Here is a 114673-nt window from a genome sequence, read left to right as displayed (position 1 = left end):
GAACGCTGAGTTCGCCTACCAGTGCTGAGGAACCGTGGCCGGTGCGGACGGTGGCCCGCAAGATCGCCGACTGGATCAACCGGCTCGGGCAGATCTGGGTCGAAGGGCAGATCACCCAGATCTCGATGCGGTCCGGCGCGCAGACGGCGTTCCTGACGCTCCGCGACCCCTCCGCGGACGTGTCGCTGACCCTGACCTGCTCGTCGTCGCTGCTGCGCAAGATGGACCCGCCGCTGACCGATGGCAGCCGGGTCGTGGTGCACGGCAAGCCGACCTTCTTCGTTGGTCGCGGCACGCTGAGCCTGCGGGTCGACGAGATCCGCGCCGTCGGCATCGGCGAGCTGCTGGCCCGCATCGAACGGCTCCGACAGCTGCTCAAGGCCGAGGGCCTGTTCGACCCGGCGCGCAAGCGGCCGCTGCCGTTCCTGCCCAACCGGGTCGGCCTGATCACCGGCCGCGCCTCGGCCGCCGAGCACGACGTGCTGACCAACGCGCAGCTGCGCTGGCCGGCCGTGCAGTTCGAGGTCCGCAACGTCGCCGTGCAGGGCACCAGCGCGGTGCCCCAGATCCTGCCCGCGCTCGAGGAGCTCGACCGGATGCCCGAGGTCGACGTGATCGTGCTGGCGCGCGGCGGCGGCAGCGTCGAGGACCTGCTGCCGTTCTCCGACGAGACGCTGTGCCGAGCGGTGTCGGCCTGCAAGACCCCGGTGGTCAGCGCGATCGGGCACGAACCGGACTCACCGCTGCTCGACCACGTCGCCGATGTGCGCTGTTCCACACCGACGGGTGCGGGCAAGCGCGTGGTGCCCGACGTGGCCGAGGAGGGCCAGCGCATCCGGCAGCTTCGCGACCGGGCTCGGCGGGCGTTGCACGGATGGGTGGATCGTGAGCGCAGGCTGCTCGACCAGCTGCGCAGCCGGCCCGCGCTGGCCGACCCGCACCGCCCGCTGCAGCAGCGCTCCGAGCAGGTCGCGATGCTGCGCGAACGCTCCCGGCGGGCGATGAGCACGGTGCTCACCACCGAGGGTCACGCGTTGAGCGCTACACGATCACGCTTGACGACCCTGGGCCCTGCGGCCACTCTGGCTCGTGGATACGCGATCGTGCAGCGCATCGAGGAGACCGACGAGGTCGACGGGGTGCTGCGCTCCGTCGATGACGCGCCGCCGGGCACCCGGCTGCGGGTGCGGGTCGCCGACGGCGCGGTCCACGCCGTCGTACCGGACTGACCAAGGAATTCCACGTGCACCCGAAGCAGGAGCCCTCGTTCCTCCCCCTCACCGTGGGCGCGACGCGCAGCGCCGAGCGGGCGGGCGAGGTCCGGCGCTGCGCCGAGGCCGCCGAGGTCACGGCGGAGGGAACCTGGGTTGCGCTCCTAGGCGGGTGCGATTCGGCCGAGCGCAAGGACCTGCCCGGCAGGCTGCGAGCCTTGATCGACGCGACCTCGGAGCACGTGGGCCCCACCTGGTGGGCGGCGTCGGCCCACCGACGTAGGGTCGCGGAGGCCCAGCTGCGCATCAACGACGCGGTGCGCGAAGGTGACGGCGCGGAGTTCGCCGAGGCCTTCGTCGGCTACGACCAGGCGATCGCCACCGCGGTGGTGTCCGTGCGAGCGAATGTGGAGAGCCCCACCCCGTGACCGAGAACCAGCAGGACGAGCACTTCGACCCGGTCGCCGAGCACCCGGAGGTCGCCGAGCTCGGCTACGAGGACGCGCGCGATCAGCTGGCGGAGGTCGTCAAGCAGCTGGAGGCCGGCGGGCTGTCCCTGGAGGACTCGCTGGCCCTCTGGGAGAAGGGCGAAGCGCTGGCGGCGGTCTGCGAACGCCACCTCGCCGGTGCGCGCGAACGCGTCGAACGCGCCCTCGCCGCGGTCGAAGACGACGCCTGACCCGGTTTTGGGCACCCGATGGCCGCGGTTGGTGGCCGTCAGGGCACCGGCGGGGCCGTGAGGGCTGCTTCGGCCAAGGTGCGGAACTCCGCTTCGCGGGCGTTGCCGGTGATCAGCAGGCGGACGCCGTCGCGCTCGGTCACCCACGCCTGCTCGTCGCGAACGCCCTGGTAGCGGACCCACTGGCGACCACCTGCCTCGACGGCTCCGAGCGCCTGCGGGGCTCGCCGCGTCTCACCGGCGACCAGCTCCTCCTCGGCGGCGTTGGACTGGGCCAGGCGCAGGTACTGCGCGTCGCCGGTCAGCCAGCCGACCCGGACGACCTCGGTGTGCGAGGGCAGCGTCGTGCTGTTGCTGGAGTTGGCCCGCCAGCTGCCGGGCAGCTTCGGATCGACCACCGGGAAGTCCACTCCCGCTGCGGCGTCGTGCAGCTCGGCCTGAACGTTCACCGTGGGCACCGATCCGTTGTCGACCGTGGGGCCGGTGGGGGTGAACGAGCACTGCGTGAACAGGCCTGCGACGCCGAACGAGACCAGCACCAACGGCAGGATGGCGAAGAGCATCGCCGACATGGTCCGCGGCGGGCGGGGCGGAGCCGGTTGCTGGTTGCGGGGTTCAGCCACGGCACCCATGCTCTCACCGGCAGCACCGCAGCTCAGCGGGCAGGGGCAGAGGGAGTGGGCTGCCCCACGCGAGTGCTCCCCGCACCCCGATGATCTGGGAAGATCGCAGCCAACAAGCCTGAGCGCGGGGCGTTTTCCCGCCGGCCTCGGGCGGTACCGACGATGCCTCACAACGGGGAGGGCGCGATGACGCAACGACACCCGGAAGCACCCGATCGCAACTTGGCGATGGAACTCGTCCGCGTGACCGAAGCAGCCGCGTTGGCCGGTGGCCGCTGGGTCGGCCGCGGCGACAAGAACGCGGGTGACGGAGCCGCGGTGGACGCCATGCGCAAGCTCATCGGCACCGTGTCGATGCGCGGAACAGTGGTCATCGGCGAGGGCGAGAAGGACGAAGCGCCGATGCTCTACAACGGCGAGGAGGTCGGCAACGGGGAAGGCCCGGAGGTCGACGTCGCCGTGGACCCGATCGACGGTACGACGCTGCTCAGCAAGGGCATGCCGAACGCGCTGGCGGTGCTGGCGGTGTCCGAGCGCGGCACCATGTTCGACCCGTCCGCGGTGTTCTACATGGAGAAGATGGCCGTCGGCCCGGAAGCCGCGGGCGTCATCGACATCAGCGCCCCGATCTCGGAGAACGTCCGCCGGGTCGCCAAGGCCAAGCACGTCGACGTCTCCGACGTGACGGTGTGCGTGCTGGACCGGCCGCGGCACGAGCAGCTGGTCAAGGAGGTCCGCGAGTCCGGGGCTCGCGTGCAGTTCATCTCCGACGGCGACGTGGCGGGCGCGATCGCGGCGGCCCGCCCGAACAGCGGCGTGGACATGCTCCTGGGCATCGGCGGCACTCCGGAGGGCATCATCACCGCGTGCGCGCTGAAGTGCCTCGACGGTGAGATCCAGGGCCGGTTGTGGCCGCGCGACGACGAGGAGCGGGCGAAGCTGCGCGAAGCCGGTCACGACCCGAACCAGGTGCTGACCACTTCGGACTTGGTGCGCGGCGACAACATGTTCTTCGTGGCGACCGGCATCACCGACGGCGCGCTGCTGCGCGGCGTGCACTACCGCGCCGACCGGTGCACCACGCAGTCGATCGTGATGCGGTCGAAGTCCGGGACGACGCGCGTCGTCGACGCCTCGCACAAGCTCGCCAAGCTGCGCGAGTACGCCAACGTGGACCTGGGTGAGAGCGGCGAGTAGTCGCCCTCATCGGGAAACCGGGAAAAACCGGCTGAACCGATCTTGATCAAGGCGGTGGCCTGCGGATTGTCCGCGGGCCACCGCCTTTTCGGTTCGCCCCTACGACCTTCGTCGGTACGCCGGGGTCGGGGGCGCCGTTAGCGTCAGCGGCCAGCCGGCCTTCGGAGCCGGGGTACCCGGAGGATTCGACACACATGCGCATTCGTTCGGCTCTCATCTCCGCGGTCGCCGCGGTCAGCGCAGTGGGCGCGCTGAGCATGCCCGCCGTCGCCGCCGGTGACGACGTCGACCCGATGATCATCGGTGGTCACGACGCGACCGAGACCTACTCGTTCATGGTCTCGCTGCAGCAGCAGGGCAGCCACATCTGCGGGGGCGCGCTGATCAAGCCGGACTGGGTGGTGACGGCCGCGCACTGCGTTCAGGGCGGCGGTGACTTCACGGTCCGCGTGGGCAGCAACGACAACACCACCGGTGGCGAGGAAGCCGCCGTGACCAAGACCCAGGTGCACGACAGCGCCGACCTCGCGGTGCTCCAGCTGGACAAGCAGCTGTCCGCCGCCCCGATCTCGATCGCCGCCGAGTCGGGTGCCGCGGGCACCCCGAGCCGCATCATCGGCTGGGGGCAGACCTGCCCGGAGACCGGCTGCGGTGAAGTTCCATCGAACCTGCAGGAGCTCGACACCAGCGTCGTCGACGACGCCGGCTGCACCGGCATCGACGGCGCGGGCGAGATCTGCACCGACAACCCGGGCGGCAACTCCGGCGCCTGCTACGGCGACTCGGGCGGCCCGCAGATCAAGGGCACCCAGGGCAGCTGGGAGCTGATCGGCGCCACGAGCCGCTCCGGCAACGGAGACTCCACCTGCGCCACCGGCCCGTCGATCTACACCGACGTGACCGCCTTCGCCGACTGGATCAACCAGAACACCGGCAGCTGACCCGTTCAGCACCCCTGACGCGGCACCCGGGACATCGTTCCCGGGTGCCGTTTCCACCCTTGGGCGCTTTCAGGAGGTTCGCGAGCGGCGAAGCCGCGAGCCGTGAGGACCGAACGGCACCGCCGCGGGTTCTGAGACGTCGTCTGGCGAGGACGCCGCGACGCCGTGCCGGGCACGCATCAGGACGCCGTGCCGGGCACGCATCAGGAGTGGCGCCCGGAGTCCAGAGGGCATCTCAGGTTCCGCCGCCCGCACCGCCACGCAGGACGAGCCGAACCCTCAACTGAGGTTCGAGGAGTGGCCGGGGAAGAGGTGGGCGTCGGGGTTGAGCTCGACGGCGATGTTGTTGACCGCCGTGGCGGCTTCGCCGAAGCCGGTGGCGATGAGCTTGACCTTTCCCGGGTAGGCGGCGACATCACCTGCGGCGTAGACGCGGGCGCGGCTGGTGCGCATCGTCGTGTCGACCAGGATCGAGCGCTTCTCCAGGTCCAGTCCCCAGGCTTCGATCGGGCCGAGATCGGCGGTGAAACCCAGCGCCGCGACGACCGTTTGCGCGGGCAGTACGCGTCGTTGCCCGTCGACGTCGATGGCAACCTCGATGAGACCGGCCGCGTCGCCGCGGATTTCGGCGACCTCGGCCGGGACGATCAGCGGAATGCCCAGCTGCTCGACCTTGGCGACCAGGCCCTCGTGGGCGCGGAAGCGGGTCCGCCGGTGCACCAGCGTGACGCTGCGGGCCACCGGTTGCAGCGCCAACGCCCAGTCGAACGCCGAGTCGCCGCCGCCGACGACGACCACGTCGTGCCCGGAGTGCGCGGACAGCTCGGGGATGAAGTGCACGACGCCCTTGCCGATCCACTCACCTCCCGCCGGAAGAGGTCTCGGTGTGAACTCGCCGATGCCGACCGTGACCAGCACCGCCCCGGCCCGGACCTCCTCGCCCTCGCCGACGTCGACCAGCAAGCCGCCGTCCACATCGGACAACGAGACGGCGGGACGCCCGAGCAGGTAGCGCGGGCCGTACTGTTCGGCCTGCTCGACCAGCGCGGCGATCAGGTCGCGTCCCCGGATCTCCGGGAAGCCCGCCACATCGAAGATCATCTTCTCCGGGTACATCGCAGTCACCTGGCCACCCGGCTCCGGCAGCGCGTCGACCAGCGCCACCGACATCCCGCGAAACCCGGCGTAATAGGCGGCGAACAGTCCCGTCGGACCGGCACCCACCACCAGCAGATCGACCTCGTGCGCCATCTCGGCATCCCGTCGCAGGCCCTGTGATACGAATCTCAGGCTAGTCGGCTCCGGCCGATGTGTCCGCCCACCTCCGATTCTGGGCCGATCAGCGCAGATCGCTGCGGCGTGCGGCGGTACCTGGTCCCGCACCCCACCCCTAACTTCCGGGGGAAGGGGATCACGTCGGGGAGGGAATCTCTGTGAAGAAATCATCCGCGCTGCTCAGCGGCGTCGCAGCGCTCGCGCTCGGCGCCGGTTTCGCGCCGGCGGCGCAGGCCATCGACAACCCGGGCGCGCTGATCGTCGGCGGTCACGACGCCACCGAGCCCTACGAATGGATGTCCTCGCTGCAACGTTCGGGTTCGCACAGCTGCGGCGCCTCGCTGATCGACGAGCAGTGGGTGCTCACCGCGGCGCACTGCGTCGCCGACGCGGCACCGGCCGACCTCGACCTGCGGATCGGCAGCCCGACCTGGAGCAGCGGAGGCACCGAAGCAGGTGTTTCCGAGGTCGTCGTGCACCCGGACTACGAGACCAACACCCCCAACGGCGACATCGCGCTGCTCAAGCTCGACCAGGCGGTGTCCGAGACGCCGGTCGACATCGCCGACGCCTCCGGCGCCCGAGGAACCCCGTCGCGCATCATCGGTTGGGGCGTGACCTGCCCTGTGCGCGGCTGCGGCGAACCGCCGGAACAGCTGCAGGAGCTGGAGACCCAGGTCGCCCCCGACTCGCAGTGCACGCTGAGCTCCATCGACGGCCCCACCGAGATCTGCACCGCCAGCCAGGAGCTCCTGGCCAACGCCTGCTTCGGCGACTCCGGCGGCCCGCAGCTGGAGGGCACCCCCGGCGACTGGAAGCTCACCGGCGTGACCAGCCGCCTCGGCAGCCCGGTCCCGGTCTGCGGCACGGCTCCTTCGGTCTACACCGACGCCACCGCCTACAAGGACTGGATCTCCTCCACCATCGGCTGATCCCTTCTGCGAAGCCCGCTCCCGCCCTCCGGGAGCGGGCTGTCAGATCACCCACCTAGATCGTTCCAGATCGGGCCGTTCCCTGGGGCACGCCCCGGCCGGTGGGGCGTGCCACGCTGACCCCGCCGGCCGATCGGCGGGACACTTCGAACATGGCTGAATCCCAGTACCGGATCGAACACGACACGATGGGCGAGGTTCGGGTGCCCGCGGACGCCCTCTACCGGGCGCAGACGCAGCGGGCCGTGGAGAACTTCCCGATTTCCGGCCGTGGCTTGGAGCGCGCGCAGATCCGCGCGCTCGGCCTGCTCAAAGCCGCGACCGCCCGGGTCAACGGCCGGTTGGGGGTGCTCGACGCCGACGTCGCCGAGGCCATCGCCCGCGCCGCCGACGAGGTCGCCGAGGGCACGCACGACGAGCACTTCCCGATCGACGTCTTCCAGACCGGCTCCGGCACGTCGTCGAACATGAACGCCAACGAGGTCATCGCGACGCTGGCCACCCGCGCTCTCGGCCGCGACGTGCACCCGAACGACCACGTCAACGCCTCGCAGTCGTCCAACGACACGTTCCCGACGACCATCCACGTCGCCGCCGTGGAGGCCGTGCTCGAAGACGTCATCCCGGCCCTGGAGCACTTGGCCACGACGATCGAGGGCCGCGCCGCGGGGTGGACCGAGGTCGTCAAGTCCGGCCGTACGCACCTGATGGACGCCGTACCGATCACCCTCGCCCAGGAGGCGGGAGCGTGGGCGGCGCAGGTCCGCTACGGCGTCGAGCGGCTGCGGACCGGCCTGCCCCGGCTGGGTGAGCTGCCCATCGGCGGCACCGCCGTGGGCTCCGGGCTCAACGCGCCGGAGGGCTTCGGCCGTGCCGTCGCCGAGGAGCTCGCCCGGGTGACCGGTCTGCCGCTGACCGAGGCCCGCGACCACTTCGAGGCGCAGGCCGCGCAGGACTCCGTGGTGGAGACCTCCGGTCACCTGCGCACGGTGGCGGTCAGCCTCACCAAGATCGCCAACGACCTGCGCTGGCTGGGTTCGGGCCCTCGAACCGGCCTCGGCGAACTGGCCTTGCCAGACCTGCAACCCGGGTCGTCGATCATGCCGGGCAAGGTCAACCCGGTGATCCCGGAGGCGACGCTCCAGGTCGTCGCCCAGGTCATCGGCAACGACGCGGCCGTGGCCTTCGCCGGGTCGCAGGGCAACTTCCAGCTCAACGTGATGCTGCCGGTCATCGCCCGCAACGTGCTGGAGTCGTCCCGACTGCTGGCGGAGGTGTCGCGGCAGCTGGCCGACAAGGTCTTCGCCGACGTGCAGGTCAACACCGAGCAGGCCCGCGCCTACGCCGAGGGCTCGCCGGCGATCGTCACGCCCCTCAACCGCTACATCGGCTACGAGGAGGCCGCAGCGGTCGCCAAGCAGGCGCTCAAGGAGCGCAAGCCCATCCGCGAGGTCGTCCTCGAACGCGGTCACGTCGAGGCCGGCGAGCTCACGGTCGAGCAGCTCGACGAAGCCCTGGACGTCCTCCGCATGGCCAACGGCGGCTGACTGGCCGCTGGCCCTCCCGCGAATTGTCGGAGTGGTGCGCACCATGGACCCATGGTGCTGCTCTCGGACGTCGTCGCGGCCTCCGCGGAGGTCGCGGCGACGTCCTCGCGCAAGGCGAAGACATCGGCGATCGCCGCGCTGCTGCGGCGGTTGGAACCCGCGGAGGTCGCCGCGGCGACGGCGCTTCTGGCGGGCGAACTCCCCGGCGGACGGGCCGGGGTCGGCTGGTCGACGTTGTCCGCGTTGCAGGTCTCACCAGCGCCCGACCCCCGGTTGACCATCGGCGAGGTCGAAGCGGCGGTCGGCGAAGTGCGGACGATCAGCGGCGCCGGATCAGGGCAACGACGAGCCGACGCGCTGAGCGCGCTGCTCGGGAGGGCCACCGAGGCGGAGCAGTCGTTCCTGCTGCGCCTGCTGGGCGGTGAGCTCCGGCAGGGCGCGTTGGAAGGCGTGATGGTCGAGGCCATCGCCGCGGCGGCCGAGGTGAGCACCGAAGCCGTGCGGCGCGCGTTCATGCTCTCCGGCAGGCTCTCCGAGACCGCCGTGGCCGCGCTCGGCGGCGGCGAGTCCGCGCTCCACGAGTTCCACCTGGAGCTGGGCCGCCCGATCCGCCCGATGCTGGCCTCACCAGCGGGAACACTGGACGCCGCGCTGGCCGAGCTCGGCGGGTGCAGCGTCGAGCACAAGCTGGACGGCGCCCGCATCCAGGTGCACCGCGACGGCGATGAGGTGCACGTCTACACCCGCACGCTGCGCGAGATCACCCGCAACGTCGCCGAGCTGGTGGAGCTGGTGCGGGGCCTGGACTGCCGCTCGGTGGTGCTCGACGGCGAGACGCTGGCCCTCGACGACGCCGGACGTCCCCGCCCGTTCCAGGAGACGATGGCCCGCTTCGGCGCCCAGGAGCAGCGGGCCGAGCTGCTGCACCCGTACTTCTTCGACTGCCTGCACCTGGACGGGACCGACCTGCTCGACCGGCCGCTGGCCGACCGGCTGAAGGCGTTGGAGCAGGTCGCAGGCGCCCACCGGATCCCGGGCGTCCTGTCCCCCACCCCGGAGGACGCCGCCGCGCTGTTCGACGACGCGTTGGCGCACGGCCACGAGGGCGTGGTGGTCAAGGACCTCGACTCGCCGTACGCGGCGGGCCGGCGCGGCAAGGCGTGGCGCAAGGTCAAGCCCGAGCACACCCTCGACCTGGTCGTCCTGGCCGCCGAGTGGGGCCACGGTCGCCGCAGCGATTACCTGTCCAACCTGCACCTGGGCGCCCGCGATCCCGACGGCGGCCCGCCGATCATGGTCGGCAAGACCTTCAAGGGCCTCACCGACGATCTGCTGGCCTGGCAGACCGCCGAGTTCCAGCGCCGGGCCACCGGAGGTGACGACTGGACCGTGCGCGTCGTCCCGGAGCTTGTGGTGGAGATCGAGCTCGACGGGGTGCAGACCAGCAGCCGGTATTCCGGTGGGGTCGCGCTGCGGTTCGCCCGGGTGCTGCGCTACCGGCCGGACAAGGACGCGGCCGAGGCGGACACCATCGAGGCGGTTCGCGGGATGCTCCGCGACGGGTGAGATCCTGGTGGCATGAGCAGCGAGGACTTCGACGCCGTTGGTTCGATCGACATCGGCCCGGGAACCATCGACCCGCGTGATTTCCAGCAGCGCGCGTCATCGGTCGAACGCGACCACTACGTCGCCGTGCTCCTGCTGGAGGCCACCAGCGAGGCGACCGGTCACAAGCCCCTCTACGAGGAGTCGTTCGTCCTGCTCACCGCCGAGTCCGAGGACGAGGCCGCCGAGAAGGCCAAGGAGTGCGGCAAGCAGCAGGAGACCAGCTACCAGAACGAGAACCACGAACTGGTCACCTGGAAGATGAAGCAGGTCGTCGAGGTCAGGCCCCTCGAAGACGCCACCTTCGACGACGGCTCCGAGCTCTACAGCCGCTTCTTCCGCAACTACGACGCCTACAGGTCCCTCGAACCCCTCACCGACGAGGACGCCTGAGGCCATCGGGCAGCCCGGTCTTGAACTGACCCGGCGAAGAGGACGTCGATGCGGGCGGTTCGGCCACTGCCCGGGGCGACCACCGCTTTGAACCTCGAACGTCGCTTGATCAGGTGGTCGGCAGCGGGGCACGGCGGCTGCTCGGGGCACGTATCGTCGTGAGACGTGCAGTTCTTGAACGGGCAACAGCCCTCCACCGACCTGACCTACGACGACGTCTTCCTGGCGCCCCGGCGCTCCGGAGTCGAGTCGCGCTTCGACGTCGACCTGGCGACCTGTGACGGCACCGGCGCGACGTTGCCGATCGTGGTCGCGAACATGACCGCCGTGGCCGGCAGGCGCATGGCCGAGACCGTCGCGCGACGCGGTGGCCTGGTGATCCTCCCGCAGGACGTCGACCCGAGCGCGGTCGCCGAGATCGTGTCCTGGGTCAAGACCAGGCACCCGCTGTGGGACACACCGCTGGCGTTGCACACCGACGACGCGGTCGCCGACGCACTGAACCTGCTGCCCAAGCGCGCGCACGGCGCCCTGGTGGTGGTCGACGACGAGGACAAGCCGCTCGGCGTCGTCGACGAAGCCGCCTGCACCGGCGTGGACCGCTTCGCGCGGGTCGGCGAGGTCGCCGACCCGCACCCCGTGGTGCTGCCGCTGGAGACGGACTCGCGCGAGGTCTTCGAGCAGCTGCACAAGCAGGGCCGCAACGTCGCGATCGCCATCGACGCCGAAGGTCGGCTCGCCGGGATCATGACGAAGAAGGGCGCCCTGCGCGCCGCCATCTACACCCCCGCTCTCGACGTCGATGGCCGCCTGCGCGTGGCCGCCGCGATCGGCGTGAACGGTGACGTCGCCGCCAAGGCGTCAGCGCTGCTGGCGGCTGGGGTGGACACGCTGGTCGTGGACACGGCGCACGGTCACCAGGAGAAGATGATCGCCGCGCTCAGGGCCGTCCGCTCCGCGAGCCCCACCGTTCCGGTCGTCGCCGGCAACGTGGTCACCGCCGAGGGCGTGCGCGACCTGGTCGAGGCCGGTGCCGACGTCATCAAGGTCGGCGTCGGGCCGGGCGCGATGTGCACGACCCGGATGATGACGGGTGTCGGCCGCCCGCAGTTCTCCGCCGTCGCCGAGTGCGCCGCGGAAGCCCGCAGGCTGGGCAAGCACGTGTGGGCCGACGGCGGCGTCCGCCACCCGCGCGACGTGGCGCTGGCGCTGGCCGCCGGAGCCACGTCGGTGATGGTCGGATCGTGGTTCGCCGGGACCTACGAGTCGCCCGGTGACCTGCAGCGCGACGAGCACGGCAGCGCCTACAAGGAGTCCTTCGGCATGGCCTCCAAGCGCGCCGTGTCGGCCCGGACCCGCACCGACAGCCCTTACGACCAGGCTCGCAAGGGCCTGTTCGAGGAGGGCATCTCCAGCTCGCGGATGCGCATCGACCCGCAGAACCCGGGCGTGGAGGACCTCCTGGACCAGATCACCTCGGGTGTCCGCTCGGCCTGCACCTACGCGGGCGCGCACACCCTCGAGGAGTTCCACGAGCGCGCCCTGGTCGGCATCCAGTCGGCCGCCGGCTTCGCCGAGGGCCGGCCGCTGCCGTCGGGCTGGTGACGATCTCGCGCGGAGGATCTGCGGGCTCGGACTCCGCGCGGGGTCCGACCGCGAGACGTGGGGAGGGCGCCCCCGCCGGAGGCGTCCTCCCCACGACCGCGTCAGGGCGTGTGGTCGCCTTCCAGCAGCTCGGTGACCAGAGCGGCGATCGGGCTTCGTTCCGATCGGGTCAGGGTCACGTGGGCGAACAGCGGGTGGCCCTTGAGCTTCTCGATGACCGCCGCGACACCGTCGTGGCGGCCCACCCGCAGGTTGTCCCGCTGCGCGACGTCGTGGGTGAGCACCACCCGCGAGTTCGCGCCGAGCCGCGACAGGACCGTCAGCAGCACGTTGCGCTCCAGCGACTGGGCCTCGTCGACGATGACGAAGGCGTCGTGCAGCGAGCGGCCGCGGATGTGGGTCAGCGGCAGCACCTCGAGCATGCCGCGGTCCATGATCTCTTCCAGCACGTTCTCGCTGGCGTGAGCCCCGAGCGTGTCGAAGACGGCCTGCGCCCAGGGCGCCATCTTCTCGCCCTCGGAGCCCGGCAGGTAACCGAGCTCCTGCCCACCGACGGCGTAGACCGGCCGGAACACCACGACCTTGCGGTGCTGCTGGCGTTCCAGAACCGATTCCAGGCCCGCGCACAGCGCCAACGCGGACTTGCCGGTACCGGCTCGGCCGCCGAGCGAGACGATCCCGATCTCGGGATCCATGAGCAGCTCCAGCGCGATCCGCTGCTCCGCCGAACGACCGTGCAGCCCGAAGACCTCGCGGTCGCCGCGCACCAGCCGGACCTGCTTGTCCGCGGTGATCCGGCCCAGTGCGCTCTGCTGTCCGGCGAGCATCCGCACACCGGTGTTCGGCGGCAGGTCCCGCGCCTCCTCCAGGTCGGCGACGCCGTCCTTGAACAGCGAGTCCACCGAGTCCGAACCGACGTCGATGTCCGCCATGCCGCTCCAGCCCGACGACACCACGTCCTGCGCGCGGTACTCCTCGGCGGCCAGGTTCACCGACGCGGCCTTGACCCGCAATGGCATGTCCTTGGTGACCAGCACGACCTCACGGCCTTCGGCGGCGAGGTTGAGCGAGCAGGCCAGGATGCGGGAGTCGTTGGAGTCCGTGCGGAAACCCGGCGGGAGCACCGACGGGTCGGAGTGGTTCAACTCCACGTGGACGTTGCCGCCCTCAGGGTTGACCAGCACCGGGTGGTCCAATCTGCCGTGCTTGATCCGGAGATCGTCGAGCACGCGCAGCGCCTCGCGGGCGAACCAGCCGAGTTCGGGGTGGTGGCGCTTCCCCTCCAGCTCGGAGATGACCACCACCGGGAGCACCACGTCGTGCTCGGCGAACCGGGCCATCGCCCACGGGTCGGACAGCAGGACCGAAGTGTCCAGGACGTAGGTGCGGACCTCGGAGTCACCGCCAGGTGCGGTGGGCGCGGGCGCGTCGCTGCGGACGGCTTCGTGCGCCTGAGGCTGGGAACGTCGTGCGGTCACGGCTACTCCCTCGCGGACGTGCCGAGCACGCCCGCTCGTCGGTGGGCCGGGCCTGCCCCCGTCGTGCTCCCGCTGGACCGTCCGGTCCACCGACGCCACGCGAGGGCCGGGCACCGACCCCCTCCGCGACCAAGGTGGACGTGTGAACGTCCGCTCCAGCCAACAGCCACGATCAGGGCCTCCCGGACGGGCCGCGTTCGGACGTGCAGAAGAAGAACGGCCCGTCACCAGCGAACGCTACCTTTGAGATCGCTCTTCGGCAGACAGCCACTTAGGTGATTCGAACCATTCCCGCGCTCACCGCGCGCTACCTCCTGTTTTCGCAGGTCACAAGGTGAATAGAAGGTTTCCAGACGATTCGTCAGCAGGTCAGGACGCGTCCCTGGGCCGCGACGAGAACGAACTCAATCCAACACTCCCGGTTAGCCTCGCTGCTCTTTCCGGGTGAAATTCAGGACCGCGCGCGTGCCGCGATCTCAGCGCGGAGGACCTCTGGCACAAGCGCCTCGTCAAGCAATCGGCGGTAACGATCGGTGCTCGATGTGCCGTCCGGGTGGTCCGACAGCCACCGCCGCAGCAGGCGGAACCCTTCTACGTAGGTCGTGGTGTAGGCCCGCCACAGCGGATCGCGCATGAAGCTCACCAGGTGCCGCGCGCGGTCTTCCGGCATCAGCAGCCAGCGGCGCAGGTGATCGACGGCGTCCTGCTCCGACCTCCTCCGGGAGTGCAGCATCAGCATCGCGTCCTGGCGCACCGGCAGCAGGTGGACCAGCACCGCCTCCAGCCGCTCGGCGAGCTCGCCGTCCAGCGCGATGCCCAGGTCGGCGAAGATCTCCGCCGCCCACGAGCCCCAGCCCTCCCCCACCGCCGCGTGCAGGCCGAGGTCTGCGAGACCTTCGGCGAGCACGCACTGCGGCGTGTTGACCAGGAAGATCGCCTGCTCGGGTTGGGTGCGCGCTATCCCGGCGGCCTTGCGGCAGTGCTCGGTGTGGTGACCCGGGTAGGACTCGTGGGCGATCAGCTGCGGCAAGGTCGACGCGCGGTGACCGATGTCGGCGTTGACCGACACCCGCGACCGGAACCCGCCGAGGTACTCGTTGAACCCGCTCCACGGCCGGTCGGTGACGATCCGGTACCGCACCCGCTCCTGCACCGGCAGCCCGAAGCGAGCCCGCACCCGCGAGCGCAGCGCACCGGACACCGCTTCCACGCAGACCTCCAGGCGCTCCGGCGACAGCCGGTCGCGGCGCCGGACCGCGGCGAGCCGGTCGACCAGTGCCCCCGCTCCCGGCAGCAGCGCGTCGAGTTCGCGGTGGGCCTCCCGGTACTCGTCGGGATCGCCGAGCTCAGGGGTGACCTGGAAGCACGCCCGCACTTCCGCCAGGAACGACATCTCCTGACCGGCGATCCGAAGACCGATCGCCTCCAGCGCGGTGAGCTGAGCGTCGAGGAACCACGAGCGGGGTTCGGCCAGCCCGCAACCGCCCAGCTCGTCGCGCAGCTCGCGAGCCCTCGCGACGAGCCGCAGCGGGTCCGGGCGCGGCTCGTGGAGCACCCGGAGCCGCAGCCCCGGGTCGCCCGCGTAGGAGTCGACCAGACCCGGTTCGAGCCGGTCGAACCGCAGCCCGAGCCGCACGTAGTCGGACACCAACCGCGCTGAGTCCACGTCTGAACGGTACGCGGCCGGGCGCACGCCGAATTCACCGAACTCCAATGGCACTGGAAATGCGCGGGGCCTTTTCGGCGAATACTTGCGAGTACGTTAGCCCTGGCGGCGATATTACACACAATGGTGGTATCCGAGTGTCGCGTTCCACAACCCGTCGTTACGTTTCAAGCCAGGTGCTTCACTCGTTCCGGAATTCACTCTTCCCGGGCAGAAGCACGCACTTGCTCGACTCATCTCATCAAGGAGCAAAGCTGTGCTGAAGAAAGCAGTGATTGTCGCCGGTGCCGCCGCCGGTCTGCTGGCCCTGGCCCCCGTCGCCAACGCCGACAGCTCGGACAACGACGGCATCAACGTCCTGAACGACAACAACGTCAGCGTTCTGCCGGTGCAGGCCTGCGGCAACAACGTCGCCGCCCTGGGCGCCGTCGTCCCGGTGGGCTCGCCGAACTCCACCGGGTGCGTCAACGCCCCGATCCTGGACCACCCCAGCGCGGACTGACGCCTTCGCCGACGAAGAAGGAGCGCTGGCTCGTTCCGGCGCTCCTTCTTCGTGCGCGCATTCCGCGTCCACCAGCGATTCATGGACCCGGATTCACACAATGGTGTTACGAATTTGGGCTACGGGCATGTTCGCTGTAGTTTGCGACCGGAACACACCACACTCGGTCTCCCAGCCGGGATTCGGACAGAGTTCGTTGGTGTGATTTCCGAATCCCGCGGAATTCCTAAAGGAGAGTGACTCAAGTGCTGAAGAAGGCAGCGATTGTCGCCGGTGCCGCCGCCGGTCTGCTGGCCCTGGCGCCCGTCGCCAACGCCGACAGCTCGGACAACGACGGCGTGAACGTCCTGAACGACAACAACGTCAGCGTTCTGCCGGTGCAGGCCTGCGGCAACAAGGTCGCCGCGCTGGGTGCGGTCGTGCCGCTGCTGTCCCCGCAGAGCAGCGAGTGCGTCAACGCCCCGGTTGTGGACCACCCGTCCGCCGACTGAGCGATCTCATCGCATTCGGAAAGGCCAGGTCGTCTCCGACCTGGCCTTTCCGCGTGCTCGAGGTCAGCGGCCCAAGCGGCGGTGGCGCACCGCGTAGTCGCGCAGCGCTCGCAGGAAGTCAACCCGGCGGAACTCCGGCCAGTAGGCCTCGGTGAACCAGAACTCCGAGTGCGCCGACTGCCAGAGCATGAAGCCCGACAACCGCTGCTCACCCGAGGTGCGGATGAGCAGGTCCGGGTCCGGCTGGCCGGAAGTGTAGAGGTGTTCGGCGATGTGGTCGACCGTGAGCACCTCGGCGAGCTCCTCGATCGTGGTCCCCGCCTCTGCGTGCTGCTGCAGCAGCTTGCGGACGGCGTCGGCGATCTCCCGTCTGCCTCCGTAGCCGACCGCGACGTTGACCTGCATCCCCGTCCGGCCTTCGGTCCGCAGCGCACCCGCGGTCAGCCTGGCGGCGGTCTCAGTGGGCAACACGTCCAGCGCACCCACGATCCGCACCCGCCACGACTTGCCCGGACCGGTGAGCTCGTCGACCACCCCGGCGATGATCTCCATCAGGGCGTTGAGCTCGGCTTCGCTGCGGTTGAGGTTGTCGGTGGACAGCAGCCACAGGGTGGCCACCTCGACCTGCGCCTCCTCGCACCAACCGAGCATCTCCGCGATCTTGCGCGCGCCCGCTCGGTGTCCGTGCGCTGCGTCCAGACCGGCTTCCTTGGCCCATCTGCGATTGCCGTCCAGGATGACGCCGACGTGCTTGGGGTGCTGCAGGCCATCGAGCTTCCGGCTGAGCCGTCGCTCGTAGACCGAGTACATGAGTTCTTTCAAACGAACCTTGAGCGCCACGCCAGATGAGACTACGCGGATGCGGACGACCATCGGCGCTGAGGCCAAGCGGCGCAGATCTTCCTCCTCCCACCACCCGAGAACCCGCACCGCCGCCGGTTCTGAGACCTCGATCGGGTGCACCGGACGCCGTGCGACGACCCCAGGAGTCCGGTTTGCAACAGACGTCACAGCGGACCAAACCTACGGTCCCGTAACCTTTGTGGCGTGACCAAGGCCGTGTCTTCCCGAGTCCCGCACGCGATCGTCAAGCCGCGCATGCGCGGCTGGATCCACTTCTGGTCGCTGCTGGCGTTCTTCGCCGCCGGCGCGACGCTCGTCTCGCTGGCCGCCTCGACCGTGTCGGCTGAGGCAGCGCTGGGCACCTCGATCTACTCGGCGACCGTGCTCGGCCTGTTCGGTGTGAGCGCGCTCTACCACCGCAAGACCTGGAACTCGGTCGGCGCGCGCACCTGGATGCGACGACTCGACCACTCGATGATCTTCCTGTTCATCGCCGGCACCTACACGCCGCTGGCGATGATCGCGCTGCAACCGACGACCGGCGCCATCGTGCTCGCCGTGGTGTGGGCGGGCGCGCTCGGCGGCGTGATCCTCAAGCTGGCCTGGCCGAACGCGCCGCGCTGGGTCGGCGTCCCGGTCTACATCGCACTGGGCTGGGTGGCCGTGTTCGTGCTGCCGGACCTGCTGGAGAACGCGGGCGCGGCGGTGCTGGTGCTGCTCATCGTCGGCGGTGCGCTCTACACGGTCGGCGCGATCTTCTACGCCACCCGCTGGCCGGACCCGTGGCCGAAGACCTTCGGCTACCACGAGTTCTTCCACTCGACGGTCACCGCGGCGGCCATCTGCCACCACGTCGCCATCTGGCTCGCGCTCTACGCCTGAGCGAGCTTGTCCGCCAGTTCAGCGGAGGTCGTGACGGGGCGGTCGCAGACGTAGCCGTGGCAGACGTAGGCGGCCGCAGCACCGTCGACCAGGGGCCGGTCGGCCAGGAGGGGAACTCCGGCCGCTCCCGGCGTCGAGGCCACCACGACCGCGCCACCCGGCCCTCGGCGGTGGGCCGTCGCGAGGAGCTCGGCGCGCGAGGACTCGTCCGGTCCCACGACGGCGACCTGCATCGGGCCCTGAGCCCGGGCCTCGGCGACCGCCAGCCAGTGGCCCGCGAAGCGCGGCGCGCGCTGGGCCAGCAGTCCCGCACGCGACAGGGCCTGCTCGGCGGCGGTGCGGTAGCGGCTGGTGGACCCCGGCCCGACCAGGGCCGATGCCGTCAGCAACGCCGAGGTCAGCGCCGCGGCACCGGACGGGCTGGCGTTGTCGGTCGGATCCGAGGGCCTGCGCACCAGCGTCTCCGCATCGGCGGCGGTGTCGTGGAACGTGCCGGGGTGATCGGTGTCGGCGAACTGCTCCATCGCGACGTCGAGGAGCTCGCACGCGCGGGTCAGCCAGCGCGGATCAGCGGTGGCCTGGTGCAGCGACAGCAGCCCGTCGGCGAAGCAGCCGTAGTCCTCCAGCACCCCGGCGGCCGTGCCCGCGACGCCGTGCCGGGAGGTGCGCAGCAACGTGCCGTCGACCAGGTGCGTCGACAGCAGCAGCTCGGCGGCACCGGCGGCGGCCTCGATCCAGGACGGTTCCTCCAGGGCGGTCGCGGCCTCCACCAGCGCGGTGATCACCAGGCCGTTCCAAGCGGTGACGACCTTGTCGTCCTCGCCCGGCTGGGGGCGCTGCTCCCTCGCCGCCAGCAGGCTCTGCCGCACCCGCGTCCAGCGGGCCTGGTCATCGGGGTCGTGCGGCAGCTGGAGCGTCGAAGTGCCCTCTTCGAAGGTGCCCTCCGAGGTCACCGCGAACAGCGACGCCGCCCAGTCGCCGTCGGACTCGCCGAGCACCTCGCGCAGCTGCTCCGGCGTCCACACGTAGGTCAGGCCCTCGACGCCCTCGGTGTCGGCGTCCAGCGACGCAGCGAAACCGCCCTCCGGCGTGCGCAGGTCGCGCAGCAGGAAACCGGCGGTCTCCCTGGCCACGCGCGCTGCCAGGTCGTCGCCGAGCCTGCCCAGGTGCGCGTTCGCGCGCAGCAGCAGGGCGTTGTCGTAGAGCATCTTCTCGAAGTGCGGCACCACCCAGGCCGCGTCGACGCTGTAGCGGGCGAATCCGCCAGCCAGCTGGTCGTAGATGCCTCCGCGCGCCATCGCCGCGCAGCAGTCGCGGGCCAGTTCCAGCGCCTGCTCGGACCCGGTGCGCTCGTGGTGGCGCAGCAGGAACTCCAGCACCATCGACGGCGGGAACTTCGGCGCGTCGCCGAAGCCGCCGTGCTCGGGATCGGATTCGGTGCGCAACCGGCCGACGGCGCCGGTCAGCACCTCGTCGTCCAAGATCGACTCCGGCAGCGGTGAGCGCTGCGCGTTGAGCTGCTCGACGATGCGGCTCGCGGCCTGCCGAACCTCCTCGCCGCGCCCTTCCCACGCCTCCGCGACGGCCGAGAGCAGCTGCGGGTACGACGGCATCCCGGGCATCGGCGACGCCGGGTAGTAGGTGCCGCAGTGGAACGGTTCGCCGTCGGGGGTGAGGAAGCAGGTCATCGGCCACCCGCCCTGGCCGGTCATGGCCTGGGTGGCCTCCATGTAGACGGCATCGATGTCGGGACGTTCCTCGCGATCCACCTTGACGTTGACGAAGCGCTCGTTCATCAACCGCGCGATCTCGTCGTCCTCGAACGACTCGTGCGCCATCACGTGGCACCAGTGGCAGGCCGCGTACCCGACCGACAGCAGCACCGGGACGTCCCGGCGGCGGGCCTCGGCGAACGCCTCCGGGCACCACGGCCACCAGTCGACCGGGTTGTCAGCGTGCTGGAGGAGGTACGGACTCGTCGCGTCCGCAAGCCGGTTAGCCATACCCCCACCTTCCCACCTCGATCTTCCGAACGCACTGGTGAGGGCTGGGCTGACCGGAATACCGGCGTAATCACGTCACCGAGTACGGCCGTGATCCGGTCATCCGACTCAGAACGGGGCCACCCGGTTCCCCAGGCGGCCCCGTTCGGAGTCGGGTCCTACTCGTTCCTCTGCGTCTGCGACGTGTTGGAGGGGGTGCCCGTCGGCTCCGGGGGCTCGGTGGCCTCGGACTCATCCGCGCGCTTCGACGCTTCGGCTCGCTTGACGCGGGCCGGGGCCGCGGCGTTGGCCTTCTCCTCGTCGAAGACGACCGGCAGCTTCTTCAAGTGCTTGGTCATCGAGCGGATCAGGAACACCACCGCGATGGCGAACACGATCAGCAGCACCAGGCCGAGCGGCGAGGACTTGCCGAAGTCCTCACCCTGCCCGCCCGGGTCCTGCGGCGGCACCGGCGCCTGGGCCAGCACCAGTGCGACGGTCTCCTGGGCACTCATGCGCACACCTTCTCCTGCACGCCGGCGAACAGGTCGTCCTCCGGCAACGTGGTGTCGACCAGCGAACGCACCAACTCGTAGTCCTCGGTCGGCCACAGCTCGCGCTGCACGTCGCACGAGACCGCGAACCAGCGGCTCGTCGGGTCGATCTGGGTCGCGTGGGCGCGCAACGCGGCGTCCCGCTGCTCGAAGTACTCCCCGCACGGCACGCGCGTGGTGACCCGGTCGTCCGGGTCGGGGCGGCCCTGGGAGTCCCAGCGCTCGAGCCAGTCGGTGTAGGGCGATTCCTTGCCGTCGGCCAGCAGCGACTCGTGGAACAGCTGCATGCGCTTGCGGGAGAAACCGTGCGAGTAGTAGAGCTTCAGCGGCTGCCACGGCTCGCCCTGGCCACCGTGCAGGTCGGGGTCACCGGCGGCGTCGAAGGCCGCGACGGAGACCTCGTGGCACCGGATGTGGTCCGGGTGCGGGTATCCGCCGTTCTCGTCGTAGGTGATCACCACGTGCGGGCGGAACTCACGCATCACCTTCACGAGCGCGCGGGTGGGCTCCTCGATCGGCACCGTGGCGAACACGCCCTCCGGCAGCGCCGGCAGCGGGTCGCCCTCGGGCAGTCCGGAGTCGACGTAGCCGAGCCAGCGGTGCTCGACGCCGAGGATCTCGGCGGCCTTGGCCATTTCCTCCCGGCGCACGTCGGTCAGGTTCTCCACGACCTCGGGCCGCTCCATGGCCGGGTTGAGGATGCTGCCCGCTTCACCTCCCGTGCAGGTGACCACCATCACGTCGTGGCCCTCGGCCACGTAGCGCGCGGTGGTCGCGGCCCCCTTGCTGGACTCGTCGTCCGGGTGCGCGTGCACCGTCATCAGTCGCAGCTTGTCCGCCATCGCCCGCTCGTTCCTCCCGCTAGTAGCAGCATCCGCCCTGTGCACGGCTCCTCCGCGTCGACGGCCCCGCCGTCTCCTCCGCTGGGCGCTCCAGGGATACTCAACGTGGGTGTCGTCCTCCATTGTTCCCGGTGGAGCCGACATCGTGGCCGTCACCCCTCGTGGTCCCCGGCCGCAGATCCACCGCCCGCGTCGGAAAGGCCGCCGTGACGCAGCAGCAGGTCCCGCAGGACCGGTACGGCTCGCGCGCTCGCAGCGCGCGCACCCGGCCGTTCCTCCGATGGTCCCTGCTCGCGGCCGTGCTGCTGGCTCTCGCGGGCGTCGCGCTCATCGGCTACCGCAACCTCGGCTCCGCTCCGATCGAAGGCAAGCAGGTCGCCTTCGAGGTGATCGACGATCACTCCGTTCGGATCACCCTGGAGGTCCAGCGGGACGATCCGCAGCGGCCCGCGGACTGCGTGGTGCGGGGTCGCGCCGAATCCGGCGAGGAGGTCGGAAGACGCGAAGTCCTGATCCACCCGGCGAACGGCGTGAGTCGGCAGGACACTGTGCTTCGTACATCCGCCCGAGCGACCATCGGGGAGGTGTACGGCTGCACTTACAACGTTCCTGAATATTTGTCCACTCACACGCGGCCAACCGGGTGAAGCGCCCCGCCGCACGTCGGGCGCGAGGAGAATCCGGTCCCTTTGCGTGCTGATACGTGCTATCGTCGAGCGCAGCACGGCCCCCGCTGAGGGCCGTGTTTTTCCGTTACTTGGCATTGGCCGAGAAAAGGACGGAATTGCAATTTGGCCCGTTGTGAGTGCGGACCGGAAGTCGACGAGGAGTGGTGACCGTGAGCGAGACCCAGGTGACCTGGCTGACCCAGGATGCTTACGACCGGCTCAAGGGTGAGCTGGACGAGCTCGTGGCCAACCGCCCGGTGATCGCCGCGAAGATCAACGAAGCCCGCGAGGAGGGCGACCTGCGCGAGAACGGCGGGTACCACGCCGCTCGCGAGGAGCAGGGTCAGATCGAGTCTCGCATCCGCCAGCTGCAGGAACTGCTGCGCACCGCCCAGGTCGGCGACGTGCCCACCGAGTCCGGCATCGCCAAGCCCGGTTCGGTCCTGACCGTCCGCTACGACGGCGAGGACGAGACCGAGCAGTTCCTGCTCGCCAACCGCGAAGAGGGCGCCCACGGCGACCTCGAGGTCTACTCCCCCAGTTCCCCGCTGGGCAAGGCTCTGCTGGATGCCAGGGAGGGCGAGAGCCGGGAGTACGAGCTGCCCAACGGCGGCAACATGAAGGTCACGCTCGTCAAGGCTGAGCCCTTCAACGGCTGATCTTTCATTCCGGGCTCCTTTCCTGCGCAGCCGCTGAAGTTGCCGCGCGCCTTTGTTGATCTGGCTTCACCTGACCTATGCGGGTGAAACCGTTGCGACGGTTTCACCGCAATTAAGAATCGATACCGGGCTCGTGCGCTCGGTCCGCGGGCGTTCCGGATTCCGGGACGCCCGCTCGCTTTTCCCCGGATAGTCGGCGAAGCAGCGGACGCACTCTCGGCGGCACGGGCGTGGACAACGCGATGGACGTCGATGTGCGGCGAACACCGGGCACTCCGACGACCTCGTCGATCACGCGCTGCAGGTCGTCGTTGGACCGGGCGACCATGCGCACGAACAGGTCTCCCTGGCCGGTGGTCGCGTGCACCTCGCAGACCTCGTCGATGGCGGCCAGCTGCTCGGCGACGAGCCCGCGATGCCCCTGCGTGATCTCCAGGACCGCGAAGGCCGTCAGCCCGTAGCCCATCGCCGCCAGGTCCAGCTCGGGCGGGAATCCCTGCAGGACGCCGCGCTCGAAGAGCCGGTCGAGCCGGGCTTGGACGGTGCCGCGCGCGACGCCGAGCCGGCGGGAGCACTCCAGCACGCCCAGCCGCGGCTCGTCGGAGAGCAAAAGCAGCAGCCTGGCGTCCAGTTCGTCGGGACCGCTGGTGGCAGCCACGTGAGAACTCCTCTCAGCGGCGGGCGAGGATCGTGTGGCCGACGGCTTCGAGTTGGGCGACGACGTACTCGCGGTGCTCCTGACCTCGGGTTTCCAGCGAGACCTCGACGTCGACCTCGCCGAGCGCGAGCGCACCGGAGATGCGCGAGTGCTCGATGTCGATGACGTTGGCGTTGAGCTCGCCGAGCTTGGCGAGCAGGGCCGCCAGCGATCCGGGCCGGTCGGGCAGCCGGACGCTCAGCGACAGGTAGCGACCCGCCGAGGTCATGCCGTGTTGGATGAGCTGGAGCAGCAGCAGCGGGTCGATGTTGCCGCCGGTGACCACCGCGGCGGTCGGTGAGACTACCTGCTCGGGGTGTTCCAGCAGGGCCGCGACGGCGGCGACCCCAGCGGGTTCGACCACGAGCTTCGCCCGCTCCAGGCACAGCAGCAGCGCGCGCGACAGCGACTCCTCGCTGACCGTGAGGACCCCGTCGACCAGCTCCGACACGTGCGCGAACGGCACCGCGCCCGGTTCGCCCACGGCGATACCGTCGGCCATCGTCTGGGTGTCGGTCAACGGCACGGGCTTGCCCGCGGCCAGCGAGGGCCTCCAGGCGGCGGCTTGCTCGGCCTGCACCGCCAGCACCTTCACGTCGGGGCGCGTCGCCTTCACCGCGGCGGCCACGCCCGCGACCAGCCCTCCCCCGCCGGTGGGCACGAGGATCGTGCGCACTTCGGGCAGCTGCTCCAGGATTTCCAGACCAACAGTGCCCTGACCTGCGATGATGTCCATGTGGTCGAAGGGGTGGATGAACTCGGCGCCGGTCCGCTCGGCGTGCTCCTCGGCCGCCGCGAGTGTTTCGGCGAGCACCGCACCGTGCAGCGTGACCTGGGCGCCGTAGGACTTGGTCGCGGCCAGCTTCGGCAGCGGCGCGCGTTCGGGCATGTAGACGGTGGCGGGAATGCCCAGCAGGTGCGCCGCGAGGGCGACGCCCTGGGCGTGGTTGCCGGCGCTGGCGGCCACCACACCGGCCGCGCGGCGCTCGGCGTTGAGCCCGAGCAGCCGGACGTAGGCGCCCCTGAGCTTGAACGAGCCGGTGCGCTGGAGGTTCTCGCACTTGAGGTGGACTTCGCCGCCGGTGTGCTCGCCGAGCACTCGGGAGTGCTCCATCGGGGTCCGCCGTGCCACCTTGGCGAGCAGGGCGTCCGCTTCGCGGATTCGGTCGAGGTCGACGAGCTGCATGCGCCAATCCTGCCACCGCTGATCCACGGGTACTAGGCGTGCGCCGAAGCGCCCTCACGCAGAGCTGCTCGGGTGGTCACCGGGGGGAAGAAGGCCCTGCGGATCGATAACCGACCCCGGGGCGGCACGTTGGGTACCCTCAGTGGGCAGCACGGTCACCGAGCGCGAGGCGCGCACCGACACACCGCCTGGAGGGCAGCATGGCGCAGCCGAGCAACGGCGTGTTCCCGCTGCTCACCGGCATGATCACGGCGGCGGCGCTGTCCGGTGCGGCAGTCCTGGTGGTGCTCAACTCCGGCTGCGAGGACCCGGGCACCTACCACGAGCACGACGGGGTCGTGGAGCTCATCGGCGGCTGCCTGCGACCCAGCGACCTACCGGTCGCCCCGCGCGAGCCCGCCGATCCCCCGTCCTCGGGCAGCTCGGACCCGTTCGTGGCCAGGTGACGGTCGCGCCCAGGAGCGCATTCCGGGCACGACCGCCCGCGTGATCAGCCGAGTGCGGCGAGCAGATCCTCGACGAGGTCGTCGGCCTCTTCGATGCCCACCGACAGGCGGACCAGGTCCGACGGGACCTGCAGCATCGAACCCGCCGTGCTCGCGTGCGTCATCCGGCCCGGGTGCTCGATCAGCGACTCGACGCCGCCGAGGGACTCGGCGAGGGTGAACAGCCGCGTGCGGGAGCAGACGTCCAGGGCAGCCTGCTCACCGTCGGCGTGCAGGAACGAGACCATGCCGCCGAAGTGCTTCATCTGCTTGGCGGCGACCTCGTGCCCGGGGTGCTCGGGCAGGCCCGGGTAGAGGACCTTGGCAACCTTCGGGTGACCGCTCAGCGCCGCGACGATCCGCTCGGCGTTCTCGCTGTGCCGCTCCATGCGCACCGCGAGCGTCTTGAGGCCGCGCATGGTCAGGAACGCGTCGAACGGGCCGGGCACCGCGCCCGCGCCGTTCTGCAGGAACGCCAGCTGCTCGGCCAGCTCGTCGTCGGAGGTGACCACCGCGCCGCCGACCACGTCGGAGTGCCCGCCGAGGTACTTGGTGGTCGAGTGGACCACCGCGGTCGCGCCGAGCTCCAGCGGCTGCTGCAGGAACGGCGAAGCGAAGGTGTTGTCCACGACGAGCTTCACGCCCGCGTCGGCGGAGACCTGCGCCAGCGCGGCGATGTCGCCGATGTTGAGCAGCGGGTTGGTCGGCGTCTCCAGCCAGACCAGCTTGGTGCTCTCCTGGATCGCCGCGCGCACGGCGTCCACGTCCGACACCGGGGCGGGCGTGTAGGAGATGCCCCAGCCGGAGAGCACCTTGTCGATCAGCCGGAAGGTGCCGCCGTAAGCGTCGTCCGGGATCACCAGGTGGTCGCCCGGGCGCAGCACGGACCGCAGCACCGCGTCTGTGGCCGCCATGCCGGAGGCGTAGGCGCGCGCGTGCCTGCCGTTCTCCAGCTCAGCCAGGCAGCGTTCCAGCGCGGTCCGGGTCGGGTTGCCGGTGCGGGAGTACTCGTAGCCCGAGCGCATCCCTCCGACGCCGTCCTGCGCGTAGGTCGAGGTGGCGTGGATGGGCACGATCACCGAACCGGTCGTCGGGTCTGCCTCCTGGCCCGCGTGAATCGCGCGGGTGGCGAAGCCGTCACTCATGTGGAGCAGCGTACGACCAAGGGCGGAGCGAGCGCACCGGGAGTCCACCCCCGGCTCAACTCGCAGTCCCGGATTCGACGATCGATCACCATTCAACATTGGCTCACGAAGGGGAAATCGACTTGGCCCGAGTGCAGCGACGAGACCCCGCGACCGGAGCCAAGCTTCGTTCCCACAGCATGATCTTGGCTGTCGCGACTGCGGTGCGCGCGGCGCACTGAGCTCGGCGCCACGCGCGGGACCAAGGATTGGGTGGACGAGAGGTTTGGCGTGGGAGTGCTCCGAGCTTGCGAACGACGCCGATCAGTGGCCGCCTGCAACACCATGGCAGTGGTCTGCTCGAAAGCAGTTCTCGGAAGGCGGGGACTCCTCGTCCCTAGCCCCACCGCGCCTTGCCGGGGCGTCGCGAGTCGGAACTCACTCGAGAAGCTAAGTGCCCCCGGAACTGGGCGTTCCAGGGGCACTTCGACGTTGAGCTCAGCTCACCACTGCGGAGGCTGCGGCGGCTGGCCGGGCTGCTGGGGGTAGCCGCCCTGCTGCGGGTAGCCACCGGACTGCGGGTAGCCCTGCGGGGGCTGCTGCTGGCCGAAGCCCTGCTGCGGGGGCTGCTGGCCGTAGCCCTGCTGCGGCTGACCGAACTGCTGCGGCGGTCCAGGCTGGCCGAACTGCTGCGGCGGCTGCTGCTGCCCGAAGCCCTGCTGGCCGTAGCCGCCCTGCGGCTGGCCGTAGCCACCGGCCTGCGGCGCCGGGGCGCCGGCGAGGGCGTTCATCCCCGCCGTGGTGGACGGCAGCCACCACAGCACCAGGATCGCGATCCCGACCAGCAGGCCGAAGATCCCGGCGACCGGGCTGACGAACAGGTTGATCAGACCACCGATGAGGCCCAGCCCGGCGAAGACGGTGACGAGGATCCGCCCCCACTGCTTGCCTTGACCGCCCGAGTAGGCGGCGAAGATCCACACACCGCAGAAGATCAACGCCACGAGGATCGTGGCGATCCCGACGCCCGGGAGGTAGGACATGGTCATGATGCCGCTGATGATCGAGCCGATGAGGCCCAACGCGGCAAGACCGATCGTGACCCACTGCGCGATGGGCAGGGTCGAGGTACCGCCCTGACCCGGCCCGCTCTGCCCCGGGAAGCCGCCGGCCTGCGGGGGCGGGAAACCGCCCTGGGCCTGCGGAGCCGGGAAACCGCTGCCGGGAGTGCCCGGCGGCTGCGCGGGGAATCCGCCGGGCTGGCTCTGCGTGCCGGGCTGCTGGTACATCGGCTGCGGGGGCTGCATCGACGGCGGCACCATGGCCGTCGCATCCGCACCACCCTGCTGCTGACCACCGAGGCCCGGCTGCTGGTACATCGGCTGCGCCGGCTGCATCGACGGCGGCACCACCTGGGTGGAGTCACCGCCCTGCGGCTGGCCTGCGGGCCGGACGACCTGCGTCGCCTCCGACGGAGGCTGCTGCCCCTGCGACTGGACGGGCCGGACGACCTGAGTCGAGTCACCGCCCGCCTGGTTCTCGTCCTGGGGGTCCATCCGGTTCGAGATCGGATCCGAACCCTGCTGACCGCCGTCCGGCGGCTGCGGAGAGCTCATCGGGTACTACTCCCTTGCGGCGTCCAAAGTCCTGGGCATACTTCGGCCCTACGCTATCTGATCAGGCCGAAGCGCAGTGGTGCTTCAGCACCAACTCGTCATCGACCCGCGATGAACCCGAGCACATCCTGGCGGGTCACGACCCCGGCGGGCTTGCCGTCGATGAGCACCATCGCACCGTCCGCCCCGGTCAGCGCAGACATGGCCGAGCTGATCTCCTCACCTGCACCGATGGTCGGGAGCGGCGGCGACATGTGCCGCTCGACGGTGTCGGCGAGTTGGGCGCGGCCCGCGAACAGCGCGTCCAGCAGGTCGCGCTCGTTGACCGCCCCTGCGATCTCGGCAGCCATGATCGGCGGCTCGGCGCGCACGACCGGCATCTGCGAGACGCCGAACTCGCGCAGGATCGCCACGGCCTCCGCGACGGTCTCGTTTGGGTGGGTGTGCACCAGCTCGGGGATGGTGCCGTCCTTGCGGCGCAGCACGTCACCGACTCGGCCACCGCCGACGTCGGGCGAGAGGAAGCCGTAGGAGGCCATCCAGGAGTCGTTGAAGATCTTGCCGAGGTAGCCGCGACCGCCGTCTGGCAGCAGCACCACGATCACGTCGTCCGGGCCCGCGGTCTCGGCGATCTTGAGCGCTGCGGCTACCGCCATGCCGCAGGAACCGCCGACCAGCAGCGCTTCCTCGTTGGCCAGGCGGCGGGTCATCTGGAAGGACTCGGCGTCGGAGATCGGCACGATCTCGTCGCAGATCCCGTTGTCATAGGTGGTAGGCCAGAAGTCCTCACCGACGCCCTCGACCAGGTAGGGACGGCCGTGACCGCCGGAGTACACCGAGCCCTCCGGGTCCGCGCCGATGACCTTGACCTTGCCGCCGGAGATCTTCTTGAGGTACTCGCCGGTGCCCGAGATGGTGCCGCCGGTGCCGATGCCGGCGACGAAGTGCGTCACCTTGCCCTCGGTCTGCTCCCAGACCTCCGGCCCCGTGGAGTGCACGTGGGACTCGGGGTTCTGCGGGTTGGCGTACTGGTTGGGCTTCCAGGCGCCCTCGATCTCCTCGACCAGGCGGTCGGAGACGCTGTAGTAGGAATCCGGGTGCTCTGGCTCCACAGCGGTCGGGCACACCACGACCTCGGCGCCGTAGGCCTTGAGGACGTTGCGCTTGTCCTCGCCGACCTTGTCCGGGCAGACGAACACGCAGCGGTAACCCCTGCGCTGGGCGACCATGGCCAGGCCGACACCGGTGTTTCCCGAGGTCGGCTCCACGATCGTGCCGCCTGGCCTGAGCTCGCCGGAAGCCTCGGCGGCTTCGATCATGCGCAGCGCGATGCGGTCCTTCACGCTGCCGCCGGGATTGAGGTACTCCACCTTCGCCAGCACCGGGGTCTTGCCGGTGGCCACCGCGTTCAGCCGGACCAGCGGAGTGTTGCCCACCAGTTCGGTGACGTGCTCGACGTAGTCCACGCCTCGTCCTCAGTCGTCGGTCGGTCCCGCCCGGGTCTCCGGCGCGGGTGTGATGCCGAGCGTAATCGCCTGTTCAGGCGCTAACCCAAGGGACCTTCCGGACGACACACGGTCAGGAAGTTTTTTCGGCTCGGCGGCGTCTAACCGGTAGTGGGGTGTGGGAGTTCCGCCGAGCGCATCCTTGGTGAGCCGGGCTTGCATTCCCGATCCCCGGGGGTGGTGTGGAGGGAGGGGCGAGATGATCGCGACGAAGGCTTTGCGGCTCGCACTGCTGGCCGCAGGTACCGCGGGTGGCCTGTCCGGAGCGGCCTACGGCTTGCTCAACGGTCAGGCCGGGCACGCGCGGAGGGTCATCGGACCGCCCATCGCCGAACCGCTGCGCGCCGACGGCGTGCACCTGCCGACCGGTGTCGGACCGGTGCCGCGCAGCGAGGTCCCCGAGGGCGTCCGGCCGCTGGAGGTGGCGGTGCTCGGGGATTCCTCCGCAGCGGGGCTGGGAGCGAACTTCCCGAGCGAGCTGCCCGGTGTCCGGGTGGCGCAGGGCTTGGCCGAGGAGCTGGACGGGCCGGTCGCGCTGACCACGCACGCCATCGTCGGCGCGACGACGCGGGAGCTGTCCGCGCAGGTCGACGCGGCCCTTCGGCAACCGCCGGAGGTGGTGCTGATCATCATCGGCGCCAACGACGTGACCTCGAAGTTGCCGATCTCGCGGTGCGCGGAGCTGCTCGCCGAGCAGGTCCGGCGGCTGGTCGAGGCGGACGTGAAGGTCGTCGTGGGCACTTGCCCGGACCTCGGGTCGATCCGGCCGATCCCGCAGCCGCTGCGCTCGGTGGCCAGCCGTTGGAGCATCGCGCTGGCTCGCGCGCAACGCCGTTGCGTGGAGACCGCGGGCGGCTACGCGGTCCCGCTCGCGGACCTGCTCTCACCGGAGTTCCTGACCCGGCCGGCGGAGTTCTTCAGCCCGGACCGGTTCCACCCGTCCGGCGCGGGCTACGAGGCCGCCGCGGACATCCTGCTCCCGGTCATGTGCATGGCCATCGGCGCCTGGCAGGGCGGCCCGCTGCCGCCGGCGCCCACCCGATCGGAAACGGCCGAAGCCCGCCGCCCCACCAGCCGCATCGTCGCCCACCTCAACCGCCGCCTCCACCCCCGAACACCGGGCCGCGGCCTGGATTGACCGGATTTCAGGAGCCTGATTCCCGCAGGTGCTCGACCACATGGGGTACCGACCGGTCGGTACGGGGGTTGTCGGTGAGTGGCGTCACCGCCAAGATGGCCTCAGCGCCCTTAAAGTGACTCGTCAGTAACGAACTTTCGCGCCCCGGCGAACGAAGGAGTTCCCCCATGCCCGAAGCAGTCATCGTCTCCGCCACGCGGTCCCCGATCGGGCGCGCCGGCAAGGGATCGCTGAAGGACATCCGTCCGGACGACCTGACCGCTCAGATCATCAAGGCCGCCCTGGACGAGGTCCCCGAGCTCAACCCCGCCGACATCGACGACCTGATGCTGGGCTGCGGTCTCCCCGGCGGCGAGCAGGGCTTCAACATGGCCCGCGTGGTCGCCGTTGAGCTCGGCTACGACCAGCTGCCCGGCACCACCATCACCCGCTACTGCTCGTCGAGCCTGCAGACCACCCGGATGGCGCTGCACGCCATCAAGGCCGGTGAAGGCGACGTGTTCATCAGCGCCGGTGTCGAAGCGGTGTCGCGCTTCGCCAAGGGCTCCTCCGACTCGCTGCCGGACACCCACAACCCGCTCTTCGCCGACGCCGAGGCCCGCACCCAGCAGACCGCCGAGCAGGGCGCGGAGAGCTGGACCGACCCGCGCGAGCTCGACCTCGTGCCGGACGTCTACATCCCGATGGGTCAGACCGCGGAGAACCTCGCGCGCCTCAAGGGCGTCACCCGCGACGAGATGGACGACTTCGGCGTGCGCTCGCAGAACCTCGCCGAGAAGGCCATCGCCAACGGCTTCTGGTCCCGCGAGATCACCCCGGTCACCACCCCGGACGGCACCGTCGTCTCCGCCGACGACGGCCCGCGCGCAGGCGTGACCAAGGAGGGCGTGGCCGGCCTCAAGCCGGTGTTCCGCCCCGACGGCCGGATCACCGCCGCCAACTGCTGCCCGCTCAACGACGGAGCGGCGGCGCTGGTCATCATGAGCGACACCAAGGCCGAGGAGCTCGGGCTGACCCCGCTGGCTCGCGTCGTGTCGACCGGCGTGTCCGGCCTGTCGCCGGAGATCATGGGCCTGGGCCCGGTGGAGGCGTCCAAGCAGGCCCTCAAGCGCGCGGGCATGAGCATCGACGACATCGACCTGGTGGAGATCAACGAGGCGTTCGCCGCGCAGGTCATCCCGTCCTACAAGGACCTCGGCATCCCGCTGGAGAAGCTGAACGTCAACGGTGGCGCGATCGCCGTCGGCCACCCCTTCGGCATGACCGGCGCGCGCATCACCACGACGCTCATCAACTCCCTCCAGTTCCACGACAAGCAGTTCGGACTGGAGACGATGTGCGTCGGCGGCGGCCAGGGCATGGCCATGGTCCTCGAACGCCTCAGCTGAACTGCGGCCACCCGATACACCCCAGTGATCCGACCACCGATTACGGCAGTTCTCGGGGGATCGGACCACGGCAGTTCTCGGATCACGGTTCACCGCCGCAATCTGGGCCTCCGAAGCGAAGTGGCCGCCACCCGAGGGGTGGCGGCCACTTCGTTCGCATTTCGGGGTTCGCGTCAGTCGCTGCTGGAGAAGTAGGACAGCAGGCGGAGGATCTCGAGGTACAGCCAGACCAGGGTGGTCATCAGGCCGAAGGCGATGTACCAGGCGAACTTGGCGTCCACACCACTGCGGATCGCCTTGTCGGCGGCGTCGAAGTCGAGCAGGAAGCTGAACGCCGCGATGCCGATGCACAGCAGGCTGAAGCCGATGCCAAGCGGGCCAGCTTCGCGCAGGCCGAAGCCGCCCGGCATCAAGAAGCTGGCGACCAGGTTGACCAGCATCAGGATCGCCGCACCCGCGACTGCGCCGATGATCCACTTGGTCAGCTTCGGCGTCACCCGGATCGCGCCGGTCTTGTAGACGACCAGCATCGTGGCGAAGACACCGAGGGTGCCCACGATCGCCTGCATGATGATGCCGGGGCTGAACCACGACGCGAACAAGTAGCTGATGCCGCCGAGGAACACGCCCTCCAGCGCCGAGTAGGTCACGACCAGAGCCGGCCGGACCTTCTTGGTGAAGACGATGACCAGCGAGATCACCAGGGCGACCAGCGCCGCGGGCAGCGCCAGGGCGACCGCGGGCGGACCGGCCAGGAAGGTCAGCGTAGCGGTGATCACCGCCAGCACGAGGGTGATCGCGGTCTTGGTGACCACGTCGTCGATCGTCATCGGTCGCGCGGCCTGCGGGGGAGCAGCCGGCGCCTGGCCGTAGGACGACTGCTGTCCCTGGCCGTAGTTGAAGTTCGCGTAGCCACCGGCCATTTCCGGCAGCTTCCGGAACGCGGGGTTGCTCGTTGTGCGCAACTCATCCTCCTGGGCGTTCTTGCGCCGTCTCCAGATCCAACGACCGGCGGTCCCGATCGGTTCCCGGTTCGGTAAAACCGGACTTTACCGGAAGCGAAAGGCCGGGGGACACGATATCCACCGGCCTTTTCTCACACGTTGCCTAACGCCGCTTCTTGGCTTTGGACGCCTGCTTGCCAGGGCGGTTCTTCGGCTGGGTCTTCTTCCCGCCGGTTTTGCCACCGGGTCGCTGGCCGGGGGCGGGCTTGGCCGGCTTGGCCTCGGTGGCGGTGGCCGTGGCGGCCTCGCCCTCCGAGGAGGTCTCGGCTTTGGCGTCGCGGGCCGGCTTCTGCCCCGGCTTGGGACGAGGCGCGGCCTTCTTCGCCTCGATCTCCTTCTGCCGCTCGCGCTCCTGCTCGGCGTCGATCTTCTTGGTCAGGAAGTGCTGCTGACCCAGCGTCCAGACGTTGTTGGCAAGCCAGTACAGCAGGACGGCGATCGGCAGGAACCAACCGGAGACGATCGCACCGATCGGCGCGATGTACATCATGAACTTGGCCATCATCGCCGACTGCGGGTTGGCCATCGAGGCGTCCGTCTGCTTCTTCACCGACAGCCGCATGGTGAAGTAGGTGGCGACCGAGGCGATCAGCATCAGCGGGATGCCGACGATCATCATCGAGGTCCGGTCGGTGCCGAACAACGCCAGTTCCGTCGCGGGCTGGGTGATCCAGTTCGACAGCTTCGCACCGAAGATGTCGGCCTGGATGAACGAGTCGACGCCCGCCTGGTCGAAGATGAAGTTGCTCTGCGCGCCCGGGTGGAAGTTCCGCAGCACGTGGAACAGGCTCAGGAAGACCGGGATCTGCAGCAGCGCGGGCAGGCAGCCGCCGAGCGGGTTGACCCCGTGCTCGGACTGGAGCTTCTGCATCTCCTGCGCCATGCGCTGGCGGTCGTTCTTGTACTTCTCCCGCAGCTTCTGGATGTGCGGCGCGAACTTGGCCATCTTGCGGCCTGCGCGCATCTGGCTCAGCGCAGGCTTGATGAGGACCACGCGCAGCGTGAAGACCAGGAAGAACACGGCAAGCGCCCAGGCGAAGCCGTTGTCCGGGCCGAGCACGGTGCCGAAGACCTTGTGCCAGAACCACAAGATCGCCGACACCGGGTAGAGGATGAAGGAGAAGAAACTTTCCACTCAGCTACTCCTGGTCATGGGCCGCTGGGGGCGAGCGCCCGACGTCGTTTCCCTCCGGCGCAACCCGGGCCGTACGTGCGCGGCTGAACCCGTCTGGAAACGCAATCCGGCCAGTTCAAGGGTGCCATGCCCGGACACCGGGCGGCTGCCGCCCCTGGCAGTCCACCGCGACCGAGGCCGATCACGAAACGTTTTTCCTGGTCACGCGGTTAGGTGACATGAGCTATACCGGACCCGGCACAGGCCGGATCCGGTTCAACCCAGCGTCACTTCCGCAGAGCTCGGGCGATGATCCGACCGGCGAACAGGTAGATCAGCGCGGCCAGCCCGTAGTTGAGAACCAGACCGATGGTCGCGTCACCCGGGGTGAACACGTCGCCGAGGCCGAGCACGAAGAACTTCGCGGTGCCGTAGGTGAAGGCGACGAAGTCGTTGTCCTGGTTCGCACCGGTGACCGAGAAGATGATGTGCAGCACGAACACAAGCGCGATCAGCGCGCTGACCACCTGGACCGTTCGGCCGATGGCGTCCGCGCTGGGCCCGCGGAACCCGTCCCGGTCGCGCCGGTCGTAGTCGCGATCGCGGCGGTCGTAGTCGTCGCGGTACCGATCGCGCTCGGGCTCGCGGTAGTCGTAGCGGTCGTCGCGGTAGCCGTAGGGGTCGGCGTACGGATCGTCCCGGTAGCCGTCGACGCGCTGGTCGACGCGTGTCTCCGGGTACGGGTTGGTCGCCGGCGGCTGGTAACCGGGCACGCCGCCCGGCGGCGGCTGCTGGGGCGGCATGGGCTGCCCGCCCATCGGCGGCTGAGCCGGCGGACCGGGCTGGTATCCCGGGGGCACCTGCTGCGGGGCCGGTCCGGGCGGCACCTGCCCCGGTGGGACCTGCTGCGGCCCCGGCTGACCGCCGGGCGGTGGTCCCGGCGGGCCGGGCTGCTGAGGACCGCCCTGCGGCGGTCCCGGCTGCTGCGGTCCCTGCTGCCCCGGTCCCGGCCGTCCGGCCCGGGGGTCTCGCTCGTAGGCCATGAGGGCGCATTCTCGCTGTTGACCCGGCCAGGGCGAAACCCCCGCGGGGTAATCGCCACCCCACCGCGTCCTGACCGAGCGTCGAGCGCAGCTGGGTGTTCACCGAACCGAAACCGGAACGCCATCGCATCCAGCACTAAAAGCCTTCACCTGCAAGATGAACTGCGAAGATCACCCGAACGAGGTGCCCGAAATGCACGGATGAAGGAGGTGAGAAAAGAGATGACCCGTTAGTTTGGAAAAGTGCCCCCGGTCGGGTTCGAACCGACACTCTGACGATTTTAAGTCGTCTGCCTCTGCCAATTGGGCTACGGGGGCCAGCCTTGATACCGGCACGTGTGCCGGTCCGCCACTAAGACGCGGCGAAACCGCCTAAGGTTCCCGCGCGCGGGCCGATTCCACACCCTCGTGATCCGGTCACCAGCTGCCCCATTCACCCACCGCCGCCGATTCCACCAGCTCGTCGAACCGCGAGCGGACCCAGTCGTGCACCGCGCCCGAGACGTCCTTGCTGTCGGCGCGCTGCTCGAACCAACGCCAGTCGCAGTTGACGTTGACCTCCAGGAACACCCACTCGTCACCCACCCTCAGCAGGTCGAAGCCTGCCACGTCCAGCTGCCAGCGCTCGCACAGGCGCAGCAACCTTCCGGCCAGGGCGCCGGGCACGCCCACGGGCTCCACCACGACCGATTCGGGGTCGACCCACAGCTGAGCCGGGTCGAGCTTGCTCACCCGGAAGCCGATCGCGCGCTCCCCCACCACGAACACCCGCAGCTCCTCGTCGGCGTCGAGGTACTGCTGGACGAGCACGGGAGCCGGCTCGCGCACCTCACCGCCGGTGCGGCGGATGTCCAACGGCTGCGGGAAGAGCCCGCGCAGCGCGCCGGGTTCGGGTTCAAGCATGTGGTGACCTGCGGCTTTGACGATGCACTGCGCGCCACCGGGGCGGCTGCGTCCGGGCATCGTGGTCACGGAGGTGCGCGGCACGCGCAGGCCGACCGACGCCGCACCCTGTAGCTGCGTCAGCCGGTCGAGCACTCCCCCGTGCGGCCCCGTGTTCACCCGATCCCAATCGTCCCTCGCGGTCAGCCAGTTGCCGACCGCGTACCACTGCTCACGAACATAGGCCCCGTAGACCGTTGCGGGATCAACGGGTACGGCGGTCATGTCGAAGTGTCGCCGCCAGATCAGCACCGGGCGCAAGAGCCAGCGCTGGAATTCGATCAGAGGAGTATCGGCGTGCACCGTCAGTGGCAAGTCCAGGCAGCGGTCCGCGTCGATGCGCACCATGCGGACGTCGTGCTCGGCCAGCGCGAGGGAGAGCTCGTTCATCTCCATGTCGCTGGCGCGGGAGAGCACGAGCACGCAGGGCACCGGGTCGCCGGGTTCCTCCTCGACGAGGCCGGCCTGGTACATGCGTTCCTGGAAGTCCAGCGGAGTGCCGGGCGCGCGCACGAAGTAGTCCTGTCGTTGCAGCAGCACCGGCGTCGGGCGGAGCTCAGGCTCGGCCCATTCCCCCTGGTCAGCGGGCCGGTCCTCGGCCGCGCTCATGATCAGTCGTCCTTCTTCCGGAACACCTTCGACGCTTCGGCGTAGTCTGCTTCGAAGTCCGCGATCGGGCCGTCCTGCGCTTCCCCACTGCGCAAGATCGCCGCCAGTTCTTTGAGCGTCAAGGGATCCACTCCTTCCCCATGTGACGCATCCTTTCAGGTGAAGACCCCACGGGGGTCTTCGATTTCCCGCTACTGATTGTCAAGGATAGCGGGGTGCCTTGTCCACCGCTTGGACGAGGATGTTGAGAACATGGAGGCCGCGCGTCATCGTCGACGCGCGGCCTGAGTGTCATTCGGCTCGGTATGGCGGTCAGCTCGCGGCGGCCCGCTCGAAGGCAGCCCGCGGGTTCTCGATCTGACCCATGGACACGGCTTCCCGCTTGAACAGGAAGGCCAGCGTCCAGTCGATGACGATCCGCAACTTCCGGTTGAACGTGGGCATCCGGCTCACGTGGTAGCTGCGGTGCATGAACCAGGCGACGAAACCCTTGGCCTTGAAGCCGTAGACGTCCGCGACACCCTTGTACAGCCCCAGACCGGCGACCGAGCCGGCGTAGGCGTGCCGGTACTCCTTGGTCGGCTTGCCGCGCAGCGTGGCCAGCACGTTCTTGGCGAGCTGGTCGGCTTGGCGGACCGCGTGCTGCGCCGACGGAGCGCAGGTCGCGGTCGGGTCCTCATCGGCCTTGGACAGGTCCGGCACCGCGGCGACGTCACCGGCGGCCCACACTCCGGGCAGACCCTCGACCTGCATGTGCGCCGAAGCCTTGACACGGCCTCGCTCGTCCAGCGGCAGGTCGCTGCTCTTGACCACCGGGTTGGCCTTCACACCCGCGTTCCACACCAGCGTGTCGGTGTCGAACTCGGTGCCGTCGGACAGGACCGCGTGACCGCCTTCGACCGACTTCAGGAAGGTGTTCAGGTAGACCTTGATGCCGCGCTCTTCGAGGGCCTTGACGACGTAGACGCCCATCTTCTCGCTGACCTCGGGCATCACCCGGCCAGCGGCTTCGACGAGCACCCAGGACATGTCGTCGGGGCTCAAGTTCGGGTAGTCACGGCTCGCGTAACGGGCCATGTCCTCCAGCTCGGCCAGCGCCTCGACGCCCGCGAATCCGCCACCGACGAACGTGAAGGTGAGCAGCCGCTTGCGCAGCTCCTCGTCGTCGGTGTTGGCCGCGGCGTCCATCTTGGCCAGCACGTGGTTGCGCAGGTACGTCGCTTCGCCCACGGTCTTGAGCCCGATGCCTTCCTCGGCGAGGCCGGGGATCGGCAGCAGCCGGGAAACCGAGCCCAGCGCCACGACGAGCACGTCGTAGGCGAGCGTCTCGGTTCCGCTCTGCGGGTTCTCGATCGTGACGAGCTTGTCGTCGTGCTTGATCTCGGTGACAGATGCGGTGATCACATGGCACCGCTTCAACACTCGTCGCAGTGGCGCTACCACGTGGCGGGGTTCAACCGAACCCGCGGCCGCTTCCGGTAGGAAGGGCTGGTAGGTCATGTGCGGCTGAGGATCGACGACCGTCACGGATGCTTCACGACGCCCCAGCTTCTTCTGCAGCTGAAGTGCCGTGTACATGCCGACGTAACCGCCGCCGAGGATGAGAATCCGCGTGGGATCGGATTTACCAGCCATGACTTCATGGTCGCACCACATACCGTGACCGCGCTGCAGCTACCCCCCTTAATGTGACGCCAGTCGCGAGTGGCATCGATCACGATCAACGCGCGGTAGGCGACCATACGCGCTGCGTACGCGCTCTGTAACGAACAAGCGCGGAGGGCGACATCGACCAGACGTCGCCTCTGGTGTCAGGGGGTCTGGTTGCGACTCACCCTACCGAATCTTCGGTAGCAGGCGGCAAGCCGCACCGTTCCTTGATCATGTTTGCCTCGACCAGCGTCGACACGCCAAGAGGCGGCGAATCCCGGCAGAGCTCGCGCGCCGATCAGGCTTCCCGGGCGATCCGTTCCAGCCGGTCGCGGTGATCCCGCCACTGCTGCTGGTCGTCGGTGGTCATGTTGTCGTTGCGCGGTCCGCGCCCGACGGCCCCGTCGATGAGTTCCCGGACGATGTCGAGGTGGCCCGCGTGCCTGCCGGTTTCCTCGATCATGTGCACGAGGATCCGGTGCAGCGTGACGCCCCCGCTCGGCCACCAGGGCACCGATCCCCGCGAGTCGAGGTCCAGGGCGTCGATCGTGGTGTCCGCGTGCGCGCAGGCGCGGCGGTAGAGGTCGAGCACCCAGGCGCTCGACTCGTCCGCAGCGGCCCACAGGTCGGCGTTGAACTCGGCGTCCCGCTCCATCCACGGCGTCGGGATCCCCGACGGACGCCCGAAGACGTCCCCGAAGTAGCCCAGCTCCATCGTCGCCAAGTGCTTGACCACGCCCAGCACGTTGGTACCGGTCGGCGTCATCGGCCGCCGCAGGTCGTACTCGGAGAGCCCCTCCACCTTCCACAGCGCGGCCTCCCGGCCTTCTCGGACGTAGTGCTGCAGAGCCGCCTTCTCATCGGTCATGGCTCCGAAACTCCCACATGCCACCGACGTTCACCGGCCTTCGGAACGCCGCAGCAGCAGGGTGACGAAGCAGCGCACCCCGGTAGCGCGCAACCACCCGTCGCGGTGCCTTCGCGCCGCCTCCACCACCCCGGCCGCGTCCGGTTCACCGCGGTGGTCGAGGGCCCACTCGAGACGCCCACGGCGCAGGCCGTTCGGCCGCTCCTCGGCGGCGTCAGCACCCATCCCCCCGCACCGCACCCGGGATCGAGGACGGACTCGACCCGGGCCCGCCGCACCGACTTCCGCACGTTGACGTCGCTGATCGGGGCGGCGACGGGGTGCTCGGCATGCGCCAGCGCGCTCAGCTCGTGGCGATCCACCGCCGCGGTCGTGGCCACTTCGCTTCGGTCCGCACCCGAATCCCCGCGCTCACCCCGCGGTGCCGGGGTCGCGCCGGTAGGTGGCCGGGGAGGTGCCGACGACCTGGGTGAAGGCGCGGGTCAGGTGGGCCTGGTCGCTGAAGCCGAGCTCAGCGGCGAGTTCGGACCAGTCGACCGGTTCGCCGGAGTGGGCGGCCGCGGTGGCGTCGAGGATGCGGGAGCGCTGGATGACCCACTTCGGGCCGATCCCGACGTGATCGGCGAAGAGGCGCTGGAGGCTGCGCAGGCTCAGCCCAGCGTGCTGGGCGAGCTGCTCGGCGCGCACGATGCCGGACCGCCGTTGAGCCTCGTTGACCAGGTCGGTCGCTTCGCGGCCGGCGGGGTCGGGTTCGGGTTCGCAGGCCAGCAGGTAGGCATCGAGGACCGGAACGATCTCGGCGGTTGCGCTGGTGGACAGGATTCGCTCGGCCGCCGCGCGGTCGTCGTGGCCGAGGACGTCCTCGGCGGTTCGGACGGTTCCCGAGATCGCTCCGACGCTGCCCTTCAGCAGCGCCCGGAACCCGCCGGGGTGGAAGGCCGCGCCGAGCACGTGGCCGACTCCGGTCAGGGTCCGGAAGAACGGTTCGCGGGAGACGCCGTGGACGAAGAGCCTGCCGTCCTCCGCCGCGACGTGGACTCGCGGCTGCGGTACGACCTGCTGCCGGTGCGGGTCGGTGACGGTCCAGCGGACGAGCCAGTAGTAGTCGACGAACTCGGCCAGCGCAGGATCCGGTTCGAGGCGTTCCACCTCGAACGCCCGCGCCCCCGCCTTCGGGCGAACGATGGCCTCGGGCCGCCCGGCTTTCGACATGGGCTCAGCGTAAGCCGTCGCGTTTGTTCAAGACCGGCGCGACGACGCGACCTAGCGTCGTTGGCATGACCTACCAGCACGAAGCCGCAGCCCGCTTCAACGTCACCGCGTGGTCGGAACACCTCGTCGTCGACATCGACGGAGAAGGCACCGAGTCCGGCGACGCCTACTACCCGAACCGGGGCATCACCCGGGCCGAGGTCCAGTACACCTACACCGGGGAGATCGAGGGCGCGAGCACCTTGACCTACCTGATCGCCTACAAGGCCGACGCGGCGCCGATCCTCTGCTTCGAACGCTTCGAAGGCTCCATCGCAGGTCACGAAGGCACCTGCGTCTTCCAGCACACCGGCAGCCAGGACAAGAGCTCGGTCTCGGCCCACCTCCAGGTCGTCCCGGGCATGGGCACCGGCGGCCTCGAAACCCTCCGAGGCGAAGCCGACGTCACCATCGCAGGCCACTCCGACGACGGCTACGACATCAACCTGACCTTCACGCTGTCCTGAGAGCGATCTGGCCTGAACCGACCGCCGCAGCGCTAGTCCTTCCGAGGCGGCCCGATCACCGTTGAGCGGTTCGGTACGGGCGGCGTGCGATGGGAAGCGCTGCTGCCCAGATGCGGCGCCAGATGGGGCCGGGCAGGAAGCGGCTGCGTTCTTCGCGGGCCACTCTGCCGCGCGGGTGTTCTTCGTAGCCGGCGGAGCCGGGCTCGTAGGTGAGCCGGTATTCGAGCGCTACGAGTTGTTTCACGTTCTTGTACCCGTACTGGTCGGCGGAGACCAGGCGCAGCGGTGCACCGTGCTCCGGAGCCAGCCCCTCTCCGTTCAACCGCGTTGCCGCTAGGACGCCGTCCGCGAGTACGTCCTCGAGCGACGAGCAGGATCGGAAGCCGTCCAGTCCGGTCACCATCAGCCACTTCGCGCGCGGATGCGGTTGCACAGCCTCGGCGATACGCGCGGCGAGCTCGCTGAACCGCACCCCCGACCAGCGCAGGTCGAGCGCACTCCAAGTCGTCACGCAGTGCAGGTCAGCACGCTTGTCCTGCCATTGCAGACCATCGATGAGCTTCGCCAGGTCGAACTGCGCCGGGTACCGCACGGCGCCCTGCACGGTCAGGACCGGATGCTCCGGCACCACACCGAAGCGGCGCGCGAACTCGGGCAATCCGAACCGCTCCAGCTCCGCGACGTGCTGACCAGGAGGTAGCTCTCTCACCATCCGCCGAGGCTGCCACGCGAACCGAACCACAGCGCGGGATTCCGCGTGAACTCGTCGGACGTCCTCGACCTCCTTCGGTGGACGTCCACGATCTCAACGCTCCACCAGCTCCTTCGCTCGTTCGAAGACCTCGCGGAGCATGGCTGGTGTCAGCTTTCCGGTGAAGGTGTTCTGCTGGCTGACGTGGTAGCAGCCGAGGAGGTGGAGCGGGGGTCCGCCGTCGGTGGCGGGGAGTTCCGCGTGGGCGAGGTGACCGAACTTGGGGCGGGGGCGCGGGACCTGCCAGACGGCGTCAGCGAGGACCGGCAGGAGTGCTTGCCAGCCGAAGGCGCCCAGGACCACGACGACGCGGAGGGTGGGGCGCAGCAGGTCGAGCTCTCTGACCAGCCAAGGGCGGCACGTGTCGCGTTCGGCCGGAGTGGGCTTGTTCGCCGGCGGGGCGCAGTGGACCGGGGCCGTGATGCGCGTGTTGTGCAGCGTCATGCCGTCGTGCAGCGAGACCGACTCGGGCTGGGAGGCCAGACCGACGTCGTGGAGCGCCTGGAACAGGACGTCGCCCGAGCGGTCTCCGGTGAAGATGCGGCCCGTGCGGTTGCCACCGTGAGCGGCAGGGGCGAGACCGACGATCGCGATCTCCGCTTCGGGCGAGCCGTAGCCGGGAACCGGGCGACCCCAGTAGTCCTCGTCGCGGAACGCGGCGCGCTTGATGCGAGCGACCTCCTCCCGCCACTCGACCAGCCGAGGGCAGGCCGTGCACCGGCTGACCAGGTCGTCCAGTTCGGTCAGGTCGCCTGCTCCGGGGGCCGCGTCGGCGGGCTCCCCGGACGGATCGGTGATCAACTCCGAGGTCGTTTCCACACCGCAAAACTGACAGAAAACGCCTCTCGTGGCACGTAATGTGGGCGGCATGGCAGACGAGAAGGCCGACGAGGCGACGCAGCAGGACACCAGCCCCGCCGAGCCGGTGGACGATCTGGTCAGCACGCATCACGCGATCACCGTGGACGGCACCGAGCTGTCCTACACCGCGACCACGGGACGCGTCGTGCTGCGCGACGAGGTCTACACCGACGGCAAGTTCGACGGGCACAAGGCCAAGGCCGAGGTCTTCCTGACCTCCTACGTCCTCGACGCCGCTCCGGACAGCAACCGCCCGGTGACCTTCGCGTTCAACGGCGGCCCCGGCTCGGCGAGCGTGTGGCTGCACCTGGGGGTGCTGGGTCCGCGGCGAGTCCTGTCCGGCGATGCCGGGGATCTCGCCCCGCCGCCCTACGGGCTCGCCGACAACGCCGAGACGCTGCTCAAGCACAGCGACCTGGTGTTCATCGACCCAGTCTCCACCGGCTACTCGCGGGCGATCGAAGGCGGAAAGCCCGGTGATTTCCACGGTTTCCAGGGCGACATCGAGTCGATCGCCGAGGTCATCCGGCTGTGGACGACCCGCAACAGCCGGTGGATGTCGCCGAAGTACCTCGCGGGCGAGTCCTACGGGACGCTGCGCGCGGCGGCGCTGGCCGACCACCTCCAGTCGCGGCACGGGTGGTACCCGAACGGGCTGCTGCTGATCTCGTCCGTGCTGGACATGGGCACGATCCGGTTCACCGAGGGCAACGACCTGCCGTACTCGCTGTACCTGCCGACCTACGCGGCCATCGCCCACCACCACGGCAAGCACGGCGACCGCCCGCTGCGCGACGTCCTCGACGAGGCCGAGAAGTTCGCCGCCGGGGACTACGCGTGGGCGCTGGCGCGAGGCGCTCGGCTGAACGCCGAGGAGCGGGCCGACGTGGTGCGCAAGGTCGCCGAGCTGTCCGGGCTGTCCGAGGACTACGTGGACCGCGTCAACCTGCGCATCGAGCACATCCGGTTCTTCACCGAGCTGCTGCGCGACGAGCGCAAGACCGTCGGCCGGATGGACGGGCGGTTCACCGGCTGGGAGCCCGACGCCGCGGTGGAGCGCTTCAGCGACGACCCGAGCATCTCCGGCATCCGCGGCGCCTACTCCGCGGCCATCAACCACTACCTGCGCGAAGAGCTCGACTACCGCAGCGACCTGCCCTACGAGACCCTGACCGGGCGGGTGCAGCCCTGGTCGTACAAGGAGTTCGAGGGCGCGGCGGTGTCCGTCGTGGACCGGCTCGGGGCAGCGATGCAGGCCAACCCGCACCTGCGGGTGCACGTCGGCTGCGGCTACACCGACGGCGCCACGCCGTACTTCGCCGCGGAGCACGTCCTGGCGCGGTTGCCGGTTCCGGAGGAGCTGCGGGAGAACATCGACGTCCGCTACTACCCGGCGGGCCACATGATGTACGTCCACGAGCCGTCCCGCATCCAGCAGTCCGAAGACCTCGCCACCTTCATCACCCGTTCCTGACAGCCCCCGGCCGGGTGTGCCTTCGCAGTTCAGGAGCGCGCCCGGCCCGGGGACGGACCTCGCGCGAAGTCGAGGCCCGGGAGCGTCACGCCGAGCCGCTCGAACCGCGGGATCCTCGAGATGTCGGTGCGCCACGGCGGTTGCTTGCGTTTGACACCGCTTGGCGGTGGGCGACACTGAGCGCGTGGTCAAGACGCTGCACCCGCAGAACTACGAGGACGTCTACTACGTGGGCGACTACTACCGCCAGGGCAACGCCGTCCTCATGGACCTCACCGACGTCCGGGGTCCCGAAGCGACCCAGCTCGTCGACTTCGCGGCCGGCCTGGTCGTGGCCCGCGGCGGAGACCTGCAGCGGGTCGCCCCGAAGGTCTTCCTCCTGAGCCACCCCGAGCAGCCCGAACAGCGCTGACCCGGCGCTGCGCGCGAAAGGGCGCCCCCACCTGATTTCGGTGAGGGCGCCCGATCCTCGTTGTGGCATCAGACCACGACGTGCGGGTGTTCTTCCGCGAAGTGGCAGGCCGAGGGGTGCGCGCCCGTGCGGACTTCCAGTTCCGGGGCCTTCTCTGCGCAGATGTCCTGGGCCTTCCAGCAGCGGGTGCGGAAGCGGCAGCCCGAAGGCGGGTTGGCCGGGCTGGGGACGTCGCCGGTGAGGCGGATGACCTCGCGCTTGCCGCGCAGGGTCGGGTCCGGGACCGGGACGGCCGACAGCAGGGCCTGGGTGTACGGGTGCTGCGGGTGCTCGTAGATGTCGTCCTCGGTGCCGACCTCGGCGATCTTGCCGAGGTACATCACCGCGACCCGGTCCGACAGGTGCCGGACCACGCCCAGGTCGTGGGCGATGAACACGTAGGACAGCCCGAACTCGTCCTGCAGATCACCCAGCAGGTTCATCACCTGCGCCTGGATCGACACGTCCAGCGCGGACACCGGCTCGTCGCAGACGATCACCTTCGGCTTGAGCGCCAGCGCGCGGGCGATGCCGATGCGCTGCCGCTGGCCGCCGGAGAACTGGTGCGGGTAGCGGTGGATGTGCTCGGGGTTGAGGCCCACGACGTCCAGCAGCTCCTGGACCTCGCGCCGCCGCTCGCCCTTCGGCGCCACCTCGGGGTGGATCTCGAAGGGCTCGCCGACGATGTCGCCGACGGTGCGCCGCGGGTTCAGCGAGGTGTACGGGTCCTGCAGCACGATCTGCATGTCCCGGCGCAGCTTGCGCAGTTCCGAGCCGCGCATCTTGAAGATGTCGCGCCCCTCGAACAGCGCGGTGCCGCCGGTCGGGTTCTCCAGCCGCATCAGCACCTGTGCCAACGTCGACTTGCCGCAACCCGATTCACCCACGATGCCGAGGGTTTCACCGCGCCGCAGGTCAAAGGACACGCCGTCGACCGCCCGCACGTGCCCGACGGTGCGGCGCGGGATGCCCGCGCGCACCGGGAAGTGCTTGACCAGGTTCTGCACCTGGAGGATCGGCTCAGCCACGGCTCATCATCTCCTCCGCGAAGTGGCAGGCGCTGACGCGGCCCAACCCGAGGTTGTGGTCGGTCGGCACCTCCGTGCGGCACTTGTCCTGGGCCCGCGAGCAGCGCGGGTGGAACGGGCATCCCGGCGGCACCGCCATCAGGTTCGGCGGCAGGCCCTTGATCGTCTCCAGCTCCTGCCCCTTGAGGTCCAGGCGCGGGATCGACCGCATCAGGCCGTCGGTGTAGGGGTGGCCCGGGGCCTTGTACAGCGAGTACGCGTCAGCCGCCTCGACGATGCGGCCCGCGTACATCACCACGATCCGGTCCGCGACCTCGGCGACCACGCCCAGGTCGTGGGTGATGAGGATCAGGCCCATGCCTCGGTCCCGGCGGAGTTCGTCGAGCAGGTCCATGATCTGGGCCTGCACCGTGACGTCCAGTGCCGTGGTCGGTTCGTCGGCGATGAGCAGATCCGGGTCCAGCGCCAGCGACATCGCGATCATCGCGCGCTGCCGCATGCCGCCGGAGAACTGGTGCGGGTACTCCTTCACGCGCTGCTTGGCGTTCGGGATCTTCACCTGGTCCAGCAGTTCCACGGCCCTGCTCGTGGCGTCCTTGCGGGACATGCCGCGTCGCGTCCTGAGCTGCTCGGCGATCTGGAACCCGACCGTGTAGACCGGGTTCAGCGCCGACAGCGCGTCCTGGAAGATCATCGCCATCGCGTCGCCGCGCAGCTCTCGCCTGCGCTCCTCGGTGGCGGTCAGCAGGTCCTCACCGCGGTACCGGATCGCACCTCCGGTGACCGCCCCCGGCGGGATGTCCAGGATGCCCATCACGGTCTGCGCCGTGACGCTCTTGCCGGAACCGGATTCGCCCAGCACGGCGAGGGTTTCACCGGAGTCGACGTGGTAGTTCACACCGTTGAGGACCTTCGCGACGCCGTCCCTGGTGCGGAACTCGACGTGCAGGTCCTCGACCTCCAGCAGACGTCCCGCCGAGGACTCGTGTTCGTTCGCGGACACTGCGGTTCCTCCTACTTCTGCTTCGGGTCGAGCGCGTCGCGGACGGCGTCACCGAGCATCACGAACGCCAGGACCGTGACCACCAGGAAACCGGCTGGGAAGAGCAGCATGTGGGGTGCGGCCTGGATGTAGTTGCGCGACTCGGCGATCATCACTCCCCACGACACGACCGGGTCGCGCAGGCCGATGCCCAGGAACGACAGCGTCGCCTCGGCGCCGATGAAGCCGCCCAGCGCGATCGTCGCGTACACCATGACCGGGGCCAGGCAGTTCGGCAGCATGTGCCGCAGGATGATCCGCGGCGCACCCGCGCCGAGCGCCCGCGCGGCCTTGACGTAGTCCTGCTGCTTGGCTGAGATCGCCGCCGAACGCATGATCCGCATCGCGATCGGCCACGACAGGACAGCGATGGACAGCACCACCTGGGTGATGATCCGCACCGGGCTGGGAATCAGGATCTCCGCGTTGAAAGTCGTCAGGATGACGATCGCGCCGAGCACGAAGGGCAGCCCCAAGAAGATCTCGGAGAACCGGGAGCAGAGGCTGTCGAACCAGCCCCCGACGTACCCGGCCACGATGCCCACGGTGCCACCGATCAGCACGGTCAGGGTCGTCGCCAGCAGACCGACCACGATCGAGGCCCGGGTGCCGTAGACGGTCCTGGCGAACACGTCGCGGCCGAGGTTGTCGTACCCGAACCAGGCCTGCCCGGAGGGTTCCTGCCGAGCCTTCGACAGGACGGCCCAGCTCGGGTCGGCCGACGTCAGCAGGCCGGGGAAAGCTGCGATGAACAGCAGCGCGACGATGATCACCATCGAGATCAGGAACAGCGGCCGTCGGCGCAGGTCGTGCCACGCATCACCCCAGAGCCCCCGCGGCTTCTCCGGCTTGTTCGTCGTTGCGAGCACAGGTTCGTCCGGTCCCGCGGTCGGCCCGGTGGTCAGGCTGGAGGCGGTTTGATCAGTCATATCGGATCCTCGGGTCGAGAACCGCGTAGAGAACGTCCACTAGCAGGTTCATCAGCAGGTAGACCAGTACCAGCAGGGTGACGATGCCGGTCACCGTGGTGCCTTCCTTGGTCAGGATGGCTTTGAAGATCAGGCCACCGATGCCGCGAATGTTGAACACGCCCTCGGTGACGATCGCGCCGCCCATCAGGGCGCCGAGGTCAGTGCCCAGGAAGGTGATGACCGGGATCAGCGAGTTCCGCAGCAGGTGCACGCCCACGACCCGCTTCGGCCCCAGGCCCTTGGCTACCGCGGTGCGCACGAAGTCGGCGCGGCGGTTCTCCATCAAGCTGGTCCGGGTCAGTCGCGCGACGTAGGCCATCGACAAGGAACCGAGCACGAAACCGGGCACGATCAGTTCACCGATCGAGGGTTGCGAGCTGACCGTGGTCTTGATGATGCCGAGCTCGCTGCCCAGCACGATCTGCAGTACGAAACCGGTGACGAACACCGGCAGCGAGATCAGGAACAGCGTCGAGACCAGCACCAGGTTGTCGGCGAAACCACGCCCCCGAAGCCCGGTCAGGATGCCGGCGGCCAGGCCGATGAGGGCCTCGATGATCAGCGCGACTACGGCGAGCTTGATCGTGGTCGGGTACGCCTGCTCGATGAGCTGGCTGACCTGGACCCCGGCGTAGGTCTCCCCGAAATCCCCCGTCAGGAGCTTCCCGAGGTATTTGAAGTACTGGACGATCAGCGGATCGTCCAGGTTGTACTTGTCGTGCATCTCGGCGATGTAGGCCGGCGGGCACCCGCGCTCACCGCATTTCCCGGCGAAGGGATCTCCCGGGATCGCCCAGACGAGCAAGTAGATGATCAGCGTGGTCCCGATGAATACCGGGATCAGTTGCAGCAGTCGCCGCAACACGTAGCGACCCATTCGGGCCTCCTCATCGCAGCCAGCGCGGTGCCCGGCCCACAGGATCTCCGCGGGCCGGGCACCGGCTCCATGTTCACGGGTTCAGCGTCACCGTTGTCAGGTCGAGCCTGCGGTTCGCCAGAACCTCACCGTTGGCGATCTTCTCCGAGAAGCCGTACTGCACCGGCTGCGTCCACAGCGGAATGACCGGCAGGTCCTCGGCCAGCAGCTTCTCCGCGTCGGCGTAGGCAGCCGTGGCCGCCTCCACCGTCGGGGCGGCGTTCGCCTTGTCCAGCGCGGCGTCGAACGCCGGGTTGGAGTACTGGTAGTCGTTCGACGAAGTGCCCGTGCGGTACATCTGGGTCAGGAAGGTCTCGATGTTCGGGTAGTCGGCCTTCCACCCGCTGCGGAACGGACCGTCCATCTGGAACGCGCGACGCTGGTTGAGGAACTCGCTGAACGTCGGTTGCGGAACGAACTGGGCGTCGACGCCGAGGTTCTGCCTGATCTGCGCCGCGACGGCCTGCATCCACTCGCTGTGCCCACCGTCGGAGTTGCTCTGCAGGATCAGCGGACCCTGGAACCCGCCGGCCTGCTGCAGGTACTGCTTGGCCTTCTCCGGGTTGAACGTGCAGGCCTCACCGCACTGGTTCGGGCGGTAGCCCTCGACCGCCGGAGTGGCGAAGCCGTCCATCGGGTCGCGGCTGCCGGCGAACACCTGCTGAGTGACCGTCTTGCGGTCGATGGACATCGAAATCGCCTTGCGCACCAGCGGGTTCTTGAACCGCTCGTCGTACATCGGGAAGCCGATGGTCTGAATCAGCAGGCCCGGCTTCTGGTGGGCGCGCTCGCCGAGGTCCTGCTTCCACTTGTCGCCGACCAGCGCGGAGACCGGCATGGCCTCCAGGAAGTCCAGGTTGCCGGAGATCAGGTCCTGGTAAGCCGCGTCGAGTTCGTTGTAGACCTTGAACTTGGCGCCGTTGATCTGCGGCTTGTCATCGCCCGCGTACTGGTCGTACTTCATGACGTTCAGCTCGACGTTCGGGGACCGGTTCTCGAACCTGAACGGACCGTTGCCGACCGGGTGCGCCTCGAACGCCTTCGGGTCCCTGAAGAAGGAGTCCGGGAGCGGCATGTAAGCGGAATAACCCAGCATCACGGGGAAGATGGTGAGCGGGGTCTTCAGCTTCACCGTGAACGTGTTGTCGTCGACCACGTTGAGGCCGGAGAGCTTGTCAGTCGGCGGCTTCGGCGCTTCGGCTGGACCGTCCTCGTCCGGGTCCTCGCTCTGCAACGCGTCGTAACCGTCGATCTGCTCGAAGAAACTCGCACCCTGCATGCCGTTGGGGCCGTAAGCCGAGTAGTTCCAGGCGTCCACGAAGTTCTTGGCCTTGACCGGGGACCCGTCGTGGAACGTCCAGCCCGGCTTCAGCTTGATCGTGTAGTTCTGGTTGTCGGTGGTCTCGATCGACTGGGCGACCGCGTTCTCCACCGCCATGTCCGTGGCCCGGTACTTCACCAGACCGGTGAACATGGCATCAACGATGAAACTACCCATCTCCTCGGTAGTGTTGGCCGGGACAAGAGGGTTCTCCGGCTCGCTCCAATGCAAGGAGATGATGCCGTCCTCTCCCGAGCCGCTGCCGCCGCCACCGCAGCCGGTGGCGAGCAACGCCACCGCCAGCGGGGCCGCGACCAGTGCGGCCAAACGTCCCTTTCGCATGTAGGTCCTCCCGCTTCCACGCGCGCCCCAGAATTGGTTTTTCCCGGGGTCATCACGCACGACGGTTCTTCACCGTCGCGTCAGACGTGCGTAAAGATAAGTGAGAACCGGGCGGCGACAATGCAGTGTCACAAAGCCGTCACTTTCTGAATCGATTCAACGTTCCCATTCTTCGCCCTTGGGACAGACTGCCCACTTCCTGAGAACTAGCTGATCGACAGGGCAATACCATCGAGTATGTCGTGCTCGCTAGCAGTCATCGACGAAATGCCGCTGCGCTCTGAGAACTCCTGCGCGAGCACCTTGACCACCAGCGCACCGCCCCCGATCACATCCACGCGACCCGGGTGCATCGATCCGATCTGCGAACGCTCCTCATGCGACATGGAAAGAAGTCGTTCGGCGATTTGTTCGACACAATTCTGGGAAATATGGGAAAGGTGGATCGCTTGCGGATCGTATTCCGGCAAATCCTGCGCGATGGCGGAGAGCGTGGTGACGGTTCCGGCGACTCCGACCCAGGTCCGGGCACCGCTGACGTCGACCCGGGCGAATGCCTCGTCGAGGACCTGCCGCGCGACCTTCTCCGCCTCACCGACCTCCTCGTCGGTCGGCGGGTCGTCGCGCAGGCACCGCTCGGTCAGCCGCACGCAGCCGATGTCGGCCGAGTGGGCCGCAATGATGTCGGCGTTCGCGCCGTCCCAGCTGCCCACCACGACCTCGGTGGAACCACCACCGACGTCGGTCACGACGAACGGTCCGTCCAGCGGGTCGAGGTCGCCGACCGCGCCGACGAACGACAGCCGAGCCTCCTCGTCTCCGGTGATCACCTCGGCGTCGACGCCCAGCGTCTCGCGGACCATGGAGAAGAAGTCCTCGCGGTTCTCCGCGTCGCGGGTCGCCGAGGTCGCCACCATCCGGACCCGTTCCACGCCCTTGCGCGCGGCCATCGCGGCGTAGTCGACCAGCGCCGCCCGGGTGCGCTCGATCGCCTCCGGCGCGAGCCGGCCGGTGGCGTCCACGCCCTGGCCGAGCCGGACGATGCGCATCGTGCGGTAGATGTCGCGCAGGTCCTTGCGCCCGTCCTCGTGCACCGTGACGTCCGCGACCAGCAGGCGAATCGAGTTCGTCCCGCAGTCGATCGCCGCAACCCGTGCCATCGCACCCTCCTCGCCCAGCTGCGCACCGGCGCTTCCGGCCGCTCCCCCACGCTATCGGGCCCGAGGCCGGGGCGAGGAGAGCGCCGGGCCGCGCACGTTCCACGAAGAAGCGCGCGCGGCCCGGTGCCGGGGTCCGGCAGTTACTGCGGTCCTGGGGTGTAGCCGTCGGGGACGGTGCAGGGCTTCGTCGCGCCATCGGCGTCGGTGAAGACCTCGAACTCAGGCTGCGCCAGCACCGGCAGCGACTCGCCAGGTCGCACGTCGTGACCCGCAGCCGGTTCGACGAGGGCGAACTCGCCGCGGTCGAGCAAGGTCGTGTCGCAGGTTTCGTCGACCTCGGAGGCCGAGGACGACGGGATCGCCTCCGAGGAACTCGTCGACGGCACGGGTTCCGAGCTATGCGGAACCAGCTCCGAGCTCTGCGGGGCGGGAACCGAGCTCTGCGGCACGGGTTCCGAGCTCGGCGGCACGGGTTCCGAGCTCTGCGGCACGTGTTCCACGTTCGGCGGAGCCGGCTCGGACGACGGGGATGGCGACGGCGCGGGGGTTTCCAACGCGGGCGTGGTCGACGGCTCCTGCGGAACAACCGGTTCGACCGGGGCGACCAGCGGCTCGGGCTCGGGCTCGGGCTCAGGAGCCGGAGCGAGCTGCAGGCCGGGGATTTCCGGGACGACCGGCTGGAACGCTTGCGGCTGCGGATCCGGGATCGGCGGCACGGGCTCGATCTCGGGGATCGTCAGCGGCTCGGGCTCCGGCAGAGCCAGCGCGCTCGGGCTTTCGGTCATCCGCTCACCGGCCTGGACGTCGCCGGTCTCCGGGGCCAGCTCGGCCGGGGTCGGCGTGACACCGCGCCGGTAGGCGTCGGCCCAGACCAGGACCGTGCGGACGTAGCTCTCGGAGTGGTTGTAGCGGAACACGGCCGCCGCCAGGGCGCGCGGATCGGTGAGGTCCTCGCCGCCGCTGCAGAGGTATGTGCCCGCCGCGGCCGCCGCGTCGGGCACGTTGTGCGGGCTCTCGACACCGTCCTGGTTGCCGTCGGAGGCGAACTTCCGCCAGGTCGACGGGATGAACTGCATCGGCCCGACCGCCCGGTCCCACACCGGATCACCGTCGAAGCTGCCGGCGTCGGTGTCCGGGATCGCCGCGACGTCCGGCCCGCCGGACAGCTGGGGGCCGAGGATCGCGTGCACCGTCGTGCCGTTGACGTCGATGTCGCCGTTGCGGGCGTGCCCGGACTCGATGCGCCCGATCGACGCCAGCACCGACCAGTGCAGCCCGCAGGCTTGGACCTGCTCGACTTCGCGCGCGGCCTGCATGTAGGCGGCCAGCACGGGTTCGGGGATGCCGAGCTCACCGGTGGGCAACTCCACGCGGGGCGCGGCCTGCGGCAGGGCGGAGAGCTGCGCCGGGTCGGCCGCGTCTTCCAGCAGCCGAGGGCTGAGCACCGGAGCCTGCGGCAGCTTCCCGCTCACGCCCAGCTCGCGCAGATCGGACGTTTGCGGTCCCGGTCCGGTGGGCAGGGCCGAAGCGCTCAGCAAGGCCGCGGGGAGCGCCAGCACCGGTGCCATCGCGGTGACCGCCAGCCACCTCCGGGCCCGGCGTCGCGCCAGCACACCCGTCGGATCGTTCCGCCGGGCTCTGCGCTTCCTGCGGTCCTCCACTCGTCGAACCCCCGCGCCTGGATCGAGCACTCCACAAACAGCCGAACCCCTGGATACACCACCTCAGGGGCACTCGCCGAGCGACTTCACCCACCCGCGCCGCAGGAGGAGCTCGCCCACCTCGAATCGAGCTGCTTCGGATCGAGGCATTCATCTCGCGACGATTCGTGCCTACGCTCCCGGCATGACGCTCATCGACGAGCCGCGCGTGCACAGCACCCACCAGGTCGTCAACCAGGCTTCACCGCTGTCCGGATTCGATCCGCTGGCCTGCGACCCCGCGCTGGGTTCGGCGCTGACCCGCTATGTCGTCGGCGACCTGACCCCGCTCGCGCTCGAGGCCGGTTCGGCCGAGGCCCGCGAGCACGGCAGGCTCGCCGACGAGAACCCGCCGCAGCTGCGCACCCACGACCGCTACGGCAACCGCATCGACGAGGTCGAGTACCACCCGTCGTGGCACTGGCTGATGGAGCGGGCGATCACGCACGGCCTGCACGCCGCCCCGTGGGGGCAGGGCCCGGGCGCGCACCTGCGCCGGGCTGCCGGGTTCTACCTGTGGTCGCAGGCCGAGGCCGGGCACGGCTGCCCGATCTCGATGACCTACGCCGCAGTTCCCGCGCTGCGCTGGTCACCGGAGCTGGCCGCCGAACACGAGCCGAAGCTGACCGCTCGCCGCTACGAGTTCGGATTGCGCCCGCCGCACGAGAAGTCGGCGCTGCTGGCGGGCATGTCGATGACCGAGAAGCAGGGCGGCTCGGACGTCCGCGCCAACACCACCACCGCCGAACCGCTGGCCGACGGCACGTACCGGCTGATCGGGCACAAGTGGTTCACCTCGGCGCCGATGAACGACCTGTTCTTGACGCTCGCGCAGACCTCGGGCGGGCTGAGCTGCTTCCTGGTCCCGCGCGTGCTGCCCGACGGCAGCCGCAACGAGATCCGCCTGCAGCGGCTGAAGGACAAGCTGGGCAACAAGTCGAACGCCTCCTCCGAGATCGAGTACACCGGCGCGATCGGGCACCTCATCGGCGAGGAGGGGCGCGGGGTCCGCTGCATCATCGAGATGGTGTCGATGACCAGGCTCGACTGCGTGCTCGGCGCGTCGGCGAACATCCGGATCGCGCTGTCGGAGGCCGCCCACCACGTGCAGCAGCGCAGCGCGTTCGGCGCCCGGCTGGCCGACCAGCCGCTGATGCAGCAGGTGGTCGCCGATCTGGCGCTGGAGTCCGAGGCCGCGACGACGCTGGCGATGCGGCTGGCCGCGGCCGTCGAGCAGCAGGAGCACGACCTGCTCCGGCTGGCGCTGCCCGCCACGAAGTTCTACGTCTGCAAGCGCGCCCCGCACGTGGTGGCCGAGGCGCTTGAGTGCCTGGGCGGCAACGGGTACGCAGAGGAATCCGGGATGCCCCGGCTCTACCGCGAAGCGCCGCTGATGTCGATCTGGGAGGGCTCGGGCAACGTCACCGCGCTGGACCTGCTGCGGGCGCTGGCCAAGCAGCCGACGAGCCGGGACGCGATCCTCGCCGAGCTCGACGCCGCCGCCGGCGAGAACGCCGCCTACGACGACGCGCTGCGCCGCGTCCGCGCGGAACTCGCCGATCCCCGGCCGGAGCGGGCGCGGGCCCTGGCGGAGTCGCTGGCGCTGGCGCTGCAGGCGTCGCTGCTCCAGCGCTACGCCCCGGCGTCGGTGTCGGACGCGTTCATCGCGACGCGCCTGGTGGACCCGGGCCGAACCTTCGGCTCAACCCCGGTCACCGGCGCCAAATCGCTCTTCGACCGCATCGCACCTGGTCAGTGAGGGAACTCGGCTTGGTTCGAGCTGGTCCGATGGAGAGGACGACCAAGACAGCCCTCGGCGGAACCCGGGCTCCACACCGCGGGAAGGACCTCAGCGGTTGAGCAGGTAGCGGTGCTCGGGCCAGCGTTCGGCGATGAGGTCGACGGCCTCGTCGCCGAACGGGTTCACCCCTGGCCCCTTCGCCAAGGAGTGCGCGATGTGGACGTGCAGGCACTTCACGCGGTCCGGCATGCCGCCGGCGCTGACGTCTGTGCCCAGCGACTGCAAGGCGTTGCGCTCGGCCAGGTAGGACTCGTGGGCCGCGCGGTAGCGGGCAGCCAAGTCCTCATCGGTCTCCAGCCGCTCGGCCATCTCCTTCATCAGGCCCTCCGCCTCGAACGTCGAGGCGTGGGCCGTCAGGTCCGGCGCCGTCAAGTAGTACAGCGTCGGGAACGGGGTGCCGTCCTCCAGGCGGGGCCAGGTCTGCACGACCGTCGGCTCACCGGAGGCGTCACGTGCCGCGATCGCGTGCAGCCCCCGGGGCGGCCGTCCGAGCTGACTCCGGACGCACTCCCGGTCCGCCTCGCTGACCAGCGACGTATCCACCACCGTCACGATTCCTTCCCCAACACCGAGTTCCACATCTCCTCGTACCACGGCACTCCGTCGTCACCCGGTGCCCGCGGAGGCGGCGGGGCCGGAGCCTGCGGGACCTCCACGATGTAGGGCGTCTCGCCCGGCCGGACGTAGCCGAGCCGCGCCCGCGCCTCCGCCTCGACCTGGGCGGGATCGGAGAGCTCCTGCTTGCGCTGTTCCAGCTCGCGCACCTGGATCTCCAGCTCGACGCGCTGCGTCTCCTGCGCGGCGAGCTCGTCGCGCTGGCTGAGGTAGGTGCGCAGCGGCACCGCGACGCTCAGCGCCATCACGCACACGATCAGCGCCAGCACCGCCGCGCGACGCGTCGAGGAGAGCTTGAACGCGCCCCCGGTGCTGGACTTCGCGCTGCTCGCCGGGCGCCGCTTCGGGGTGCCCCGAACCGAGCTGGTTCCGGTCGCCTTGCGTTGAGCCGAGTCCCGGCGGGCGCGCACCTGCCGGCGCGACGGCGGGACGTCCCGCTCGCCGCGCCCCTGCGGATTCGATGCGCGCCCGGCCGGCATGGCTCAGCTCTCCGCGTTGAACCGCGGGAACGCCAGCTCACCCGCGTAGCGAGCGGCGTCGCCGAGGCCCTCCTCGATGCGCAGCAGCTGGTTGTACTTGGCAACCCGCTCGCTCCGCGCCGGAGCACCGGTCTTGATCTGACCGCAGCCGGTGGCCACCGCCAGGTCGGCGATCGTGGTGTCCTCGGTCTCGCCGGAGCGGTGGCTCATCATGCTCTTGTAGCCGCACGAAGTGGCCAGGCTGACCGCGTCCAGGGTCTCCGAGAGCGTGCCGATCTGGTTGACCTTCACCAGCAGCGCGTTGGCGGCGCCCTTGTTGATGCCGTCCTCCAAGCGCTCCGGGTTGGTGACGAACAGGTCGTCGCCGACCAGCTGCACCTTGTCGCCGACCTGCTTGGTCAGCTTGACCCAGCCGTCCCAGTCGTCCTCGCCCAGCGGGTCCTCGATGGACACCAACGGGTAGGCCGAGACGAGCTCCTGGTAGTACTCCGCCATCTGGTCGGCGGTGCGCTTGGTGCCCTCGAAGTTGTAGGTGCCCTCGGTGAAGAACTCCGTGGCAGCCACGTCGAGGGCCAGCACGATGTCGCGGCCCAGCTTGTAGCCGGCCTTCTCGATCGCCGAGGCGATCAGGTCCAGCGCCTCGCGGTTGTTGGGCAGGTCGGGGGCGAAACCGCCCTCGTCTCCCAGACCGGTGGGCAGGCCCTTGGACTTCAGGACCGACTTCAGCGCGTGGTAGGTCTCCGCGCCCCAGCGCAGCGCGTCGGCGAAGGTGTCCGCACCGATCGGCGCGATCATGAACTCCTGGATGTCCACACCGGTGTCGGCGTGGGCACCACCGTTGAGGATGTTCATCATCGGCACCGGCAGCACGTGCGCGTTCGGGCCGCCGATGTAGCGGAACAGCTCCAGCTCGGACGCCTCCGCGGCGGCCTTGGCCACCGCCAGCGAGACGCCGAGGATCGCGTTGGCCCCCAGTCGCGACTTGTCCGGGGTGCCGTCGAGGTCCACCAGCTTCTGGTCGACCACGCGCTGCTCGGTGGCGTCCAGACCGGTCAGTGCGGGTCCGATCTCGTCCAACACGGCCGAGACGGCGTTCTCCACGCCCTTGCCGCCGTAGCGGCCGGCGTCGCCGTCGCGCAACTCGACGGCCTCGTGTTCGCCGGTCGAGGCGCCCGAGGGGACCGCGGCGCGACTGAGCGTGCCGTCCTCCAATGCCACTTCGACCTCGACGGTGGGATTACCGCGCGAATCGAGGATCTCGCGGGCGCCGACCTGTTCGATGATCGCCACGTGTGCTCCTAACCAGCTTGGACTCATAGGACGGGAGCAACCGACACGACGTTCCCGCACGCCGCGAACCGGCTGTCCGCCCCGACAACCGACTACGAGCCTAACCGGGCGGGCGCAGCGCTCGCCGCAGACTCGCGATGCCGTGATCTGCGCCGCTCGACCTCCACACCCGGTGTTCGTCCGCCGTTCGCCTTCGGCGAGGTCACGGCACCGCGAAGTCGGCTCGACGTGGGACGCTCGACACCTCTGCGTCACCACAAGACCATCCGGTCGGTGGTCTCGGAACAGCCGATCGCGGATTAACGTTGTCCGCGCCATGACGAACGAAGGCACCGTCGAAGCGTTCCGGCGAGCGGAGGAACTGCTCGCGCAGCGCCGCCCGCTGGAAGCCCTCCAAGTCCTCGAACCCGTTGTCGACGTCGCTCCCGACAAGCCCAGCGTGCAGCTGCTCCTGGGGCGGGCGTACTACTTCTCGGCGCAGCTGCGTCGGGCCGAGCGCGCCTTCCTGCGCGTGCTGGAGATCGATCCGTCCGACCACTACGCGCGACTGGTCCTGGGCCGCACGCTGCAACGCCAAGGTCGCCTCAACGAGGCCCGTGCCCAGCTCCGCCTGGCCGCCACCATGTACCCGGACCCGGCCTACCAGGAAGCCCTCGGCGAGATCAACGCCCACATAGCCGTCCGCTCCTCCTGACCGGACCCTTGATCGGGTCCGCACCGTGCGAAGCGAAGTACCCTCCCGCCCCGTGCTGACCGGATTCCAGTGGGAATCAGGCTTCCGAGTTCCACTGGAATTCCGTGCCTGAGTTCCACTGGAACCCCGGTCCTGGGGTCAGCGGCGGGGGTTTCCTGCTGCTGCGTAGTTCTCGGCCAGGCCGAAGACCTTCTGGGCGTACTCGACGGAGTTGTTGTAGGACATGACGCCCTGCCACCAGCCGGAGCCGGTGGACATGTCACGGCCGTTCGCGCAGAGGTAGCGAGCGGCGGAGACCGCCGCGTCGTCGAGGTTCTGCGGGTCGCCGCGGCCGTCACCACTGCCGTCGGTGGCCCACTTGCGCCACGTCGTGGGGATGAACTGCATCGGGCCGACGGCCCGGTCGTGCTCGACGTCGCCGTCCAGCGTTCCCCCGTCGCTGTCCGGGATCAGCCGCACGTTGGGACCGCCGTCGAGCTTGATGCCGATGATCGGCACCGACGGGCGACCGTCCTCGCGCAGCTGCCGGTTGCCGAACCGGCCGTGGTTGGACTCGATGCGGCCGATGCCGGCCAGCGTGGTCCAGGAGATCCGGCAGCTCGGCTGGTGCTGGCGCACAGCCAGGTCCGCGTTGACGTAGGAGACGACCGCGCGAGCCGGGAGGTCGACGACCGCCGAGATCTGGTTCGCCCACTCACGCACGGGGTCGACGCCAGGCTGGGGCTGCGGCGGGGTTTCCACCTGCGGGGCCTCGACCGGTGGCGCGATCGATCCGGGCGCGACCGGCGCGGGCTTGGGGTCCTCGGGTCGCGGCGGCGCGGCCACCGGTGCCTTCGGCGGGGCGCCCAGTACGTTGACCAGGGCGACGCCGACGACCATCGAGGCCAGCAGCGATACGGCCAGCACGAGGCGTCCGAGGGCCGCGAGCACCATTGGCGAGGTCCTGATCACCCGCACAGGCTACTCGCAGGTAGATCCCGGCTCCAGCACTCCCGGGCACCGACCACCCTCCGGAATCACCCCTCAACCGGCAGTGACCGGCTGAGCTTCCCGTAGTGGTCGGCGTAGTCGATGACGTCCTGGCCGTAGCTGCGGGACTGGTTGTAGTCCAGCAACGCCGCCCAGAACCGGTCGCCGCCGCGCAGGTCGTGGCCGACCGCGCACAGGTACCGCCCGGCGGTCAGCGCGGCGTCGTCGAGGTCCTGCGGGTCGGCGACGCCGTCACCGTCGGCGTCGACCTCGTACTTGCGCCAGGTCGACGGGATGAACTGCAGCGGCCCGACCGCCCTGTCCCACACCGGGTCCCCGTCCAGACCCCCACCGTCGGTGTCCCGGATCTCCTTGACCCCGGCGCTGCCGTCCAGCGGCAAACCGATGATGCGGGGTTCGGGCCTGCCGGTCCCGTCGAGCCGGGCACCGCCGTGCCTGCCGTGGCTGGACTCCACCGAGCCGATGCCGGCCAGCACCGTCCAGCTCAACCCGCAGTCGGGGGCGGAGGCGCTCATCATCTGCTGCGCGTAGCCGTAGGCCTGCAGCGCTGCGCGGGGGATGTTGAGCTCGTCGGACATCCGTTCGGACCAGTCGACCAGCTGGGCCTGCGGCCGTTCCGGCGACGACGCCCCTGGGGCGAGCAGCTCGACCGCCGGTGGGACGACACCGGGATCTGGCGGGGCCGACGCCGACGGCGGCTCGGACGTGGGCGCGGGTTGCGGGGAGCAGGCAGCGAGGGCCAGCAGCAGCGGCAGCGCCAACGCACGGCGGTCACGCATCGGAACCGCTGAGGAGTTCGCGCCAGTCGTCGGAGGTGGGGGCGGTGCCGCCCGCCTCGCGGGCGCGGCGTTCGGCCGCGCGGATGCGCTCCGCGAACTGCAGGGCGACCTCGCGCAGCGCGTCCTCGGGATCGATCCCACCCAGCTTGGCCCTGGCGGCCAGCGCGAACAGCGCGGAACCGGTGTCCTCGCCGGAAGGCATCGCGGCCAGCGGGATTCCGGCCCGGTCCGCCCGCTGGGTGAGCTTGGCGGCCAGCGCGACCGCGGGCTGGCCGAGCGCAACACCGTCCACGATGGACTCCCGCTGCTTCTCCTGCTGCTTGAGCTCTTCCCAGCGCGCGTGCTGCGACTCGGTGTCGAGCACGGTGGTGTCGTCGGCGAAGACGTGCGGATGCCTGCTGACGAGCTTGCTGACCAAACCCGCCGCCACGGCGTCGACGTCGAACGGGTCCTCGGAGTCCTCGGCGGCGACCCGGGCGTGGAAGAGCACCTGCAGCAGCACGTCCCCGAGCTCCTCGCGCAGCGCCGAGCGGTCCTTCTCCGCGATCGCGTCGAGCAGCTCGTAGGTCTCCTCGACGAGGTACTGGCGCAAGGAGTCGTGGTCCTGCTCGGCGTCCCACGGGCAGCCGCCCGGCGAGCGCAGCCGGTCCATCACGGTGACCGCGTCCAGCAGCTCCACCCCCGCGGGCGCGGGGGCGGGAACGACGGCGGCGCCCGCCGCGCGCAGCGATTCGGCGACGGCGTCGATCTCACCGGTGATCAGCACGGTCGGCGCGGTCGCCGCCCGCTCGACGACGTCCTGCGGTGCTTCGGGAACGTCGAGCGCTGCCTTGGCCGCCACCGACAGACCGGTTCCCGCGAAGACTGCGGCGGCCTTGCGGACCAGCGGCAACGCGGCCGCGGGCAACGCCTCGCCGAGCCTGTCGTCCACCAGGACGATCGCAGTACCTCCGGCCACCCGCAGCTCGCTCATACGACGATTGTCCCAACCGGGAACGGCCGCGGTTCAGCGACGTGCGCCACACCCGGGACGAGCCGGCCGAGAACCGGCTCAGGCGCCCTCGTGGTGGTGCGGCTCGATGCGGAAGCCAGTCGTCTCGCCCTCGCTCGGCACGGGCTGGAGCCCGATCGGGTCCCACACGCCGTAGCGGGGGCTGAGGGTGACGCCGACGCGGTCGGCGGTGGCGCCCAGCAGGTAGGTGCCGACGCCCTGCAACGTCTGGTCGTCCACGCCACCGGCCGGGGTGGCCGTGGGTGCGGCCTCGCGGTCGCGGATGAGCGCGACCAGCCACTGACCGGACTTGGGTTCCGGTTCGAAGGCCAGGACCGTCCCAGGCTCGGCGCTGAACAGCGGGGTGGAGGCGGCGAGCTTCGGGCTGTCGACCGCGCGCAGCTGCTGACCCGCGGAGGCCGGGAGGCCCGCCTTGGCATCGGCGGCGATCAGGTCGCGGACGGCCGCGTCGCCCCGCGCCATCTGGTGGGCCTTGCGCTCGGCCTCGGCGCGGGTGGTGGCCTGGGTGAAGTCGAAGGTGACCGCCAGGCCGTCGAAGTAGCGGCGGCCCAGCTCGGTCACCAGCGCCTCGGTGCGCGCCATCTCGTGCAGGTTCCCGGGCGTGAAGATCTTGCCCTCGGTGGCCTGCGGACCGCCCGACTGGTTGATCATGTCGGTGACCTGCTGCTCGGAGGCGGTCAGCCCGTTCTCCCGAGCGGCCTGCGCGACGAGCTCCTGCCGCACCAGCTGACCGGCCAGCGTCCGCCCGAGCTCGTCGTACTGGCCCTGCTCCCGCAGCTGCGGTTTGAGCTCCGGCTCCTTCGCCAGCACCTCGGCGAACCAGGACTGCACCTCGGTGACCGGAATCCGCTGGTCACCGACGATCGCGGCGGCACCGACCTGGTTGGGCCCGGAACCGCACCCAGACAACAGCACACCGGCAACGGCGAGAGAAGCGAACAAGCGGCCACGGCGCAGCGAGATCGTCACGCGGGCACCCTCTCACGAAGTAACCCTCAGATGAAGCCACAACACTGTCCGAAGTCGAACTCCCGCCACCCTCAGATGAGCGCTCAACCACCGTCAGACGAGCGCAGAAGGGGCTTCTGCCCACCGAAGCGACCGGCACCGACGCAAGTTCTGACACGTCTTCTGGCAGGAACAGCCGTAGCGCCGCTTCCCCGTTGATGCTCGGACCCCGGAGCCAGAAGGCGTGTCAGGTTCCGCCAAGCACACCAGCCACGGAGTGCCCATCACGCCGGAACAGGGTCAGTGGTGAGGGTTCCCAGGAAGTCGGCGCACCATTCGAGCAGCGCTTCGTCACGCAGCTGCGGTGCTCCCATGCGGCCTCCTGCCGCGCCTTCGGTGGGGCGTGGCAGCGAGACGGTGCGCAGCGCCGGTTTGTAGACGGCCTTCGGGAACAGGCGCTTGAGCCGAACCTGCTTGGAATCCGGCAGTTCCAACGGCGCGAAGCGCAGCGACGTGCCTTGCAACGTCACCTCGCGGACGCCGTGCTCGCGGCACACCTGCCGGAAGCGGGCGACCTTGAGCAGACGCTCGACCGGCTCCGGCAGCGACCCGTAGCGGTCGGTGAGCTCGGCGCGCACGGCCTCGAGGTCGTCCGGACCCGCCGCCGCGGCCAGCTTCCGGTACGCCTCCAGCCGCAGCCGCTCGCCGGGCACGTAGTCGTGCGGGATGTGCGCGTCGATCGGCAGGTCCACCCGCACGTCGGTGAGCTCCTCCTCGCCCTCGGCGGGCTCGGCACCGGCGTGCTTGCGGAAGGCGTCCACGGCCTCCCCCACCAGCCGCACGTAGAGGTCGAAGCCGACACCGGCGATGTGCCCGGACTGCTCGGCGCCGAGGATGTTGCCCGCGCCGCGGATCTCCAGGTCCTTCATCGCCACCGCCATGCCGGCGCCCAGCTCGGAGTTCTGCGCGATCGTCGCCAGCCGGTCGTGCGCGGTGTCGGTCAGCGACTTCTCCGGCGGGTACAGGAAGTACGCGTAGCCCCGTTCCCGCGCCCGGCCGACGCGTCCGCGCAGCTGGTGCAGCTGGGCGAGGCCGAGCATGTCGGAGCGGTCGACGATCAGCGTGTTGGAGTTGGAGATGTCCAGGCCGGTCTCGATGATCGTGGTGCACACCAGCACGTCGTGCTCGCGCTCCCAGAAACCCTGGATGATCTTCTCCAGCCGCTCCTCGTTCATCTGCCCGTGCGCGGTGACGATCCGCGCCTCCGGGACGAGCTCGCGCAGCTGGCGGGCCGCCTTCTCGATGTCGCTGACCCGGTTGTGCACGAAGAACGCCTGGCCGTCGCGCAGCAGCTCGCGGCGGATCGCCGCGCCCACCTGCTTCGGGTCGTAGGCGCCGACGTAGGTCAGCACCGGGTGCCGCTCCTCCGGCGGGGTCAGGATGGTCGACATCTCGCGGATGCCCGCCATGCTCATCTCCAGCGTTCGCGGGATCGGCGTGGCCGACATGGTCAGCACGTCGACGTGCGTGCGCAACGCCTTGATGTGCTCCTTGTGCTCGACGCCGAAGCGCTGCTCCTCGTCGACGATCACCAGACCCAGGTCCTTGTAGCGGACTCCGGTCTGCAGCAGGCGGTGCGTGCCGATGACGATGTCGACCTCGCCGTCGGCGAGGCCCTTGATCGTCTGCTCGGACTCCATCGGGTCGGTGAACCGGGACAGGCCCTTGATGGTCACCGGGAACGAGCGCATCCGGTCGGCGAAGGTGTTGAGGTGCTGCTGCGCCAGCAGCGTCGTGGGCACCAGCACGGCGACCTGCTTGCCGTCCTGCACCGCCTTGAAAGCCGCGCGCACCGCGATCTCGGTCTTGCCGTAGCCGACGTCGCCGCAGATCACCCGGTCCATCGGCACCGAGCGCTCCATGTCGGCCTTGACCTCGTCGATCGCGGCGAGCTGGTCGCCGGTCTCGGTGTAGGGGAAGGCGTCCTCCAGCTCCCGCTGCCACGGGGTGTCGCCGCCGAAAGCGTGGCCGGGCGAGGACTGGCGGGCGGCGTAGAGCTGCACGAGTTCAGCGGCGATCTCCTTGACCGCCTTGCGCGCCTTGGCCTTGGTGTTCTTCCAGTCCGAGCCGCCGAGCTTGTTCAACGCCGGCGTCTCGCCACCGACGTAGCGGGTGATCTCGTCGAGCTGGTCAGTCGGCACGAAGAGCCGGTCGCCGGGCTGGCCGCGCTTGCTGGAGGCGTACTCCAGAACCAGGTACTCGCGGGTGGCGCCACCGACGGTGCGCTGCACCATCTCGACGTACTTGCCGATGCCGTGCTGGTCGTGCACCACGAAGTCACCGGTCTTGAGCGCTAGCGGGTCCACCGCGTTGCGGCGGCGCGAGGGCATCCGGCGCATGTCCTTGGTGGACGTCCCGTGCCTGCCGCCGGTCAGATCGGCTTCGGTGAGCACCACCAGCCCGATCTCCGGCGCTGCGAATCCGTCTTCGAGCCCGCCGCGCACCACTGTGACCACACCGGGCGCGGGTTCGTCAGCGAGCCCGTCCTCGGCCAGCGAGGCGGGGAGTTCGGCTTCGCGCAACTGCTGCACGGCGCGCTGGGCGGTGCCCGCACCGGCCACGACCAGCACCGCCGCGCCACCCGAGGTGGTGTGGGCGCGCAGGTCGGCGTAGGCGCGCTCGATCTCGCCGCGGTAGGCGTCGGGCTGCTTGAGCGTCAGCCGGACGACCTCGTCGTCCTCGCCTTCCTCACTGGTCAGCTGGGTCAGCGGCCACCAGGGCAGGCCGATGGTCCGGGTGTGCTCGGCGACCTCGGCGAGACCTCGGTAGGCCGAGGCGCCCAGGTCGATGGGGGCCTTGCCGCCGTCGGCGGCGACCATCCAGGAAGCTTCGAGGAACTCCTGACCGGTGCGCACCAGGTCGGCGGCGCGGGCGTGGATCTTCTCCGGATCGGCCGGGACGACGTGCGTGCCCGCCGGGACGAGGTCGCTGAGCAGCTGCATCTCGCCCTCGCACAGCGCCGGGATGAGGGCTTCCATGCCTTCCACCGGGGCGCCGCCAGCGATCTTTCCCAGCATCTCCGCGAGGTGCGAGTCGGCCTGGTGCTGCTCGGCGAGCTTGCCCGCGCGCTCGGCGACCTGCTCGGTGATCAGCAGCTCGCGGCAGGCGAACGCGGTCAGGTCGGTGTCGGTGGCCTCGGGCAGGGAGCGCTGGTCGGCGACCGAGAACGGGCGGATCTCGGTGACCTCGTCGCCCCAGAACTCCACCCGCAGCGGGTGCTCCTCGGTGGGCGGGAAGACGTCCACGATGCCGCCGCGCACGGCGAACTCGCCGCGCTTCTCGACCATGTCGACGCGGTCGTAGGCCAGACCCACCAGGCGTTCGACGGTCTCCTGGAAGTCGACCTCGTCGCCCACCGCCAGCCGCACCGGGCGCAGTTCACCGAGACCGGGCGCGACCGGCTGGATGAGGCTGCGGACGGTGGTGACGAGCACGCGCACCTGCCCGCACGGGTGCTCCTCGGGGTGGGCCAGCCTGCGCAGCACGGAGAGCCTGCGGCCGACGGTGTCGGCGCGCGGCGAGAGGCGCTCGTGCGGCAGCGTCTCCCAGGACGGGAAGACCTCGACGCCCTCGGGGCCGAGCAGGTCGGCGGTCGCGGCCGCGGCTTCCTCCGCCTCGCGGCCGGTGGCCGTGACCAGCAGGACCGGGCGGTCTGCCCCTGCGGCGAGCGCGGCGGCGGTCAGCGGACGAGCTGCGGCCGGGCCTTCCACGACCAGCCGCGGGCTGTCCGCAGAGGCCACCAGACGCCGCAGGGCGGGATCGCGCAGCACGTTGTCGAGCAGTCCGCGCAGGGGACCGGCCTGGCTCATGGAGCTACCTCGCAGCGGAGAAAAGCGAATGCGGACACACCTCTGCCCGCGAAAGATGGGCCAGAGGCGGCGGCCACTCCGGGAGTGGGTACCCCAGACTACGACGCTGCTATGACGGAAACACGACGACCCGTTGGCGGAGACGTGATCGGTGACACACTGATCTTCATGTCAGGCATCAGAACCGCAGCACTGGTCCTGTCCCTGGTCGCCGCCGGTTGCGCGACGGCTCCCCCCGACCCCGCAGGCGCCTCGGCACCGCAGCTGAAGGTCGAGACTGTCGCCTCCGGGCTCGAACACGCGTGGGACGTCGGTTTCCTGCCCGACGGCAGCTCCCTGATCAGCCAGCGCCCTGGGAAGTTCGCGCTGGTCAGCGGCGGCCAGACACGCGATGTGCAGGCTGATCTCGCCTCGGTCCACGCCGAGGGCGAGGGCGGGCTGATGGGCCTGCTCGTGCACCCCGACTTCGCGAACAACCGCACCTTCATCACCTGCCAGACGCACCAGGAGGGCGGGAAACCGGTCGACATCAGGCTGGTCACCTGGCGCCTGGCGGAGGACGGTTCCCGCGCGGACCGCGTCGGCGACCTGCTCAACGGCCTGCCGATCAACTCCTCCGGTCGGCACTCCGGCTGCCGCCCGGAACTCGGCGCGGACGGATCTCTGCTGGTCAGCACGGGAGACACGGCTCAGGCGCCGCTCTCGCAGGACCGCTCCTCGCTCGGCGGGAAGGTCCTGCGGATGAACATCGACACCGGTGCGGCGATGCCGGACAACCCCTTCGCCGACTCCTCCGATCCAAACGAGCGGCTGGTCTACACCTACGGCCACCGCAACCCGCAGGGCGTCGCGCTGCACCCCGACGGCCGGGTGTTCGTGGCCGAGCACGGCCCCGACGTCGACGACGAGGTCAACGTCCTGCGACCCGGCGGCAACTACGGCTGGGACCCGTCGCGGGGCGGCACGACCGACGAGTACGACGAGTCGGTGCCGATGACCGATCTGCAGCGCTTCCCCGACGCGGTGCGCGCGGCGTGGTCCTCCGGCTCGTCGACCGAAGCGGTTTGCGCCGCGGAATTCCTCACCGGTCCGCAGTGGGGAGAGCTGGACGGAGCCCTGGTGGTGCCGGCGTTGAAGGGCAGCAAGCTCCTGATCTTCCGGCTCAACCCCGACGGCACCGCGTCCCCGCCGGAGATCCCGGCGGAGCTCGACGACACCCACGGCCGGCTGCGCGCCGCCCGGCAGGCACCGGACGGCAGCCTCTACGTCACCACTTCGAACGGCACCAGCGACGAACTCCTGCGAATCACGCTCTAGACCGCGGTCACGAAGGCACTTCGACGCGAGTGCGCCGCAAGCCGTGCGTTGGAGACATCAGCAGTGGCGCGGGAGATCCACGGAGCCGCTCCCCTGCCACGGGCACCGCCGAGCGTTCGTCACCTGGTCGTCGGTTTGGGCTTGTGCTCCAGGTGGGAGAGGCCGTTCCAGGCGAGGTTGACCAGGTGCGCGGCGACCTCTTCCTTCTTCGGCTTGCGCGCCTCCAGCCACCACTGGCCGGTGAGCGCGACCATGCCGACCAAGGCCTGGCTGTAGAGCGGTGCGAGCTTGGGGTCGTAGCCGCGGGCGCTGAACTGCAGGCCGAGGATGTGCTCGACCTGACTGGCTATGTCGTTGAGCAGGCTGGAGAACGTCCCGCTGCTGCTGGCCACCGGGGAGTCGCGGACCAGGACCCGGAAGCCGTCGGTGTTCTCGTCGATGTAGTCGACCAGCGCGTGCGCGGCCTGCTCCAGCAGAACCCTCGGATGCCCGGCGTCGAGGGCGGAGACGATCAGGTCCAGCAGGTCGCGCATCTCGCGGTCGACGACGACCGCGTACACGCCCTCCTTGCCGCCGAAGTGCTCGTAGACCACCGGCTTGGAAACCCCGGCGCGATGGGCGATCTCCTCGATGGAGGTGCCGTCGAAGCCCTTCTCCGCGAACAGCGCGCGAGCCACGTCCAGCAGTTGCTGCCGTCGTTCTTTGCCCGTCATCCGGGCGCGCGTCCGAGCCGGAGCCCGCGTCGGCGCCGCCGGTTCGGGCGCGTTCCGCCCGCGTCTCCGTCCTGCCACTCGACCCACCCTAGGTGAGGGACCCGCGTTCGAGGTGCAGGCCCGAGACAACGAGGTGCCCGCGCGGTTCTCACCGCACGGGCACCTCCGGTCGTGAGCGATCAGCCCTTGTGGTCGGTGACCGCGATGCGCGCGAGGCGCTTCTCGTTCGGCCAGCGGACCTTCCAGGCCCAGCCGAGCTTCTCGAAGATCCAGATCGTGCGCGCCGAGATGTCCAGCTGCCCGCGCAGCACGCCGTGCCGCGCGCAGGTCGGGTCGGCGTGGTGCGAGTTGTGCCAGGACTCGCCGAAGGACAGGATCGCCAGCGGCCAGAAGTTGGCGGCCTTGTCACGGCTCTTGAACGGCCGCTCACCGATCATGTGGCAGATCGAGTTGACCGACCACGTGATGTGGTGCAGGAACGACACGCGCACGAGCCCGGCCCAGAAGAACCCGGTGAGCGCGCCCCACAGCGACCAGGTGAACAGCCCGCCGAGCAGCGCCGGCAGCACGAGGCTCGCCGCCGTCCACACCGGGAACAGCTTGTTGGCCCAGACGATGTCGCGGTCCTTGAGCAGGTCCGGCGCGAACCGGTCCTCGTTGGTCATCTCGCGGCTGAACATCCAGCCCATGTGGGAGTGCCAGAAGCCCTTGGTCAACGCAACGGCGGAGGTGCCGAACAGCCAAGGCGAGTGCGGATCGCCCTCGCGGTCGGAGTAGGCGTGGTGCCGCCGGTGGTCGGCGACCCAGGTGATCACCGGGCCCTGGACCGACATCATTCCCGCGATGGCCAGAGCGATCTTGACGCCGCGGTTGGCCTTGAAGGCGCCGTGCGTGAAGTACCGGTGGAAACCGACGGTCACGCCCAGTCCGCTGATCAGCCAGAACGCCACCGCCAGGGCGATGTCGACGGGGCCGATGCCCCAACCCCACAGGACCGGGACGGAAGCGACCAGCGCGGTCATCGGGATCAGGAGGAACGCGTACACCAATGACGACCGTCCGGCCGTTTGCGGCCCTGTGGTCAGGGGCTTCGGCCCGGACTCAGCGCCGACGCCCGGAGCGGCGACGCGCTCGGTTGCTGCGGTCATGCTCAATACCTCGAATGGCGTTGGGGAGGTGGTTAAACGGTTGTCAGCACCGGGTGGTCGTGGTCCCGCAACACCTCCACCCTACGGGACCGTAACTTACGCTAGCGTAGGTTGTTTGATGCGAAATCGTCACCCCCCAGAGGAAAAAAGCGGCGTGTCGCTATTTTCCGGGCATGTCGTGACTTATCCGTTCACCCGATCGTCCGCATCGCGCCGTGCAACCGGGGCCCGCCCCGTTCCGTCTCCCCGGTGTGCCTGCCCAGAACCAGCCGTGCGGGCTTCCGAGCCTCAGCCCCCGACTTCCCGCGACACCTCGACCCCAACGGCGGCAGCCGCTCGCCCCGCCCTGCCGCCCGGCACCGCGTCCCCGGCCCCCGCGCAACCACGGTCGGCACTCGGATTCGGCCGGCCACGTGACTATCTCGGCAGGGCGCCACCGGCCGTTGTCATCGACCGGTAAGCTCACGCTGCGGCGCCGGCGCGCAACGCCCGGTTCCAGGGGCCCAATGCGCCCAATCCGCCGTGGTGTAAAGGCAGCACCTCGGATTTTGGTTCCGATGGTCCAGGTTCGAATCCTGGCGGCGGAGCGAGCAGCCCTCCTGGGCCCGACGCGGTACGCGGCGACGCGCACCGCCCGGGTTCCCCGGGAGACAAGGTGAACAGGGGGTGTGCGCCGCTGCGCGACGACACTGCCGCCGTGCGCGAAGATCCGGTCACCACGCTGGGCGAGGTATCCGACGCGTGGTTGGTCGGTCGCGCCCGCGAACTCAACGCAGTCGGCCAGCACAGCGCCCCGGCCGGCCAGTCCAGCACGATCCGCGAAGCCGACAACTTACTCACCGAAGCCCAGCGCCGGGGTGAACCGCGCATCGTCGCCCAACTCCTCCGGCACTGCGCAGCCCTGCGCCTGACCACCGCCGAACTGGTGGACAGCGCCGACGAGCTGCTGGACGAGCTGCTCAGCCACACCAAGCGCCACGGCCTCGAAGTGCTGCAGGCCGACGCCCACGCGCTGCGCGGACGACGCGCGCTGCTCGTGGGCGCCGAGGACAACGCGCTGACCGAGGTCGCGCACGGCCTCGCGATGCTCGACGAGGAACTGGTCCCCGACCGCACGCTCGGCCGCCGCTCCTGGGAGCGCCTGCTGGCGACCTCGCTGATCGACATCGGCCTGGTGCTGACGCAGCTGGGCATCTACGAGATGGCCGACGAGGTGATGGCCCGCGCCCACCAGCGCATCCGCGAGAGCGGCGGGCCGCACGAGATCGCCGTGCACATGATCAACCGCTGCCGCATGCAGCTGGGCTGGGGACTGCGGCTGGAACGCGTCGGACTGCAGGACGAGGCGGCAAGCCAGTTCTCCACCGCCTCCGCGCTCGCCGTCGCCGTCGAGGGCCCGTGGCGGGAGTCGCTGTTCCCGCGCGTGTCCAACCGCACCGCCGCCGAGCAGATGCCTGTGCTGGGCGCCGCGCACGCCCTCGCTTCCCCCTCAGCCGACCACATCACGCGGCTGGAGGAGATGCGTCACCTCGACCGCTCGATGCACCCGCGGGAGCAGATCATCATGGCGATCGCGCTCTCCCGCTGCCTGGTGCGCGGCGACCACCGCGACGACGCGGTGCGGGTGCTGTCGGAGACGCTGACCACCCTCAGCCACGACTCCTCCGAACCGACCCTGCGGATCTCACTGGCCAGGGAGTTCGCACTGCTCACCGAGCTGGCTCCGGACCGCCCGCGGGACGCCCTCCGCGACTACGCGCTGGAGCTGGAGACCGAGCTGTGGGCGATGCGGGAGGCCCGGGTGTCCACATTGGCCACTCGCCTGGAGAACTCGCGGCTGAGCCACAAGCACGACGCGATCACCCGGCAGGCCCGCGAGGACCCGCTGACCGGGCTGTCCAACCGGCGCGCGCTCGACGACCGGCTGGAGACCCTGCTCGGCGCGCCGGAGGTGCAGCCGCTGGCGGTCGCGCTGGTCGACCTGGACGGCTTCAAGGGCGTCAACGACCGCTGTTCGCACGCCGAAGGCGACGACGTGCTGCGCACCGTCGCCCGCAACCTGCGCGACACGCTGCGCACCGACGACTTCGTGGCCCGCTACGGCGGTGACGAGTTCGTGGTCCTGCTGCCCGGCGCGACGCTCAGCGCCGCCGAGGCCGCGCTGCACCGCACGGTGGAGGCCGTCGACGGGCTGGCTCCGGAGCTGTCCCGGGGTGTGACGCTGTCGATCGGCGTGGTCGCGATGCGCCCGCAGGAGTCCGCCGCACAGGTCCTCGCTCGCGCCGACGCCGCGATGTACCAGGCGAAGCGCAACGGCGGGAACCGCGTCACAGCACTCTCCGGAGTCAACGACCGCGCCGAGCCTCACCCGGCCGAGCCGCCGTCCGGGATCGATCAAGCTGTGTGGATCCCGCCGGACGCACGCTGAAGCGACGTGTCAACTGGTCGGGGAAAGATCACGTTGGCCCAGCTAGGGGGCCCTTTCATCCGCCACCGTCCAGCCGAGCGGCGGTACCATCGCAGCTGCTGCCGGAAGGGGCAGGGGCGCCGAAGGTGAAGGACGACCCGTGCGGTTACCCTTCACCCGCTTGGACGCGACAGGCACGTCGGCCGGCGCCGGATCCAGACTCGGCAGGCCGCTTCTAGAGATCAAGGGAGAGCGCTGATGCTCCAGGGCGACAACGCCCAGCCCTCCTCCCAGCGCGCTGCTGCGCACCCGGAACCGGTCAGCACGGTCGTGCTGGCGGCCGGGGAGGGCACCAGGATGCGATCGGCGACACCGAAGGTGCTGCACCGGATCGCCGGCAGGCCCCTCGTCGAACACGCCGTCCGCGCCGCCGCGGGGATCGATCCCGATCAGCTGGTCGTCGTTCTCGGGCACGGCCGCGATGCCGTCGCCGAGCACCTGAACTCGGTGTCGGACTCGCTCGGCCGCCCGATCACCACCGCCGTCCAGGAGGAGCAGCTGGGGACCGGCCACGCCGTGTCCTGCGGCCTGGCCGAGCTCCCCGACGGCCTCGCGGGAACGGTGCTGGTCAGCTACGGCGACGTGCCGCTGCTCGACGCTGACACGCTGCGCGCGATGCTCGACGAGCACGCCGCGTCCGGCAACGCCGTCACGGTGCTGACTTCGGTCGTCGCTGACCCGACCGGCTACGGCCGGATCACCCGCGACGCCTCCGGTCAGGTCACCGGCATCGTCGAGCAGAAGGACGCAACCGCCGAGCAGGCCGCGATCACCGAGATCAACTCCGGGGTCTACGCCTTCGACGCCGAGGTGCTCACCGGCGCGCTCAAGCGGCTGTCCACCGACAACGCCCAGGGCGAGCTCTACCTGACCGACGTGCTGTCCATCGCGCGCGGCGACGGCCGCACCGTCGGCACACTGATCTGCTCGGACACGTGGCTGGTCGAAGGCGTCAACGACCGGGTGCAGCTGTCCCGGCTCGGCGCTGAGCTCAACCGCCGGCTGGTGACGCGCTGGATGCGCGAGGGCGTCACCGTCATCGACCCGGCCACGGTGTGGCTGGACTGCGACGTGACCCTGGCCCGCGACGTGACGCTGGAGCCGGGTGTGCAGCTGCGCGCGGGCACCACCGTCGGCGAGGGCGCCACCGTCGGTCCGGACACCACGCTGACGAACTGCGCGATCCGCCCCGGCGCGTCAGTGGTGCGCAGCCACGGCGAAGGCGCGGAGATCGGCCCGAACGCCAGCGTCGGCCCCTTCGCCTTCCTGCGCCCCGGCACCTCGCTGGGCGCGGACGGCAAGATCGGCACCTTCGTCGAGACCAAGAACGCCGAGATCGGCGAGGGCACCAAGGTGCCGCACCTGAGCTACGTCGGCGACGCGACGATCGGCGAGAAGTCCAACATCGGCGCCGCCACCGTCTTCGTCAACTACGACGGCGTGAACAAGCACCACACCAAGATCGGATCACACTCACGGACCGGCGCGGACAACATGTTCGTCGCACCGGTGGAGATCGGCGACGGCGCGTACACCGCCGCCGGTTCGGTGATCACCCAGGATGTCCCCCCGGGCGCGATGGCGGTCGCCCGCGGGAGGCAACGAAACATCGATGGCTGGGTGGCCAAGCGCCGCCCGGGCACCGCCGCCGACCAGGCCGCACAGCGGGCTTTGGGCAATGAACCGACCGATGACGCAGAGACGTCGAACGGGGAGGGACGATGACCGTGAGTGCCATGTCTGCGACCCCGAAGAAGAGCCTCAAGCTCTTCTCCGGCCGCAGCCACCCGGAACTTGCCGAGGAGGTGGCCAAGCAGCTCGACGTGACGGTCACGCCCCAGGCCGCGTACCAGTTCGCCAACGGCGAGATCTTCGTGCGCTACGACGAGTCCGTTCGTGGCTGCGACGCCTTTGTGATCCAGTCGCACTGCACGCCGCTCAATGACGCGATCATGGAGCAGCTGATCATGGTGGACGCGCTCAAGCGCGCCAGCGCCAAGCGCATCACCGTGGTCATCCCGTTCTACGGCTACGCCCGTCAGGACAAGAAGCACAAGGGCCGCGAGCCGATCTCGGCGCGGCTGATGGCGGACCTGTTCAAGACCGCCGGTGCTGACCGGATCATGGTCGTGGACCTGCACACCGACCAGATCCAGGGCTTCTTCGACGGTCCGGTGGACCACCTGATGGCGCAGAAGCTGCTCGCGAACTACATCAGCGAGACCTACACCGACCAGAACATCACCGTGGTCTCCCCGGACTCCGGTCGCGTTCGCGTCGCCGAGAAGTGGGCCGATGACCTGGGCGGCACGCCGCTGGCGTTCATCCACAAGACGCGCGACCCCAGCAAGCCCAACCAGGTGGTCGCCAACCGCGTCGTCGGTGACGTCGAGGGCCGGCTGTGCGTGCTGGTCGACGACATGATCGACACCGGCGGCACGATCACCAAGGCCACTGAGCAGCTGCTCGCGGCCGGTGCCAGCGACGTCATCATCGCCTCCACCCACGCCGTGCTGTCCGGCCCCGCCGTGGAGCGGCTGTCGAACTGCGGCGCCAAGGAGGTCGTGCTGACCAACACGCTGCCGATCCCGGACGAGCGCCGGTTCCCGAACCTGACGGTCCTGTCGATCGCCCCGCTCGTCGCGGAAGCGATCCACCAGGTCTTCGAGGACGGATCGGTGACGAGCCTGTTCGACGGCCGCGCCTGACGAGCACTTCTCCGCACTCGACCTGCGCAGCGGGGCGAGTTACGGAACCTCCAGCGGCTCTCTGGACTGCGGGTGCCCCTCTGGCGGTTTCCACGATGCACGGCGGAGTGGCCGTCCTCGCCAGGGAGCCGCTCAGGGACCCGCGGCGGTGCGAACCGCTCAGGCGGGTCCACGGCACAGGCCGTTCGAGGATGGGATGACGACGGCCCCGGTCCTTCGCGGACCGGGGCCGTTGTTCTGCCCTCAGAGGGTGGTGACGACCTCGTCGTAGTCGAGTCGGGGGAGGCGGTCGGACCAGGGGTTCTCGCCGGGCTTGCCGATGTTGGCCACGACCAGGGTCTGCTGGTGGCCCTCCGGGAAGAACTCGGCGTTGATGCCCGCGGCGTCCAGCCCGGTCATCGGTCCGACGGCGAGCCCGGCGGCCCGGACCCCGAGGAAGAAGTAGCCGGCCTGCAGCGTGGCGTTCAGCTTCGCGTTCTGCTCCCGGAAGCCCGGGTCGGCGAAGATGTCCTTGGCCTCGGGCTTGTGCGGGAAGACCTTCGGCAGGTTCTCGTGGAACTCGGTGTCGGCCGCCAGGATCGCGACCAGCGGAGCCTGCTCGGTCTTGGCCCGGTTGCCCTCCATCAGGTGCGGCAGCAGGCGCTGCTTGGCCTCGGCCGAGCGCAGCAGCACGATCCGCAGCGGCTGCTGGTTCATCGAGGTCGGGGCCCACTTGACGAGGTCGTAGATCGCCTGGACCTGCTCGTCGGTCACCGGTTCGTCGCTGAAGGAATTCGCGGTGCGGGCCCCGCGGAACAGCAGGTCCTGGGCCTCGGCGTCGAGCGCGAGCTCGGACTGGGAGACGGTCATGGGGTCACTCCTGGCGATCGGGCGGTCTCACCGGCCGGTAGTCGGTTCCCCGGCCACACGTCACCAACATTTTTGAACCGTCAAGAATTCCGGTGAAGGGGCGTGTTAGCAGGGTCACCGCGACGGCCCGTTCGGGCGCCGTGTCCACCCGTGCGAAAACGGCTATGCAAGCACCGTTTAGACTATTCGGGTTGCCTCGGCGAGGTCGGGACGTACGCCCGGCGTGATCGGCGCGGTGGCACGGTGACGGTCGGTCGAAATTTCCTCCGGCGCACTGATGTCGCGCACTCTCCTGGTGCCGTTCCCACCGGCACCGGTCGATCACCCCAGTAGCGCGCCCCACCGCCGCAGGCCAGCGAACAACTCACGTTCCGCCCGACGTCTTCAAGGAGTGCACCACCGTGTCCGAGGTAACCATCGCAGTCGAGCAGCGCAACGAGTTCGGCAAGGGAGCGGCTCGCCGCACCCGTCGCGCCGGCCAGATCCCCGCGGTCCTCTACGGCCACGGCTCCGACCCGAAGCACCTGTCGCTGCCCAACGTCGAGTTCGCCCGCGCCATCCGTGAGAACGGCCACAACGCGGTGCTGACGCTGGAGGTCGCGGGTTCCGGCAAGGAGCTCGCGCTGACCAAGACCATCACCGCCCACCCGATCAAGGGCTACATCGAGCACGTCGACCTGGTGCTGGTCAAGCGCGGTGAGAAGGTCGTCGTCAACGTCCCGATCGTGGTCTCCGGTGACGCCGCCTCCGGCGCCCTGGTCAGCCAGGAGCTCACCGAGGTCGAGGTCGAGGCCGAGGCCATGCACATTCCGGAGCAGATCGAGCTGTCGATCGACGGCGCCGAGATCGGCACCCAGCTGCACGCCTCCGACCTGGAGCTGCCCAAGGGCACGACCCTGGTGTCCGACCCGGAGACCATGGTCGTCAACGTCTCCGAGGCCTCGGCCTCGATGGAGGAGGACTCCGCTTCCGAGGGCGAAGAGCCCGCCGAGGACGAGGTTTCGGAAGAAGCCTGAGCCTGACGACGTCGGGCGCTCCCGCGCCGTCCCCCGCAGGGGTCGGCGCGGGTTCTGCCTCGACGAGGGGAGACACTTACTTCCGTGACCACTGCGGACGCGGTTTCTGTGATCGTCGGACTGGGCAATCCCGGCCCGCGCTATGAGGGCAACCGGCACAACATCGGCTTCCTCGTCGCAGACGAGCTGGCCGCGCGTGTCGGCGGCAAGTTCAAGTCGCACCGCTCCGGTGCGGACGCCGTCGAAGGACGGCTGGGCGGCGCCCGGTCCGTGCTGGTCAAGCCGCGTTCGTTCATGAACCTCTCCGGCGGCCCGGTCGCCGGCGCGGTGAAGTTCTACAAGACAGCACCCGAGTCGCTGATCGTCATCCACGACGAGCTGGACCTGCCCTACGGCACGATCCGGATCAAGCAGGGCGGCGGCGAGAACGGCCACAACGGGCTGCGGTCCATCTCCAAGTCACTGGGCACGCGCGACTACCTGCGGGTCCGCTTCGGCGTCGGACGCCCGCCCGGCCGGATGGACCCCGCCGACTACGTGCTCAAGGACTTCTCCGGGACCGAGCGCAAAGAGCTCGCCTACTTCATCGACCTCTGCGCCGACGCGGTGGAAGCGCTGGTCACGAAGGGCCTGGAAGCGGCCCAGAACGAGTTCCACTGACCGCGGCCTCGACCGACGCCGTTGCGGGATGAGGGCAGTTGTGGCCCGAACCGTCGATCGACGTTGCGCTTCGGGTCAGTTCTGAACAGAACCGCCGATCATCGATGCGGCACGAGGTCGGCCGTGGCCGACCGGCGGAGCTTCCCCGACGGCGTCTTCGGGAGCGTTCCCGGCGGGAGCACGACGACCTCAGCGGGGCGGACGCCGACGGCGTCGACGATGCGGGACACGACCTCCTTGCGCAGCGCCTTCTCCGCGTCCTCCGAACCGGCCTGCTTGGACTCCAGCACCACGGCGAAGCGCTCGCGCCTGCTGCCCGCCTCCAGCCGGACCGCCGCCGCGTTGCCCGGGCGGACGCCCGGGACCTCGCAAGCGGCCCGCTCGATGTCGACCGGGTAGATGTTGCGGCCACCCATGATGATCACGTCCTTGCGACGTCCGCAGATCACCACCTGGCCGTCGGCCAGGTACCCCTCGTCGCCGGTGTCCAGCCAGCCGTCGGCGTCCTGCACCTTCTGCGGGCCGTCCACCGTGAGGTAGCCCGGGGTAACGGCCTCACCGCGGATGCGCAGCCGCCCGACCTGCCGGTCGGCGAGCTCCTCCCCCTCGTCGTCGACGACGTCGACCTCGAGTCCCGGCAGCGGGTGCCCCAGCAGCGCGAACCGGCGCGCGTGCGGCTCCTCGGAATCGGCCGGCTCGGCGACGTGCCGCTTCTCCAAGCCCTCGGCGTCGACCACATCGGTCTGCAGCCCCCGCCGCAACGGGGCGAACGAGACCGCGAGGGTCGCCTCGGCCATGCCGAAGGCGCACACCATGGAGTCCGGGGTGAGGCCGAAGCGCTCCCCGGCATCGGTGAACGTCCGCGCCGCCACGGGATCGATCGGCTCGGACCCGTTGAGCGCGAAGCGCAGGCTCGACAGGTCGAAGTCGTCGTCGGCGCGCGCCAGCCGGCGACCGACGACGGCGTAGGCGAAGTTCGGCGCGGCGGTGACCGTACCGCGGTACTTGCTGATCAGCTGCGGCCACACCAGCGGTCCGGCCAGGAAGTCCGACGGGGTGATCTTGACGGTGGTCATGCCGATCGCCATCGGCACGGTCAGGCAGCCGACCATCCCCATGTCGTGGAACAGCGGCAACCAGGACACCGCGACGTCGCGCTGTGGGTCGAGTTCGGCGGCGGTGACCATCGCGTGCAGGTTGGCGTTGAGGTTGCGGTGGGTGATCCGGACGGCCTTCGGGTCGGCGGTGGAACCGCTCGTCAGCTGCAGCAGCGCGGTCTCGTCCTCGCCGACCTCGACCGGCCCGGCCAGCGGCTCTGCGTCGGTGGCGGCGAGACCGGCGAGGTCGCGGTAGGCGATGCCGTTGTCCTCCAGCACCCCCGCCAGCTGCTCGAACGGCGGGCCGAGCAGCACCAACCGCGCGCCGATCATCTTCAGCACCTTGAGGGTGTCCTCGGCCCAGTGTCCGAGGTCGGTGCGCGATGTCGGCTGGTGCAGCATCGTCACGCTGCCACCGCCGAGCCACACCGCCTGCACGGCGGGACCGATCAGCCCGGGATCGGCGGCCAGGATCGCGACGGCCGTGCCGGGCCGGAGCTGCTCGCCCAGCCCGCCGGCCATCCGCAGCGCCGCGTCGTGCACCTGCGCCCAACTCCGGAACTGGGGCTCCGCGGGTTCTCCTGTGATGAGCCCACGAGCCCCTTCACCGGAGTTCCGCCGAGCCGACGTCACCAAGGTCTCCACGAACCGACTCATGTGACGCAGCTTACGATCTGGAGAACCCGGTGGCACGCCTCAACGCCCGACCGTGCACTACCCGAGCTGGTCGGCCAGCTCCATCCAGCGGGTTTCGAGGTCGTCCTTCTCCTGCTGCAAGGACTGGAGATCCGCGTTGAGCTTGGCCAGCCGGTCGGGCTCGGTGGCCGCCTCGGCGAGCTCCTCGTGCAGGTCGGACTCGCGCTTGGCGAGCTTGTCGAGCTGCCGCTCGAAGCGGGAGAGCTCCTTGCGGGCCGCGTGCTCCTCGGCGCCCGACAGCCCCCGCGACTCCGGCGCGTCGGTGGCCTGCTTGCCGACGCTGCTCTCCGCCGCCAGCAGCGAATGACGCCGCTGCAGGTACTCGTCGATCCCACCGGGCAGGTGGGTGAGCTTCCCGTCGCCGAACAGCGCGTGGACGCTGTCGCAGACACGCTCGACCAGGTACCGGTCGTGCGAGACCACGATCATCGTGCCCGGCCAGGTGTCGAGCAGGTCCTCCAGCTGCTGGAGGGTGTCGATGTCCAGGTCGTTCGTCGGCTCGTCGAGGATCAGCACGTTCGGCTCGTCCATCAGCAGCCGCGCCAGCTGCAACCGGCGGCGCTCACCGCCGGAGAGATCGCCGACCGGCGTCCACTGCCTGCCCTTGCCGAACCCGAACCGCTCCCCCAGCTGCGAGGCCGACAGCTCGTACTTGCCCAGGGTGACCGTCTTGGCGACGTCCTCGATCGCCTCCAGCACCCGCCAGTTGCCCGGCAGGTCGTGCAGCTCCTGCGTCAGGTGCGCCATCCGCACCGTCTTGCCCTCGACGCGCTTTCCCGCGTCCGGTTCGCGTTCCCCCGCCAGCAGCTTGAGCAGCGTCGTCTTGCCGGAACCGTTGACGCCCACCAAACCGATCCGATCGCCGGGCCCGATCCGCCACGTCACGTTCTCCAGCAGCACCCGGTCGGCGATCCGCAGGTCGACGTCCTCCAGCTCCAGCACGGTGCGGCCCAGCCGGCGCTTGGCGAAGGCCAGCAGCTCGACGCTGTCGCGCGGCTCCGGGACGTCGGAGATCAGCGCCTCGGCCGCCTCCACGCGGTAGCGCGGCTTGGAGGTGCGGGCCTTCGCTCCGCGCTGCAGCCAGGCGAGTTCCTTGCGGGCCAGGTTCTGCCGCCGCTCCTCGGTGGCCTGCGCGATGCGGGCGCGTTCGGCGCGGGCGAAGATCCAGTCCGCGTAGCCGCCCTCGTACTGCTCGACCTTGCCGTCCACCACCTCCCAGGTCCGGTTGCAGACGGTGTCGAGGAACCAGCGGTCGTGCGTGACGATCACCAGCGCGCACTTGCGTTCCAGCAGGTGATCGGCCAGCCAGCGCACACCTTCGATGTCGAGGTGGTTGGTGGGCTCGTCGAGCACGAGCAGGTCGAGGTCGCGCACCAGCGCGGCGGCCAGCGCCACGCGGCGGCGTTCCCCGCCCGAGAAGTTCTTGACCGGGGTGTCCAGACCGAGCCGCGTCATGCCCAGACCACCCAGCACCGATCGCACCCGCGGGTCGGCGGCCCACTCGTGCTCGGCGGCGAAGCCGTGCGGGTCGAGGACGGCGTTGCGCACGGTGGCGTCGGCGTCCAGCTCGGTGCGCTGGGTGACCACGGCCATCCGGAGGTCGCGGGACTGCGAGACCCGGCCGTCGTCGGGTTCCGCGAAACCGGCGAGGACTTCCAGCAGCGTCGTCTTGCCGCCACCGTTGAGGCCGACGACGCCGATCCGCTCGCCTTCCGACACGCCCAGCGACACGCCGTCCAGCAACGGGCGCACGCCGTAGGACTTGCTGACCGTTTCCAGGTTGACCAGGTTCACCATCGAGGTCTCGACTACTCCATCACGCGTGGACTTGGGGCGGGGTGGGGCGGTGGGCCGGTTCCTCGGAGACGACCTTGGCCCCCGGCACCGGGCCGTGCGCGACGCGGACGGTACGGCAGACACCCGCGCCGGAGAGCTCCGCGGCGACCCGGACCGCCTCGTCGGAGTCGGTGCACAGGAAAGCGCAGGTCGGGCCGGACCCCGAGACGACGCCGGCCAATGCGCCGGCCTGCACGCCCGCGCGCAGCGTGCGGCGCAGGCCCGGGCGCAGCGAGACCGCTGCGGACTGCAGGTCATTGCCCAGCAGCAGCGCGAGCTGCCGGGGATCTCCGGAGGCCAGTGCCTCCAGCAGGGGTTCCACCTCGCCGATGCGGCCGTTGCCGTTGTCCGCGCGGAGCCGGTCCAGCTCGCCGTAGACGCCGGGGGTGCTCAGACCTTCGCGGTCCAGCGCGATCACCCAGTGGTAGGTGTGCCGGGCCAGGACCGGGACCAGCCGCTCGCCGCGCCCGGTGCCCAGGGCGGTGCCGCCCTGCAGCGAGAACGGCACATCGCTGCCGATCTTGCCGGCGAGCTCGCTGAGCTCGTCGCGGCCCAGTTCCAGCCGCCAGAGCTGGTTGACCGCCTGCAACGTGGCGGCGGCGTCGGCGCTACCACCGGCCATGCCGCCGGCGACCGGGATTCCCTTGTTGATCGAGATCCGCACGCCGGGGTTCTCCGGATCGCGCCCGCAGTGCTCGGCCAGCAGCCGCACCGCCTTCCACGCGAGGTTCTCCGGGCCGGTCGGGACCTCGTCCGCTCCCTCGCCCTTGACCTCGATGGCCGGATCGTCCGCCGCCACCACCGTGACGTCATCCGTCAGCGACAGGGCCTGGAAGACGGTGACCAGTTCGTGGTAGCCGTCCGGACGCGCGTCACCCACCGAGAGGTGGAGGTTCACCTTCGCCGGGACGCGAACGGTGATCGGTGTAGGAACCACGGAGAGCACACCAAGAGCCTACGTGGCCGAAGAACCCCACCGCCCACTTCCCTGCGCACAGCCACACCCCAGCCACAAATCCCCCGGTGACCAGCCGCCTCCGCCCCGCACCGCTTGGGTTCCCGAGCCCGGTGGTCCCCGATCACGGCGGTGTTCGGGCCCCGATCACCGCCGATTCCGGCGCCTGGATGCGGCGTTGATGCGTGGATGCCGGGGTGGTCGAGGGGTCGACCGCCCCGGCATTCATGTCACGCCGTGGGAGTCAGGAGGCCGGGACGACGGCGACTCCGCCCCACTCCTCGTTGATGAAGTCCTTGACCTGCTGGCTGCGCAGCAGCTCGGCGAGCTTGAGCACGCGCGGGTCCTCGGCCAGGGCCGGGCTGGTCACCAGACCGTTGGCGTAGGGGTTGCCCTGCGCGCTCTCCACCAGCAGCGGGTTCGACAGCTTCGCCTTGATCGCGTAGTTGCCGTTGACCACCGCGGCGGCCGCGTCGTCGACCGAACGCGGCAGCTGGTCCGGGGACAGGTCCTTGAGCTGGATGTTCTTCGGGTTCTCCGCGATGGCGGCGTCCAGCCGGGTGCCGACGGCGGCCTCCGGCGCGAGCTTGATCAGCCCGCCCTGCTCCAGCAGCTTCAGGCCGCGGAACTGGTTGGCCGGGTCGTTGGACAGCGTCACCGTGGCGCCTGCGGGCAGCTCGGCCAGCGACTTGGCCTGCTTGGAGTAAACGGCCAGCGGCTCCAGGTGCACCGGCTCGATCCAGGTGAACTCGCCGCCGCGCTCCTTGCGGTACTCCTCCAGGTACGGCACGTGCTGGAAGTAGTTCGCGTCCAGCTCGCCGTTGGCGACGGCCTCGTTCGGCCGGTTGTAGTCGTCGAACTTCTCGATCTCGATGTCGATCCCGGCCTGCTGGGCCAGGTTGTCGTCGACGTACTGCAGGACCTCGCCGTGCGGCGTCGGGCTGACGCCGATCTTCAGCGGCGCGTTGGGGTCTTCGGCGGCGGAACCACCACCGCAGGCGGCCAGCAGAACCCCGGCCGAGGCGAGCAGTGCGGCGAAGCGCAAACGCATGTCGTGCGTCCTTTCAACGAGCCTGTTCTCAGGCAGGCAGAGGCCGCGCACCGTCCTCGTGGGACGGACGCGGGAGGGAAAACGGGTTTGGTTCCCGAGTGTCAGCCGGCGGCGGTGCGCCGGCGATCGACGAGCTTGGCGGTGCGGTCGGTGATCAGCTGCATCGCGAAGGCCAGCATCCCCAGCACCACGACGGATCCGTAGAGGATCCGGTCGTCGTAGCCCTGGTAGCCGTCCTGGATCGCGGTCGTGCCCAGGCCACCGCCGCCGATGGCGCCGGCCATCGCGGCGTAGCCGATCAGCGCCACCGCGGTGACGCCGACGGCTCCGACGAGCGCGGCCCGGGCCTCACCGAGCAGCACCGTCCACACGATCCGCAGCCTGCTGGAACCGGTCGTGATCGCAGCTTCCACGACGGTGAAACCGACCTCGCGCAACGCGTTCTGCGTCAGCCGCGCGAAGAACGGGATCGCACCGATGGTCAACGGCACGATCACCGCGCTGCTGCCGATCGAGGTCCCGATCAGCAGCCGGGTGAACGACGCCAGCACAACCAGGAGCACCACGAAGGGCACCGAGCGCACCACGTCCACGATCACGCCGAGCACCTTGTTCAGAACCGGTTTCGGGTTCAACCCGACCGGAGAGGTCAGGTGCAGCAGCACACCCAGCGGCAACCCGCCGACCACGGCCAGCACGGTCGCCACCAGCACCATGTAGAGCGTTTCGAGCGTTGCCTCGCCCAGTAGTTCGCCGACCTCCGACCAGGGGGTCACATCAGTCACGCAGCAGCAACTCCGTCAACGCTCACCGGGGCGCGCCGGACGTGCGCGTCCCGCTCGATCATCCACTTCAGCGCCGCCTCGGAACGCTCACCGGTCAGGCCGATCTTGAACTTGGCGACCGGGGTGTCACCGAGGCGGGTCAGGCCACCTCCCAGGATCGCCAGGTCGACGGCGAACCGGTTGGAGGCCTCGGGGAGCAGCGCTCCCACTGCGGCGAAGCCGACCAGCACGATCTCGGCGACCACGTCGTGGCGGCCCGAGGTCGGGCGCAGCGACTCGGCCTGGTCGGTCGGGGGCAGCAGGGTGCCGCTGACCTTGCTACCAGGTTCGGCGACTAGGTCCAGGACCTTGCCGTGCTCGACGACCTGGCCGTCTTCCAGCACGGCGACGTCGTCGGCGATCTTGCGCACCACCGCCATGTCGTGGGTGACCACCAGGACGGTGACGCCGAGTTCGGCACGCGCGCGGTCGAGCACGGTCAGCACCGAGTCGGTGGTGGCCGGGTCCAGCGCAGAGGTCGGCTCGTCGGCCAGCAGCACCGACGGCTTGGCCGCCAGCGCGCGGGCGACGGCGATCCGCTGTCGCTGACCACCGGAGAGCTGGTCCGGGTAGACCGACGCCTTGTCGGTCAGGCCGACGAGGTCGAGGAGTTCGCCGACGCGGTTGCGCCGCTGCGGACCGCCGATGCCGGCGGCCTCCAACGGCAGCGCGACGTTGCCCGCGGCGGTGCGCTGCCGGAGCAGCGAATCGCCTTGCGGCACAACCCCGATCTGCCTGCGGGCGGCGCGCAGCGCCTTGCCGTCCAGCGACACCAGGTCAGTGCCATCGACGCGGATGGCACCACCGTCGGGCTTCTCCAGCAGCGCGACGCACCGCGCCAGAGTCGACTTCCCCGCTCCGCTCGGTCCGACCACGCCGCACACCGAACCCGCGTTGACCTCCATCGACACGCCGTCGAGGGCGCGAACGGTGCTGCCGTTGTGCTGGAACGACTTGGTCAGGTTCTCGACTGAGATCACGATCTGCTCCACATCAGCTCGCGATGGACGCGCCCGCGTTCGGGCAGCAGCCATGGGGAACTTCTAAGGGAAAAAGGAAGGGGGAAGGGCCAGGTCACATCTCGAGACGACAGGCGCAGGTCGTGCGCCTTCCGTGGTCGATGAACCGTCGCTGCGTGAGCAGTTCCCTGATGTGGGGTACCTCGAACCGGGCGTTGCCGACTAACCGCGCGTTGGAATCCACAGCTACTCCATCGGTCCTGGCGTTAGCACCTGCCCGCGATGGGTGGTTGCTGCGGCGTCAACAAGCCAGGTCTCTCAGCCGCTCGGGATGGATTTCCTGAACAGTAGACCCCATCGACAGGCCCGGCGCAAGCTGATAGCGGTCACCGACCGGAATCGTTTGTCACGTCACATACCGAGTGGAGCGGGAATTCTTCGGCAGGGGGTGGCGTTTTCATCACCCTCAGTGATGTAGCAGCGCGTGGCCGCAAGCCGCCGGACGAGTGGTTCAGCTGCCCGAACCGGATGACGCGACCTCCGCGATCCGGGCGAAATCGGCGATGCGCAACTGCTCTCCGCGCGTCGTCGGGTCGATTCCGGCCGCGCGCAACAACTCCTCCGCCCGCGCCGCCGAACCGGCCCAACCGGACAGCGCGCCGCGCAGCGTCTTGCGCCGCTGCGCGAAGGCGGCGTCCACCACCCGGAAGACGTCCTGCCGCGAGGCGCTCGACGGCGGGTCGACGCGGTGGAAGGACACCAGCCCGGAATCCACGTTCGGCACCGGCCAGAACACCTTGCGCGGCACCGGGCCCGCGCGGCGCACGTCGGCGTGCCAGGCCGCCTTCGCGCTCGGCACCCCGTAGACGCGGCTGCCGGGCTCGGCGGCCATCCGGTCGGCGACCTCGGACTGGACCATGACCAGTCCCTTGCGCAGGCTCGGCAGCTCGGCCAGCAGGTGCAGCACCACGGGCACCGCGACGTTGTAGGGCAGGTTGGCGACCAACGCCGTCGGCGGCTGCGGGAAGTCGGCGGCCTGGACCCGCAGCGCGTCGGAGGGCAGCACGCTCAACCGGTCGGCCAGCTGGGGCGCGAACTCGCGCGCGGTGCGCGGCAACCGCTCGGCCAGCACCGGATCGATCTCCACGACGGTGACGGCTCCCGCGATCGGCAGCAGCGCGAGCGTCAGCGAGCCCAGACCCGGGCCGACCTCCAGCACGACGTCGTCCGGGCCGACCTCGGCCGCGGAGACGATCCGCCGCACCGTGTTCGGGTCGTGCACGAAGTTCTGACCGAGCTTCTTGGTCGGTCTGATGCCCAGCTCGTCGGCCAGCCGACGCACGTCGGCCGGTCCCAGCAACGCCGCCCCCTGCTCATCCACGCAGATGAACCTACCCGCGCCCGCGTCGACCGGTCTCACCAGGTCGAAGCGGCGATGCCGCTTCCTCCCCACCCGAGCAACTCGCACCGCCGCGGTTCTTCAGCGGCTCCCTGGCGACGACGACCACTCCGCCGTGCATCGTGGAATGCACCAGGAGGGGCACCCGCAGTCCGGAGAGCCGCTGAAGGTTCCGCCACTCGCACCGCTGCGCAGACGAGCAGTGCGCTGTTCTCGTCAGTCCAGGCCCAGCTTCGACGAGCAGGACGGCCATGCGCCGTAGCTGCCTCCGCGGGCGTCGCGGACCTTCTCGGCGACCGCGATCTGCTGCTCGCGGCTCGCCTGGTGCGGGTACGGGGCGTACTGGTCGCCGCCGTAGGCGTCCCAGGTGGACTTGTCGAACTGCAGACCACCGTAGTAACCGTTGCCGCTGTTCATGGCCCAGTTGCCGGTCGCCTCGCACTGGACGAGCTTGTCCCAGACAGCGCTGTTGGGCGCGGCCTTGCCACCAACGCGGACGACCTTCTCGACCGGCTTCTTGGTGACCTTCTCGTCGATGACCTCGCGCTCCGACTCCTCGCCGTTGCGCTTGGAGATGCGGGTGAACTGGATCTTCTCGCCGGCCTCGCCGGGAGACTCGACCCGCTCCTCACCCTTGAACATCGAGTTGTCGACGATCTCGCGGACCGGCGGCGGAACCGGCACGGTCACGCTGATCACGGAGCTCTGCAGCCGGTCGATGCGCACCTCGGCGCCGGTGACCAGCTTGGTGTCGGCGCCAGGGGTGACCTTGTCGTCCGGTCCGAGCTTGAGCTTCCGCTCCTTGACGAGCTCGTCGATGTTGGCGGCGGTGGTGGTCAGCTGCTGCGGCGCACCACTGCCGTCGATGAGCGTGATGTCCTTCTGCGTGCGGACCGACAGCTCCATGCCCTGCTCGGGCACCGGCATGTTGCGGTCCGCGTTGAGCACGGCGCCGTCGGCGTTGACGCCGAGCTGGCGCAGGGCCTGCTCGACGGTCACCGAGCGGACCCACTCCTCGCGGACCTCGCCGTCGATGTTGAGCTTGAGCAGGCGACCGCGGTCGAGGGTGATCGTCTCGCCGTGACCGACCTCGGCTTGCGGGGAGGGGCTCAGCGCGTCGTGCGCGCCGACGTGGATGCCCTGGTCCTCCAGGACCTCGCCCACGGTGTCGTCGTAGGTGTTGACGGTGCGCGTCTGCCCGTCGACCTCGACGGTGACCGACTTGTCCATCGCGGCGGCGGCGCCACCGGTACCGGTCAGGCTCAGCAGCACTCCGGCGACCGCGCCCTTGAGGAAGCGGTGCTTCCAGGCGGTCATCGCCTCGGCGACCTGCTGCGGCGGGAGAGCGCCCGCCTCGCCCTCGGGCATCGCCTCGAGGAAGTCCATCGGCGGCAGGACGGTCGTCTCGGCGTTGATCTGCCGGATGACCTCGTCGACGTCGATCTCGGCGGTCGCGAGCAGGTCCTCGGCGTCGGGGCCGAGCACGTCGTAGACGTCTTGCGGGGTGATCTCGAGACCACCTGGCGGGAAGCTCGGGTGCTCGTCGGACCACGACGGGTCCGGGCGGTCGAGCAGTGCTACCGCGGTGTGCTGCTCGGTCGGCTGGACCGGGGTGAACCAGTCAGTCGCCGCGTCAAAGGAATCGGCCCAGTAGCCGTTGTTCCGCGTGTTCGCGAAACCGGCATGGCTGGGCTCGCCACGTCCGTTCACAGGGTCGTTACCTCCCGAAGGCGCAAAGTCGCGACCGCGACGAACTGAATTTGAGAAGCGTTGGGCGAGTTCATGTTTCTCGCGCAACCCCTCTCGTTCCTCGCGTGCGCACAACCTTCGTGCTTCGTGTCTGTATCCGACTCCCGCAAGCCAATTGCCGCCTAGCCAGCAGCGAGCTCCTCGCGCTCACCGCAGACTTCCCCGACGTACACCGGCGAGACTAACGGGCGTTCCCCATGACTGGTTGTCATCGGTTACGGGGCCGAGACTCTACCGTGATCATGCGAGGCCGCCAAGGACCCGATTTGGACATGTGATACCAGTTACGCTCATTTACCACGCAACCCGTCACGTTCTGTAGTCAAGATCGGTAATAATTAGTCCATTCGGGGGGCACCTACAGGATTCGTTAACGGCTGCCCGAGCCGCTTGCGTGACATATAACACGCAGCCGGTAGGCGTTGTAACCCATGATCAATGGACGTGCGGGCTGCGGGGAACGGCGCCGGACAACGGTCCGGCCCGAGCACGGAGCGCGCTCGGGCCGGATTTCCCCTCCCCACGCACGAGGGAAACGAGTTCCCTCGCGACGATCTTTCGCGTTGTGGCGGCGGTTTCACGTCATCACGGCAGTCCCAGCTTCCGCGAGCACGCCGGCCAGGCGCCGTAACCGCCGCGGGCCTCGTGCACCTCCTGCGCGATCGCGATCTGCTGCTCGCGCGACGCGCGATGCGGGTAGCGGTTGTACCGCTCACCGCCGTGAGCCACCCAGGTGCTGCGGTTGAACTGCAGGCCGCCGTAGTAGCCGTTCCCGGTGTTGGCCGCCCAGTCGCCACCGGACTCGCACCTCGCGAGCCGGTCCCACACCGCAGCTCGATCGTCATTCGGGGCTGCCGCGGCGTTCGGGGTCACCGCGACCAGGGCGCTACCGCTGACGGCGACGGCCACCGCCACGGTCCACTTCGTGAATCTATGCAACTGCACTGCACATCCTCACAACCGACGGTTCCGGTGTGGGAGGACCTCCGCAGGCGAGTTCCCCGCGGAGTTCGGGGTGCCCTCCGCTCCGGCTTCCACTGTGGACGGTAGGAGGCGACGTGCGGACCGCAAGCGGGAGCAGGAGGAGGCCCTCTACCAGAAACCGCAGCGTGAGGAACTACAGGGGTGTGATTACCCCTGTTCGAGGCCGAACACTCGCTCAGCCGTGGCAGTGGTGGCTACCGCTAGCTCATCGACGTTCATGCCACGGAGTTCTGCGAGGTCACGAAGGGTGTAATTGACGCAGTAAGGCTGGTTCGGCCGTCCCCGGAACGGGTGCGGCGTCAAGAACGGTGCGTCGGTCTCCACCAGCATCTGTGCCAGCGGAACCGCTTCCGCCGCCTCGCGAAGGCCTTTCGCGTTGCGGAAGGTCGCCGTGCCGGCGAACGAGAGCACGTACCCCTCGTCCACGCAGGCCTTCGCGAACTCGGCATCACCGGAGAAGCAGTGGAAGACCACGTCCTGCGGTGCTCCCTCCTCGTCGAGGATGCGCAGGATGTCGTCGTGCGCCTCGCGGTCGTGGATCATCAGCGGCTTGCCGGTCCGCTTCGCGAGGTCGATGTGCCAGCGGAACGCCTCCTGCTGCGGCTCCGGCGGCGAGTAGTCCCAGTAGTAGTCGAGGCCCGTCTCACCGATGGCGACCACGCGCGGGTGCGCGGCCAGCTCCTCCAGCGTGGCGCGGTCGTCGTCGCCGAAGTCCTTGGTGCGGGTCGGGTGCAGCGCCACGGCGGCGAAAACCCGATCGTCCCAGGTGGCGGCCTCGACGGCCCAGCGCGCGGAGTCGATGTCGTCGGCGACGGTCACGACGCGGCCGACACCGGCGCTCTGCGCGCGGTCGAGCAACTCGCGAACGTCCTCGGCGGTCTTGGCGCCGCAGGCGTCGAGGTGGGTGTGAGCGTCGACGGCAGCTGCCGCCAGCGCCTCGGGCACCGGCGGCAGTTCCTGCCTCTTGTCCTTCTTGCCCATCAGGACGGCTCGATGGGGGCCCATTCCGGCCCGGTCTCGCCGAGTTCGGCGTCGAGCTTGGCGAACAGCGGCTTCGGCTTGTCCAGCGGACGTCCCACCTCGATGTCGGTGGACTCCCACTTGGCCTGCTCGGCGGCGTACTCACCCATCAGCACCGGGTAGGACATCGACGGCTCGTCGAGGTCGTCGACCTCGCGGATCTCCGGCTGCGCCGCCCACACCCCGGTGCCGCCCAGCAGCTCGTGCACCTTCTGCGCGGAGTGCGGCAGGAACGGCGTGAGCAGCGTGTTGGCGTCGGAGACGACCTGCAGCGCGGTGTGCAGCACCGCGTCCCGGCGGTCCGGGTCCTCCTTGAGCTTCCACGGCTCCTGGTCGGACAGGTACTTGTTGGCCGCCGAGACCACCCGCATCGCCTCCTGCGACGCGAGCTTGAACCGCGAGCTGCGCAGGTGGGCGCCGACGGTGTCGAACGCCGCGCGGGCCTGCGCCTTGAGCTCCTCGTCGGCGGGAGCGGGGGCGGTCGGTGCGGGGACCGCGCCGTTGTTCTTCGCCGCCATCGAGATGGACCGGTTGACCAGGTTGCCCCACTCGTTGGCCAGCTCGAAGTTGGTGCGGCGGACGAACTCGTCCCAGGTGAAGTCGGTGTCCTGGTTCTCCGGACCGGCGACCGAGATGAAGTAGCGCAGGGTGTCCGGGCCGAACTCGCGCAGGAAGTCGCGCACGTAGATCACGGTGCCGCGCGAGGTCGAGAACTTCGAGCCGCTCATGGTGAGGAACTCGCTCGAGACGACCTCACCGGGCAGGTTCAGCTCGCCGAACGGGCCGGTCGTGCCGCCCTTGTCGCCCTGACCGTTGTGACCCATCAGCAGGGTCGGCCAGATCTGGGCGTGGAAGGTGATGTTGTCCTTGCCCATGAAGTAGTAGCCCTGGGCCGCCGGGTCGGTCCACCACTTCTTCCAGGCGTCGGGGTCGCCGGTGCGGCGGGCCCACTCGACGCTGGCCGACAGGTATCCGATGACGGCGTCGAACCACACGTAGAAGCGCTTCATCGGCTGGTCGCGCCAGCCGTCCAGCGGGATCGGCACGCCCCAGTCGAGGTCGCGGCTGATCGCGCGCGGGCGCATGTCCTCGACCAGGTTCTGCGCGAACTTGAGCACGTTCGGCCGCCATCCGTCCCGGGTGGACAGCCACTTGCCCAGCGACTCGGTGAACGAGGGCAGGTCCAGGAACAGGTGCTCGGTCTCGACGAACTCAGGCTTCTCGCCGTTGACCCGGGAAACCGGGTTCTTCAGCTCGGCCGGGTCGAGCTGGTTGCCGCAGTTGTCGCACTGGTCGCCACGCGCGCCGTCGTAACCGCAGATCGGGCAAGTGCCCTCGATGTAGCGGTCGGGCAGCGTGCGGCCGGTGGACGGGCTGATCGCGCCGGTCGTGGTCTTGGGCAGCACGTAGCCGTTGCGGTGCAGCGCGAGGAAGAGGTCCTGCACCACCTTGTAGTGGTTGCCGGTGGTGGTGCGGGTGAACAGGTCGTACGACAGGCCGAGGCCCTGCAGGTCCTCGGTGATCACCCGGTTGTACTTGTCGGCGAGCTGCCGGGTGGTCAGGCCCTCGTTCTCCGCCTGGACCGAGATCGGGGTCCCGTGCTCGTCCGTTCCGGAGACCATGAGCACCTGGTTGCCGGCCATCCGCTGGTACCGGGAGAAGACGTCCGAAGGCACACCGAAGCCGGAAACATGACCGATGTGCCGGGGACCGTTGGCATACGGCCAGGCCACAGCGGTCAACACAGAGGCGCTCATGCCTGCCAGCGTAATCGCCCGCTCGTCCTGCGGGGCGGTGCGGGTAGGGGAACCTGACCGGCTCCGCGGACTCCGCGCGCCACTCCTGATGCGTGCAGGCCCGCCTGACGATCAGGCCTACCTCCGCGAGGCGAGGACCGCGTCGTAGAGCTCCTTCTTGCGGACTCCCGCCAGTTCGGCGACCTCGGCTACCGCGTCCTTCAAGCGGATGCCGTCCGCAGCGCGCTCTTCGACCTGGTCCACGAGCACAGCGGGGTCGGTGGGCGGCGCTTGCTCGGCGCCGCCGAGGACCACCGTGATCTCGCCCCGAACGCCCTCCGCAGCCCATTCGGCGAGGTCACCGAGGCTTCCGCGCTTGATCTCCTCGTAGGTCTTGGTGAGTTCGCGGCACACCGCGGCCGGCCGCTGCTCCCCCAGTACGGAGACGGCGTCGGCGAGGGTGTCGGCCAGCCGGTGCGGGGCCTCGAAGAAGACGCTGGTGCGCTCCTCTGCGACCAGGCGGCCGAAGAACTTGCGCCGGTCCCCCGTCTTGCGCGGCGGGAACCCCTCGAAGCAGAACCGGTCCGAGGGCAGGCCGGACACCGCGAGCGCGGTGGTCACCGCGGACGGACCGGGCAGGCACGTCACCGGCATTCCCTCGGTCACGCACGCCGAGACCAGCCGGTAGCCGGGATCGGACACGCTCGGCATGCCCGCGTCGGTCACCAGCAGCACGGTGCTGCCCTCGCGGAGCGCGTCGAGCAGCATCGGAGCGCGCGCGGTCTCCACTGCCTCGTAGTAGCTGACGACCTTGCCGACCGGGGTGACGCCCAGCGCGCTGGCGAGGTTGCGCACCCGGCGGGTGTCCTCGGCGGCCACCACCTCGGCGGTGCCGAGAGCCTCGATCAGCCGCGCGGACGCGTCGCGGGCATCACCGAGCGGGGTGGCGGCGAGCAGCAGGGTGCCGGAGTCCATGACCGCACAGCGTAGGCCGCCAGGCCCGGGGTGGAGATGCGGCGTAGCCGTTGCTCCGAGCGCGGAGCGCGGCTCCCGCCGCCACCGCCGAGCAAGGCGATTCCTCAACAGCTCCCAGCGGGGCGTCCCCCGGTCGAGGCGTGCCTGACCTTTACGATCGTCGGTGTGAGCGTCCCAGTCCGCAGGTTCGGCGGTGCCGACGAACTCGTCCAGGTAGGCCGCGCACCGGCGGCTCGCCGCCCGGGGGAGACCGACCCGCTGCCACTGCTGGACTCCTCGATGCCCACCGACCGCAGGCACGGCTGGGTGGTCACGCTGGTGATCACCCTGGTCGCCGGTCTGGTCCGCTTCTGGGACCTGGGCCGGGCCACCGACGAGGGCACTCCGGTCTTCGACGAGAAGCACTACGTCCCGCAGGCGTGGCAGATGCTGCGCAACGGCGGCTACGAGGACAACCCCGGCTACGAGCTGGTGGCGCACCCGCCGGTCGGCAAGCAGATGATCGCGATCGGCGAGTGGCTGCTGGGATACACGCCGTGGGGCTGGCGGATCATGGCCGCCCTGTTCGGCACCCTGATGGTGCTGCTGATCGTGCGCATCGCCCGCCGGATGACCCGCTCCACGCTGCTGGGCGCGCTGGCCGGCGTGCTGCTGATCTGCGACGGCCTCAGCCACGTGCAGTCGCGCGTCGGGATGCTCGACATCTTCCAGGCGCTGTTCCTGCTCGCCGCGTTCTCCTGCCTCCTCGTCGACCGCGACCAGGTGCGCGAACGCCTGTGGCAGGTCTGCTCGGACGGACGGCTGGACCCGTCGACCTGGGGCCCGCGACTGGGTTTCCGCTGGTGGCGCTTGGGCGCCGGGCTGATGCTCGGCCTGGCCTGCGGGGTCAAGTGGAACGGCATCTACTACATCATGGCGTTCGGCCTGCTCAGCGTGATCTGGGATGCGCTGGCCAGGCGCGCGGCCGGGGTGCGGAGACCGTGGCGGGCCGCGCTGGTGCGCGACACCGCCCCGGCGCTGTGGGCGCTGGTGGGTCTCCCGCTGCTGGTGTACTTCGCGACCTGGTCGGGCTGGTTCGCCAGCGAGACCGCGACCGACCGGCACGCGGTGCTGCAGGACGACGACATCGGCATGCACGGCCTGCCCGACGCGCTGCGGTCGCTGCTGTACTACCAGCTCAACGTGCTCGACTTCCACACCCACCTGACCACCCCGTCGACACCGCACCCGTGGGAGTCGAAGCCCTGGGCGTGGCCGATGGGCATGCGCCCGATGCTCTACTACTACGAGTCCGGGATGCCGGGCTGCGGCCGCAACAGCTGCGTGCAGGCCACGATGCTGATCGGCACCCCGGCGATGTGGTGGCTGGCGCTGCCGGTCGCGGCGTGGTCGGTGTGGCGCGCGGTGTTCCGGCTGGACTGGCGCTACGCGGCGGTCCTGGTCGGCTACGGCGCCGGATACCTGCCGTGGTTCACGAACCTGTCGCGGCAGATGTACTACTTCTACGCCACGCCGCTGGTCCCGTTCCTGGTGCTGGGGATCGTGCTGGTGCTCGGCCACGTGCTGGGCTCCGTCGACGACCACTACGAGCGGCGCAAGACCGGGCTGCTGGCCGTGTCGCTCTACATCGGATTGGTGGTCGCGAACTTCGTGTGGCTGTGGCCGATCCTCAACGGAGATCCGCTCACCCACGAGCAGTGGCAGGCCGAGCTGTGGCTGCCGTCCTGGCGCTGATCAGCGCGGTTCCCACCGGAACCAGGCCTTGGCCAGCAGGCTGAACAGCACGCTCCAGACCAGCAGCGACGCCGCGGACGAGACCGCGTCGCCCTTGCCCGTCACCGCGTGGAGGATCAGGCCACCGATGCCTCCGCCGGGCAGCAGCAACCACATCGGACCGACGATGGCGACCAGGACACCACCCGTCAAGGCGAGGAACAGCGGCAGCGTGGTGATCTGGGCCTGCTCGGAGGACGAGGTGCGGCCGCTGGTGGCGACGCCGGCCACCAGGCAGAGCCCCATGCCCAGGACCAGGGCGGCCAGCAGCGGCAGCGATCTCGGCACCGGCGCGCCCATGCTGATCGAGATGACCAGCACCAGCGCCGACTGCAGCACTCCGAGCAGCACCACCGGGGCGAGCAGCCCGGCGAGGACCACCGCGTCGGAGGCCTCGCCGCTGCGGAGCCGCTTGAGGTAGAGATCCTCGCGGCGCGAGGCCAGCGCGGCGGTGACGGCGAAGTAGACGGTGAAGCCCAGCACCACCAGCAGCTGGAGGCAGAGCGTGATCGCCCAGGCCTGCGGCGGGGCGTCATCGGGCAGTGTGGAGCCGACCCACGATCCGACCAGGATCGGCATCAGCAGCGAGCTGACCGCCACGGTCTTGTTGCGCAGCAGGAGTTTCAGCTCGGCTCGGGCCAGAGCCAGGACCATCACCACGCCTGGGCCCCCTCTCGGACGGATTGGAAGACCTCTTCCAACGAGGCCGGCTGCGCGCGCAGACCGGAGAGGCCCACGCGCCCGTCTGCCCAGGTCAGCAGGGTGTGCAGGTCCTGCTGCAGGTGCGGGGTGCGGATGTCGACGCGGCTGTCGCGCCGGGTCGCGGTGCCCAGCAGCGGCGGCAGGCCGGCGTCTTCGGCAGCGTTGAAGGTGATGCGCGCGTGGTGGTCGGCGAGGACGTCGACGAGTCGTCCGGCGACCGCGATGCGACCTTCGTGCATGATCGCCAGCCGGTGCGCGAGGCGTTCGGCCTCTTCGAGGTAGTGCGTGGTCAGCAGGACCGTGGTGCCCGCGGAGAGCAGACCGCGCACGAGTTCCCACGTGGTGCGGCGGGATTCGGGGTCCATGCCGGCGGTGGGTTCGTCGAGGAACAGCAGCTCGGGCTCACCGAGCAGGGCCAGCGCGAGGTCGAGGCGCCGGCGTTCACCGCCGGACAGCTGCTTGACGCGGACGTCGCGGCGCGGGTCGAGCCCGAGAGCGGCGAGCCTTCCGTCCACATCGGACTTCGCGGTGCGCATCCGGCGGGCCAGCTCGGCGGTTTCGGCGACGGTGAGATCTCCGGCGAAACCGCTGTCCTGCAGCATGATCCCGGTGCGGCTGCGGATCGAGCGGTCGCGCAACGGGTCGGCGCCGAAGACGCGCACCCGACCCTGCGCCGGGGCCCGGTGGCCCTCGACGGTTTCCAGCACGGTCGTCTTGCCCGCCCCGTTGGTCCCCAGCAGCGCGAACAGCTCACCGGGCGAGACGTCGAAGTCGACGCCTCGCACCGCCTCGAAATCGCCGTAGCGGCAGTGCAAGCCGCTGGATACGATCACTGGTGTCATGCGTCCAGCCTGGTCATCGCCGGTTCGCGCCGGTAGAGCCTTCCGTCAGCGGTGCGCGGGTGCGGTGTCAGCGGATCCGATGACTGATGTCATGACCTCGGCGATCCGGTACCGCCGCAGTGGCGTGTGCACGATGCTGGGGAGGTGAACGAGGACCCGACCGAGTTCGACCCGCGACGGCTCGCGCGGCTGCGCCGCTACACGTGGTGGTCGATCGTGCCGATGATGCCGGTCTACGCGGTGTTCCCGGTCATCGACCTCGCCAGCGGGGCCTACGACGTGCCCGAGGTCCTGGTGCTCGCCCTGGTCGCGCTGCTGGTCACGGCGGACGGGACGCAGTTGTCGACGCTGCTGATGGGCGGTTTCGGGCACGGTTCCCGCTACCCGGTCGCGCGCGGGCTGGTGCTCGCAGCCGGGCTGGCCGCCACGGGCTACGCGATGTCGACGCACCCGTACGGGATGGTCTGGGTGGTCCTGGTCGGTGGCTTGGTGGGCGTGCACGTGGCGCTGGCCGCGCCGCGCTTGCGGTTGCCCATCCAGGGCGTCGCGCTGGTGGTCACCGCCGCGGTGGCGTGGGTGGGCAGCGCGCTCGGCGGCCCGCATCCGATGGTCGGGATGTTCTTCGCCTTCTACGCCATCGTCATCGTGTCGATGCTCTCGGCGTTGACGGTGGGCGTGGTGTGGTTCTGGGACATGGTGCTGGCCCTGGACCGCGCCCGGTCGGTCAGCGGCGAGCTGGCGATCGCCCGCGAACGGCTGCGCTTCGCCGCCGACCTGCACGACGTGCAGGGCCACCACCTGCAGGCCATCGCGCTGAAGGCTGAGCTCGCCGAACGCCTCGTCGGCAACGACGACGACGCGGCCCGCACGCAGGCAGCGGAGGTCGCCGAGTTGGCCCGCACGGCGCTGCGCGACACACGCGCCGTCGTGCAGGGCTACCGGCGCAGCAACCTGACCGGTGAGCTCACCAACGCGCGGGAGATCCTGGAAGCCGCAGGGGTGAAGACCGAGGTGCGCGGGGACGCGACGCTGGTTCCGCCACCGCTGCAGCCGATCTTCGGAGCGCTCGTGCGGGAGGGGACGACGAACGTCCTGCGCCACTCCCGCGCCCGGCACTGCACCCTCGACATCGACGTCGACGGGTCGCGCACCCGCGTGGTCCTGCGCAACGACTCGGCGAAACCGGCTGGTGGAGGGGGAGGTTCGGGAATCGACGGGCTTCGGCACCGCTTCGCCACGCTGAACGGGCAAGTTGACTCCCGCCACGACGGCGAGCACTTCGAACTCACCGGCACGGCCGAGGAACCGGGGGCGGCGCTGTGATCCGCGTGGTGCTTGCCGACGACGAGGACCTGATCAGGGGCGCGCTGGCCGCTCTGCTGGCGCTGGAGCCGGACCTGGAGGTGGTCGCCCAGTGCAGCAACGGCGTCGAAGCGCTGGAGGCGGTTCGCCTGCAGCGCCCGGACATCGCCGTGTTCGACCTGGAGATGCCCGACCTCGACGGGGTCGAGGCGGCAAAGCGGCTCACCGGGGATCTCCCGATCGTGCTGGTCACCCGGCACGCCCGGCCGGGCGTGCTGAAACGGGCGCTGGCGGCGGGAATCCGCGGTTTCGTCCCGAAGACGACGCCGGCGACCAAGCTCGCGGCGATCCTGCGCGACGTCCAGTCCGGTGGGCGCTACATCGACCCCGAGATCGCGGCCACGGCCCTCACCGGAGACGCCTGCCCGCTGACCGATCGCGAGCTGGAACTGCTCCGGCACACCCTCAAGGGCGGCACCATCGCCAGCATCGCCGCCGAGGTCCACCTCGCCCACGGCACGGTGCGCAACTACCTGTCGGCAGCCATGGCGAAGCTCGACGTCACCACCCGCCACGAAGCGGCCCGGAGGGCTTGGCAGGAGGGCTGGATCTGAAGCGCGCGACCGGATTCAGCGGGAACCGGTCACGATTCCCGCTACCAATCCGGTCATCCTCCGGTCAGGCCAGGTACGTGAGGGTCCTCCGGAGGGCTGCGACGGCGTCGAGGATCTCCTCCGGGCGCGCTGAGAGCGGCGGACGGGCGCGCAGCGAGTCCGGTCCGGACGGCAGGAACAGCGTCCGGTGCTGGTCCCGCGCGATCTCCAGGGCTCGGGCGCGGTGGTCCGGGTCGTGGAAGCTGATGGCGCACATCAGCCCCCGGCCGCGCGGCGAGTGGATCAGGAACGGGAACTCGGCGGCGAGGTCCCGCAGCTCGCCGAGCAGGAGCTGTCCCATGGCGCGGCTGTGGGCGAAGAGGTCGTCGGCCTCGATGACCTCCAGGATCCGGGTCGCCCTGACCATGTCGGTCAACGAGCCACCCCAGGTGGAGCTGATCCGGCTGGGCTCGCGGAAGGCGTTGTCGGCGACGTCGAGCACCCGGCGGCCGCCCATGACGCCGCAGACCTGCAGCCGCTTGCCGAAGGCGACGAGGTCGGGTTCCAGGCGCAGCGCCTGGTGCGCCCACGCCTGACCGGTCAGCGCGCCGGTCTGCACCTCGTCGGCGACGGTGAGCACGTCGTGCTCGACGCACAACCGCTGCACCGCCTGCAGGAATTGCGGGCGGAGGTGCCGGTCGCCGCCCTCGCCCTGGATGGGTTCGTAGACGAAGCAAGCGATCTCGGCGCCGTAGCGGCGCAGCGCCGCCTCGGCCGCGCCCAGCGCCTGGACCTCTTCGGGCAGCATTTCGGCGGAGTCCCACCGCTCACCGGGCTCGATGGCGGGGCTGGGGATCCGCGGCCAGTCGAACATCGGGTAGTCGCGGATCTTGGACGGGTCGGTGTTGGTCAGCGACAGGGTGTACCCGCTGCGCCCGTGGAACGCCTTCTCCAGGTGCATCACGCGGCTGCCGCGCACGGCGACACCGCGTCGCGCGTTGACCTTGGTCTTCCAGTCGAATGCGACCTTGAGGGCGTTCTCCACGGCGAGGGTTCCGCCGTCGATGAAGAACAGCAGCGGGAGCTCGGGGATCCCGACGACCCGCTGGAAGGCATCGACGAAGCGCGCCTGCTCCTCGGTGGCGAAGTCGGGGTTGGACGGCTTGACCCGCGAGACGCGCAGCAGGGCGTCCTCGAACTCCGGCGTGCGCAGGCCTGGGTGTCCGTGCCCGAGCGGCGCGGAGCTGAAGAACATCGTCAGGTCGAGGTACTCGGTGCCGTCGCGCACGTCGCGGAGGCGGCAGCCCTCGCCGGCGTCGAGATCCACGACGATGTCCATCAGGTCGCCGGTGACCTGCGCTTTCAGCGCGGCTACGGGGTCGGTTCCGGTCCGCTGGGCGGGGACTGCGGTCGAAACGGTCTCGTGCTGAGCGGTCATGATTCGGCCTCCCGGCTGCGTGTGCGCGGGTCTCACGCACACGACAAGAATTACACAGAAGGCCGTGTTTCGAGCAAGATACTTCAGCCGATCGTCCGCATGTACGAAAGATATTCTTCTGCTCTGGGTGCACTCCTCCCCTGGAGCAGAAGAATCCGCGGCGTCAGCCGATGCGGCCGACGCCTCCGAAGAGGTAGACGGGCTTGGGCTCGCCTGGGGTGTCCGGGCACCACTGCGAGCAGCTGACCACGCCGGGTTCCAGCAGCTCGGTGCCCGCGAACAGGCCCTCGATCTCGGCGGCGGTGCGCGCCCGGATCGGCGTGCCGCCGCGCTCGGTGGTCTCCCGCATCGCGCGCAGCATCGGCTCGCCGTGCACCTCGGCGGATGAGTGCGTGAGCACGAGGAAACTGCCCTCGGGCAGCGCGTCGACCAGCTCGCGCACCACCCGGTACGCTTCCTCGTCGTCCATCAGGTGGTTGACCACGCCGAGCATCATCAGACCGATCGGCCGACTGAAGTCCAGGGTCCGCTTGGCCGCCTCGATGATGTCCCCGGGCTGCCGCATGTCGGCGTCGAGGTAGTCGGTCGCGCCCTCGGGAGTGCTGGTCAGCAGCGCGCGAGCGTGCGCGAGCACGGTCGGGTCGTTGTCGACGTAGACGATGCGGCTCTCGGGATCGAGGCGCTGGGCGACCTCGTGGGTGTTGTTGGCGGTCGGCAGACCGGTTCCGACGTCGAGGAACTGCCGCAAGCCCTCGGTCTCCACGAGCCGACGCACGGCGCGCACGAGGAACGCGCGCTCAGCGCGGGCACCTTCCGGGATGTCCGGGATGTGCGCGATCACAGCGTCCCCGGCCTCGCGATCGACCGCGTAGTGGTCCTTGCCGCCGAGCCAGTAGTTCCAGATCCGCGCCGACTGCGGCGTGTTGATGTCGATCTGCACGCTTCCCGCCCCCTCCACTGTGGTGCCTTGAAGCCTACGCGGGAGAGGTCACGCCGAAGGGTCGTGCCGATATCCTCCGCGACATGGCCAGGAGGTCCGGACACCAGACGCGCGAGGCGATCCGCGACGCCGCGACCCGGCTGTTCACCGCGCACGGCTACGCCGACACCTCGGTCCGCGACATCGCTTCGCTGGCCGCCACCGACCCGGCTCTGGTGATCCGGCACTTCGGCAGCAAGGAGCTGCTGTTCCTGGACACCATGCACCTGAGCATCGACGACGAACCGCTGCTGGACGTGCCGCTGGAGCAGCTGGGTTCGCGGTTCGTCGAGGTGCTGCTCGACTCCGACAGCCGCAGCCGCGCGATCTACCTGGCGATGGTGCAGGGCAGCGGCAACCCGCAGATCGCCGCGCGGCTGCGCGAGATCCACGAGACGTCGTTCGTGCAACCGCTGCGGGTTCGGATGCGCGGCCCGGACGCCGAGGACCGCGCACGCTCGGCCGCAGCCTTGGTGGGCGGCCTGCTCTACGCGCTGTGGGTGGTCGGCGACCAGCGGCTGGCCGCCGACCGCACCGGCTTGGTCGAACGCTACGGAGCGCTGCTGCAGCGACTGCTCACGCCGTGATCACTGCACCGACCACCCGCCGTCGGAGGGCAGGACCGCGCCGTTGAGGTTCACCGCGTCGTCGCTGAGCAGGAAGGTGATCGAGGCGGCCAGCTGCGGCGCCGTCGCGACCGGCGGCATCAGCCCCATGAACCCGCTCGTGCGCTGCCTGCCGAACTCCGACATCTCCCCGATCGACGCGCTGATGCCGGTGGCCACCCCGCCCGGCGCGACCGCGTTGACCCGGATCCCGGACGGCCCGTACATGAAGGCGGTGTTGCGGGTGATGCCGAGAACCGCGTGCTTGGAGGCGGTGTAGGCGACGCCGGCGGCGTTGCCGCGCAGCGAGGCTTCGGAGGCGACGTTGACGATGGAACCGCTGCCCGCCGCCAACATCGACGGCAGAGCGGCACGCGTGAGCTGCATCAGGCCGTCGACGTTGACCCTGAAGGCGCGTTCCCAGACGGCGTCGTCGAGTTCGTGCAGCGGGCTGAAGTCGTCCATGACCCCGGCGACGTTGGCGAGCCCGTCGATCCGCTCGCCTGCGGCGGCGATGATCCGCTCGACGTCGGCGGCCTGCGAGATGTCCCCGGCCACCGTGACCGCGCAGGGCAGATCGGTCTTGAGCTCGTCGAGCGGTCCGGAGTTGATGTCGGCGGCGACGATCCGGCCGCCCTCGCGCGCGATGCGCGAGGCGGTGGCGCGTCCGATGCCGGAGGCGGCACCGGTGACGATGACGGTCTTGCCCTCGAAGCGTCCGGGCACGAGGCGTTCCTGCCAGCCGGACGCGACGCCCTCGACCTCGGGCATGACCCCGCCGTTGACCCGCAGCACCATGTCGACGACGGCCTCGCGGCTGAACGCACCCTGGCTGATCTCGACCAACTGCTCGAGCGGCATCCCGCTCACCGGCGCCAGCGCCTCGGCGTCGCGGCCCGAGTCGGCCAGCACCTCCTCGATCAGCGGCCTCCCCTCGGGGTGGCTGAGCCACTCCGCGATCGAGCTCCTACCGCTCAGCACGTCTCCCACCGAGCACCTCCACGAGCGAAGTCAACACCGTTGACTTGACTCTACCCGGAAGTCGCCCCTGACCCAGCCAACACCGGAAACCGCCGTGATCCGGCGAACCCGGGGAGAGGCGGAGGCGCGGCGGTGCGTCAGATGATGCCGCCGTTGGCGCGCAGGACCTGGCCGTTGAGAGGACCACGCGCACCACGCCTGGACGTTCGCCGTGGACCTGCGCGCCGCGGTCGCCCGCCGCGACCCTGACGATCCGCAAGGCCCGCGAACTCGGGCTTTGACCGCGAGGCGAGGTTGGCCAAAGCGGTGAGCTGCGAAGACTTCAGGAAATGGCTCGGGGTGCAGGTACGCCCATTGATCCGTGGGGTTCGGCCGCCGGGGCGAATAACGTGGGTGACGACCCGGGCGGGACTCCTCGGCCGACAGGGGGTGCCGGGGAGTCCCCCGCGGGGTCACGGTCGGATTCGGATGTCGAAGAAGACGGGACGGAGGTCCTCGGGGAAGTACTGCCGACCGTCCTCGTCGACCATCTTCCACGCGATCTTGCAGCGTCCGGGTTCGTTCCCGGTGAAGACCGGAACAGCGAGCGTGACGGTCTCGCCGGGCGCCACGTCGCCGACCGAGACACGTTGCGGAGCGGTGCACGCCGCGTCGCCCTCGCGGAAGACCTGCGCCAGGTACCGCCCCTCCCACGGTTCCCGGCCGACGTTGCGGACCTCCCAGGTCTTGGCGAAGTTCTGCCGCATCGCGAATTCGGTGCCGTCCGGGACGGTTTCGCTGAGCATCAACGACGCGTCCCCGGGAATCGGGCGCTCCTCCGGCCACCACCACCAGACCGCACCGGCCGCCACGACAACCCCGACGACGCCCGCGACCAGCCACTTCGGCCACCACCGGGATTCCGGTCGGGGAGGTTCGGGATCAGGTTCGGGAACGGTCCGCGCTGACTCCCAGCGCCTCGACCACTCCCGGCGCGCGGTGTTCTCGTCCTGGCCGAGCACCCCGACCGCGAGGCAGCGGACGAACTCCCACGTCGTCTCCCACGACGGCAAGTCCTTGCCGCGCGCCGCCGCCGACAGCGCCGACTTCGACGCCGCGGCACCCAACTCGCTGCGCATCCGGTCGTAAGACGGGTCGCCCGCGGCGTCCTTCAACTCGCACAGCTGCCAGGCGAACTCCGCGACCGGGCTCTCCTGCGGGTCCGGGCGCTGCTGCTTGCGACCGCGCTTGCGCGAAGCGTCATCCCTGATCACAGAACCGTCCACGCCGTTCATTCTTGCGCAACACCCACCGAGCCCCCGAGCCCAGCCGACGAAAACGGCGGCCGACCCACGTCGTGGGTCGGCCGCCGTTGCGCACTGGACTGCGCTGCGCAGCCGCGAGGCGCCTGAACCACCTTCGCAGCTCGCGCCGCCGCGGGTTCTCGGACGCCGTCCGGTGAGGACGCCGTTGGCGCGCATCAGGAGCGGCGCCCGGAGCCGGGGTGACGAGCTCCGCTACCGCACCGCCGAGCGAGCTGATCCTGGGATCAAGCTCGTCAGCGCAGGGCGTTGAGGGTCAGGGTGAACACCTCGGGGTCACCCGCGTTGACCTTGCCGCTGTGGTCCTCGCCGGCGTTGGAGCTCACGTCGTCGTAGGCGAACGCGTAACCCTTGCCGTCGGGCAGGTTCTCGTGCACCACGCGCGCGTAGTGGTTGGTGATGTCGTTCTGGTAGAACGTCGCCGGGTCTTCCTCGTGCGGCTGGTTGGGGTTGATCAGCAGCGTCGTGCGGTTGAACGCCGCCGCCAGCCGCGGCACGATCGCCAGGCGCTCCTGCGAGTCGCTGCCCGGGTTGTTGGCGAACGGACCGCTGTTGCAACCCCAGATGTCCACCGAGGACGGCTTGGCGAAGCGCTCCGCGCCGAACACCAGCTCCTCCCCCTCGACCTTGCCCTCGATGATGCCGAGGTCTTCGCGCTGGGTGTCGACGAACAGCGACTCGCCCGCGTACTTGGCGTAGACCTCGTCGACGTAGGGCTCCATGTAGCCCTCGAAGTCGGCGGCCCGGTGGTTCGGGTTGAGCACCCGCACGACCTTGCCGTTGGTCTCCTGCACCAGCGTGGCCCAGTTGCCGCCCATGCCCCTGAGGCTCTCGGCGACCTTGTCCATGCCACCGGTGGGCATGCCGGGGACGCTCTGCTCACCGCTGCCGGTGGTGGTCAGGTGCAACCCGATCGGGGCGGCGACGAAGTCGACGTAGCTGATGTTGGCGTAGAGCTGCTCGGCGTTGAGGGTGAACTCCGCGAACGTCCAGTCCTTGCCGAAGTTCGGGTCTTCGCTGGAGACGAAGTTCGGGTGCACGACCGAGGTCGTGCCGTCGGCGCCCTGGACGACCTGGAACTCCAGGGTGTCGTTGAGGGAGTAGTACACGCGAGCGCCGTACATGCGGGGCACGGTGACCTCGACGGTGCCGTCGACCGGGATGGCCACGTCGTCGCCGATCGGCGCCGGCTCCGGGCCTCCCGCCTCGGGGAAGTACGGAGTGCCGTCCGCCTTGATGAAAACGGCCTTCTTCTCGGCGTCCGAGAATCCGGCGATGTAGGCGTTGGCCGGACCGCCCGAGTTGTTCTGCAGCACGAACTTCATGCTCTCGGGCGCCGCCGAGGCGAATGGAGCGCTGATCGCCTGGGCCCAGAACGGTGCGGTGAGGGCCGCAGCGGAATAACCGAGAAACCGCCGACGAGAAACCATGTGGGATACCTCCAGAGACAAACGGGACCACCTCTTTGGGCAGCCGATCCTCTCTCGTGATCGATCCCGAAGTCTGCCGTTCTGGACGAGTCTTTCCATACCCCCAAAAGGACCGAAATCATCACACCTGAACATTTATGAAACGCAACCGCACGTTCACCGTTGAATGCGCAAGACGAGGGCAACAATCCGACAGATAAATGTGAACCCGCTCGAATCGGCTTATTGAAATACGTGATTTTCGCGAGTGAACCGCGACCAACCGCTACACGTGCACGGCGTACAGGGATACCGGTTCCGACTTCCCCTTCAGCTCCACGTCCGGCCGTTCGACGAGCCCCGCCGGAGCGCCCGCGACCAACTCGCGGGTGCGCTCCGAGATCAGGATGGTGTCGCCGGTCTGCCGGGTCGCGGCCTCGATCCGCGCGGCGACGTTCACCGGATCACCGATGACGGAGAACTCGAACCGCCCCGCGCCACCGACGTTGCCTGCGACGACGACACCGGTGTTGACCCCGATCCCCACCGACAGACCACCGCCGAACTCCTCGCGCACGGCCGCCGCGATCGCCAAGGCCGCCAGCAGCGCTTGCCTCGGGTGGTCGGCGATGCGCCGGGGCGCGCCGAACACCGCGAGCAACCCGTCCCCGACGAACTTGTCCACGTGACCGCCGTGTTCGCGGATCACCGGTACCGCTCGCTCGAAGAGCCGGTTGATCGTGCCGACGATCTCGGTCGCGGAGATGGTCTCGGAAAGTCCGGTGAAGTCGCGGATGTCGATGAACATGATCGACACCTCCACCTCCTCACCGGCGAGATCGGTGCCCTCCCGAAGGATGTGCTCGGCAATGGCTGGATCGACGTAGGTGCCGAATGCGGATCGAATCTGCTCCCGTTCCGCCAAACCCACGACCATCTCGTTGAACCCGGACTGCAGCCGCCCGATCTCGGTGCCGTCGTAAACGGGAATCCGGATGTCGAAACGTCCCCTCCGCACCTCGGCCAGGGCATCGGCGACCCCGTTGATCGGGTCAGCCGTGGCCCGAGCGGCCAGGTACACGGTGTGCATGCCGACCACCAGCGCCGTGCCGGCCAGCACGACCATGGCCACGGCCAGCTGGGTGTCGGTCACCTGGGAGGGGGCCAAAGTCCGCAGCCCCAGCATGAACAACCCCGCCATCGGCACGCAGCTGCCCAGCGCCCACGCCAGGACGCTGCGCACCGCCACACCACGACCGACTCGCAGGTCGTTCGGATCGACTCCGGTGAGCAGCCGCGCCGCGGCGGGGCGGAGCAACCGCTCGGTCAGCAGGTAGGCGCACGCGGCCGTGGTCACGCCGGTGAGGACCACGATGACACCCACCCACAGGCCGCGTTCGACGTCACGACTCGCCTCGAAGACGGCGAACACGACGGCGCCGCCGATCCACAACCACACCTGCAGCCAGAACACCCGCAACGGCAGCCGCAGGACCGCCGCTCGCAGCTGGGCGGTGCCCGGACCACCGGAGGCGAGCCACCGGTTGAGACCCCGCTGCCCCCGGATCCCCGCGATGACACCGATCAGCGCCGCGAACAGCAGGTACGCGCCCGCGGCCAGGATGTAGAAGCCGTTGGACAGCATCCCGTCCGGCGGCAGCGGGATGACGACGAGGTTGAGCGCGAGGACCGCCACGGTCCCGATCAGGTTCGCCAGCACCACCACCGCGGCGACGACGACTCGCGTCAGGTCCGCGAGCACCCTCCCCTCGACGTCCTCGCACCGCACATCGGCCCTCAGGAACGCAGGGAGGTACCGCATGAGGAGGCGAGGAGGAGTCACGTCAGCCACGGTAATCGAACGCGGCCACGCGATGTCGAGTTCAGCGCGGTCATGAGCTCAGGCGGACCGGATGACTCGCTGGTCAGCGGATTGCTCGATCGCCGGTATTTCGCCGCGACATGCACGGACCACTACGGAGCAACCACGTCCCACACCCCCCGCTGCACGTGAGGGTGGAGCGCACCTGCAGGAACGCGGACAGGACCCTGTTCGTATTGCTGCGAGGCTGGTCCACGACCCGACTCTCTGGTCAATGAACAGGCCAGGGACGACGCCAAAGACGAGGGGCGAAAGAAGAGCGACCACCGAACCGCAGAGGCTTGGGCAAGCCGCTCCCCCAGAAAGATGTGGAACGACGCGAAAAAGAGAACGCCCCGCGTTGAGCAGGGCGTTCTCGATGTTATGTGGAGCTGAGGGGAATCGAACCCCTGACCTTCTCGATGCGAACGAGACGCGCTACCAACTGCGCTACAGCCCCTCACCAGAGGTTCAAGCCCTCCGGCTTCGTTGTGCGGGAAGCTTAGCAAGTCCCGCACCAGGCCCTTGCGGCACCCCCCTCTTCGCGGGGATCACTCGCCCGCTGCCCTCCGGTAGGGCTCCCAGGCGCGCTCGTCGAGCTCGTCGAAGACCGGGTCTTCATCGTCGATCTCGACGCGGACGCCGGGGACGACGGGACGGATGTCGGCTGCGCGGTCCTGGGCGGGGACGGGATCCGGCCTGCGGCCCTCGGCGACCTCGTCCTCGTAGTCCTCGATGAACTCGCCGAGCTCGTCGAACTCCGGGTCACCGGTGTAGTCGTAGTCATCGTCGAGGTCGTCGCGGCGGGAGTCGTCGCGCTCGTCGTAGTCGACCTCGTCCTCTTCGGGCTCCACGTCGTCGCGTTCGCCGTTGATGCGGGCGAGGCGACGGGCCCGGATGCCCTCTTCGATGCGGACCTGCCTGCGCAGGTAGGTGAGGTAGCCGACCAGCGACAGGTCGACGACGGCGTGCCCCCACCACAGGACTGGCCACAGCAGCGCGGCGAGCAGCCCGGTGGTGACCGCGAGCAGCAGCATCGTGAGGACGATGCGCTGCCTGCGGGCGTACTTGGCGCGGGCGACCAGCGCCGCGGCTTCGGGGTCGTAGCCGCCACGGCCAGGACGGTAGCGGCGCCCGGCCCGGACGTCCTCGCTGTTGACGGGGCGCCAGTCCTCGTCGTGCTCCTCGAAGGTCTCGTCCTGCTCGTCCACGTCCAGCCCGGGTTCAGGCATCCCGACCTCCACCCTGTCGGTTGTCGCGGCTTCCGACCTCGCCGGTCGCCGATCGCTGCCGCGTCGCACGACTCGGGCGGCGAGCGCGGAATCGGTGGTCTTGGACACTTCCTGCCGGCGGCGGGCGAACATCGGCACCAGGACGACCAACCAGGCCGCCGCCAGCGCAGCGAAGATCAATGAGCTCGGCATTCGTCGCCACCTCCCCTGGCACCGGCAGTGCACAAGTCTGCGATCGCCACGCTAGTCACATCAGTCACTCGTGTCTCGCAGCCACGCCGCGCATCAGTTGTGCCTTCGACTACAGAACCGCACGAACAGAGCAGTCACGAGCAACACCGACACCGGGCGTGTCGCCTTCCGTACCGCCGAATGCGCTCGTTCGAACGACCATCCGTCCCAACCCCGACCCGGGTTGCCGCAGATCAGTGGTAAGTGTGCGTTCGCTCTCAGAGGTCAGGAGCGGGTGGCGCCGCCGGAGCGGACCAAGCGGGCGACGGCTCCGTCGGGGACTTCCTCGGTGGTCAGGGCGTAGACGTAGTGGTCCCGCCAGGCGCCCGCGACGTCGAGGTACCGCTGGAACAGCCCTTCGCGGCGGAAGCCGGACTTCTCCAGCACCCGGATGCTGCGGTCGTTCTCCGGCCGGACCGTGGCCTCCAGCCGGTGCAGCCCGACCGGACCGAAGCAGTGATCGACGGCCAGCGCCACAGCCGCCGGGGCCACTCCCCCACCGGCCACCCTGCTGGCCACCCAGTACCCGACCCACGCCGAGCGCAGTGCACCGCGAACGACGTTGCCGATGGTCAGCTGCCCTGCGAACTCGCCGTCGACGACGATCGCGAACGGCAACGCCTGGCCTCGGCGGGCCATGCCGCGCAGCGCCGCCCACTGGGCAGGCCAAGCCGAGGGCGAGTTGCGCTCCCGCCAGCCGCCGAGGGCGGTCGGCTCCCACTTCTGCAGGTAGTCGCGGTCCTGCAGGCGGGTCCGGCTCCAGAGCCCGGCATCGCGGAGCCGGAGCGGGCGCAGGGCCACGGTGCCGCGCTCGGTCCGCAGCGGACCGAGCCGCGCGGGCCAGCCGGGGTGGCGCCCGATCGGGAACCCATCAGAGTCGGTGGGCTGCATCCGCGCTCACGAACGCTGCGAGAGGAACCGCACCTGCACGTCCTCGCCCGCCGCGACCTCCGTGATGTCCTCTTCCACGACGATCAAGCAGTTCGCCTCGGCCAGCGACGCCAGCAGGTGCGAACCGGAGGTGCCCAACGGCTGCACCAGGTAGGAGCCGTTCTTGGGGTCGCGCAGCAGCTGTCCCCGCAGGAACCCGCGACGACCCTTGGTCGCGGTGATCGGCGAGAGCAGTTCGGCGGAGACGCTGCGGCGGTTCGGGTTCTCCTTGCCCAGCGCCGAGCGGATCAGCGGCCGGACCAGCACCTCGAAGACCACCAGCGCGCTGACCGGGTTGCCGGGCAGCACGAACGTCGGGATCTCGTCCGGGCCGAGCCGACCGAAGCTCTGCACCGAGCCGGGCTGCATCGCCACCCGGTCGTCGTCGAGGGAGCCGAGGTCGGCCAGCGCCGAGCGCACGTCACCGCCTGCGGCACCGCCGACGCCGCCCGCGATCACCACGATCTCCGACAGCAGCAGCCGTCCTTCGACGACCTCGCGCAACCGGCGCGGGTCGTTGCTGGCGATGCCGACACGGGTGACCTCGGCTCCGGCGTCGCGCGCGGCGGCGGCGAGGGCGTAGGAGTTGACGTCGTAAACCTGACCTTGGCCGGGCGTGCGGTCGACGTCGACGAGCTCGTCCCCCAGGGAGATGATCGAGACCCGGGGACGTGGGTGCACCAGCACCTTGTCGCGGCCCACCGCGGCCAGCAGTCCGACCTGGGCGGAGCCGATGGGCGCCCCACGCCGCACGGCGACGTCCCCGGTCTGCACGTCCTCACCCGTGCGGCGGACGAACGCCGCCGACGGGACCGGCTGCTGCACGGTGATCTTGGCCGGGTGCTCGTCGGTGTGGCCCAGCGGGACGACGGCGTCGGCGAGGGTCGGCAACGGGGCGCCGGTGGCGACCCGCACCGCCTGTCCGGGCTGCAGCCTGCGCGGCTGCCGCGAACCGGCCGGGATCTCCCCGACCACCGGGAGCACGATCGACTCCTCGGCGGCCGTCTGCACGTCGACGCTGCGCACCGCGTAGCCGTCGACCGCGGCCTGGTCGAATCCGGGCAGCGCCCGTTCGGCCACGACCTCTTCGGCGCACAGCAGTCCCTGCGCCTCCGAGATCGCCACCCGAACTGGGGCGGGCCGGACGGCGGCCGTGAGCACGCGCGCCAGCTGCTCGTCCACTGACCTCATGGCTGTCGCCTCTCCCCCGCTCCTCACCGGTGCCGGGGTCGGCCTACCCGGCGCTCGGCATCAGCTTCTGTCGATCCGGTCGGCGAGCCAGTCCCGCAGGTCCGGCCCGTACTCGGGATCCGCTAGCGCGAAGTCCACCGCAGCTTTCAGGAAACCGCCAGGGTTTCCCAAGTCGTGTCGCCCACCGTGATGGACCACGACGTGAACCGGGTGTCCCTCGGAGATCAGCAACGCTACGGCATCGGTGAGCTGGAGTTCGCCACCGGCGCCGGGCTCGATGCGGCGCAGCGCGTCGAAGATGGCCCGGTCCAGCAGGTATCGCCCGGCGGCGGCCAGCGTCGACGGCGCGTCGCCCGGGGCGGGTTTCTCGACCATGCCGTTGACGATCTTGACGTCGTCGGCGTCGGTGTCGGCGACGTCGAAGACGCCGTAGGCGGAGATCTTGTCCCGGGGTACGTCGAAGGCGCACAGCACGCTGCCGCCGTAGCGGGCGCGGACCTCGGCCATCCGCTTCAGCACCCCGGTCGGCAGCACCAGGTCGTCGGGCAGCAGCACGGCGACCGCGTCATCGTCGTCGGCGAGGGCGGACTCGGCGCAACCCACGGCGTGTCCGAGGCCGAGGGCCTTCTCCTGCAGCGCGGTCTCGGCCTCGATCAGCTCCGAGGCGCGGTGCACCTTGGCCAGCAGGTCGTCCTTGCCGCGGGCCTTGAGGGTCTGCTCCAGCTCCGGGCTGGGTTGGAAGTAGTCGGCGACCGCGCCCTTGTCGGGCGACGTGACGATGATCATGCGCCGCGCACCGGCCTCGGCCGCCTCGGCCGCCACCAGCTCGATCCCGGGGGTGTCCACGACCGGGAGCAACTCCTTGGGCACCGCTTTCGTGGTGGGCAGGAACCTGGTTCCCAGTCCTGCCGCTGGCACGATGGCGGTCCGGAACGCGGTCGGCGTGCTTGTCGGGCTGCTCATGACGCCGCAGCTTATCGGTCAAACCTACAGTGAACCCGTGAGCTCACTGGATGAATTTCGTACGTCGAAAGCGCAATGGCGGAGCCGACTCCTGCTCCAACGCGACGAGCTGGACGAACCAGCTCGGAAAGCCGACGACCAGGCACTCCTGTCGAACTTGCTGGGCTGGCTGGCCCAGCGCGAGCTGAGCGTGGTGGCCGCCTACGTGCCCGTCGGCCCGGAGCCGGGAGCGGACCTCCCGTCGGTGCTGCGCGAAGCGGGTCTGCGGGTGCTGCTGCCGATCGTGGCGGGCAGGCAGCCGCTGGAGTGGGCCGAGTACACGGGCCCCGACTCGCTGCGACCGGCTGCTTTCGGACTGCTGGAACCTGCGGGCGAGCGGCTCGGCGCTGCGGCGATCGGCCGGGCGGACGTGATCTTGGTCCCCGCGCTGGGCGTCGACCACCAGGGCGTCCGACTCGGGCGCGGCGCCGGCCACTACGACCGGTCGCTGGTGCTGCGCGACCCGGCGGCGGAGCTGCTGGGCGTGGTGCGGGATTCCGAATTCGTCTCATCGCTGCCCGGTGAGGACCACGACGTGCGGATGACCAGCGTCGTCACGCCCGCGCGCGGGGTCGTGAGGCTGCCGATGTGACGTAGCACTGTTTGCACTGGACACCCGTTGTCTAGCATTATCGGGTTAGCACTCCCGTGGTTTGAGTGCCAAGCCCAGATTTCGGAGGTTCGCGGCCGTGCCCACATATCAGTACGCCTGCACCGAATGTGACCATCAGTTCGAGCAGGTGCAATCGTTCAGCGAGGACTCCCTCACCGAGTGCCCGCAGTGCAACGGCCGACTCCGCAAGCTGTTCAACGCCGTCGGCATCGTGTTCAAGGGCAGCGGCTTCTACCGGACCGACAACCGGTCGTCCTCCTCGAGCACGAGCGGTTCGAGCTCCTCGGACTCCGGTGCGTCCTCCTCGTCGAACTCCTCGGACTCCGGTGCGTCCTCCTCGTCGAGCTCGACCTCGTCGGGATCGTCGGCTTCCAGCTCGTCGTCGAGCAGCAGCACCACCGCCGCGGCTTCCTGATCCCGCACAATTCAACCGCCGGTCACTCGAATGTGGCCGGCGGTTTTGTCATGCGAATGACACTCGCATTCGTTGTGCCTTCCGGGTGAAACGAGTTGTCCACCGGCGCCGAATCCATCCACAGATCCGCGCTTCCCCCTTCCTCGCCACCGGGCACGTCCCTAACTTCGAACGCGTCCGATCTCTCCGAAGGCACGAGGGGGCGACATGCCCGCAAACTCCCGGCTCGATCCCACGCCGCTCGACCGGCTCCGCAACCTGCTGCCGAGCAGGCGCGGCGTGCTGTGGCTGCGCCGGATCACGGCTGCAGTCCTCCTGCTGCTGGCCCTCGTTCTGGCCATCAGCCATCACTCCGTTGTGGACATAGCCGCAGCCGCCACCTGAAACGGCCCAGCGGATGAGCAATCGCTTCGACCCATTCGGCCACCGTTACGCTGCCCTCCAGTGCCCGCGCCCGCGCGGATCCGCGGCGAATGCGGCGCGAACATCGATCCGGGAAACCGGACTCGCATTCTTCCGAGAGGAGTTCCCACGTGCTCAAGGGATTCAAGGACTTCCTGATGCGCGGCAACATCATCGACCTCGCGGTCGCGGTTGTCGTCGGTAGCGCTTTCACCGCCCTGGTCACGGCGTTCACCACCAGCATCATCAAGCCGCTCATCGCGGCCACCGGCGGCGGGAACGTCACAGGCCTGAGCATCGAGATCGTCGCAGGCAACAAGGCCTCGACGATCGACTTCGCCACGGTGATCAACGCCGTGATCACGTTCTTCATCACGGCGGCGGTCGTTTACTTCCTGTTCGTCGTTCCGATGAACAAGATTTCCGAGCGCCGCAAGAAGGGCGAGGAAGAGGGCCAGTCCGAGCCCACCGACGTGGAGCTGCTGCTGGAAATCCGCAACCTGCTGCGCGCCGAGCAGGGCTTGCCGCGGATCGAGGGCCTGGCCACCGACGAGCAGGCCACCACGAGCACCGGCAACGGCCAGGCCGCTTCGCGCAACTGACGTCCTATCGAGCGTCGTGGTGCGGCGGCCGGTTCTCGCGGTACCAGCTCTCGCGGGTGTTCGCCGAGGTCGTCTCGGGACGGTCGTCAGAGGTCGTCTCCGGCAGCACGTCTCCGAAGATCTCGGCGAGCCTGCGACGCTTCTCGCGTTCGGACGTGCCCTGAGGGGATTCGCTGGTCACCTGTCCATCCTGCCTCGCTCGCGGCGGTTCGCGCACGGACCGGTATCACCTCGTGTGATATCGGTTACAGTGAGTGCGTGTCTCGCCGTCGCGGGAGACAGCGACGCAGGGAGGCTGCGATGAGTTTCCTCGACAAGGCCAAGGAACTGGCCGGTCAAGCCAAGGGCAAGGCGGGAGAGCTCGCCGAGAAGGCGGGCCCCAGCGCCGCCAAGGGGCTCGATGCCGCCAAGTCGAACTTGGACAAGGCCACCGGCGGCAAATACCACGACCAGATCGAGTCCGTGAGCGGCAAGGTGGAGGGCGTGCTCAAGCGGAACTCCTCGAACGGGGATTCCGCCGAGGACGACCCCGGCCCCGGCTCCAACGGTTCGCGGGACAAGGGGCCGGACGACCCCGGCGGCCCCAAGCCCCGCTGATCGGCTCGACGAACAACGGTGGCGGCTCCCGCGCGGGAGCCGCCACCGTTGTCGTTCCCGGTCAGGGGGTGTCGAGTCCCGAGAGCTGCTCGATCACGTGGGCCACCAGGGGCGTCAGGGTCGCCATGCCGTCGCGGACCGAGGCCCGCGAACCGGACAGGTTCACCACCAGCGTGCTGCCCGAAACACCGACGAGACCGCGCGACACCCCGGCGTCGACCGCACCCGCGGCCAGTCCGGAGGCCCGAAGTGCCTCGGCGATGCCGGGGATCGGCCGGTCCAGCACCCCGGCGGTCGCGTCCGGGGTGACGTCCCGGGGCGACACCCCGGTGCCGCCGACCGTGATCACCACGTCTACGCCGCCGATCACCGCGGTGTTCAGCGCGTTGCGGATGTCCACCGTCTCACCGGCCACCGCGACGGTTCCGTCGACGATGAATCCGGCTTCTTCCAGCAACTCGGTCACCAGTGGACCGATGTTGTCTTCCTGCTCCCCTTGGGCGACCCGGTCGTCCACCACGACCACGAGAGCCCGCCCCAGCCGCTGCGCGCTGCGTTCCATGCCGGTAACCGTAGTGCCAAGGTCGGGTTCGGTCAGTTCATAGGAGTCGGTGAGGTCCACCAATTTCGGCGCGATGCCGGTCACGGTGTTCGTTCTGTCGGACATGGTCTCCCCAGATGTCGATCGATCGTCAAATCTACCCGCCACTAGCGACGCCGCGGGTCCTCAGACGTCGCCTGGCGAGAACGACCGCAGCGCCGTGCTCAGTCGCGGCCCGGAGCCAGGCGGCGTTCGAGCGTCCGCTCATCGCACCGCCACGCAGCAGGAGTTCTTCAGGCGGTTCGGGACACGTCGGCCGGTCCCGCGACGCAGGAAGGGGGCATGAGTCGCGGGAACTCGGCCGACGTGATCAGGGGGTCAGCCCTTCTGGCCGGTGAGCGTCACGTCGACCGTGCGCTCCCCGCCGGAGCCGCCGATGGTGAACCGGACGCGGTCACCGGGGTTGTGCGAGCGAACCGCCGCGACCAGGGCGTCCGGGTCGAGGATGGCCCGGTCGTCGATCTTGGTGATCACATCGCCCGGCTTGATCCCGGCTGCCTGGGCGGGTCCGTTCGGGACCACGTCGCGGACCTGCGCTCCGGGCTGGTCGGCGTTGGTGATCGTCACGCCGAGCGTGGTCTGAGTGGCGGAGCCCGTCTCCTTGAGCTCGTTGGCGATGCGGCGGGCCTGGTCGATCGGGATCGCGAAGCCCAGACCGACCGAGCCGGCCTGCTCCTGGCCGGTGCCGGGGCTGTAGATCGCGGAGTTGATGCCGACGACCCGACCGTCCATGTCGACCAGCGGGCCACCGGAGTTGCCGGGGTTGATCGCGGCATCGGTCTGCAGCGCGTTGAGCACCGTGTCCTGGCTGCCCGACTCGCCGCCCGCGCGCACCGGGCGGTCCTTGGCGCTGATGATCCCGCTGGTCACCGTGCCGGACAGGCCGAAGGGCGAACCGATGGCCACGACTTGCGAACCGACGGGCAGATCATCGCTGCGGCCGAGCTCGGCCGGGGTCAGCCCGGTGATGTCGGCCTTGACCACCGCCAGGTCGGACTTCGGGTCGGTGCCCACGACGCGCACCGGCGCGGTGCGGCTGTCGTGGAACAGCGCGGTGAGTCGTCCGCTCTGGGCGCCCTCGGCGACGTGGTTGTTGGTGAGGATGAGGCCGTCACTGCTGAGCACGATGCCCGATCCCTCTCCGGAGCCCTGCGCGCTCGCGATCTGGATCTGCACGACGCTCGGGAGGACCTTCTGCGCGACCTGCTGGACGGATCCCTGGGGTGCGGTGCTGGCGCTGCGGGCGGGCTTGGACTCGTCGAGCGCGCTGGCGCCGGTGCTGCTGTCACCGCCGAGCTGGTACCCGACGAACCCGCCGACACCGCCTCCGACCAGCCCGCACACCAGCGCCAGCGCGGCCACGCCTGTCACCAGACCGCGACCGGACTTCCTCTGCTGCGTCGCCTGACCGGAGGCGTACCCGGGCCAGGGGTGCTGCGCGTGCTGCTGGGTCTGCTGCGGCTGCTGGTGCATGCCGTACGGGTATTGCTGGGTCCCGTACGGCCCGACGGGCTGGCCCTGCGGCTGGGCGGGCTGGGTCGGCTGCTGGGACGGGCCGGGCTGGGCGTTCTGTGGCTGGGACGGCACCCCGGATGGAGGGGTGTCGCCCGCGCCGAGGCCTTCTCCGCTCGGCTTCGGCTCTTCCGGCTTGTCACCGGATTCCGGGGTGTGTTCGGTCATGGCTCCCACTGTGCTCCGGGCATCTGAGAAGTGCCTGAGATCTGACTGTGGGCACGCATGATAAGTCCCATGATCG

Annotated in this window: 105 protein-coding genes, 3 tRNA genes, 1 pseudogene and 1 riboswitch; of the genes and pseudogenes, 39 read left to right on the top strand and 70 right to left on the bottom strand. The window is 69.7% G+C overall.

What is annotated here, in order from left to right; genetic code table 11:
- Window positions 1-41: 41 nt before the first annotated feature.
- From xseA to E1161_RS03830, 3 genes are read left to right on the top strand one after another with little or no spacing between them, the layout of a single operon-like run.
- Window positions 42-1229 (top strand): exodeoxyribonuclease VII large subunit, encoded by a 1188-nt coding sequence (gene xseA / locus E1161_RS03840; protein ID WP_408011935.1) that lies wholly within the window; start codon window positions 42-44, stop codon window positions 1227-1229.
- 14 nt (window positions 1230-1243) lie between these two features.
- Window positions 1244-1639, top strand: a complete 396-nt coding sequence (locus E1161_RS03835; protein WP_132619583.1) for a hypothetical protein — start codon at window positions 1244-1246, stop codon at window positions 1637-1639.
- Entirely contained in the window at window positions 1636-1890 is a 255-nt protein-coding gene (locus E1161_RS03830; protein WP_132619581.1) for an exodeoxyribonuclease VII small subunit, read from the top strand. Before E1161_RS03835 ends, E1161_RS03830 begins: the two co-directional genes overlap by 4 nt.
- A gap of 38 nt (window positions 1891-1928) precedes the next feature.
- Here the strand turns inward: E1161_RS03830 and E1161_RS03825 are convergent, their stop codons facing one another.
- Window positions 1929-2522: a DUF4245 domain-containing protein gene (locus E1161_RS03825; RefSeq protein ID WP_132619579.1), complete on the bottom strand. Its 594-nt coding sequence runs from the start codon at window positions 2520-2522 to the stop codon at window positions 1929-1931.
- Between the two features lie 177 nt (window positions 2523-2699).
- Here E1161_RS03825 and glpX point away from each other — a divergent pair, with 177 nt between their 5' ends.
- Window positions 2700-3710, top strand: coding sequence for a class II fructose-bisphosphatase (gene glpX / locus E1161_RS03820; protein ID WP_235874761.1), 1011 nt, complete (start codon window positions 2700-2702; stop codon window positions 3708-3710).
- A 194-nt stretch (window positions 3711-3904) separates the two neighbouring features.
- The gene (locus E1161_RS03815) at window positions 3905-4651 is read left to right on the top strand and encodes a S1 family peptidase (RefSeq protein ID WP_132619577.1); all 747 of its coding nucleotides are present in this window, start codon (window positions 3905-3907) and stop codon (window positions 4649-4651) included.
- A gap of 279 nt (window positions 4652-4930) precedes the next feature.
- Here E1161_RS03815 and E1161_RS03810 read toward each other — a convergent pair whose 3' ends face one another.
- Window positions 4931-5902 carry an NAD(P)/FAD-dependent oxidoreductase gene (locus E1161_RS03810; RefSeq protein ID WP_132619575.1) on the bottom strand — a complete coding sequence of 324 codons (972 nt, stop codon included), beginning with the start codon at window positions 5900-5902 and terminating at the stop codon, window positions 4931-4933.
- A 182-nt stretch (window positions 5903-6084) separates the two neighbouring features.
- Here E1161_RS03810 and E1161_RS03805 point away from each other — a divergent pair, with 182 nt between their 5' ends.
- From E1161_RS03805 to E1161_RS03785, 5 genes are all read left to right on the top strand, one after another.
- The gene (locus E1161_RS03805) at window positions 6085-6858 is read left to right on the top strand and encodes a S1 family peptidase (RefSeq protein ID WP_132619573.1); all 774 of its coding nucleotides are present in this window, start codon (window positions 6085-6087) and stop codon (window positions 6856-6858) included.
- A gap of 152 nt (window positions 6859-7010) precedes the next feature.
- Window positions 7011-8405: a class II fumarate hydratase gene (locus E1161_RS03800; protein ID WP_132619572.1), complete on the top strand. Its 1395-nt coding sequence runs from the start codon at window positions 7011-7013 to the stop codon at window positions 8403-8405.
- Window positions 8406-8456: 51 nt separating this feature from the next.
- Complete coding sequence (locus E1161_RS03795) at window positions 8457-9971, top strand: ATP-dependent DNA ligase (protein WP_132619570.1); 1515 nt, start codon at window positions 8457-8459, stop codon at window positions 9969-9971.
- 12 nt (window positions 9972-9983) lie between these two features.
- Window positions 9984-10403: a DUF4288 domain-containing protein gene (locus E1161_RS03790; RefSeq protein ID WP_132619568.1), complete on the top strand. Its 420-nt coding sequence runs from the start codon at window positions 9984-9986 to the stop codon at window positions 10401-10403.
- Window positions 10404-10568: 165 nt separating this feature from the next.
- A complete protein-coding gene (locus tag E1161_RS03785; RefSeq protein ID WP_132619566.1) occupies window positions 10569-12008 on the top strand; it encodes a GuaB1 family IMP dehydrogenase-related protein in 1440 nt (479 codons plus the stop codon).
- Window positions 12009-12109: 101 nt separating this feature from the next.
- On the opposite strand, the gene E1161_RS03780 is transcribed toward E1161_RS03785, so the two are convergent.
- Both E1161_RS03780 and E1161_RS03775 read right to left on the bottom strand, forming a co-directional pair.
- Window positions 12110-13486, bottom strand: coding sequence for a PhoH family protein (locus tag E1161_RS03780; protein ID WP_132619564.1), 1377 nt, complete (start codon window positions 13484-13486; stop codon window positions 12110-12112).
- Between the two features lie 451 nt (window positions 13487-13937).
- Window positions 13938-15152: a DUF885 domain-containing protein gene (locus E1161_RS03775; protein WP_132619562.1), complete on the bottom strand. Its 1215-nt coding sequence runs from the start codon at window positions 15150-15152 to the stop codon at window positions 13938-13940.
- Between the two features lie 256 nt (window positions 15153-15408).
- On the opposite strand from E1161_RS03775, the gene E1161_RS03770 reads away from it, so the two are divergent.
- Both E1161_RS03770 and E1161_RS03765 read left to right on the top strand, forming a co-directional pair.
- The gene (locus E1161_RS03770; RefSeq protein ID WP_207920076.1) at window positions 15409-15654 is read left to right on the top strand and encodes a hypothetical protein; all 246 of its coding nucleotides are present in this window, start codon (window positions 15409-15411) and stop codon (window positions 15652-15654) included.
- Window positions 15655-15899: 245 nt separating this feature from the next.
- Entirely contained in the window at window positions 15900-16145 is a 246-nt protein-coding gene (locus E1161_RS03765) for a hypothetical protein (RefSeq protein WP_235874760.1), read from the top strand.
- 63 nt (window positions 16146-16208) lie between these two features.
- On the opposite strand, the gene E1161_RS03760 is transcribed toward E1161_RS03765, so the two are convergent.
- Window positions 16209-16985, bottom strand: a complete 777-nt coding sequence (locus E1161_RS03760) for an isoprenyl transferase (protein WP_132619560.1) — start codon at window positions 16983-16985, stop codon at window positions 16209-16211.
- Between the two features lie 207 nt (window positions 16986-17192).
- Between E1161_RS03760 and trhA the strand changes: the two genes are divergently transcribed.
- Window positions 17193-17870, top strand: a complete 678-nt coding sequence (trhA, locus tag E1161_RS03755; RefSeq protein ID WP_328591205.1) for a PAQR family membrane homeostasis protein TrhA — start codon at window positions 17193-17195, stop codon at window positions 17868-17870.
- Here trhA and E1161_RS03750 read toward each other — a convergent pair.
- From E1161_RS03750 to mca, 3 genes are all read right to left on the bottom strand, one after another.
- Window positions 17861-19873, bottom strand: coding sequence for a thioredoxin domain-containing protein (locus E1161_RS03750; protein WP_132619558.1), 2013 nt, complete (start codon window positions 19871-19873; stop codon window positions 17861-17863). The two genes, trhA and E1161_RS03750, sit on opposite strands and share 10 nt — an antisense overlap.
- 158 nt (window positions 19874-20031) lie before the next feature.
- The gene (locus E1161_RS03745; protein ID WP_132619556.1) at window positions 20032-20367 is read right to left on the bottom strand and encodes a hypothetical protein; all 336 of its coding nucleotides are present in this window, start codon (window positions 20365-20367) and stop codon (window positions 20032-20034) included.
- Window positions 20364-21248 (bottom strand): mycothiol conjugate amidase Mca, encoded by an 885-nt coding sequence (gene mca, locus E1161_RS03740; protein ID WP_132619554.1) that lies wholly within the window; start codon window positions 21246-21248, stop codon window positions 20364-20366. The genes E1161_RS03745 and mca overlap by 4 nt, the downstream gene beginning before the upstream one ends.
- 206 nt (window positions 21249-21454) lie before the next feature.
- Here mca and E1161_RS03735 point away from each other — a divergent pair, with 206 nt between their 5' ends.
- On the top strand, window positions 21455-21895 hold the full coding sequence (locus E1161_RS03735; protein ID WP_132619552.1) for a DUF4307 domain-containing protein: 441 nt from the start codon (window positions 21455-21457) through the stop codon (window positions 21893-21895).
- 191 nt (window positions 21896-22086) lie between these two features.
- Window positions 22087-22575 (top strand): transcription elongation factor GreA, encoded by a 489-nt coding sequence (gene greA, locus E1161_RS03730; RefSeq protein ID WP_207920074.1) that lies wholly within the window; start codon window positions 22087-22089, stop codon window positions 22573-22575.
- Between the two features lie 112 nt (window positions 22576-22687).
- On the opposite strand, the gene E1161_RS03725 is transcribed toward greA, so the two are convergent.
- Both E1161_RS03725 and ilvA read right to left on the bottom strand, forming a co-directional pair.
- Window positions 22688-23233 carry an Lrp/AsnC family transcriptional regulator gene (locus tag E1161_RS03725; RefSeq protein WP_235874759.1) on the bottom strand — a complete coding sequence of 182 codons (546 nt, stop codon included), beginning with the start codon at window positions 23231-23233 and terminating at the stop codon, window positions 22688-22690.
- A 13-nt stretch (window positions 23234-23246) separates the two neighbouring features.
- Window positions 23247-24458 carry a threonine ammonia-lyase gene (gene ilvA / locus E1161_RS03720; protein WP_132619548.1) on the bottom strand — a complete coding sequence of 404 codons (1212 nt, stop codon included), beginning with the start codon at window positions 24456-24458 and terminating at the stop codon, window positions 23247-23249.
- Window positions 24459-24658: 200 nt separating this feature from the next.
- Between ilvA and E1161_RS03715 the strand changes: the two genes are divergently transcribed.
- Window positions 24659-24904, top strand: coding sequence for a hypothetical protein (locus E1161_RS03715; protein WP_132619546.1), 246 nt, complete (start codon window positions 24659-24661; stop codon window positions 24902-24904).
- Window positions 24905-24948: 44 nt separating this feature from the next.
- On the opposite strand, the gene E1161_RS03710 is transcribed toward E1161_RS03715, so the two are convergent.
- The 3 genes from E1161_RS03710 to E1161_RS03700 all read right to left on the bottom strand — a co-directional run bounded on the left by E1161_RS03710 (window position 24949) and on the right by E1161_RS03700 (window position 29149).
- The gene (locus tag E1161_RS03710) at window positions 24949-26088 is read right to left on the bottom strand and encodes a cystathionine gamma-synthase (protein ID WP_132619544.1); all 1140 of its coding nucleotides are present in this window, start codon (window positions 26086-26088) and stop codon (window positions 24949-24951) included.
- Between the two features lie 482 nt (window positions 26089-26570).
- Window positions 26571-27683 (bottom strand): ZIP family transporter, encoded by a 1113-nt coding sequence (locus E1161_RS03705; protein ID WP_132619542.1) that lies wholly within the window; start codon window positions 27681-27683, stop codon window positions 26571-26573.
- A 98-nt stretch (window positions 27684-27781) separates the two neighbouring features.
- Complete coding sequence (locus tag E1161_RS03700) at window positions 27782-29149, bottom strand: cystathionine beta-synthase (protein WP_132619540.1); 1368 nt, start codon at window positions 29147-29149, stop codon at window positions 27782-27784.
- A gap of 238 nt (window positions 29150-29387) precedes the next feature.
- Between E1161_RS03700 and E1161_RS03695 the strand changes: the two genes are divergently transcribed.
- Together E1161_RS03695 and E1161_RS03690 are read left to right on the top strand one after the other, a co-directional pair.
- Entirely contained in the window at window positions 29388-30326 is a 939-nt protein-coding gene (locus E1161_RS03695) for an SGNH/GDSL hydrolase family protein (RefSeq protein WP_132619538.1), read from the top strand.
- A 167-nt stretch (window positions 30327-30493) separates the two neighbouring features.
- The gene (locus tag E1161_RS03690; protein ID WP_132619536.1) at window positions 30494-31714 is read left to right on the top strand and encodes an acetyl-CoA C-acetyltransferase; all 1221 of its coding nucleotides are present in this window, start codon (window positions 30494-30496) and stop codon (window positions 31712-31714) included.
- A gap of 173 nt (window positions 31715-31887) precedes the next feature.
- On the opposite strand, the gene E1161_RS03685 is transcribed toward E1161_RS03690, so the two are convergent.
- From E1161_RS03685 to E1161_RS03645, 9 genes are all read right to left on the bottom strand, one after another.
- Window positions 31888-32679 carry a Bax inhibitor-1/YccA family protein gene (locus tag E1161_RS03685; RefSeq protein WP_132619534.1) on the bottom strand — a complete coding sequence of 264 codons (792 nt, stop codon included), beginning with the start codon at window positions 32677-32679 and terminating at the stop codon, window positions 31888-31890.
- 142 nt (window positions 32680-32821) lie between these two features.
- Window positions 32822-33853, bottom strand: a complete 1032-nt coding sequence (gene yidC, locus E1161_RS03680) for a membrane protein insertase YidC (RefSeq protein WP_132619532.1) — start codon at window positions 33851-33853, stop codon at window positions 32822-32824.
- 266 nt (window positions 33854-34119) lie between these two features.
- Window positions 34120-34875: a hypothetical protein gene (locus tag E1161_RS27875; protein WP_235874758.1), complete on the bottom strand. Its 756-nt coding sequence runs from the start codon at window positions 34873-34875 to the stop codon at window positions 34120-34122.
- Between the two features lie 244 nt (window positions 34876-35119).
- Window positions 35120-35193, bottom strand: a tRNA-Leu gene (locus tag E1161_RS03670).
- Between the two features lie 99 nt (window positions 35194-35292).
- Window positions 35293-36426, bottom strand: coding sequence for an ATP-grasp domain-containing protein (locus E1161_RS03665; RefSeq protein WP_235874757.1), 1134 nt, complete (start codon window positions 36424-36426; stop codon window positions 35293-35295).
- Window positions 36427-36738: 312 nt separating this feature from the next.
- Window positions 36739-38061, bottom strand: a complete 1323-nt coding sequence (locus tag E1161_RS03660) for an NAD(P)/FAD-dependent oxidoreductase (protein ID WP_132619530.1) — start codon at window positions 38059-38061, stop codon at window positions 36739-36741.
- A gap of 313 nt (window positions 38062-38374) precedes the next feature.
- Window positions 38375-38944: a DinB family protein gene (locus E1161_RS03655; RefSeq protein WP_132619528.1), complete on the bottom strand. Its 570-nt coding sequence runs from the start codon at window positions 38942-38944 to the stop codon at window positions 38375-38377.
- 30 nt (window positions 38945-38974) lie between these two features.
- Complete coding sequence (locus E1161_RS27520) at window positions 38975-39169, bottom strand: hypothetical protein (RefSeq protein WP_207920073.1); 195 nt, start codon at window positions 39167-39169, stop codon at window positions 38975-38977.
- A 186-nt stretch (window positions 39170-39355) separates the two neighbouring features.
- Window positions 39356-40156, bottom strand: a complete 801-nt coding sequence (locus tag E1161_RS03645) for a helix-turn-helix domain-containing protein (RefSeq protein ID WP_132619526.1) — start codon at window positions 40154-40156, stop codon at window positions 39356-39358.
- 65 nt (window positions 40157-40221) lie between these two features.
- On the opposite strand from E1161_RS03645, the gene E1161_RS03640 reads away from it, so the two are divergent.
- The gene (locus E1161_RS03640; protein WP_132619524.1) at window positions 40222-40662 is read left to right on the top strand and encodes a DUF3224 domain-containing protein; all 441 of its coding nucleotides are present in this window, start codon (window positions 40222-40224) and stop codon (window positions 40660-40662) included.
- 55 nt (window positions 40663-40717) lie between these two features.
- Here E1161_RS03640 and E1161_RS03635 read toward each other — a convergent pair whose 3' ends face one another.
- Both E1161_RS03635 and E1161_RS03630 read right to left on the bottom strand, forming a co-directional pair.
- A complete protein-coding gene (locus tag E1161_RS03635; protein ID WP_132619522.1) occupies window positions 40718-41374 on the bottom strand; it encodes a molybdopterin-dependent oxidoreductase in 657 nt (218 codons plus the stop codon).
- A 93-nt stretch (window positions 41375-41467) separates the two neighbouring features.
- Window positions 41468-42211 carry a uracil-DNA glycosylase gene (locus E1161_RS03630; protein WP_328591209.1) on the bottom strand — a complete coding sequence of 248 codons (744 nt, stop codon included), beginning with the start codon at window positions 42209-42211 and terminating at the stop codon, window positions 41468-41470.
- Window positions 42212-42281: 70 nt separating this feature from the next.
- Here E1161_RS03630 and E1161_RS03625 point away from each other — a divergent pair, with 70 nt between their 5' ends.
- Window positions 42282-43748: a S10 family peptidase gene (locus E1161_RS03625; RefSeq protein ID WP_132619518.1), complete on the top strand. Its 1467-nt coding sequence runs from the start codon at window positions 42282-42284 to the stop codon at window positions 43746-43748.
- Between the two features lie 166 nt (window positions 43749-43914).
- Window positions 43915-44160 (top strand): cell division protein SepF, encoded by a 246-nt coding sequence (locus E1161_RS03620; protein WP_165939671.1) that lies wholly within the window; start codon window positions 43915-43917, stop codon window positions 44158-44160.
- A gap of 68 nt (window positions 44161-44228) precedes the next feature.
- Here E1161_RS03620 and E1161_RS03615 read toward each other — a convergent pair whose 3' ends face one another.
- The 7 genes from E1161_RS03615 to E1161_RS03585 form a co-directional block, all read right to left on the bottom strand.
- Window positions 44229-45227 (bottom strand): ABC transporter ATP-binding protein, encoded by a 999-nt coding sequence (locus E1161_RS03615; protein WP_132619514.1) that lies wholly within the window; start codon window positions 45225-45227, stop codon window positions 44229-44231.
- Entirely contained in the window at window positions 45220-46230 is a 1011-nt protein-coding gene (locus E1161_RS03610) for an ABC transporter ATP-binding protein (protein WP_132619512.1), read from the bottom strand. The genes E1161_RS03615 and E1161_RS03610 overlap by 8 nt, the downstream gene beginning before the upstream one ends.
- Window positions 46231-46241: 11 nt before the next feature.
- Window positions 46242-47198 carry an ABC transporter permease gene (locus E1161_RS03605; RefSeq protein WP_132619510.1) on the bottom strand — a complete coding sequence of 319 codons (957 nt, stop codon included), beginning with the start codon at window positions 47196-47198 and terminating at the stop codon, window positions 46242-46244.
- Complete coding sequence (locus tag E1161_RS03600) at window positions 47191-48117, bottom strand: ABC transporter permease (protein WP_132619508.1); 927 nt, start codon at window positions 48115-48117, stop codon at window positions 47191-47193. Before E1161_RS03600 ends, E1161_RS03605 begins: the two co-directional genes overlap by 8 nt.
- A gap of 73 nt (window positions 48118-48190) precedes the next feature.
- Window positions 48191-49819, bottom strand: a complete 1629-nt coding sequence (locus tag E1161_RS03595; RefSeq protein ID WP_207920072.1) for a peptide ABC transporter substrate-binding protein — start codon at window positions 49817-49819, stop codon at window positions 48191-48193.
- Window positions 49820-50025: 206 nt separating this feature from the next.
- Window positions 50026-50979, bottom strand: a complete 954-nt coding sequence (locus E1161_RS03590) for a Ppx/GppA phosphatase family protein (protein ID WP_132619506.1) — start codon at window positions 50977-50979, stop codon at window positions 50026-50028.
- Window positions 50980-51119: 140 nt separating this feature from the next.
- Window positions 51120-52640 (bottom strand): lytic transglycosylase domain-containing protein, encoded by a 1521-nt coding sequence (locus tag E1161_RS03585; protein ID WP_235874756.1) that lies wholly within the window; start codon window positions 52638-52640, stop codon window positions 51120-51122.
- Between the two features lie 208 nt (window positions 52641-52848).
- Between E1161_RS03585 and E1161_RS03580 the strand changes: the two genes are divergently transcribed.
- On the top strand, window positions 52849-54438 hold the full coding sequence (locus E1161_RS03580; protein ID WP_132619709.1) for an acyl-CoA dehydrogenase family protein: 1590 nt from the start codon (window positions 52849-52851) through the stop codon (window positions 54436-54438).
- Window positions 54439-54528: 90 nt separating this feature from the next.
- Here E1161_RS03580 and E1161_RS03575 read toward each other — a convergent pair whose 3' ends face one another.
- The 3 genes from E1161_RS03575 to eno are packed head-to-tail and all read right to left on the bottom strand — an operon-like array spanning window position 54529 to window position 56864.
- The gene (locus tag E1161_RS03575) at window positions 54529-55023 is read right to left on the bottom strand and encodes a DUF501 domain-containing protein (RefSeq protein ID WP_132619707.1); all 495 of its coding nucleotides are present in this window, start codon (window positions 55021-55023) and stop codon (window positions 54529-54531) included.
- A gap of 5 nt (window positions 55024-55028) precedes the next feature.
- Window positions 55029-55574 (bottom strand): FtsB family cell division protein, encoded by a 546-nt coding sequence (locus E1161_RS03570; protein ID WP_207920071.1) that lies wholly within the window; start codon window positions 55572-55574, stop codon window positions 55029-55031.
- A gap of 3 nt (window positions 55575-55577) precedes the next feature.
- Window positions 55578-56864, bottom strand: coding sequence for a phosphopyruvate hydratase (gene eno / locus E1161_RS03565; RefSeq protein ID WP_132619504.1), 1287 nt, complete (start codon window positions 56862-56864; stop codon window positions 55578-55580).
- A gap of 316 nt (window positions 56865-57180) precedes the next feature.
- Here eno and E1161_RS03560 point away from each other — a divergent pair, with 316 nt between their 5' ends.
- Complete coding sequence (locus tag E1161_RS03560; protein WP_132619502.1) at window positions 57181-57558, top strand: tetratricopeptide repeat protein; 378 nt, start codon at window positions 57181-57183, stop codon at window positions 57556-57558.
- A 138-nt stretch (window positions 57559-57696) separates the two neighbouring features.
- Here the strand turns inward: E1161_RS03560 and E1161_RS03555 are convergent, their stop codons facing one another.
- From E1161_RS03555 to mfd, 5 genes are all read right to left on the bottom strand, one after another.
- The gene (locus tag E1161_RS03555; RefSeq protein ID WP_235874755.1) at window positions 57697-58509 is read right to left on the bottom strand and encodes a lytic transglycosylase domain-containing protein; all 813 of its coding nucleotides are present in this window, start codon (window positions 58507-58509) and stop codon (window positions 57697-57699) included.
- Between the two features lie 65 nt (window positions 58510-58574).
- Window positions 58575-59327, bottom strand: coding sequence for a lytic transglycosylase domain-containing protein (locus E1161_RS03550; RefSeq protein WP_132619498.1), 753 nt, complete (start codon window positions 59325-59327; stop codon window positions 58575-58577).
- On the bottom strand, window positions 59320-60300 hold the full coding sequence (locus E1161_RS03545; protein WP_132619496.1) for a MazG family protein: 981 nt from the start codon (window positions 60298-60300) through the stop codon (window positions 59320-59322). The genes E1161_RS03550 and E1161_RS03545 overlap by 8 nt, the downstream gene beginning before the upstream one ends.
- A 78-nt stretch (window positions 60301-60378) precedes the next feature.
- Window positions 60379-61308, bottom strand: a complete 930-nt coding sequence (locus tag E1161_RS03540) for a SurA N-terminal domain-containing protein (protein WP_235874754.1) — start codon at window positions 61306-61308, stop codon at window positions 60379-60381.
- Window positions 61309-61571: 263 nt separating this feature from the next.
- Window positions 61572-65156, bottom strand: a complete 3585-nt coding sequence (mfd, locus tag E1161_RS03535; protein ID WP_132619494.1) for a transcription-repair coupling factor — start codon at window positions 65154-65156, stop codon at window positions 61572-61574.
- A 168-nt stretch (window positions 65157-65324) separates the two neighbouring features.
- Between mfd and E1161_RS03530 the strand changes: the two genes are divergently transcribed.
- Window positions 65325-66473: a PQQ-dependent sugar dehydrogenase gene (locus E1161_RS03530; protein WP_132619492.1), complete on the top strand. Its 1149-nt coding sequence runs from the start codon at window positions 65325-65327 to the stop codon at window positions 66471-66473.
- A 119-nt stretch (window positions 66474-66592) separates the two neighbouring features.
- Here E1161_RS03530 and E1161_RS03525 read toward each other — a convergent pair whose 3' ends face one another.
- On the bottom strand, window positions 66593-67186 hold the full coding sequence (locus E1161_RS03525; RefSeq protein WP_207920070.1) for a TetR/AcrR family transcriptional regulator: 594 nt from the start codon (window positions 67184-67186) through the stop codon (window positions 66593-66595).
- A gap of 179 nt (window positions 67187-67365) precedes the next feature.
- Entirely contained in the window at window positions 67366-68334 is a 969-nt protein-coding gene (locus E1161_RS03520) for an acyl-CoA desaturase (protein WP_132619488.1), read from the bottom strand.
- Between the two features lie 516 nt (window positions 68335-68850).
- Between E1161_RS03520 and E1161_RS03515 the strand changes: the two genes are divergently transcribed.
- From E1161_RS03515 to E1161_RS03500, 4 genes are all read left to right on the top strand, one after another.
- A tRNA-Gln gene (locus E1161_RS03515) sits at window positions 68851-68921 on the top strand.
- A 110-nt stretch (window positions 68922-69031) separates the two neighbouring features.
- A complete protein-coding gene (locus E1161_RS03510; RefSeq protein WP_132619486.1) occupies window positions 69032-70762 on the top strand; it encodes a GGDEF domain-containing protein in 1731 nt (576 codons plus the stop codon).
- 237 nt (window positions 70763-70999) lie between these two features.
- A complete protein-coding gene (glmU, locus tag E1161_RS03505; protein ID WP_132619484.1) occupies window positions 71000-72526 on the top strand; it encodes a bifunctional UDP-N-acetylglucosamine diphosphorylase/glucosamine-1-phosphate N-acetyltransferase GlmU in 1527 nt (508 codons plus the stop codon).
- An 11-nt stretch (window positions 72527-72537) separates the two neighbouring features.
- The gene (locus E1161_RS03500) at window positions 72538-73509 is read left to right on the top strand and encodes a ribose-phosphate diphosphokinase (RefSeq protein WP_235874753.1); all 972 of its coding nucleotides are present in this window, start codon (window positions 72538-72540) and stop codon (window positions 73507-73509) included.
- A 243-nt stretch (window positions 73510-73752) separates the two neighbouring features.
- Here E1161_RS03500 and E1161_RS03495 read toward each other — a convergent pair whose 3' ends face one another.
- A complete protein-coding gene (locus tag E1161_RS03495; RefSeq protein ID WP_132619480.1) occupies window positions 73753-74358 on the bottom strand; it encodes a malonic semialdehyde reductase in 606 nt (201 codons plus the stop codon).
- A 401-nt stretch (window positions 74359-74759) separates the two neighbouring features.
- Here E1161_RS03495 and E1161_RS03490 point away from each other — a divergent pair, with 401 nt between their 5' ends.
- The gene (locus E1161_RS03490; protein ID WP_132619478.1) at window positions 74760-75374 is read left to right on the top strand and encodes a 50S ribosomal protein L25/general stress protein Ctc; all 615 of its coding nucleotides are present in this window, start codon (window positions 74760-74762) and stop codon (window positions 75372-75374) included.
- A gap of 84 nt (window positions 75375-75458) precedes the next feature.
- A complete protein-coding gene (pth, locus tag E1161_RS03485) occupies window positions 75459-76034 on the top strand; it encodes an aminoacyl-tRNA hydrolase (RefSeq protein WP_132619476.1) in 576 nt (191 codons plus the stop codon).
- 98 nt (window positions 76035-76132) lie between these two features.
- On the opposite strand, the gene E1161_RS03480 is transcribed toward pth, so the two are convergent.
- From E1161_RS03480 to rsmI, 12 genes and pseudogenes are all read right to left on the bottom strand, one after another.
- Window positions 76133-77788, bottom strand: a complete 1656-nt coding sequence (locus E1161_RS03480) for a fatty acyl-AMP ligase (RefSeq protein WP_132619474.1) — start codon at window positions 77786-77788, stop codon at window positions 76133-76135.
- A 57-nt stretch (window positions 77789-77845) separates the two neighbouring features.
- On the bottom strand, window positions 77846-79624 hold the full coding sequence (locus E1161_RS03475) for an ABC-F family ATP-binding cassette domain-containing protein (protein WP_132619472.1): 1779 nt from the start codon (window positions 79622-79624) through the stop codon (window positions 77846-77848).
- A gap of 19 nt (window positions 79625-79643) precedes the next feature.
- Window positions 79644-80600, bottom strand: a complete 957-nt coding sequence (locus E1161_RS03470) for a 4-(cytidine 5'-diphospho)-2-C-methyl-D-erythritol kinase (RefSeq protein WP_207920084.1) — start codon at window positions 80598-80600, stop codon at window positions 79644-79646.
- 262 nt (window positions 80601-80862) lie between these two features.
- Window positions 80863-81669 carry a MetQ/NlpA family ABC transporter substrate-binding protein gene (locus E1161_RS03465; RefSeq protein WP_132619469.1) on the bottom strand — a complete coding sequence of 269 codons (807 nt, stop codon included), beginning with the start codon at window positions 81667-81669 and terminating at the stop codon, window positions 80863-80865.
- 101 nt (window positions 81670-81770) lie between these two features.
- On the bottom strand, window positions 81771-82454 hold the full coding sequence (locus E1161_RS03460) for a methionine ABC transporter permease (RefSeq protein ID WP_165939670.1): 684 nt from the start codon (window positions 82452-82454) through the stop codon (window positions 81771-81773).
- Window positions 82451-83473, bottom strand: coding sequence for a methionine ABC transporter ATP-binding protein (locus tag E1161_RS03455; protein ID WP_132619467.1), 1023 nt, complete (start codon window positions 83471-83473; stop codon window positions 82451-82453). The genes E1161_RS03460 and E1161_RS03455 overlap by 4 nt, the downstream gene beginning before the upstream one ends.
- Before the next feature lie 227 nt (window positions 83474-83700).
- A riboswitch (SAM riboswitch) is annotated at window positions 83701-83790 on the bottom strand.
- Window positions 83791-83963: 173 nt separating this feature from the next.
- The gene (rsmA, locus tag E1161_RS03450; RefSeq protein WP_235874752.1) at window positions 83964-84833 is read right to left on the bottom strand and encodes a 16S rRNA (adenine(1518)-N(6)/adenine(1519)-N(6))-dimethyltransferase RsmA; all 870 of its coding nucleotides are present in this window, start codon (window positions 84831-84833) and stop codon (window positions 83964-83966) included.
- A gap of 234 nt (window positions 84834-85067) precedes the next feature.
- Complete coding sequence (locus E1161_RS03445) at window positions 85068-86561, bottom strand: resuscitation-promoting factor (protein WP_132619465.1); 1494 nt, start codon at window positions 86559-86561, stop codon at window positions 85068-85070.
- Between the two features lie 624 nt (window positions 86562-87185).
- Window positions 87186-87434: pseudogene (locus tag E1161_RS27870) on the bottom strand (transglycosylase family protein); the annotation flags it as partial.
- Between the two features lie 297 nt (window positions 87435-87731).
- Complete coding sequence (locus E1161_RS03435; protein ID WP_132619462.1) at window positions 87732-88565, bottom strand: TatD family hydrolase; 834 nt, start codon at window positions 88563-88565, stop codon at window positions 87732-87734.
- Complete coding sequence (gene metG / locus E1161_RS03430; protein ID WP_132619460.1) at window positions 88565-90361, bottom strand: methionine--tRNA ligase; 1797 nt, start codon at window positions 90359-90361, stop codon at window positions 88565-88567. The genes E1161_RS03435 and metG overlap by 1 nt, the downstream gene beginning before the upstream one ends.
- Before the next feature lie 117 nt (window positions 90362-90478).
- On the bottom strand, window positions 90479-91315 hold the full coding sequence (gene rsmI / locus E1161_RS03425) for a 16S rRNA (cytidine(1402)-2'-O)-methyltransferase (RefSeq protein ID WP_132619458.1): 837 nt from the start codon (window positions 91313-91315) through the stop codon (window positions 90479-90481).
- Between the two features lie 279 nt (window positions 91316-91594).
- Here rsmI and E1161_RS03420 point away from each other — a divergent pair, with 279 nt between their 5' ends.
- A complete protein-coding gene (locus tag E1161_RS03420; RefSeq protein WP_132619697.1) occupies window positions 91595-93049 on the top strand; it encodes a dolichyl-phosphate-mannose--protein mannosyltransferase in 1455 nt (484 codons plus the stop codon).
- Here E1161_RS03420 and E1161_RS03415 read toward each other — a convergent pair whose 3' ends face one another.
- Window positions 93050-93742, bottom strand: coding sequence for an ABC transporter permease (locus tag E1161_RS03415; RefSeq protein ID WP_132619695.1), 693 nt, complete (start codon window positions 93740-93742; stop codon window positions 93050-93052). It abuts the gene before it with no gap.
- Complete coding sequence (locus tag E1161_RS03410) at window positions 93742-94632, bottom strand: ABC transporter ATP-binding protein (protein ID WP_132619456.1); 891 nt, start codon at window positions 94630-94632, stop codon at window positions 93742-93744. Before E1161_RS03410 ends, E1161_RS03415 begins: the two co-directional genes overlap by 1 nt.
- Window positions 94633-94776: 144 nt before the next feature.
- Between E1161_RS03410 and E1161_RS03405 the strand changes: the two genes are divergently transcribed.
- Entirely contained in the window at window positions 94777-95955 is a 1179-nt protein-coding gene (locus tag E1161_RS03405) for a sensor histidine kinase (RefSeq protein ID WP_235874751.1), read from the top strand.
- Window positions 95952-96548: a response regulator transcription factor gene (locus E1161_RS03400; RefSeq protein ID WP_132619455.1), complete on the top strand. Its 597-nt coding sequence runs from the start codon at window positions 95952-95954 to the stop codon at window positions 96546-96548. Before E1161_RS03405 ends, E1161_RS03400 begins: the two co-directional genes overlap by 4 nt.
- Window positions 96549-96612: 64 nt before the next feature.
- Here the strand turns inward: E1161_RS03400 and lat are convergent, their stop codons facing one another.
- Window positions 96613-97965, bottom strand: a complete 1353-nt coding sequence (gene lat / locus E1161_RS03395; protein WP_132619453.1) for an L-lysine 6-transaminase — start codon at window positions 97963-97965, stop codon at window positions 96613-96615.
- A gap of 163 nt (window positions 97966-98128) precedes the next feature.
- Complete coding sequence (locus tag E1161_RS03390) at window positions 98129-98905, bottom strand: SAM-dependent methyltransferase (protein WP_235874750.1); 777 nt, start codon at window positions 98903-98905, stop codon at window positions 98129-98131.
- Window positions 98906-98988: 83 nt separating this feature from the next.
- On the opposite strand from E1161_RS03390, the gene E1161_RS03385 reads away from it, so the two are divergent.
- Complete coding sequence (locus E1161_RS03385) at window positions 98989-99531, top strand: TetR/AcrR family transcriptional regulator (RefSeq protein WP_132619449.1); 543 nt, start codon at window positions 98989-98991, stop codon at window positions 99529-99531.
- Here the strand turns inward: E1161_RS03385 and E1161_RS03380 are convergent, their stop codons facing one another.
- The 9 genes from E1161_RS03380 to E1161_RS03340 all read right to left on the bottom strand — a co-directional run bounded on the left by E1161_RS03380 (window position 99532) and on the right by E1161_RS03340 (window position 109648).
- Window positions 99532-100539, bottom strand: a complete 1008-nt coding sequence (locus tag E1161_RS03380) for an SDR family NAD(P)-dependent oxidoreductase (RefSeq protein WP_132619447.1) — start codon at window positions 100537-100539, stop codon at window positions 99532-99534. It abuts the gene before it with no gap.
- 443 nt (window positions 100540-100982) lie between these two features.
- Complete coding sequence (locus E1161_RS03375) at window positions 100983-101795, bottom strand: NBR1-Ig-like domain-containing protein (protein WP_235874749.1); 813 nt, start codon at window positions 101793-101795, stop codon at window positions 100983-100985.
- Between the two features lie 272 nt (window positions 101796-102067).
- Window positions 102068-103261, bottom strand: coding sequence for a glycoside hydrolase family 64 protein (locus tag E1161_RS03370; protein WP_132619443.1), 1194 nt, complete (start codon window positions 103259-103261; stop codon window positions 102068-102070).
- A gap of 265 nt (window positions 103262-103526) precedes the next feature.
- Window positions 103527-105083: an adenylate/guanylate cyclase domain-containing protein gene (locus tag E1161_RS03365; protein ID WP_132619441.1), complete on the bottom strand. Its 1557-nt coding sequence runs from the start codon at window positions 105081-105083 to the stop codon at window positions 103527-103529.
- Between the two features lie 405 nt (window positions 105084-105488).
- Window positions 105489-105561, bottom strand: a tRNA-Ala gene (locus E1161_RS03360).
- A 91-nt stretch (window positions 105562-105652) separates the two neighbouring features.
- Window positions 105653-106525 carry a divisome protein SepX/GlpR gene (sepX, locus tag E1161_RS03355; protein ID WP_132619439.1) on the bottom strand — a complete coding sequence of 291 codons (873 nt, stop codon included), beginning with the start codon at window positions 106523-106525 and terminating at the stop codon, window positions 105653-105655.
- Window positions 106526-106789: 264 nt separating this feature from the next.
- Window positions 106790-107455 (bottom strand): GNAT family N-acetyltransferase, encoded by a 666-nt coding sequence (locus E1161_RS03350; protein WP_132619437.1) that lies wholly within the window; start codon window positions 107453-107455, stop codon window positions 106790-106792.
- Window positions 107456-107461: 6 nt separating this feature from the next.
- Window positions 107462-108685 carry a molybdotransferase-like divisome protein Glp gene (glp, locus tag E1161_RS03345; protein ID WP_132619435.1) on the bottom strand — a complete coding sequence of 408 codons (1224 nt, stop codon included), beginning with the start codon at window positions 108683-108685 and terminating at the stop codon, window positions 107462-107464.
- A 60-nt stretch (window positions 108686-108745) separates the two neighbouring features.
- Window positions 108746-109648, bottom strand: coding sequence for a UTP--glucose-1-phosphate uridylyltransferase (locus E1161_RS03340; RefSeq protein WP_132619433.1), 903 nt, complete (start codon window positions 109646-109648; stop codon window positions 108746-108748).
- A 37-nt stretch (window positions 109649-109685) separates the two neighbouring features.
- Here E1161_RS03340 and E1161_RS03335 point away from each other — a divergent pair, with 37 nt between their 5' ends.
- From E1161_RS03335 to mscL, 4 genes are all read left to right on the top strand, one after another.
- Window positions 109686-110279, top strand: a complete 594-nt coding sequence (locus E1161_RS03335; protein ID WP_235874748.1) for a 5-formyltetrahydrofolate cyclo-ligase — start codon at window positions 109686-109688, stop codon at window positions 110277-110279.
- 97 nt (window positions 110280-110376) lie between these two features.
- Window positions 110377-110715, top strand: coding sequence for an FmdB family zinc ribbon protein (locus E1161_RS03330; protein WP_132619429.1), 339 nt, complete (start codon window positions 110377-110379; stop codon window positions 110713-110715).
- Between the two features lie 207 nt (window positions 110716-110922).
- The gene (locus tag E1161_RS27005) at window positions 110923-111099 is read left to right on the top strand and encodes a hypothetical protein (protein ID WP_165939669.1); all 177 of its coding nucleotides are present in this window, start codon (window positions 110923-110925) and stop codon (window positions 111097-111099) included.
- 149 nt (window positions 111100-111248) lie between these two features.
- The gene (gene mscL, locus E1161_RS03325; protein WP_132619427.1) at window positions 111249-111719 is read left to right on the top strand and encodes a large conductance mechanosensitive channel protein MscL; all 471 of its coding nucleotides are present in this window, start codon (window positions 111249-111251) and stop codon (window positions 111717-111719) included.
- A gap of 4 nt (window positions 111720-111723) precedes the next feature.
- On the opposite strand, the gene E1161_RS27000 is transcribed toward mscL, so the two are convergent.
- Window positions 111724-111900 (bottom strand): hypothetical protein, encoded by a 177-nt coding sequence (locus tag E1161_RS27000; protein WP_165939668.1) that lies wholly within the window; start codon window positions 111898-111900, stop codon window positions 111724-111726.
- A gap of 119 nt (window positions 111901-112019) precedes the next feature.
- Here E1161_RS27000 and E1161_RS03320 point away from each other — a divergent pair, with 119 nt between their 5' ends.
- Window positions 112020-112316 (top strand): antitoxin, encoded by a 297-nt coding sequence (locus E1161_RS03320; RefSeq protein WP_132619425.1) that lies wholly within the window; start codon window positions 112020-112022, stop codon window positions 112314-112316.
- Window positions 112317-112377: 61 nt separating this feature from the next.
- On the opposite strand, the gene E1161_RS03315 is transcribed toward E1161_RS03320, so the two are convergent.
- Both E1161_RS03315 and E1161_RS03310 read right to left on the bottom strand, forming a co-directional pair.
- A complete protein-coding gene (locus E1161_RS03315; protein WP_132619691.1) occupies window positions 112378-112878 on the bottom strand; it encodes a MogA/MoaB family molybdenum cofactor biosynthesis protein in 501 nt (166 codons plus the stop codon).
- Between the two features lie 357 nt (window positions 112879-113235).
- Window positions 113236-114597: a S1C family serine protease gene (locus tag E1161_RS03310; protein ID WP_207920069.1), complete on the bottom strand. Its 1362-nt coding sequence runs from the start codon at window positions 114595-114597 to the stop codon at window positions 113236-113238.
- Window positions 114598-114673: the final 76 nt, after the last annotated feature.

This window comes from Saccharopolyspora aridisoli, assembly GCF_004348445.1.
In the GTDB taxonomy this organism is placed as follows: Bacteria; Actinomycetota; Actinomycetes; order Mycobacteriales; family Pseudonocardiaceae; genus Saccharopolyspora; species Saccharopolyspora aridisoli.
The sequence above is the reverse complement of the archived record's forward strand: the minus strand, read 5'-3'. Positions and strand labels throughout refer to the sequence as shown.

Excerpts from the sequence above, each read along its gene's own strand:
- E1161_RS03750 (WP_132619558.1), bottom strand. The coding sequence starts at position 19,873 with ATGGCTAACCGGCTTGCGGACGCGACGAGTCCGTACCTCCTCCAGCAC.
- E1161_RS03645 (WP_132619526.1), bottom strand. The coding sequence starts at position 40,156 with ATGTCGAAAGCCGGGCGGCCCGAGGCCATCGTTCGCCCGAAGGCGGGG.
- E1161_RS03320 (WP_132619425.1), top strand. The coding sequence starts at position 112,020 with ATGAGTTTCCTCGACAAGGCCAAGGAACTGGCCGGTCAAGCCAAGGGC.
- E1161_RS03715 (WP_132619546.1), top strand. The coding sequence starts at position 24,659 with ATGGCGCAGCCGAGCAACGGCGTGTTCCCGCTGCTCACCGGCATGATC.
- E1161_RS03590 (WP_132619506.1), bottom strand. The coding sequence starts at position 50,979 with ATGGCACGGGTTGCGGCGATCGACTGCGGGACGAACTCGATTCGCCTG.
- E1161_RS03655 (WP_132619528.1), bottom strand. The coding sequence starts at position 38,944 with ATGACCGATGAGAAGGCGGCTCTGCAGCACTACGTCCGAGAAGGCCGG.
- E1161_RS27875 (WP_235874758.1), bottom strand. The coding sequence starts at position 34,875 with ATGGCCTACGAGCGAGACCCCCGGGCCGGACGGCCGGGACCGGGGCAG.
- glp (WP_132619435.1), bottom strand. The coding sequence starts at position 108,685 with ATGAGGTCAGTGGACGAGCAGCTGGCGCGCGTGCTCACGGCCGCCGTC.
- E1161_RS03410 (WP_132619456.1), bottom strand. The coding sequence starts at position 94,632 with ATGACACCAGTGATCGTATCCAGCGGCTTGCACTGCCGCTACGGCGAT.
- E1161_RS27005 (WP_165939669.1), top strand. The coding sequence starts at position 110,923 with ATGCCCGCAAACTCCCGGCTCGATCCCACGCCGCTCGACCGGCTCCGC.
- E1161_RS03545 (WP_132619496.1), bottom strand. The coding sequence starts at position 60,300 with ATGAGCGAGCTGCGGGTGGCCGGAGGTACTGCGATCGTCCTGGTGGAC.
- E1161_RS03810 (WP_132619575.1), bottom strand. The coding sequence starts at position 5,902 with ATGGCGCACGAGGTCGATCTGCTGGTGGTGGGTGCCGGTCCGACGGGA.
- E1161_RS03665 (WP_235874757.1), bottom strand. The coding sequence starts at position 36,426 with ATGAGCGCGGCCGAGGACCGGCCCGCTGACCAGGGGGAATGGGCCGAG.
- ilvA (WP_132619548.1), bottom strand. The coding sequence starts at position 24,458 with ATGCAGCTCGTCGACCTCGACCGAATCCGCGAAGCGGACGCCCTGCTC.
- E1161_RS03475 (WP_132619472.1), bottom strand. The coding sequence starts at position 79,624 with ATGGTGAACCTGGTCAACCTGGAAACGGTCAGCAAGTCCTACGGCGTG.
- E1161_RS03310 (WP_207920069.1), bottom strand. The coding sequence starts at position 114,597 with ATGACCGAACACACCCCGGAATCCGGTGACAAGCCGGAAGAGCCGAAG.
- E1161_RS03625 (WP_132619518.1), top strand. The coding sequence starts at position 42,282 with ATGGCAGACGAGAAGGCCGACGAGGCGACGCAGCAGGACACCAGCCCC.
- E1161_RS03815 (WP_132619577.1), top strand. The coding sequence starts at position 3,905 with ATGCGCATTCGTTCGGCTCTCATCTCCGCGGTCGCCGCGGTCAGCGCA.
- mfd (WP_132619494.1), bottom strand. The coding sequence starts at position 65,156 with ATGAGCCAGGCCGGTCCCCTGCGCGGACTGCTCGACAACGTGCTGCGC.
- E1161_RS03315 (WP_132619691.1), bottom strand. The coding sequence starts at position 112,878 with ATGGAACGCAGCGCGCAGCGGCTGGGGCGGGCTCTCGTGGTCGTGGTG.
- E1161_RS03550 (WP_132619498.1), bottom strand. The coding sequence starts at position 59,327 with ATGCGTGACCGCCGTGCGTTGGCGCTGCCGCTGCTGCTGGCCCTCGCT.
- glpX (WP_235874761.1), top strand. The coding sequence starts at position 2,700 with ATGACGCAACGACACCCGGAAGCACCCGATCGCAACTTGGCGATGGAA.
- E1161_RS03640 (WP_132619524.1), top strand. The coding sequence starts at position 40,222 with ATGACCTACCAGCACGAAGCCGCAGCCCGCTTCAACGTCACCGCGTGG.
- E1161_RS03795 (WP_132619570.1), top strand. The coding sequence starts at position 8,457 with ATGGTGCTGCTCTCGGACGTCGTCGCGGCCTCCGCGGAGGTCGCGGCG.
- E1161_RS03350 (WP_132619437.1), bottom strand. The coding sequence starts at position 107,455 with ATGCAGCCCACCGACTCTGATGGGTTCCCGATCGGGCGCCACCCCGGC.
- E1161_RS03825 (WP_132619579.1), bottom strand. The coding sequence starts at position 2,522 with ATGGGTGCCGTGGCTGAACCCCGCAACCAGCAACCGGCTCCGCCCCGC.
- rsmI (WP_132619458.1), bottom strand. The coding sequence starts at position 91,315 with ATGGACTCCGGCACCCTGCTGCTCGCCGCCACCCCGCTCGGTGATGCC.
- E1161_RS03495 (WP_132619480.1), bottom strand. The coding sequence starts at position 74,358 with ATGACCGTCTCCCAGTCCGAGCTCGCGCTCGACGCCGAGGCCCAGGAC.
- E1161_RS03530 (WP_132619492.1), top strand. The coding sequence starts at position 65,325 with ATGTCAGGCATCAGAACCGCAGCACTGGTCCTGTCCCTGGTCGCCGCC.
- glmU (WP_132619484.1), top strand. The coding sequence starts at position 71,000 with ATGCTCCAGGGCGACAACGCCCAGCCCTCCTCCCAGCGCGCTGCTGCG.
- E1161_RS03660 (WP_132619530.1), bottom strand. The coding sequence starts at position 38,061 with ATGGCTGGTAAATCCGATCCCACGCGGATTCTCATCCTCGGCGGCGGT.
- E1161_RS03370 (WP_132619443.1), bottom strand. The coding sequence starts at position 103,261 with ATGGTTTCTCGTCGGCGGTTTCTCGGTTATTCCGCTGCGGCCCTCACC.
- E1161_RS03480 (WP_132619474.1), bottom strand. The coding sequence starts at position 77,788 with ATGAGTCGGTTCGTGGAGACCTTGGTGACGTCGGCTCGGCGGAACTCC.
- lat (WP_132619453.1), bottom strand. The coding sequence starts at position 97,965 with ATGACCGCTCAGCACGAGACCGTTTCGACCGCAGTCCCCGCCCAGCGG.
- E1161_RS03710 (WP_132619544.1), bottom strand. The coding sequence starts at position 26,088 with ATGAGTGACGGCTTCGCCACCCGCGCGATTCACGCGGGCCAGGAGGCA.
- E1161_RS27520 (WP_207920073.1), bottom strand. The coding sequence starts at position 39,169 with ATGGGTGCTGACGCCGCCGAGGAGCGGCCGAACGGCCTGCGCCGTGGG.
- E1161_RS03695 (WP_132619538.1), top strand. The coding sequence starts at position 29,388 with ATGATCGCGACGAAGGCTTTGCGGCTCGCACTGCTGGCCGCAGGTACC.
- E1161_RS03635 (WP_132619522.1), bottom strand. The coding sequence starts at position 41,374 with ATGGTGAGAGAGCTACCTCCTGGTCAGCACGTCGCGGAGCTGGAGCGG.
- E1161_RS03595 (WP_207920072.1), bottom strand. The coding sequence starts at position 49,819 with ATGCGAAAGGGACGTTTGGCCGCACTGGTCGCGGCCCCGCTGGCGGTG.
- E1161_RS03525 (WP_207920070.1), bottom strand. The coding sequence starts at position 67,186 with ATGACGGGCAAAGAACGACGGCAGCAACTGCTGGACGTGGCTCGCGCG.
- E1161_RS03415 (WP_132619695.1), bottom strand. The coding sequence starts at position 93,742 with ATGGTCCTGGCTCTGGCCCGAGCCGAGCTGAAACTCCTGCTGCGCAAC.
- E1161_RS03570 (WP_207920071.1), bottom strand. The coding sequence starts at position 55,574 with ATGCCGGCCGGGCGCGCATCGAATCCGCAGGGGCGCGGCGAGCGGGAC.
- E1161_RS03605 (WP_132619510.1), bottom strand. The coding sequence starts at position 47,198 with ATGACTGATCAAACCGCCTCCAGCCTGACCACCGGGCCGACCGCGGGA.
- E1161_RS03520 (WP_132619488.1), bottom strand. The coding sequence starts at position 68,334 with ATGACCGCAGCAACCGAGCGCGTCGCCGCTCCGGGCGTCGGCGCTGAG.
- E1161_RS03500 (WP_235874753.1), top strand. The coding sequence starts at position 72,538 with ATGTCTGCGACCCCGAAGAAGAGCCTCAAGCTCTTCTCCGGCCGCAGC.
- E1161_RS03435 (WP_132619462.1), bottom strand. The coding sequence starts at position 88,565 with ATGGGCAAGAAGGACAAGAGGCAGGAACTGCCGCCGGTGCCCGAGGCG.
- E1161_RS03465 (WP_132619469.1), bottom strand. The coding sequence starts at position 81,669 with ATGCGTTTGCGCTTCGCCGCACTGCTCGCCTCGGCCGGGGTTCTGCTG.
- sepX (WP_132619439.1), bottom strand. The coding sequence starts at position 106,525 with ATGCCGAGCTCATTGATCTTCGCTGCGCTGGCGGCGGCCTGGTTGGTC.
- mca (WP_132619554.1), bottom strand. The coding sequence starts at position 21,248 with ATGGCGGACAAGCTGCGACTGATGACGGTGCACGCGCACCCGGACGAC.
- E1161_RS03340 (WP_132619433.1), bottom strand. The coding sequence starts at position 109,648 with ATGAGCAGCCCGACAAGCACGCCGACCGCGTTCCGGACCGCCATCGTG.
- metG (WP_132619460.1), bottom strand. The coding sequence starts at position 90,361 with ATGAGCGCCTCTGTGTTGACCGCTGTGGCCTGGCCGTATGCCAACGGT.
- E1161_RS03420 (WP_132619697.1), top strand. The coding sequence starts at position 91,595 with ATGCCCACCGACCGCAGGCACGGCTGGGTGGTCACGCTGGTGATCACC.
- E1161_RS03800 (WP_132619572.1), top strand. The coding sequence starts at position 7,011 with ATGGCTGAATCCCAGTACCGGATCGAACACGACACGATGGGCGAGGTT.
- E1161_RS03705 (WP_132619542.1), bottom strand. The coding sequence starts at position 27,683 with ATGAGCTCTCCGCAGCCGCCGGACGGCGGTCAGCAGGGTTCGGATCCG.
- E1161_RS03745 (WP_132619556.1), bottom strand. The coding sequence starts at position 20,367 with ATGAGTGCCCAGGAGACCGTCGCACTGGTGCTGGCCCAGGCGCCGGTG.
- E1161_RS03790 (WP_132619568.1), top strand. The coding sequence starts at position 9,984 with ATGAGCAGCGAGGACTTCGACGCCGTTGGTTCGATCGACATCGGCCCG.
- E1161_RS03690 (WP_132619536.1), top strand. The coding sequence starts at position 30,494 with ATGCCCGAAGCAGTCATCGTCTCCGCCACGCGGTCCCCGATCGGGCGC.
- E1161_RS03385 (WP_132619449.1), top strand. The coding sequence starts at position 98,989 with ATGGCCAGGAGGTCCGGACACCAGACGCGCGAGGCGATCCGCGACGCC.
- E1161_RS03560 (WP_132619502.1), top strand. The coding sequence starts at position 57,181 with ATGACGAACGAAGGCACCGTCGAAGCGTTCCGGCGAGCGGAGGAACTG.
- E1161_RS03600 (WP_132619508.1), bottom strand. The coding sequence starts at position 48,117 with ATGGGTCGCTACGTGTTGCGGCGACTGCTGCAACTGATCCCGGTATTC.